Annotated in this window: 114 protein-coding genes and 1 riboswitch (1 of these 115 cut by a window edge); of the genes, 61 read left to right on the top strand and 53 right to left on the bottom strand. The window is 59.6% G+C overall.

Annotation, left to right across the window (positions count from 1 at the left end):
- From ribBA to HWX34_RS18700, 7 genes are all read left to right on the top strand, one after another.
- Positions 1 to 241 carry the 3' end of a bifunctional 3,4-dihydroxy-2-butanone-4-phosphate synthase/GTP cyclohydrolase II gene (gene ribBA, locus HWX34_RS18730; protein WP_178973684.1) on the top strand. Its footprint begins 866 nt before the window's first position, so only the last 241 of its 1107 coding nucleotides appear in the window; the start codon falls outside the window, past its left edge; the stop codon is at positions 239 to 241.
- Between the two features lie 102 nt (positions 242 to 343).
- Complete coding sequence (gene ribH / locus HWX34_RS18725; RefSeq protein WP_045844974.1) at positions 344 to 811, top strand: 6,7-dimethyl-8-ribityllumazine synthase; 468 nt, start codon at positions 344 to 346, stop codon at positions 809 to 811.
- Positions 812 to 855: 44 nt separating this feature from the next.
- The gene (nusB, locus tag HWX34_RS18720; RefSeq protein WP_045844975.1) at positions 856 to 1302 is read left to right on the top strand and encodes a transcription antitermination factor NusB; all 447 of its coding nucleotides are present in this window, start codon (positions 856 to 858) and stop codon (positions 1300 to 1302) included.
- A 74-nt stretch (positions 1303 to 1376) separates the two neighbouring features.
- Complete coding sequence (gene thiL, locus HWX34_RS18715; protein ID WP_178973683.1) at positions 1377 to 2333, top strand: thiamine-phosphate kinase; 957 nt, start codon at positions 1377 to 1379, stop codon at positions 2331 to 2333.
- On the top strand, positions 2317 to 2832 hold the full coding sequence (locus HWX34_RS18710; protein WP_178973682.1) for a phosphatidylglycerophosphatase A: 516 nt from the start codon (positions 2317 to 2319) through the stop codon (positions 2830 to 2832). Before thiL ends, HWX34_RS18710 begins: the two co-directional genes overlap by 17 nt.
- Before the next feature lie 19 nt (positions 2833 to 2851).
- Positions 2852 to 3739, top strand: coding sequence for a neutral zinc metallopeptidase (locus HWX34_RS18705; protein WP_178973681.1), 888 nt, complete (start codon positions 2852 to 2854; stop codon positions 3737 to 3739).
- A gap of 120 nt (positions 3740 to 3859) precedes the next feature.
- Positions 3860 to 4207: a hypothetical protein gene (locus tag HWX34_RS18700; RefSeq protein ID WP_045844979.1), complete on the top strand. Its 348-nt coding sequence runs from the start codon at positions 3860 to 3862 to the stop codon at positions 4205 to 4207.
- Between the two features lie 57 nt (positions 4208 to 4264).
- Here HWX34_RS18700 and HWX34_RS18695 read toward each other — a convergent pair whose 3' ends face one another.
- Complete coding sequence (locus HWX34_RS18695) at positions 4265 to 5530, bottom strand: Hsp70 family protein (protein ID WP_178973680.1); 1266 nt, start codon at positions 5528 to 5530, stop codon at positions 4265 to 4267.
- 61 nt (positions 5531 to 5591) lie between these two features.
- The gene (locus HWX34_RS18690) at positions 5592 to 6740 is read right to left on the bottom strand and encodes a site-specific integrase (RefSeq protein ID WP_178973679.1); all 1149 of its coding nucleotides are present in this window, start codon (positions 6738 to 6740) and stop codon (positions 5592 to 5594) included.
- Between the two features lie 114 nt (positions 6741 to 6854).
- Here HWX34_RS18690 and HWX34_RS18685 point away from each other — a divergent pair, with 114 nt between their 5' ends.
- The 3 genes from HWX34_RS18685 to HWX34_RS18675 all read left to right on the top strand — a co-directional run bounded on the left by HWX34_RS18685 (position 6855) and on the right by HWX34_RS18675 (position 10413).
- Positions 6855 to 7817: a 2-hydroxyacid dehydrogenase gene (locus HWX34_RS18685; RefSeq protein WP_178973678.1), complete on the top strand. Its 963-nt coding sequence runs from the start codon at positions 6855 to 6857 to the stop codon at positions 7815 to 7817.
- Between the two features lie 88 nt (positions 7818 to 7905).
- Complete coding sequence (locus HWX34_RS18680) at positions 7906 to 9045, top strand: PleD family two-component system response regulator (RefSeq protein WP_178973677.1); 1140 nt, start codon at positions 7906 to 7908, stop codon at positions 9043 to 9045.
- 309 nt (positions 9046 to 9354) lie between these two features.
- Positions 9355 to 10413 (top strand): DNA-binding protein, encoded by a 1059-nt coding sequence (locus tag HWX34_RS18675; RefSeq protein ID WP_178973676.1) that lies wholly within the window; start codon positions 9355 to 9357, stop codon positions 10411 to 10413.
- A gap of 65 nt (positions 10414 to 10478) precedes the next feature.
- Here the strand turns inward: HWX34_RS18675 and HWX34_RS18670 are convergent, their stop codons facing one another.
- The 5 genes from HWX34_RS18670 to HWX34_RS18650 form a co-directional block, all read right to left on the bottom strand.
- Entirely contained in the window at positions 10479 to 10961 is a 483-nt protein-coding gene (locus HWX34_RS18670) for a GAF domain-containing protein (RefSeq protein WP_178973675.1), read from the bottom strand.
- A gap of 114 nt (positions 10962 to 11075) precedes the next feature.
- Positions 11076 to 11816, bottom strand: a complete 741-nt coding sequence (phbB, locus tag HWX34_RS18665) for an acetoacetyl-CoA reductase (protein ID WP_178973674.1) — start codon at positions 11814 to 11816, stop codon at positions 11076 to 11078.
- Between the two features lie 117 nt (positions 11817 to 11933).
- The gene (gene rsgA, locus HWX34_RS18660) at positions 11934 to 12818 is read right to left on the bottom strand and encodes a ribosome small subunit-dependent GTPase A (protein WP_178973673.1); all 885 of its coding nucleotides are present in this window, start codon (positions 12816 to 12818) and stop codon (positions 11934 to 11936) included.
- Positions 12815 to 13141, bottom strand: a complete 327-nt coding sequence (locus tag HWX34_RS18655; protein WP_178973672.1) for a 4a-hydroxytetrahydrobiopterin dehydratase — start codon at positions 13139 to 13141, stop codon at positions 12815 to 12817. The genes rsgA and HWX34_RS18655 overlap by 4 nt, the downstream gene beginning before the upstream one ends.
- On the bottom strand, positions 13138 to 14385 hold the full coding sequence (locus HWX34_RS18650; protein WP_178973671.1) for a M48 family metallopeptidase: 1248 nt from the start codon (positions 14383 to 14385) through the stop codon (positions 13138 to 13140). Before HWX34_RS18650 ends, HWX34_RS18655 begins: the two co-directional genes overlap by 4 nt.
- A 72-nt stretch (positions 14386 to 14457) precedes the next feature.
- On the opposite strand from HWX34_RS18650, the gene orn reads away from it, so the two are divergent.
- The 3 genes from orn (at position 14458) to HWX34_RS18635 (ending at position 17292) form a co-directional block, all read left to right on the top strand.
- Positions 14458 to 15003, top strand: a complete 546-nt coding sequence (gene orn / locus HWX34_RS18645; protein ID WP_178973670.1) for an oligoribonuclease — start codon at positions 14458 to 14460, stop codon at positions 15001 to 15003.
- Between the two features lie 140 nt (positions 15004 to 15143).
- Positions 15144 to 16796, top strand: coding sequence for a glucose-6-phosphate isomerase (gene pgi, locus HWX34_RS18640; RefSeq protein WP_178973669.1), 1653 nt, complete (start codon positions 15144 to 15146; stop codon positions 16794 to 16796).
- On the top strand, positions 16789 to 17292 hold the full coding sequence (locus HWX34_RS18635; RefSeq protein WP_178973668.1) for a nicotinamide-nucleotide amidohydrolase family protein: 504 nt from the start codon (positions 16789 to 16791) through the stop codon (positions 17290 to 17292). The genes pgi and HWX34_RS18635 overlap by 8 nt, the downstream gene beginning before the upstream one ends.
- 50 nt (positions 17293 to 17342) lie before the next feature.
- Here the strand turns inward: HWX34_RS18635 and nudC are convergent, their stop codons facing one another.
- The 5 genes from nudC to HWX34_RS18610 all read right to left on the bottom strand — a co-directional run bounded on the left by nudC (position 17343) and on the right by HWX34_RS18610 (position 23346).
- Positions 17343 to 18146: an NAD(+) diphosphatase gene (gene nudC, locus HWX34_RS18630; protein ID WP_178973667.1), complete on the bottom strand. Its 804-nt coding sequence runs from the start codon at positions 18144 to 18146 to the stop codon at positions 17343 to 17345.
- Between the two features lie 72 nt (positions 18147 to 18218).
- A complete protein-coding gene (locus HWX34_RS18625; protein ID WP_178973666.1) occupies positions 18219 to 19340 on the bottom strand; it encodes a YbdK family carboxylate-amine ligase in 1122 nt (373 codons plus the stop codon).
- 1 nt (position 19341) lies between these two features.
- Positions 19342 to 20538: a cation:proton antiporter gene (locus tag HWX34_RS18620; protein ID WP_178973665.1), complete on the bottom strand. Its 1197-nt coding sequence runs from the start codon at positions 20536 to 20538 to the stop codon at positions 19342 to 19344.
- Between the two features lie 231 nt (positions 20539 to 20769).
- Positions 20770 to 22068 (bottom strand): MFS transporter, encoded by a 1299-nt coding sequence (locus HWX34_RS18615; protein WP_178973664.1) that lies wholly within the window; start codon positions 22066 to 22068, stop codon positions 20770 to 20772.
- 213 nt (positions 22069 to 22281) lie between these two features.
- Positions 22282 to 23346, bottom strand: coding sequence for a nitronate monooxygenase family protein (locus HWX34_RS18610; protein ID WP_178973663.1), 1065 nt, complete (start codon positions 23344 to 23346; stop codon positions 22282 to 22284).
- On the opposite strand from HWX34_RS18610, the gene HWX34_RS21415 reads away from it, so the two are divergent.
- The 22 genes from HWX34_RS21415 to HWX34_RS18500 all read left to right on the top strand — a co-directional run bounded on the left by HWX34_RS21415 (position 23311) and on the right by HWX34_RS18500 (position 42221).
- The gene (locus tag HWX34_RS21415; protein WP_255497551.1) at positions 23311 to 23625 is read left to right on the top strand and encodes a hypothetical protein; all 315 of its coding nucleotides are present in this window, start codon (positions 23311 to 23313) and stop codon (positions 23623 to 23625) included. The two genes, HWX34_RS18610 and HWX34_RS21415, sit on opposite strands and share 36 nt — an antisense overlap.
- Before the next feature lie 141 nt (positions 23626 to 23766).
- Positions 23767 to 24495: a 30S ribosomal protein S2 gene (rpsB, locus tag HWX34_RS18600; RefSeq protein WP_178973662.1), complete on the top strand. Its 729-nt coding sequence runs from the start codon at positions 23767 to 23769 to the stop codon at positions 24493 to 24495.
- Positions 24496 to 24570: 75 nt separating this feature from the next.
- Positions 24571 to 25437 carry a translation elongation factor Ts gene (gene tsf / locus HWX34_RS18595; RefSeq protein WP_045844998.1) on the top strand — a complete coding sequence of 289 codons (867 nt, stop codon included), beginning with the start codon at positions 24571 to 24573 and terminating at the stop codon, positions 25435 to 25437.
- A 92-nt stretch (positions 25438 to 25529) separates the two neighbouring features.
- Complete coding sequence (pyrH, locus tag HWX34_RS18590) at positions 25530 to 26249, top strand: UMP kinase (protein WP_045844999.1); 720 nt, start codon at positions 25530 to 25532, stop codon at positions 26247 to 26249.
- 81 nt (positions 26250 to 26330) lie between these two features.
- Positions 26331 to 26888 carry a ribosome recycling factor gene (gene frr / locus HWX34_RS18585; RefSeq protein ID WP_045845049.1) on the top strand — a complete coding sequence of 186 codons (558 nt, stop codon included), beginning with the start codon at positions 26331 to 26333 and terminating at the stop codon, positions 26886 to 26888.
- Positions 26889 to 26899: 11 nt separating this feature from the next.
- Positions 26900 to 27649, top strand: coding sequence for an isoprenyl transferase (locus HWX34_RS18580; protein WP_178973661.1), 750 nt, complete (start codon positions 26900 to 26902; stop codon positions 27647 to 27649).
- Positions 27650 to 27655: 6 nt separating this feature from the next.
- Entirely contained in the window at positions 27656 to 28462 is an 807-nt protein-coding gene (locus tag HWX34_RS18575; protein WP_178973660.1) for a phosphatidate cytidylyltransferase, read from the top strand.
- Positions 28463 to 28471: 9 nt separating this feature from the next.
- Positions 28472 to 29653 carry a 1-deoxy-D-xylulose-5-phosphate reductoisomerase gene (ispC, locus tag HWX34_RS18570; RefSeq protein WP_178973659.1) on the top strand — a complete coding sequence of 394 codons (1182 nt, stop codon included), beginning with the start codon at positions 28472 to 28474 and terminating at the stop codon, positions 29651 to 29653.
- On the top strand, positions 29647 to 30993 hold the full coding sequence (gene rseP / locus HWX34_RS18565; RefSeq protein WP_178973658.1) for an RIP metalloprotease RseP: 1347 nt from the start codon (positions 29647 to 29649) through the stop codon (positions 30991 to 30993). The genes ispC and rseP overlap by 7 nt, the downstream gene beginning before the upstream one ends.
- 9 nt (positions 30994 to 31002) lie before the next feature.
- The gene (gene bamA, locus HWX34_RS18560) at positions 31003 to 33303 is read left to right on the top strand and encodes an outer membrane protein assembly factor BamA (RefSeq protein ID WP_178973657.1); all 2301 of its coding nucleotides are present in this window, start codon (positions 31003 to 31005) and stop codon (positions 33301 to 33303) included.
- A gap of 18 nt (positions 33304 to 33321) precedes the next feature.
- Positions 33322 to 33810 (top strand): OmpH family outer membrane protein, encoded by a 489-nt coding sequence (locus HWX34_RS18555; RefSeq protein WP_178973656.1) that lies wholly within the window; start codon positions 33322 to 33324, stop codon positions 33808 to 33810.
- A gap of 52 nt (positions 33811 to 33862) precedes the next feature.
- Complete coding sequence (gene lpxD / locus HWX34_RS18550; RefSeq protein WP_178973655.1) at positions 33863 to 34912, top strand: UDP-3-O-(3-hydroxymyristoyl)glucosamine N-acyltransferase; 1050 nt, start codon at positions 33863 to 33865, stop codon at positions 34910 to 34912.
- The gene (gene fabZ / locus HWX34_RS18545; RefSeq protein WP_045845007.1) at positions 34905 to 35357 is read left to right on the top strand and encodes a 3-hydroxyacyl-ACP dehydratase FabZ; all 453 of its coding nucleotides are present in this window, start codon (positions 34905 to 34907) and stop codon (positions 35355 to 35357) included. Before lpxD ends, fabZ begins: the two co-directional genes overlap by 8 nt.
- Before the next feature lie 2 nt (positions 35358 to 35359).
- Complete coding sequence (gene lpxA / locus HWX34_RS18540; RefSeq protein ID WP_178973654.1) at positions 35360 to 36136, top strand: acyl-ACP--UDP-N-acetylglucosamine O-acyltransferase; 777 nt, start codon at positions 35360 to 35362, stop codon at positions 36134 to 36136.
- A gap of 2 nt (positions 36137 to 36138) precedes the next feature.
- On the top strand, positions 36139 to 37323 hold the full coding sequence (gene lpxB / locus HWX34_RS18535; protein ID WP_178973653.1) for a lipid-A-disaccharide synthase: 1185 nt from the start codon (positions 36139 to 36141) through the stop codon (positions 37321 to 37323).
- The gene (rnhB, locus tag HWX34_RS18530; protein WP_178973652.1) at positions 37320 to 37913 is read left to right on the top strand and encodes a ribonuclease HII; all 594 of its coding nucleotides are present in this window, start codon (positions 37320 to 37322) and stop codon (positions 37911 to 37913) included. Before lpxB ends, rnhB begins: the two co-directional genes overlap by 4 nt.
- An 11-nt stretch (positions 37914 to 37924) precedes the next feature.
- The gene (locus HWX34_RS18525) at positions 37925 to 38431 is read left to right on the top strand and encodes a DNA-deoxyinosine glycosylase (RefSeq protein ID WP_178973651.1); all 507 of its coding nucleotides are present in this window, start codon (positions 37925 to 37927) and stop codon (positions 38429 to 38431) included.
- Between the two features lie 110 nt (positions 38432 to 38541).
- A complete protein-coding gene (locus HWX34_RS18520) occupies positions 38542 to 39669 on the top strand; it encodes a succinylglutamate desuccinylase/aspartoacylase family protein (RefSeq protein WP_178973650.1) in 1128 nt (375 codons plus the stop codon).
- Positions 39670 to 39834: 165 nt separating this feature from the next.
- Positions 39835 to 40053, top strand: a complete 219-nt coding sequence (locus HWX34_RS18515; protein WP_178973649.1) for a hypothetical protein — start codon at positions 39835 to 39837, stop codon at positions 40051 to 40053.
- Positions 40054 to 40136: 83 nt separating this feature from the next.
- Positions 40137 to 40694: a molybdopterin-guanine dinucleotide biosynthesis protein B gene (gene mobB / locus HWX34_RS18510; protein WP_255497481.1), complete on the top strand. Its 558-nt coding sequence runs from the start codon at positions 40137 to 40139 to the stop codon at positions 40692 to 40694.
- On the top strand, positions 40681 to 41874 hold the full coding sequence (gene glp / locus HWX34_RS18505; RefSeq protein WP_178973648.1) for a gephyrin-like molybdotransferase Glp: 1194 nt from the start codon (positions 40681 to 40683) through the stop codon (positions 41872 to 41874). Before mobB ends, glp begins: the two co-directional genes overlap by 14 nt.
- Before the next feature lie 2 nt (positions 41875 to 41876).
- Positions 41877 to 42221, top strand: a complete 345-nt coding sequence (locus tag HWX34_RS18500; protein WP_178973647.1) for a 2Fe-2S iron-sulfur cluster-binding protein — start codon at positions 41877 to 41879, stop codon at positions 42219 to 42221.
- 74 nt (positions 42222 to 42295) lie between these two features.
- Here HWX34_RS18500 and HWX34_RS18495 read toward each other — a convergent pair whose 3' ends face one another.
- The 9 genes from HWX34_RS18495 to HWX34_RS18455 form a co-directional block, all read right to left on the bottom strand.
- Positions 42296 to 43936, bottom strand: a complete 1641-nt coding sequence (locus HWX34_RS18495) for a CHASE2 domain-containing protein (RefSeq protein ID WP_178973646.1) — start codon at positions 43934 to 43936, stop codon at positions 42296 to 42298.
- Positions 43937 to 43938: 2 nt separating this feature from the next.
- Positions 43939 to 45489, bottom strand: coding sequence for a FecR domain-containing protein (locus tag HWX34_RS18490; protein ID WP_178973645.1), 1551 nt, complete (start codon positions 45487 to 45489; stop codon positions 43939 to 43941).
- Positions 45490 to 45675: 186 nt separating this feature from the next.
- Positions 45676 to 46494 carry an ABC transporter permease gene (locus tag HWX34_RS18485; protein WP_045845016.1) on the bottom strand — a complete coding sequence of 273 codons (819 nt, stop codon included), beginning with the start codon at positions 46492 to 46494 and terminating at the stop codon, positions 45676 to 45678.
- 26 nt (positions 46495 to 46520) lie between these two features.
- The gene (locus HWX34_RS18480) at positions 46521 to 47789 is read right to left on the bottom strand and encodes an ABC transporter permease (protein WP_178973644.1); all 1269 of its coding nucleotides are present in this window, start codon (positions 47787 to 47789) and stop codon (positions 46521 to 46523) included.
- Between the two features lie 112 nt (positions 47790 to 47901).
- On the bottom strand, positions 47902 to 48927 hold the full coding sequence (locus HWX34_RS18475; protein ID WP_255497468.1) for an ABC transporter substrate-binding protein: 1026 nt from the start codon (positions 48925 to 48927) through the stop codon (positions 47902 to 47904).
- Between the two features lie 69 nt (positions 48928 to 48996).
- A complete protein-coding gene (locus tag HWX34_RS18470) occupies positions 48997 to 50103 on the bottom strand; it encodes an ABC transporter ATP-binding protein (protein WP_178973642.1) in 1107 nt (368 codons plus the stop codon).
- A gap of 157 nt (positions 50104 to 50260) precedes the next feature.
- Complete coding sequence (locus HWX34_RS18465; protein ID WP_178973641.1) at positions 50261 to 52018, bottom strand: hybrid sensor histidine kinase/response regulator; 1758 nt, start codon at positions 52016 to 52018, stop codon at positions 50261 to 50263.
- A complete protein-coding gene (locus HWX34_RS18460) occupies positions 52018 to 52623 on the bottom strand; it encodes a response regulator transcription factor (RefSeq protein ID WP_178973640.1) in 606 nt (201 codons plus the stop codon). The genes HWX34_RS18465 and HWX34_RS18460 overlap by 1 nt, the downstream gene beginning before the upstream one ends.
- A 155-nt stretch (positions 52624 to 52778) precedes the next feature.
- Positions 52779 to 54572 carry a hybrid sensor histidine kinase/response regulator gene (locus HWX34_RS18455; protein WP_178973639.1) on the bottom strand — a complete coding sequence of 598 codons (1794 nt, stop codon included), beginning with the start codon at positions 54570 to 54572 and terminating at the stop codon, positions 52779 to 52781.
- A 252-nt stretch (positions 54573 to 54824) separates the two neighbouring features.
- Here HWX34_RS18455 and HWX34_RS18450 point away from each other — a divergent pair, with 252 nt between their 5' ends.
- The 3 genes from HWX34_RS18450 (at position 54825) to HWX34_RS18440 (ending at position 57495) form a co-directional block, all read left to right on the top strand.
- A complete protein-coding gene (locus tag HWX34_RS18450; RefSeq protein WP_178973638.1) occupies positions 54825 to 56543 on the top strand; it encodes a ribonucleoside triphosphate reductase in 1719 nt (572 codons plus the stop codon).
- A gap of 81 nt (positions 56544 to 56624) precedes the next feature.
- Positions 56625 to 56801, top strand: coding sequence for an anaerobic ribonucleoside-triphosphate reductase (nrdD, locus tag HWX34_RS18445; protein WP_178973637.1), 177 nt, complete (start codon positions 56625 to 56627; stop codon positions 56799 to 56801).
- Complete coding sequence (locus HWX34_RS18440) at positions 56779 to 57495, top strand: anaerobic ribonucleoside-triphosphate reductase activating protein (RefSeq protein ID WP_178973636.1); 717 nt, start codon at positions 56779 to 56781, stop codon at positions 57493 to 57495. The genes nrdD and HWX34_RS18440 overlap by 23 nt, the downstream gene beginning before the upstream one ends.
- A 38-nt stretch (positions 57496 to 57533) precedes the next feature.
- On the opposite strand, the gene HWX34_RS18435 is transcribed toward HWX34_RS18440, so the two are convergent.
- The 3 genes from HWX34_RS18435 to HWX34_RS18425 all read right to left on the bottom strand — a co-directional run bounded on the left by HWX34_RS18435 (position 57534) and on the right by HWX34_RS18425 (position 61273).
- Positions 57534 to 58220, bottom strand: coding sequence for a hypothetical protein (locus tag HWX34_RS18435; RefSeq protein ID WP_178973635.1), 687 nt, complete (start codon positions 58218 to 58220; stop codon positions 57534 to 57536).
- An 888-nt stretch (positions 58221 to 59108) separates the two neighbouring features.
- Positions 59109 to 60404, bottom strand: a complete 1296-nt coding sequence (locus HWX34_RS18430; protein ID WP_178973634.1) for a GGDEF domain-containing protein — start codon at positions 60402 to 60404, stop codon at positions 59109 to 59111.
- Between the two features lie 5 nt (positions 60405 to 60409).
- Complete coding sequence (locus tag HWX34_RS18425; RefSeq protein ID WP_178973633.1) at positions 60410 to 61273, bottom strand: TIGR02285 family protein; 864 nt, start codon at positions 61271 to 61273, stop codon at positions 60410 to 60412.
- Positions 61274 to 61767: 494 nt separating this feature from the next.
- Here HWX34_RS18425 and HWX34_RS18420 point away from each other — a divergent pair, with 494 nt between their 5' ends.
- The 8 genes from HWX34_RS18420 to HWX34_RS18385 all read left to right on the top strand — a co-directional run bounded on the left by HWX34_RS18420 (position 61768) and on the right by HWX34_RS18385 (position 72080).
- Positions 61768 to 62115 (top strand): hypothetical protein, encoded by a 348-nt coding sequence (locus HWX34_RS18420; RefSeq protein WP_178973632.1) that lies wholly within the window; start codon positions 61768 to 61770, stop codon positions 62113 to 62115.
- A gap of 69 nt (positions 62116 to 62184) precedes the next feature.
- Entirely contained in the window at positions 62185 to 62622 is a 438-nt protein-coding gene (locus tag HWX34_RS18415) for a DUF411 domain-containing protein (protein ID WP_178973631.1), read from the top strand.
- Positions 62623 to 62943: 321 nt separating this feature from the next.
- Entirely contained in the window at positions 62944 to 64602 is a 1659-nt protein-coding gene (locus tag HWX34_RS18410; RefSeq protein WP_178973630.1) for an NAD-dependent malic enzyme, read from the top strand.
- A 121-nt stretch (positions 64603 to 64723) separates the two neighbouring features.
- Positions 64724 to 66406 carry an aspartate-alanine antiporter gene (gene aspT, locus HWX34_RS18405; RefSeq protein ID WP_178973629.1) on the top strand — a complete coding sequence of 561 codons (1683 nt, stop codon included), beginning with the start codon at positions 64724 to 64726 and terminating at the stop codon, positions 66404 to 66406.
- A gap of 207 nt (positions 66407 to 66613) precedes the next feature.
- The gene (locus HWX34_RS18400; RefSeq protein WP_178973628.1) at positions 66614 to 68437 is read left to right on the top strand and encodes an ATP-binding protein; all 1824 of its coding nucleotides are present in this window, start codon (positions 66614 to 66616) and stop codon (positions 68435 to 68437) included.
- Positions 68438 to 68440: 3 nt separating this feature from the next.
- Positions 68441 to 69760 (top strand): sigma-54 dependent transcriptional regulator, encoded by a 1320-nt coding sequence (locus tag HWX34_RS18395; protein WP_178973627.1) that lies wholly within the window; start codon positions 68441 to 68443, stop codon positions 69758 to 69760.
- 452 nt (positions 69761 to 70212) lie between these two features.
- Positions 70213 to 70824, top strand: a complete 612-nt coding sequence (locus HWX34_RS18390) for a TetR/AcrR family transcriptional regulator (protein ID WP_178973626.1) — start codon at positions 70213 to 70215, stop codon at positions 70822 to 70824.
- A gap of 53 nt (positions 70825 to 70877) precedes the next feature.
- Entirely contained in the window at positions 70878 to 72080 is a 1203-nt protein-coding gene (locus HWX34_RS18385; RefSeq protein WP_178973625.1) for an EAL domain-containing protein, read from the top strand.
- A 186-nt stretch (positions 72081 to 72266) separates the two neighbouring features.
- On the opposite strand, the gene HWX34_RS18380 is transcribed toward HWX34_RS18385, so the two are convergent.
- The 3 genes from HWX34_RS18380 to HWX34_RS18370 all read right to left on the bottom strand — a co-directional run bounded on the left by HWX34_RS18380 (position 72267) and on the right by HWX34_RS18370 (position 73974).
- Positions 72267 to 72416, bottom strand: a complete 150-nt coding sequence (locus HWX34_RS18380) for a hypothetical protein (RefSeq protein WP_156156974.1) — start codon at positions 72414 to 72416, stop codon at positions 72267 to 72269.
- An 8-nt stretch (positions 72417 to 72424) separates the two neighbouring features.
- A complete protein-coding gene (locus tag HWX34_RS18375) occupies positions 72425 to 72865 on the bottom strand; it encodes a LexA family protein (protein ID WP_370459791.1) in 441 nt (146 codons plus the stop codon).
- Between the two features lie 293 nt (positions 72866 to 73158).
- Positions 73159 to 73974, bottom strand: coding sequence for a LuxR C-terminal-related transcriptional regulator (locus tag HWX34_RS18370; protein ID WP_178973624.1), 816 nt, complete (start codon positions 73972 to 73974; stop codon positions 73159 to 73161).
- Between the two features lie 199 nt (positions 73975 to 74173).
- Here HWX34_RS18370 and HWX34_RS18365 point away from each other — a divergent pair, with 199 nt between their 5' ends.
- From HWX34_RS18365 to HWX34_RS18350, 4 genes are all read left to right on the top strand, one after another.
- Positions 74174 to 75670, top strand: coding sequence for an aldehyde dehydrogenase (locus HWX34_RS18365; protein ID WP_178973623.1), 1497 nt, complete (start codon positions 74174 to 74176; stop codon positions 75668 to 75670).
- Positions 75671 to 75697: 27 nt separating this feature from the next.
- Positions 75698 to 77080 (top strand): aspartate aminotransferase family protein, encoded by a 1383-nt coding sequence (locus tag HWX34_RS18360; protein WP_178973622.1) that lies wholly within the window; start codon positions 75698 to 75700, stop codon positions 77078 to 77080.
- 146 nt (positions 77081 to 77226) lie between these two features.
- A complete protein-coding gene (locus HWX34_RS18355) occupies positions 77227 to 78321 on the top strand; it encodes a polyamine ABC transporter substrate-binding protein (RefSeq protein ID WP_178973621.1) in 1095 nt (364 codons plus the stop codon).
- A gap of 184 nt (positions 78322 to 78505) precedes the next feature.
- Entirely contained in the window at positions 78506 to 78673 is a 168-nt protein-coding gene (locus HWX34_RS18350; RefSeq protein WP_178973479.1) for a hypothetical protein, read from the top strand.
- 78 nt (positions 78674 to 78751) lie between these two features.
- Here the strand turns inward: HWX34_RS18350 and HWX34_RS18345 are convergent, their stop codons facing one another.
- From HWX34_RS18345 to argE, 4 genes are all read right to left on the bottom strand, one after another.
- Positions 78752 to 79144 (bottom strand): phasin family protein, encoded by a 393-nt coding sequence (locus HWX34_RS18345; protein ID WP_178973620.1) that lies wholly within the window; start codon positions 79142 to 79144, stop codon positions 78752 to 78754.
- Between the two features lie 166 nt (positions 79145 to 79310).
- Positions 79311 to 81230, bottom strand: coding sequence for a radical SAM protein (locus HWX34_RS18340; protein ID WP_178973619.1), 1920 nt, complete (start codon positions 81228 to 81230; stop codon positions 79311 to 79313).
- 79 nt (positions 81231 to 81309) lie between these two features.
- Positions 81310 to 81657 carry a thioredoxin family protein gene (locus HWX34_RS18335; protein ID WP_178973618.1) on the bottom strand — a complete coding sequence of 116 codons (348 nt, stop codon included), beginning with the start codon at positions 81655 to 81657 and terminating at the stop codon, positions 81310 to 81312.
- Positions 81658 to 81761: 104 nt separating this feature from the next.
- Positions 81762 to 82919 carry an acetylornithine deacetylase gene (argE, locus tag HWX34_RS18330; RefSeq protein WP_178973617.1) on the bottom strand — a complete coding sequence of 386 codons (1158 nt, stop codon included), beginning with the start codon at positions 82917 to 82919 and terminating at the stop codon, positions 81762 to 81764.
- Positions 82920 to 83140: 221 nt separating this feature from the next.
- On the opposite strand from argE, the gene HWX34_RS18325 reads away from it, so the two are divergent.
- The 3 genes from HWX34_RS18325 (at position 83141) to HWX34_RS18315 (ending at position 86079) form a co-directional block, all read left to right on the top strand.
- Positions 83141 to 84043, top strand: coding sequence for a LysR family transcriptional regulator (locus HWX34_RS18325; protein WP_178973616.1), 903 nt, complete (start codon positions 83141 to 83143; stop codon positions 84041 to 84043).
- A gap of 128 nt (positions 84044 to 84171) precedes the next feature.
- Positions 84172 to 85215 (top strand): ABC transporter substrate-binding protein, encoded by a 1044-nt coding sequence (locus tag HWX34_RS18320; RefSeq protein ID WP_178973615.1) that lies wholly within the window; start codon positions 84172 to 84174, stop codon positions 85213 to 85215.
- 95 nt (positions 85216 to 85310) lie between these two features.
- A riboswitch (yybP-ykoY riboswitch) is annotated at positions 85311 to 85465 on the top strand.
- Between the two features lie 23 nt (positions 85466 to 85488).
- Entirely contained in the window at positions 85489 to 86079 is a 591-nt protein-coding gene (locus HWX34_RS18315; RefSeq protein ID WP_218645248.1) for a TMEM165/GDT1 family protein, read from the top strand.
- 84 nt (positions 86080 to 86163) lie between these two features.
- On the opposite strand, the gene fliD (HWX34_RS18310) is transcribed toward HWX34_RS18315, so the two are convergent.
- Positions 86164 to 87531 carry a flagellar filament capping protein FliD gene (fliD, locus tag HWX34_RS18310; protein ID WP_178973613.1) on the bottom strand — a complete coding sequence of 456 codons (1368 nt, stop codon included), beginning with the start codon at positions 87529 to 87531 and terminating at the stop codon, positions 86164 to 86166.
- Between the two features lie 173 nt (positions 87532 to 87704).
- On the bottom strand, positions 87705 to 89162 hold the full coding sequence (gene fliD / locus HWX34_RS18305) for a flagellar filament capping protein FliD (RefSeq protein ID WP_178973612.1): 1458 nt from the start codon (positions 89160 to 89162) through the stop codon (positions 87705 to 87707).
- Here fliD (HWX34_RS18305) and HWX34_RS18300 point away from each other — a divergent pair.
- Positions 89146 to 89358, top strand: a complete 213-nt coding sequence (locus HWX34_RS18300) for a hypothetical protein (RefSeq protein ID WP_178973611.1) — start codon at positions 89146 to 89148, stop codon at positions 89356 to 89358. The two genes, fliD (HWX34_RS18305) and HWX34_RS18300, sit on opposite strands and share 17 nt — an antisense overlap.
- 10 nt (positions 89359 to 89368) lie before the next feature.
- On the opposite strand, the gene HWX34_RS18295 is transcribed toward HWX34_RS18300, so the two are convergent.
- Entirely contained in the window at positions 89369 to 90652 is a 1284-nt protein-coding gene (locus HWX34_RS18295; protein ID WP_178973610.1) for an FAD-binding oxidoreductase, read from the bottom strand.
- A gap of 222 nt (positions 90653 to 90874) precedes the next feature.
- A complete protein-coding gene (locus HWX34_RS18290) occupies positions 90875 to 91111 on the bottom strand; it encodes a hypothetical protein (protein ID WP_178973609.1) in 237 nt (78 codons plus the stop codon).
- Between the two features lie 304 nt (positions 91112 to 91415).
- Between HWX34_RS18290 and HWX34_RS18285 the strand changes: the two genes are divergently transcribed.
- The 3 genes from HWX34_RS18285 (at position 91416) to HWX34_RS18275 (ending at position 94397) form a co-directional block, all read left to right on the top strand.
- Complete coding sequence (locus HWX34_RS18285; RefSeq protein WP_178973608.1) at positions 91416 to 92438, top strand: transporter; 1023 nt, start codon at positions 91416 to 91418, stop codon at positions 92436 to 92438.
- A 140-nt stretch (positions 92439 to 92578) separates the two neighbouring features.
- On the top strand, positions 92579 to 92920 hold the full coding sequence (locus HWX34_RS18280; RefSeq protein WP_045847365.1) for a zinc ribbon domain-containing protein YjdM: 342 nt from the start codon (positions 92579 to 92581) through the stop codon (positions 92918 to 92920).
- Between the two features lie 121 nt (positions 92921 to 93041).
- Positions 93042 to 94397, top strand: a complete 1356-nt coding sequence (locus HWX34_RS18275; RefSeq protein ID WP_178973607.1) for an MATE family efflux transporter — start codon at positions 93042 to 93044, stop codon at positions 94395 to 94397.
- Positions 94398 to 94442: 45 nt separating this feature from the next.
- Here the strand turns inward: HWX34_RS18275 and HWX34_RS18270 are convergent, their stop codons facing one another.
- Together HWX34_RS18270 and HWX34_RS18265 are read right to left on the bottom strand one after the other, a co-directional pair.
- Entirely contained in the window at positions 94443 to 94631 is a 189-nt protein-coding gene (locus HWX34_RS18270) for a hypothetical protein (RefSeq protein ID WP_178973606.1), read from the bottom strand.
- A gap of 71 nt (positions 94632 to 94702) precedes the next feature.
- The gene (locus tag HWX34_RS18265; RefSeq protein WP_178973605.1) at positions 94703 to 94957 is read right to left on the bottom strand and encodes a hypothetical protein; all 255 of its coding nucleotides are present in this window, start codon (positions 94955 to 94957) and stop codon (positions 94703 to 94705) included.
- A gap of 149 nt (positions 94958 to 95106) precedes the next feature.
- Between HWX34_RS18265 and HWX34_RS18260 the strand changes: the two genes are divergently transcribed.
- Positions 95107 to 95760 carry a YkgJ family cysteine cluster protein gene (locus HWX34_RS18260; protein ID WP_178973604.1) on the top strand — a complete coding sequence of 218 codons (654 nt, stop codon included), beginning with the start codon at positions 95107 to 95109 and terminating at the stop codon, positions 95758 to 95760.
- A 238-nt stretch (positions 95761 to 95998) separates the two neighbouring features.
- Positions 95999 to 96424 carry an EamA family transporter gene (locus tag HWX34_RS18255; RefSeq protein ID WP_218645247.1) on the top strand — a complete coding sequence of 142 codons (426 nt, stop codon included), beginning with the start codon at positions 95999 to 96001 and terminating at the stop codon, positions 96422 to 96424.
- A gap of 14 nt (positions 96425 to 96438) precedes the next feature.
- Here the strand turns inward: HWX34_RS18255 and HWX34_RS18250 are convergent, their stop codons facing one another.
- On the bottom strand, positions 96439 to 96678 hold the full coding sequence (locus HWX34_RS18250) for a hypothetical protein (protein WP_178973602.1): 240 nt from the start codon (positions 96676 to 96678) through the stop codon (positions 96439 to 96441).
- A 90-nt stretch (positions 96679 to 96768) separates the two neighbouring features.
- Positions 96769 to 97506 carry a Crp/Fnr family transcriptional regulator gene (locus HWX34_RS18245; protein WP_178973601.1) on the bottom strand — a complete coding sequence of 246 codons (738 nt, stop codon included), beginning with the start codon at positions 97504 to 97506 and terminating at the stop codon, positions 96769 to 96771.
- A gap of 97 nt (positions 97507 to 97603) precedes the next feature.
- On the opposite strand from HWX34_RS18245, the gene HWX34_RS18240 reads away from it, so the two are divergent.
- Positions 97604 to 98113: a DUF962 domain-containing protein gene (locus tag HWX34_RS18240; RefSeq protein ID WP_178973600.1), complete on the top strand. Its 510-nt coding sequence runs from the start codon at positions 97604 to 97606 to the stop codon at positions 98111 to 98113.
- A gap of 32 nt (positions 98114 to 98145) precedes the next feature.
- Here HWX34_RS18240 and HWX34_RS21640 read toward each other — a convergent pair whose 3' ends face one another.
- Genes HWX34_RS21640 through HWX34_RS18175 form a run of 13 tightly spaced genes read right to left on the bottom strand, consistent with a single transcriptional unit; the run spans position 98146 to position 109473 of the window.
- Entirely contained in the window at positions 98146 to 99678 is a 1533-nt protein-coding gene (locus tag HWX34_RS21640; RefSeq protein ID WP_178973599.1) for an FAD-binding domain-containing protein, read from the bottom strand.
- Entirely contained in the window at positions 99675 to 100667 is a 993-nt protein-coding gene (locus HWX34_RS18230; protein ID WP_178973598.1) for an NAD(P)/FAD-dependent oxidoreductase, read from the bottom strand. The genes HWX34_RS21640 and HWX34_RS18230 overlap by 4 nt, the downstream gene beginning before the upstream one ends.
- Positions 100668 to 100706: 39 nt before the next feature.
- Positions 100707 to 100931: a TIGR02450 family Trp-rich protein gene (locus tag HWX34_RS18225; protein WP_178973597.1), complete on the bottom strand. Its 225-nt coding sequence runs from the start codon at positions 100929 to 100931 to the stop codon at positions 100707 to 100709.
- A gap of 3 nt (positions 100932 to 100934) precedes the next feature.
- A complete protein-coding gene (locus HWX34_RS18220; RefSeq protein WP_178973596.1) occupies positions 100935 to 101477 on the bottom strand; it encodes a lipocalin family protein in 543 nt (180 codons plus the stop codon).
- Between the two features lie 20 nt (positions 101478 to 101497).
- Positions 101498 to 103027 carry a cryptochrome/photolyase family protein gene (locus tag HWX34_RS18215; RefSeq protein WP_178973595.1) on the bottom strand — a complete coding sequence of 510 codons (1530 nt, stop codon included), beginning with the start codon at positions 103025 to 103027 and terminating at the stop codon, positions 101498 to 101500.
- A complete protein-coding gene (locus HWX34_RS18210) occupies positions 103024 to 104301 on the bottom strand; it encodes a DASH family cryptochrome (protein ID WP_178973594.1) in 1278 nt (425 codons plus the stop codon). Before HWX34_RS18210 ends, HWX34_RS18215 begins: the two co-directional genes overlap by 4 nt.
- Positions 104302 to 104305: 4 nt before the next feature.
- Complete coding sequence (locus HWX34_RS18205) at positions 104306 to 104452, bottom strand: DUF2256 domain-containing protein (RefSeq protein ID WP_178973593.1); 147 nt, start codon at positions 104450 to 104452, stop codon at positions 104306 to 104308.
- Positions 104449 to 104955: a nuclear transport factor 2 family protein gene (locus HWX34_RS18200; protein ID WP_178973592.1), complete on the bottom strand. Its 507-nt coding sequence runs from the start codon at positions 104953 to 104955 to the stop codon at positions 104449 to 104451. Before HWX34_RS18200 ends, HWX34_RS18205 begins: the two co-directional genes overlap by 4 nt.
- A complete protein-coding gene (locus HWX34_RS18195; protein WP_178973591.1) occupies positions 104883 to 105665 on the bottom strand; it encodes an SDR family NAD(P)-dependent oxidoreductase in 783 nt (260 codons plus the stop codon). Before HWX34_RS18195 ends, HWX34_RS18200 begins: the two co-directional genes overlap by 73 nt.
- Before the next feature lie 4 nt (positions 105666 to 105669).
- Positions 105670 to 106200 (bottom strand): DUF3833 domain-containing protein, encoded by a 531-nt coding sequence (locus HWX34_RS18190; protein WP_178973590.1) that lies wholly within the window; start codon positions 106198 to 106200, stop codon positions 105670 to 105672.
- Positions 106197 to 107405, bottom strand: coding sequence for a cyclopropane-fatty-acyl-phospholipid synthase family protein (locus HWX34_RS18185; protein ID WP_178973589.1), 1209 nt, complete (start codon positions 107403 to 107405; stop codon positions 106197 to 106199). The genes HWX34_RS18190 and HWX34_RS18185 overlap by 4 nt, the downstream gene beginning before the upstream one ends.
- Positions 107402 to 108190 carry a DUF1365 domain-containing protein gene (locus HWX34_RS18180; protein ID WP_255497434.1) on the bottom strand — a complete coding sequence of 263 codons (789 nt, stop codon included), beginning with the start codon at positions 108188 to 108190 and terminating at the stop codon, positions 107402 to 107404. Before HWX34_RS18180 ends, HWX34_RS18185 begins: the two co-directional genes overlap by 4 nt.
- A complete protein-coding gene (locus HWX34_RS18175) occupies positions 108187 to 109473 on the bottom strand; it encodes an NAD(P)/FAD-dependent oxidoreductase (protein ID WP_370459780.1) in 1287 nt (428 codons plus the stop codon). The genes HWX34_RS18180 and HWX34_RS18175 overlap by 4 nt, the downstream gene beginning before the upstream one ends.
- A gap of 136 nt (positions 109474 to 109609) precedes the next feature.
- On the opposite strand from HWX34_RS18175, the gene HWX34_RS18170 reads away from it, so the two are divergent.
- Positions 109610 to 110230, top strand: coding sequence for a TetR/AcrR family transcriptional regulator (locus HWX34_RS18170; protein WP_178973587.1), 621 nt, complete (start codon positions 109610 to 109612; stop codon positions 110228 to 110230).
- Between the two features lie 64 nt (positions 110231 to 110294).
- On the opposite strand, the gene HWX34_RS18165 is transcribed toward HWX34_RS18170, so the two are convergent.
- Positions 110295 to 111071, bottom strand: coding sequence for an amino acid ABC transporter permease (locus HWX34_RS18165; protein ID WP_178973586.1), 777 nt, complete (start codon positions 111069 to 111071; stop codon positions 110295 to 110297).
- Between the last annotated feature and the right edge of the window lie 35 nt (positions 111072 to 111106).

Below are 111106 nucleotides of genomic sequence, written 5' to 3'. Positions count from 1 at the left end.
CATCCTGTTGTACCGCGACGAAACCGGTGAGGACCTGCTGCAGCGTGCGCTGGGACAGAATGTGAAGCGTTCGCCCTGGGACGGCAAGACTTTCGGTGTGGGCGCGCAAATGCTCAAGGCGCTGGGCGTGGGCAAGATGAAGCTGATGTCGCCCCCGCTGAACGTGCCGTCGATGGCCGGTTTCAATCTGGAAGTCACTGGATTTTGCCAGCCTGAACACTTTCATATCGAAATCGGTTAAAATAACCGGTTTTCCGTCATGACCATCCCCTGATGCTGCCGCTAGCCCGGCTGTCAGGGGCTTATCTGATTGCCTTATCTGATTTTTGCCGTGAGGACTCACATGCTTGAAGCTATCCAGCGCATTGCCCCCGATTTCAACGGTCAAGGCCTCAAGGTCGGTATCGTTCAGGCTCGTTTTACCGAGGAAGTCTGCCATGGCTTGCGTGATGCCTGCCTGGCCGAGCTGAAAACGCTGGGCGTTGCCGCTGCCGACGTTACTCTGGCCACCGTGCCGGGTGCTCTGGAAGTGCCGCTGGTGCTGCAAACCATGGCCAAGAGTGGCAAGTTCGACGCGCTGGTGGCGCTAGGTGCCATCATTCGCGGCGAAACCTACCACTTCGAGCTGGTTTCCAATGAATCCGGTGCTGGTGTGACCCGTGTCGGTCTGGACTTCGACATTCCCATCGCCAACGCCATCCTCACCACCGAGAACGACGAACAGGCAGAAGTACGCATGCTGGAAAAAGGCCGTGACGCTGCCCGCGTTGCGGTGGAAATGGCCAATCTGCACAAAACGCTGCGCGGTTGAACCCTGGCGGGTTGCCGCTCACTTGTTCTTTTTAGGAAACCGATATGAAAACCGCCCGTCGCCGTGCCCGCGAATTTGCCGTTCAGGGCATCTATGAATGGGAATTGAATCCGGATCGTCCGGCTTCGCTGATTGAAAAACACCTGCGCGAAAATGAATACTTCGCCAAGGCGGATGAAACCCTGTTTCGCGCAGTGCTGTACGGTGTACTGAAGGATGTGCCGCTGCTGTCCGGCCAGATCCGCCCGTACTACGAACGCAACGAAGAGGAAGTCAGCCCGGTGGAACGTGCCGTGCTGCTGATGGCTGCGCTGGAACTGACCCAGCATCCGGAAACCCCTTACCCGGTTATCATCAACGAAGCCATCGAAATCACCAAAACCTTTGGTGGCACCGACGGCCACAAATTCGTCAATGGCGTGCTGGACAAGCTGGCTGCTGACGTCCGTGCCGATGAGGTTGCCTCGCAGCGTTCGCGCCGTCAGGGCTGATGACGCCAATCATGCACGTAAACTGACACCCGCCACGGCGGGTGTTTTTGCATCCAGATCCGGAATCTATCTACATGAACGAATTCGACCTGATTCGTCAGTACTTCACCCGCCCGGCCGCGTCCGCCGTGCTGGGTGTGGGTGACGATGCCGCCATTCTGCGCCCCACGCCGGGGCAGGATGTGCATGTTTCTGTCGACATGCTGGTGGAGGGGCGGCATTTTTTTGCTGATGTCAGCCCGCAAGCCTTGGGACACAAGACGCTGGCGGTCAATCTGTCCGATATGGCTGCCATGGGGGCGCGTCCGCGCTGGGCCTTTCTGTCGCTGGCCCTGCCGCAGCTGGACGAAGCCTGGGCGCGCGATTTCAGTCGAGGCCTGTTTGCGCTGGCCGAGCAATATGGTGTGGACCTGGCCGGTGGCGATACCACGCGCGGACCGCTCACGCTGTCCATCACCATCATGGGCGAAACACCGCAAGGCCAGGCCTTGCGCCGCGATGCTGCGCAAGTGGGCGATGATGTGTGGGTGAGCGGTGAGCTGGGCCTTGGCGCCATCGCAGTGGCCTTGCGTAATGGGCAGCTGGCGGATGCGGACATGAGCGAGGATGTGCTGGCGGCTTGCCAGTGCAAACTGGATTTTCCGCTGCCGCGTCTCGAACTGGGGCAGGCCTTGCTGGGCGTAGCGCATGCGGCGGTTGACGTGTCGGACGGACTGTTGGCTGACCTGGGGCATATCCTGAGGGCTTCCGGTGTGGCGGCGGAAATCTGGGCGGACTCGCTCCCCTCCTTGTCGCCGCTGGAAGCCGAGCGCGCGCGCTGGCTGGATTATCTGGCTGCCGGTGGTGATGATTACGAGCTGTGCTTTACTGCACCAGCTGCTGCCCGTACTGCTGTCGAGGCGGCTGGCAGGACGGCTGACTGCCGGGTGACGCGCATTGGCCATGTTGTGGCCGGCAGCGGTGCGCGCTTGCTGGATAAGGCGGGCGCAATCATTACACTTAACAAGGCAGGTTATGACCACTTCGCATAAGCAGGCTCCGGCCTTTCGCCCTGATTGGGCATTTCTCATGCGCCATCCGGCGCATTTGCTGGCTTTCGGTTTTGGTAGCGGGCTGGCGCGCAAGGCACCAGGTACCTGGGGTACGCTCGTGGCCTACCCGCTGTTTTTCCTGCTGCTGGCGGCCGGTGCCGGGCCGTTGCTGCTCAGCCTGCTGTGCTTACCCTTGTTTGTGCTGGGGGTGTGGGCCTGCCAGAAAACCGGCGATGCGCTGGGCGTGCACGATTATGGCGGCATCGTGTGGGACGAGGTGGTGGCCATGCTGCTGGTGCTGGCCTGGGCTCCGGCAGGCTGGGCAGGCTGGCTGCTGGCCTTTGTCTTGTTCCGCCTGTTTGATATTGTAAAACCCTGGCCGATCGGCTGGTTCGACCGGCGTGTGCATGGCGGTTTCGGTGTGATGCTGGATGACATCATTGCTGCTGCCTTTGCCCTGGTGGTGCAGGCGCTGCTGGCTGGCTGGCTGCCGGTCTGATTTTTGCAAGGAGAGCTTCATGCGTTGGGATGGCAATCGCGAAAGTGACAATGTCGAGGACAGGCGTGACGAGGAGGGCGGTGGCTCTTCCGGCGGTTTTAGTCTGGGTGGCGGCAGTATCGGGCTGGGTACGGTGGCCATTGGCTTGGTGGCCTGGCTGGTGTTCGGTGCCAATCCATTGCAGGTGATTTCTGCTCTGACTGGTGGTGGGCATCAGCAAGTGCAAACCCAGCCACATCAGCCCAAAGTGCATTCGGCCGAAGAAGAACGCGAGGCCAAGCTGGTGCGCGTGGTACTGGCGGATACCGAAGACGTGTGGGGACAGATTTTCCAGCAGCGTGGTGGCAATTACGAGCGGCCCAAGCTGGTGATGTTCAGCAATAGCACGCCCACCGCTTGTGGGCGCGGTGAGTCGGCCATGGGGCCGTTTTACTGCCCGGCAGATCGCAAGGTGTATATCGACCTGGCCTTCTACCGCACGCTGAACCAACAGCTGGGGGCGCCGGGCGAGTTTGCCGAGGCCTATGTGATTGCCCATGAAGTGGGCCATCACGTGCAAAACCTGCTGGGCATTTCCGGCAAGGTGGATGCGGCACGGCGCGGTGCTTCCGAGCGCAAATCCAATGCGCTGTCGGTACGGCTGGAGTTGCAGGCCGATTGCTTTGCTGGCGTGTGGGGCAGCCATGCCGACAAGGCGCGCCACATTCTGGAATCGGGTGATCTGGAAACTGCATTGAATGCGGCGTCCAAGATTGGCGACGATACCCTGCAGCGTTCTGCTGGAAGGGCTGTGGTGCCCGATAGTTTCACTCATGGCAGCAGCGAGCAGCGTGTGCGCTGGTTCAAGCGTGGCTTTGACAGCGGTGATATCGCCCAGTGCGACACTTTTGCGGCCAGCCCCTTGTAACAGGCGGCCTGCGGTCTATGCGATGTGCTTAATTGCACGTGCCGCAGGCCGGTCTGCCCCATCCGCTGCAGCTTTGTGGTATTCTTGCGCCCCTCTTGATTGTGACCCGTCACCCATCCAATGAAAGATCCCTGCGATCACTACACTTTTGACCTGATTGGCGGCGTACAGAAAAAGCCTGGACGCAAGCCCTTGGGTGAGCGCGCCATGACAGTGGCCGAGCGCAAGCGCCGCAGCCGTGAGCAGCGTCGTAACCGCCTGCAAGAGTTGTCAGTGACGGTGGAGTTGAGTCGCGACGCGCAGAAGTCGCTGGACAAGATGATCGAGTGGTGGGGGGTGAGCAAGAAAGAAGCCATCAACCGCGCCTTGCAGATTGCCTGTCAATCGCAAACCGGTCGCACCGGCATGTTGTTTGGCTTTGAGCTGCCGCCAGGCGGAAAAAAAGCCTCGCGCAAACGGCAAGGCTGAAACGGTTCGGACTAAACAAAAAGGCTGCTCCAGTGGGGCAGCCTTTTTGTTTGGGCATCAGCCGTAACGTTTTCTGGCTTCGATGGCAAGACCACTGCCGATGCTGCCAAACAGATTGCCTTCCACGTGGCGGGCATTGGGTAGCTGGTCCTGCACGCAGCGGCGCAGCGCCGGTACGCCACTGGAGCCGCCGGTAAAGAATACGGTGTCGATCTGGCTGGCCTGGATGTCGGCATCTTGCAGTAGCTTGTCGATGGTTTTGCCGATTTGTCCCAGCATGCTGGCAATGCTGCTATTGAACTGTTCGCGCAGCAGTTCGGCATACAGGCCGTCTTCGATCAGGTCCAGTTCCAGGCGGTGGCTGTCGCTGCCGGACAAGGCAATCTTGGCTTCTTCCACCTGCATGGCCAGCCAGTGGCCGGCGCGTTCCTGAATCAGCTTGAACAGGCGGTCGAAGGCGCGCGGGTCTTCCACGTCGCGATGAATATCCTGCAAGTCCATCCATGCCTTGCGGGTGTAGGCAAAGTTGATGGTGTGCCAGGTGGCCAGGTTGAAGTACTGTGCCGAGGGCATTTCGGCATTGTTGCGCAGGCGGCTCTTGAAGCCGAACAGCGGCATCACGCCGTGCAGGCTCAGCTGCTTGTCGAAGTCCGTTCCGCCAATGTGTACACCCCCGGTGGCCAGAATATCGGCGCGACGGTCGTCCAGCAGGCGGCGTTCCGGCGAGAGGCGCACCAGCGAGAAGTCCGAGGTGCCACCGCCAATATCCACAATCAGCACCAGTTCTTCGCGCGTGATGGAGGATTCGTAGTCGAAAGCGGCGGCCAGCGGTTCAAACTGGAAGGAAATGTCCTTGAAACCCACCTGACGGGCAATCTGGGCCAGTGTTTCTTCGGCTAGTGCGTCAGCTTTGGCGTTGTCGTCGACAAAAAACACCGGGCGACCCAGTACCACTTGTTCGAACGGACGGCCTGCAGCGCGGTCGGCGCGCTGCTTGACTTCCTGGATGAACAGGGTAAGCAGATGGCGGAATGGCAGGGCGCGGCCTTGCACTTCGGTCTGGCTGTCAATCAGGCTGCTGCCCAGCAGGCTTTTCAGCGAGCGCATCAGGCGGCCTTCGTAGCCTTCGGTATATTCCAGCAATGCCTTGCGGCCAAATACCGAGTGGTCTTCCTCGTAATTGAAGAAAACAACCGAAGGCAGGGTGATCTTGCCGTCTTCCAGCGCAATCAGCGTGTCTGCGCCGGGGCGTAGCCAGCCTACGGTGGAGTTTGAGGTGCCGAAGTCGATGCCGCATGCCCGTGCAGCGCTGCTTGTATTCATGATTCCATCCCGAAAAGCGAGGCGGGATGGTACGCGTAACCAGCCATTTTGGGAAGAGGCCTCAGGGTAAGGTGCTGTCTGTGTGTTTGCTGTTTTCGGGTTCTGCGTCAGTTTTCTGGCTGATTTCCTGCTCTTGCATGCGGTGCAGGCCGGTGGCTGCATGGCGGGCGTCTTCTTCGCTGTGCAGATAGCGGCGGGTGGTCTGAATGCTGGCGTGGCGCAGGTTCTGGCTCACCATCAGCAAGGGAATGCCGGCATCCAGTTGATGGCTGGCGGCGGTATGGCGCAGCCAGTGGGTGCTGGCCTGTGTCAGGCGGCTGCGCACGGCCTCGTCAGCGCTTTGGCTGGCGGCGCGTTGAAATATTTCACGGCAGATCAGATAAATGGCTTTGTCACTGATGGCTTGCAGGGGCTGGGATTTCTCTCCGGGCAGCTTGCATGCCAGTGGCGTGTCTTCCTCGTGTTCCGGTTGTGGACTCAGGCCCAGGCTGTTTCGATAAGCGGCCATGGCGGCCATCAGTTCGTCAGAAACCGGAATGTCGGCGTGGCTGCCGCCTTTGCCGTGTACCCGCCACCACCATTGCTGACGGCGCTGGCTGAAGTCGCCCATTTTTGCCTGTGCAACTTCCTGGCGTCTGGCGCCGGTGAGGTAGAGCAGGGTGATCAGCCAGCGGGCACGGGCGGCTTGTTGCTGGTTGCGGCGGGATGCGTCGGGGAGGGTGTTGATGGCGTCGAGTATGGCTTGCCAGCTTTGCTGATCGAAGAAGCGCTCCACCTGTAGTGTTGTTGCCTGCTGGCGCTTGCGCACCAACTTGAACGGGTTGCCGCGACGGTAGCCTGCCTCGCTCAGATAGCTGAACAGGGCGGACAGGATGGTGAGCGCCTGGCGGATGCTGCCGGGCTGCAAGGGACCGGTGAAAGGCTTCCAGTGCGGGTGCTGGCGCGGGCGTGCCGGGCCGATCCAGCGCTCGGCAGGCCATGGGGCCTGCAAGAAGCGTTGGTAGTCCAGTACGTCCTCTCGCTGAACCTGCTGTAGTTGTTTGTTGCGGTCGTTCAGCCACAGCAAAAAACGTTCGGTCTCCTTGCGATAGCTGCGCAAGGTGGCAGGGCGGTCAATGAATTCGCTGAGCCACAGCAGGACGGCCTGCTGGTCGGATTGGGCGGCGATCAGTGCTTGGCCAGCGGGTGGGGCGGGAAGGGTATTGGACATATTGTGGCCGATTCTAGAAGCAGGCCGTGGTAGCGACAAGGATTTTACATGGCCGGCAGGGCTGGGTTGTCGGTCCTGGTGGTAGCATGAATTTTCTTTCATGGAGTAAGCGGAATGATGCAACTTGCCAATCGCCCGGTCATTTTCATTGTTGTGCCACTGGCTCCGGCTTTGATGGCGCAGTTGAATGCGCAGTTTGAATGCCTGCATGGCTGGGAATTGCAGGATGCTTTGCGCGCCGGTGAGGTGTGGCCTGCGGTGCGGGCGGTGGTCACTACCGGCGGGGCTGGGGCGTCGCGCCAGTTGTTGCAGGCGCTGCCCGCTGTCGAACTGGTGGCCTGCGTGGGGGTGGGGTTTGATGCCATCGATCTGGATTATGCGCGCACGCACGGTATTGCCGTCACCACCACGCCAGGCGTGCTGGATCGCTGTGTGGCAGATACTGCATTGGCCCTGCTGCTGGCTGTGTTTCGCCAGTTGCTGTCGGCGGATGCTTTTGTGCGTCAGGGGCGATGGCTTGCGGGCGGGTTTCCATTAGCACGCAGCCTGTCCGGCAAACGTTGTGGCATTGTCGGCCTGGGTAATATCGGACGTGCCATTGCGCGTCGGGCTGAGGCCTTTGATATGGCGGTGTGCTACTACGGACCCAGTCAGAAGGCTGATGTTGCATATCCTTACTTTGCGGATCTGACCACGATGGCGGCTGCGGTTGATGTATTGGTATTGGCTTTGCCTGGTGGTGTGTCTACCCGCCATGTGGTAGATGGTCGGGTGATGGATGCGCTGGGTGCTGATGGGGTGTTGATCAATATCGCGCGTGGCTCGGTGGTGGATCAGGCTGCGCTGGTGGAGCGTTTGCTGGATGGTCGTCTGGGTGGTGCCGGGCTGGATGTGTTCGAGCATGAACCGCAAGTGCCGGAGGTGCTGTTTGGCTTGCCGAATGTGGTGCTGACGCCGCATATGGCTAGTGCGACGGTAGAGACGCGGGCAGCCATGGCGCAGTTGATGCTGGATAATCTGCGGGCTCATTTTTCCGGTCAGCCTTTGTTGACGCCTTTGCATCTGGATTGCGCTTAATTGCCGTGTCTGGCTTGTATTGTGCAGGCGCGTCCAGCTATAGAACAAAGGGTGGATTGCTTTACTTCAAGGGGATGTGGGGACTCCGATGAATGAAAAACCAAAAATACTGGTGGTGGATGATGTGTTGATAACCCGGCGCTTGATGAAGGCCGGTTTGGCGCATTGTTTTGATGTGGCGGATGCTGAAAGCGGTGAGCAGGCCTTGGAATTGTTACCGCAGCTTGCGCCGGTAGCGATTGTGCTGGATGTGGAAATGCAGCCTGGCATGGATGGTTTCGAAACTTGCCGGCGCATTCGGGCGGATGAGCGCTTTGCACATATACCCGTTGTGTTTGTCTCGGCGCGCGAGGCGGTGGAGGATCGCTTGAGTGGCTACGAGGCAGGTGGTGAGGACTATATCGTCAAGCCATTTTCTGCGCTGGAACTGGAGGCCAAGCTGTGTCGCCTGATTGATGCCAGTGTCGAGCGTCGTCGTTTGAGTGGTCAGGTGCGGGATGCCAGTTCGGCTGCCATGACGGCCATGATCAGCATGAGTGAAATGGGCGCCTTGCTGGAGGTAATCAAGCAATTGGGCTCGGCTGGAAGCATGTCCGAGCTGGCTGATGCGCTAGTGGGCGGCTTGCGCCTGTATGGCTTGCAGGGTTGTGTGCAGCTGCGTGCTGCTACTGGTGTGCTGAATCGCAGTAGCGACGGGGAGACGAGCCCGCTGGAGTTGTCGGTACTGGAGCATCTGGTGGGTATGGGGCGGATGGTGCAGTTCAAGAATCGCATGGTGATCAACTACCCCGACGTTTCCTTGTTGCTGCGGGACATGCCGGTTGAAGATGAGGATAGGTGCGGGCGGCTGCGTGATCATCTGACCATGCTGGTCGAGGCTGCTAATGTGCACGTTGGGTCGTTGGCGGTCTTGGCTGCGGCGCAGCAGCGTGACGGGCAGGTGATGGCAGTGGCCGTGCGCATGATACAGACGCTGGGCGAAGTGGACAGGGCGCAGCGGGATAATCAGGTGGCTGGGCGTGTTGCGCTGGAGGATATTCGCCAGCGTATTGATGAGGCCTGTGTCTCGATGTTGCTCACCAATTCTCAGGAGGTCTTGCTGCATCGTGCGCTGGATGAGGGGATTGAGTCCTTGTTGAGTTCGCAGTCGGACACCACTCAGTTGCAGGACCGGCTGTCGCAGATGGTGCAGGAATTACGGCAGGTGACTGGTGTGCATGGTGCTTAGTGATTGATGGCGGTCTGCTGCACGTGGTGTTTCATGCTTGAGCGATTTTGAGTGGCTGGCTTGGCGATAGGGGCAGGTCGAGGTGGTGCAAGAATTCCCGGCGTAAGCCGGGTATTTTTTTGCCTGCAGAATGGGGTGATGGTGAATTTTTATGGTTTTGGCTTTGCTGTTTCGAGCAATAACTTCCGATAAGTATAGTAATCGGAAAAATAATGATGTTGAATGTATATAAATAATGTAATACGTAATAAATTGACAGTGTGTAATTGTGTTATATTGCTGATATTGAACTATGGGTGAGGTGGCAAGATGGCGGCTGATATCTATTCCCGTATCCGACAGGTGGCGTTGGAGCTGGTGGGCGAGGGGGTGTGGCCCACAGTGGTGGAAGTGCGTGCCCGGCTGGGAACCGGTTCCAATACCACCATCAACAACACACTGAAAGAATGGCGGCAGGATTTCCTGTCGCGCATGGCCAGTTCCTCGCGTCATCCTGATTGGCCAGCTGGCCTGGCTGAGGCGTTTGGCATGATCTGGCAGAAATCCTGCGAGGCGGCAGAGCAGCAATGGGAGGCGGTGCGCGCGGAGGCAGAAGCAGAGGTCGCGGCTGCCCGGCAGGCACAGCAGGCACTGCAGGCGCAGTTGGAGGCGGTGGAGTCTTCCTTGCAATCAGCCTTGCGAGAGATAGCGCTGCGTACCGAGCATCAGCAGGCCGTAGAGGCAAAGCTGCAGACCTTGACGCAGCAATATGCGCAGCTGGAGTCGCGCTGTCAGGGGTTGGAGCAGCAGTTGGTGCAAGAAAGGGCTGCGGTACAGCAGGCGCGACAAGATAGCGATGCGCGCCAGGCGGAAACAGAGGCCCGGCATGAGTTGCGCTTGCAGGAAGCAAGGCAGGAAGCCGAGCGGCGTGAGTCGCTGGCGTATGAGCGGCTGGAAGGCTTGCGCTTGCGCCTGTACGAACAGGTAGAAGAAGAGCGGGTCACCATGAAGCAGGCAACAGCTTTGCTGAATGAAGAAATGCAGGCCTTGCGTCAGCAGATGTCACAGACAGAGCAGCAATGGCGTGAACGGCTGGCAGACCGGGAGCGCGAGTCGGGCAAGCAGCAGGCGCGCCTGGAGATGCTGGAGCAGCGCAATCTGGAACTGCAAGAAGCCGCGGAGCGACAGCAAGGCGTGAATGAGCAGGGCAATGCACGGCTGTTGGCGATGGCAGGTGAGAACGCAAGGCTGGCTGCCGAGCTATCTGCCGGTGTGGCACGGCAGGTGACCCGACTGGCGCAGGCCATGCAAGAGGCTGGGGCGGCATTGCTGGAGCTGGATGAGGCGGGGAAAGAGGTCTGGCTGAGTCAGCAGCTCTCGCAGGCATGAATTGCTGGAAATGAAAAACGGATGCTGCAGCATCCGTTTTTTGATGGTCTCTGCTCAGAATGAATTCAGAACAAATGTTGCAGTGCCTGGCAGATCTGTTCCAGATACTTGGCATCGGTGGCGTCAAACTGGTCGAGCAGGCTGGAGTCGACGTCCAGCACGGCTACCACTTCCCCTTTGCTATCGTGTACCGGTACTACAATTTCCGAGCGTGCGCTGGATGAGCAGGCGATATGGCCCGGGAAGGCGTCTACATCTGGCACTACCAGGGTGCGGTTCTGCGCCCATGCGCTACCACACACGCCTTTTCCATGGGGAATGCGGGTGCAGGCGATGGGGCCCTGGAACGGTCCCAGTACCAGTTGTTGGTTTTTCACCAGATAAAAGCCGGTCCACAGCCAGTCGAATGTGCTGTGCAGGGCAGCGGTCAGGTTGGCCAGTGCGGCAATCTGGTCGTCTTCGTATTGCACCAGGGCTTGTGCTTGCGGCAGCAGTGTCTGGTACTTTTCTTCCTTGGTTTCACCCTGAATGGTCAAATGTTCAGCCATGTTTTGCTCGGTCTTGTATTGCAAGGTTGACAGCATAGCAGAATGTTTCTGCCTGAATTGTCAATAAAAAACCCGGCAGTTTGCCGGGTTTTTTATTGCGACCCTGGGGGTGTATTACATCATGTGCTGACCGCCGTTGATGGCCAGGTTGGCGCCGGTCATGAAGCCGGAAACATCGGAAGCCAGGTAGTTGATCAGCCCGGCAATTTCTTCCGGCTTGCCCAGGCGGCCCACCGGAATATTGGCGATGATCTTGTTGCGTACTTCTTCCGGTACGGCCATCACCATGTCGGTGGCGATGTAGCCTGGGGAGATGGTGTTGACGGTTACGCCCTTGCGCGCTACTTCTTGTGCCAGTGCCATGGTGAAACCGTGCATGCCGGCTTTGGCTGCGGAGTAGTTGGTCTGGCCAAACTGTCCTTTCTGGCCGTTGATCGAAGAAATATTGATGATGCGGCCAAAGCCGCGCTCCACCATGCCGTCCAGAACCGGTTTCACCATATTGAACAGTGAATCCAGATTGGTCTTGATGACAGCATCCCAGTCGTCCTTGGTCTGCTTCTTGAAGGTGCCATCGCGGGTGATGCCGGCATTGTTTACCAGCACGTCTACCGCGCCTACTTCGGTTTGCGCCTTGGCCAGCATGGCGACGCAGGCTGCGGTGTCGGTCACGTCGCACTGATAGGCGTGAATGTCACTAAAGCCCATGCCCTTCATGTCGGCAAGCCAGGCTTGCTCCTTGCCCGGTTTGCTGTAGGTGGTGATGACAGTGTGGCCGGACTCGGCCAGAGCCTTGCAGATTGCGGTTCCGATACCGCCCATGCCTCCGGTTACGAGTGCGATGCGTTTTGTCATGATGCTGGCTCCTTGTCTTTGTCGGGGTAAAAGTCGCTGATCTCAGTCTGGTGTAATTTTTCTTACCAGAATATGAGTCCTACAAAGAATTGTAAACAACTTGGATGACAAAACGCTTTATGCCGTTTGATTTAACAATTCATTACTCAAACGTTGGAGTAAATCCAGCCTTTGTGGCGCAATCAACCCGTCTGCGGCCGCTTGCTTGATGGCGCAGTCCGGCTCTTTGCGATGTGTGCAGTTATGGAATCGGCATTTTCCGATCAGCGGACGCATTTCCGGGAAGTAGTGCAGCAGGTCGCTGGCTTGCAAGTGCTTGAGGCCGAACTCCTGCAAGCCGGGGGAGTCGATCAGGTCGCTGCCAGCAGACAGATCGTGCAGGTGGTAGAGCGTGGCATGGGTGGTGGTGTGCCGACCAGAATCCAGCGCCTCGGAAATATCACCGATACGGGCGTTGGCTTCCGGCAGCAGGGCATTGGTGAGGGTGGATTTGCCCATGCCGGACTGGCCGACGAATACGCAGGTTTCGCCATCCAGCAAGGGTAATAATGGTGTCATATCCTGCTTGGCTGACAAGGTGATCATCTTGTAGCCCAGCTTGGTATAGGGGTGCAGTTTTTCCACCAGCGCGGCTGTCTCGGGCAGATCTGCCTTGTTGATCAGGATGACCGGGTCGATGTCGGCCGCCTCGGCGGCAATCAGGCAGCGGTTGAGCAGTTCTTCACTGGGGCTGGGGACGGCGGCAATGACAAACAGAATGCGGCTGACGTTTGCCGCAATGACCTTGGTTTTCCATTCATCCTGGCGGTATAGCAGGCTGCTGCGTGGCAGGCTTTCTTCGATGACTGCCTGTTCCTTGTTCTGGATGAGGATTTCCACGCGGTCGCCGCAGGCAAAGTCCACGCGTTTGCCGCGCGTGGAGCAGCCATAAGTCTGACCCTCTGCCTCTACAATAAAGCGGCGACCGTGGCTGCGGATGATCTGTCCGATGGCTGCTCTCATGCGCGTCCTTGCAGTGCTTCGGTCTTGGCCGCGCAAATGAAGTCATTCAGGGTCAGGCCGCCGGCGTCGTGCGTGCTGAAGCGAACGACTGCCCGGTTGTAGTGCACGGACAAATCGGGGTGATGGTCTTCCTGGTGGGCAATCCATGCCAGGGCGTTCACAAAGGCCATGGTCTGGTAGTAGTCGGCAAAACCGAAGGTCTTGCACAACTCGATACCCTGGATTTCCCAATCAGGCAGTTTGGCCAGAAACTGGCTGGCGGTATTGGCATCCAGCGGGCTCAGGCCGTGGGCGGTTTCACAGTGCAGTTCGAGCAGATTCATGTATTGGCTCCTTTCAGATGGGCGATACGCAGGCTCGCCGGTGGGTGGGAGTCGTAAAAGGCGGAGTGCAACGGGTCCGGGGTCAGAGTGGACGCATTGTCACGATAAAGTTTTACCAGCGCGTCAATCAGATGCTGGGCATCAGCCTGGTCGGCGGCAAAGCTGTCTGCTTCGTATTCGTGGCGGCGCGACATCAGGCTGGAGAGGGGTGTCAACGGGAAAGTGAAGGCAGGCACGGCCATGAAGAACAGGATCAAGGCCATGGCGGTGCTGGGTGTGCTGACGCCCAGTGCGGCATAGAACCAGTTGGCGTCCAGTAATTGCCCCAGGATGAACAGGAAACCCAGCGACAGGGCAAAGGCAAAGCTGATGCGTTTGACGATGTGCTTGCGCTTGAAGTGGCCCAATTCGTGGGCGAGGACCGCTTCAATTTCTTCCGGTGCCAGTTGTTTGAGCAAGGTATCGAAAAATACGATGCGCTTGGCGCTGCCAAAGCCGGTGAAGTAGGCATTGCCGTGACTGGAACGGCGCGAACCATCCATCACGAACACGCCTTGGCTGGTAAAGCCAGTGCGGGCAAGCAAGGCCTCGATGCGCTGCTTCAATGCCAGGTCTTCCAGCGGGCTGAAGCGGTTGAACAGGGGTGCAATCAGGGTCGGGTAGAGTGCCACCATCAAGAGCTGGAATGCCGACCATACCAGCCATACCCACAGCCACCACAGCGGCCCGGCTTGTGCCATCAGCCACAGGACCAGCGCCAGCAAGGGCAGGCCGATGATGGCGCCAATCAGGCTGCCCTTGATCAGGTCCAGCACGAACATGCGCAAAGTCATTTTGTTGAAGCCGTAGCGGGCTTCAATGCGGAACGTGCTATACAGCGAAATGGGCAGGCTGATGGCGGAACTGACGACGGTGACTGCCATCACCAGCAGGATACCGCCCACCATGGGGCCGACATGCAGCTGCTGGATTTGTTGGCTGATCCAGTCCAGTCCGCCGCCCAGGGTCAATAGCAGGATCAAGCCGGTGTCGATGACGGCGGATAGCAAGCCAAGCCTGGTCTTGGCCATGCTGTAATCGGCAGCGTGCTGATGCTGTTGCAGGGTGATGCTGCCGGCAAAATCAGCCGGTACGCTGTGGCGGTGGCGGGCGATATGGCGCAGATGGCGCAGGCCCAGCCATAGTTTGAGTGACAGTGTGGCCGCCAGTGCGGCCAGAAACAGGGTGCAGAATGCCTCGGTCATGATTTACGCAGGTGGGTTTGCCGCCAGAGCGGCAATGAAGGAAAATACGCAGACTCGTAAAGATTGGACAGTATGGCACAAGATCAGAACAACCTCATCTGGCTCGACATGGAAATGACCGGGCTGAATCCTGAAACCGACCGCATCATCGAAGTGGCCATGATTGCCACCGACAGCCAGCTCAATATCCTGGGGCAGTCGCCGGTCCTGGTCATTCATCAGCCGGACAGCGTGCTGGATGGCATGGATGACTGGAACAAAAACACCCATGGCAAGAGCGGCCTGATTGAGAAAGTCAAGGCCTCCACCCTGTCAGAAGCCGAAGCTGAAGCTACCTTGCTGGCCTTCATGGCCGACTATGTGCCGGCCCGCACGACGCCGATGTGTGGCAACACCATTCATCAGGATCGTCGTTTTATGGTGCGCTGGATGCCGCAGCTGGAAGAGTATTTCCACTATCGCAACCTGGATGTCTCCACCCTGAAGGAGCTGTGCAAGCGCTGGAAGCCGGAAGTCGCCCGCGGTGTGGTGAAGCGTGGCAAGCATGAAGCGCTGGCGGATATCGAAGAATCCATCGAAGAACTGAAGTACTACCGCGAGCATTTCATCAGGTTGTGATGTAGTGTGCGTGCTACAAATGGTAATATGCATTCTGCAAGGGGACGCCAGTCCCCTTTTTCTTGTCAGTCCCCGCCAGATACCAAGGGCGGTTAATGCAAAACCGATTATCCATTTTTGATTGCAAGCACTTTACGACCATGTTTGACGACAGCAAAGCCGGTATCAATCACAGCCCGATCTGGGCCAAGCTTCACCAGCATCAGCGCGCCACCCGATTCATGCAGATGCGCGAACTGTTCCACGCAGACCCGCAACGTTTCAAGCGCTTTTCCTTGCAGCTGGATGGCTTGTTGCTGGATTACTCGAAAAACCGCATTACCGAGCGCACGCTGGAATTGCTGATTGATCTGGCACGGGAAGCGGATTTGCCCGGCTGGATGACGCGCATGCGTGAAGGTGAGCGTATCAATGTCAGCGAAAAGCGCTCGGTTCTGCATACCGCCTTGCGTTTGCCGCAGCAAGAAAGCCTGATGCTGGACGGTGAGGATGTGGTGCCGGCGGTGCATGAGGTATTGCAACGCATGCGGGTATTTACCGACAAGGTGCGCAGCGGCCAATGGTTGGGGTATACCGGCCAGCCCATCCGCGCTGTGGTGAATCTGGGTATTGGCGGTTCCGACCTGGGGCCGCTGGTGGTGCAGGAGGCGCTGGCTGCCTATTCCCATCCGGATCTGACCGTGCATTTTGTGTCGAATGTCGATGGCCAGCACATTGCCCGCACCCTGCTGCAACTGGATCCGGCCACCACCTTGTTCGTGATTGCCTCCAAATCCTTTACCACCCCGGAAACCCTGCTCAATGCCGAAGCGGCCAAGGCCTGGTTCTTGCGTACGGCCAGCCAGGCGGACATCGCCCGCCATTTTGTCGCGGTTTCCACCAATGCGGCCGCGGTATCGGCCTTCGGTATTGATACCGAGCACATGTTCGGCTTCTGGGACTGGGTGGGTGGACGTTATTCGGTATGGTCGGCCATTGGTTTGTCAGTGATGCTGTCCATTGGTTATGACAACTTCCGCGATTTCCTGGATGGCGGCTATGCCATGGATCAGCACTTCTTCGGTGCGCCGCTGGATGGCAATATCCCGGTGCTGCTGGCGCTGATCGGCATCTGGTACAACACCTTCTATCAGGCGCATACCCACGCCATCATGCCGTACGACCATGGTTTGCGCCGTCTGCCTGCCCATATCCAGCAGCTGGATATGGAGTCCAATGGCAAGCGGGTGGGGCGTTTTGGCGAGCCGCTGGATTTCGACACCGGCCCGGTGATTTGGGGTGAGGAGGGGGCCAACAGCCAGCATGCCTTCTTCCAGCTTTTGCATCAGGGCACCCGCTTGGTGCCTTGCGATTTCATCGTACCGATGAACAGCCATTACGGACTGGAACAACAGCATCGCGTGCTGGTGGCCAACTGCCTTGCCCAGTCCGAGGCGCTGATGCGTGGCAAGAGCGAGGCGGAAGTGATGGCCGAGCTGCCAGACCTGCCGGGCGAGGAGCTGGACATGTTGCTGCCGCAAAAACTGTTCCCCGGCAATCAGCCTTCCAATACCATTGCGCTGGAGAAGGTGACGCCCTACAACCTGGGCATGCTGATGGCCATGTACGAACACAAGGTGTTTGTGCAGGGGGTGATCTGGGGCATCAATTCTTTCGATCAATGGGGCGTGGAGTATGGCAAGCAGCTGGCGCGGCGCATTCTGCCGGAGCTGGATGCCGCCGCCGTCTCCTCAGCCGAGCATGATAGCTCCACCCTGGGGCTGATCCGCCATTTCAGGAAAACGCATGGATAAGGAACTGAGCACACTATCTGCCCGTCTGGGTGCGGCTTTGCTGGCGCGTGGTGAAACCATGACTACTGCCGAGTCCTGCACCGGTGGCATGATTGCCGCCGCACTGACCGATATCGCCGGCAGCTCGGCGTGGTTTGGCTACGGCATGGTCAGCTATAGCAATCAGGCCAAGCAGGATTTGCTGGGCGTCAGCGCTGCTACGCTGGAAGCGCATGGTGCAGTGAGTGAAGCAGTGGTGCGGGAGATGGCCGCCGGTGCCCGCCAGCGCGCGGCGGCGGATTGGGCGGTGGCCGTGTCCGGCGTGGCCGGGCCGGGTGGTGGCTCACCGGAAAAACCGGTTGGCATGGTGTGGCTGGCAGTGGCGGGGCCGAATGGCTGCTCGCGGGCGTGGGTCAGCTATTTTGCCGGAGACCGCGCTGCGGTGCGGCGGCAAACCGTAATTGCCGCGTTGAGCGCCGTACTGGAGATGCTGGCCGGACAACCGCTCAGCGCCTGAGCATCAGGATTGCTCATGTAGCAAGGGAGCCGATGGCTCCCTTTGCGATGTTATCTGCGTTGATCGGCTGGCAGGCGTAGCCAGTCGGCCGTATGGCGGATCAGCCGGTAGGCCACTGACAGCTGGGCTGGAATGGTGGGCAGGGCGTCAATGTGATACCAGCCTGCGTCTTCGATCTCGCCAGCTTGTGGCCGGATTTCGCCGCTAACGTACTCGGCGGTGAAGGCCAGCATCAGTGAGTGCGGGAAGGGCCAGGATTGCGAGCAGACGTAGCGCAGATTCTTCACCTGCACGCCCACTTCTTCCAGTGTTTCGCGGTGCACGCACTGTTCCACCGTTTCGCCCGGTTCGACAAAACCGGCCAGTGCACTGTACACGCCGGGCAGGAAGTGCGGGCTGCGCGCCAGCAACAGTTCCTGTCCGCGATACACCGCCACCATCATGGCAGGCGACAGGCGCGGATAGTACAGCTGGCCGCAACTGGGGCAGTGCTTGCCCTGATCGTGGCCATGCTGTTGCAAAGGACTGGCGCAATGTCCGCAAAAATGGTGGGTGTGCTGAAACTGGCGCAGCTGGGCGGCGCGGGCAATGCCGTCGGTCTGTTCCAGCGGCAAGGCCATCAGCGCAGCGCGTAGCGGCAGCCATTCGCAGTCGGCGGGCGGCGGGCCGACCAGATCGGCGGCGTACAGATTGCAGCCTTGTTGCTGGTCGATGAACAGGCGGTTGGCCAGTGGCCAGTGCCGGGCGGCATCCTCCGGCAGGGCCTGGTTCTGCAATAGCAGGCGCGGGCCATCAAAAATGCACCAGCGGGTTGGCAGATCGGGATTGAAATGTTCGGGCAGTTCGAGCGGCATGATGGGGTTTCGGGACGCTAAGGCATCAGTTTAGCGGCAGATGTGGCTGATTGTCTGCTGGATTTACCCTGTTCAGTCCGGCTGATCGTGCATCCAGTAGTTGCTTTGCCGACGTACGACATCGGAAAGCGAGCCGCTGTCCTGATACACATCGCGCAGCCATTGGCTGTCCGACTGGCGCTTCAGTACCCGCGCGCGCAGTGCGGCCAGTTCGGCTTCGCAGCCCAGTGCAGTGGCATGCTGCTGCAACTGATTCAAGGTGGTCAGCAAGTCCTCCTGCACGCTGGTTTGCTGGCCGGTGCTGCTGTTGACCAGTACACCGTCAAAACCGAAGCGGCAGGCCTGAAAGCGGTTGTAACTGTAAGTCAGGTAATGTGCCGGGTCGATGTCGCGCCATTGCTGTTCCATGCACTGCCGGGCCAGCATCTGGGCGTAGGCGGCCAGCAAGGTGGGGGTGACAATGTCCAGTGGCGTGTCGCAGATGCGGATCTCCACCGTGCCGTACTCCGGCTTGGGGCGGATGTCCCAGTAGAAGTCCTTCATGCTGGCGACAATGCCCAGTTTCGCCATGTCCTGAAAGTAATCATTGAACTGCGCCCAGTTTTCCACGCAGGGCATGCAGCCAGACAAGGGAAAGGCATTGACGCTGGTCAGGCGTGAGGTCTGAAAGCGGGTGTCCATGCCCTGATAGAACGGTGATGAGGCCGACAGCGCAATGAAGTGGGGGATGTAGCGTGCCAGATAGTGTCCCAGCCGGATGGCGCTGTCGCCGTCCGGGCAGCCAATGTGAATGTGTTGCCCATAGACGGTGAATTGCTTGGCCAGATAGCCATACAGTTCCGAAACCAGCTGATAGCGTGCCTTGGGGTAAATCTGTTGCTCGCTCCAGTGCTGGAAGGGATGGGCACCGCCGCCAGCCAGGCCCAGGTTCAGTTTTTCTGCATTATGGGTCAGCAGCTGGCGGATGGCTTGCAGCTCCTGCAGCATCTCGCTGCAATGGGTGTGAATGGCGGTACCGATTTCAATCATGCTCTGGGTGATTTCCGGCTTGATGTCATAGCCGTGTGGCTGGCGGTCTATCAGTAGTAGCAAATCATCCGAGCCGCGGGTCAGGTTGTAATCGCGGCGGTTGACTATCATCAGTTCCAGTTCCACACCCAGGGTGAGTGGTGTGCTGTTGTTGAATTCCAGCATGTCAGTACTCCTTGCTCAGTTTGCCCGCCTGCTGCAGGGCCAGACGGCACAGCCAGGGGCCGGCCAGTTCGCTGATGACCAGTACAGCCATCAGACAGGCTGTTGCGCTGCTTGCCTGTGTCCCCAGTGCCAGCGAGCCCATGCTCAGCAGCATGGCGCTGCCGCCCGACAGTGGGTTCAGTGCCAGGCCCAGCCACAGCCCGCGACGGCGGGTAAGGCAATTGGCGGGTGCCAGTGCAAACCAGAACAGCATGGCAATGCCGCTGCGCAACAGCAGATAAGCCAGCGCCAGTGCCCAGTGGCTTGCCAGTGCTTGTGGCTGCAGCCAGGCGCCGGCGGCTACGAAAAAGGCGACAAAGAAAAAATGGCTGCCAGTCAGCAGGTCGGGCTCGCTGATGCTTTCGCCGCCGCGCAGATTCCGCGTGGCCAGGCCGAAGACCAGCAAGGCCAGCGATGGCAGGGTGTCCAGCATGACGGCCAGCCCCACCAGCAAGGTGATCAGTCCAAACAGCAGAACGGTGCGGTGCTGGCGTTGGTGGCCCAGCCAGCGCTTGAGGGCAATGGCCAGTACGCCGGCCAGCAGCCCCAGCAGGCTGGAGCCCAGAATCAGCCAGGCCGGGGTGAGTAGATTGTCTGTTGTCCGATGTTGCTGGAGTAGATGTGCCGAGCCAAGGCTGACGGCAAAGGCCAGCAGGGATAACAGGCTGGACAGGGCTGTGGCGGTGGCCAGCCGGTCGCTGACCTGCCCCTCGGCCCTTTCTTCGCGCATCAGTTCCAGTATCACGATGGGGGAGGTCGCCATGCCGATGGCGGCCATGGTGGTGCTGGTTTGCCAGTTCAGTCCGGCGTAGCACAGCAAGGTATACAGTGCCGCAAAAACCAGCAGGCAATAAGCGAGTGTGCTGAGTAACAGGGTGCGTTCGGCGCGCAGCCAGCGCAAATCGACACGGCGGCCACTTTCAAACAGCGCCAAGCCGAGAGCCAGATTGACAAACAGGTCGGCGGCGCGCAGCAGCTCTTCGTTCAGGATGTGCAGACTGGCCGGGCCGATGATCAGGCCGATCAGCGCGTAGCCGGTCATGGCTGGCAAGCGGGCCATACGATTGGCAATATGGCCGCCGATCACGCCCAGCGTGAGCAGAATGCCAAATGCGGCCAGTGGGTTAAGGGCAATACTCTGCCAGGGAAAATGAGGCATGGGCGTCTCCGTGGTCTGGTGGTGTGGGCTGCGATGGCGCAGGGCAGGGCCGGGAGTGGCGCGAATGGCTAAGGGGTGACAAGTGGCGCAAAGCCGGGCTTGATTGATAAGAGACTACTGATATAGCTGAGGAGTTCCGCAATATTTTTTTAAGCAACTGACCAAGTGGCTGGGTCAAGGCTGTAAATAAAAAACGGCCCGTAAGGGGCCGTTTGCGAGGGGCGCGCTAGCTTAGCGCTGCCTGCGCTCATGCCATAGCAGATAAACACCCAGCGCCATGCCCATCAGGCAGAGTGAGAGGACATAACGTGCCGGGGCCAGTGGATCGTGCTGTTGCCACAGGGTCACCACCATGGGGGTCAGTCCACCGAAAATGGCATACGACACATTGTAGGAAAACGACAGGCCGGAGAAACGGATGGCTGGCGGGAAGGCGCGCACCATCACATAAGGCACCGCACCGACAATGCCCACGCTCAGCCCGGTCAGTGCGTATAGCGCATACAGCTGGCTGGCGTCATGGGTGACGGTGGTATAGAAATGATGACTGCTCAGCCCCAGCAGCAGGCAGCCCGCAATGAAGGTGAGGCCACTGCCCAGTCGGTCGATGATGCGGCCCGCCAGAATGCAGCCAGCCGTCAGGGCGATAATGGCCAGGCTATTGGCCTTGAGCGTGGTGGTCGCGGCCATGCCGAACTGCTTTTGCAGATAGGTCGGCGTCATCAGGATGACTACTACGATGGCAGCGGACAGCAGCCAGGTCAGCAACATCGATACCATTACCGCTGGCTTGTGCTGTTGCAGTACGGTCTTTAGTGGAAGCGTTTCTGCCAGTGCCTTGCGTGCCTGCATTTCGGCAAAGACCGGTGTTTCTTGCAGCCATTGGCGCAAATACATGGCCAGTAAACCGAATATCCCGCCAATCAGGAAGGGCAGTCGCCATGCCCAGTTGGCAATCTGCGTGGGGCTGAAGCTGCTGTTGATCAGGGTGGCCAGCAAGGAGCCCAGCAAAATTCCTGCGGTCAGTCCGGCGGTCAGGGTGCCGCAAGCGTAGCCGGTGTGGCGGGCGGGGACGTGCTCGGCCACAAATACCCAGGCGCCTGGTACTTCGCCGCCAATGGCTGCGCCTTGCAGAATGCGCAAGGCAAGCAAAGCCAGCGGAGCGGCAATGCCGATGCTGGCATAAGTGGGCAGCATGCCCATTAGCAAAGTGGGGACGGCCATCAGGACAATCGAAAGCGTAAACATGCGCTTGCGGCCCAGCTTGTCACCAAAATGCGCCATCACAATGCCGCCGAGCGGACGAGCCAGATAGCCAGCGGCGAAAATGCCGAAAGTCTGGAATTGGCGTAGCCAGTCGGGAATGTCGGGCGGAAAGAAAAGCTTGCCGATGATCAGGGCAAAAAACACGAAAATGACAAAATCGTAAAACTCCAGTGCGCCCCCCAGTGCGGCCAGTGCCAGGGTGCGGTAATCCTGGCCGTTAAGTGGGCGTGGTGAGCTGTCCTCAAGTGGGTGCAGGGTGGTCATGCATATTCTCTTGGTGGGTGAACAAGGCGGCCGCTCTGTGGCGGCCTGCTGTATGCCTGCGGGCAAGAGAGTGAGAATACGAGATAGGCGGGGTCTGGGCAATGCAATGCATCGCCGTGCAGTGGTAGCTAGTTGCGTGATGTCGGTCGTTTTATTGAATTAATGTATTTATTCGACATTAAATCTCGTGAAAGATGCGCAGAAAGGCTGATGTCATGATTGCTTGTGTTGAGCGGTCGTCACCCGTTGCAGCGAGTTCAGGTGGGATAGACGGTCATCGGCCTCTTGCATTACGCGTGTAAACAGCTCATCCACAGCGGGAATGTCATCAATCAGGCCTTGTACCTGGCCAATCAGCTGCACCCCTTGCTGATGGTTGCCTTCTTCAATGGCAAGGCGGATGGACTCGGTGGCTGCGCCAAACAAAGCCAGTTGGCGCAGCTCTTGCGGCTTCTTCAACATGCCGCCCAATGCCACCTTGAGTACCGGCATGTCCAGCTTGCGTGCAACAGCGCTGGCCTTCCAGGCGGCCATTAGCAGATTCATTGGCTTGCGACAGGCTGCGCGCGCAGTCGGGGTGTCCATCATGCGGCACCACAGGCCATCGAAATTACGTGAATACAAGGTGTCGCTGACGCTGCATTGACGAATCATTTCCTTGCTGGTGGCATGGACCGGGCTTTCGCGAGTCATGGCCAGGCGGCTGCCCATGGCGATGGCATCGGCTCCCAGTGAGAGTGCGGCCAGCAGGCCGGCACCGCTGCCAAAGCCGCCAGTGGCGATGATGGGCAGGCTGCTGACCTTGCGGATAGCAGGAATCAAAACCAGTGAAGTGACCTCGCCACCATGGGCGGCCGCTTCGTGGCCCGTGACCAGCAAACCGTCGACACCGGATTTCTCGGCAGAAATGGCGTGTTTTTCCGTTACCACGGTAGCAATCACCTTGCCACCGTAGGCGTGGGCACGCTCGACAATCCAGTCACCCTTCCCTAGAGAGAAATTAATCACTGGCACTTGTTCTTCCAGTGCCACCGCGCAATTGTCATGTGCGCCGGGCATCATCAAGGTGCAACCAATGCCAAATGGCTTGTCAGTGAGTTCGCGGATGCGGCGGATGGCGGCGCGGGTTTGCGCGGCATTGAGCGGCCCTGTCGCCAGGATGCCCAGTCCCCCGGCATTGGCGGTTGCGGCCACCAGTTCGGGGGTGGCGATGTAGCTCATGCCAGGGCAGACAAGTGGCAGTTGAACGCCAAAAGTTTCGGTAAATCGGGTTTGCATGATGATGGCCGCCGGGTGGTTTACACTATGGCGCTATTGTTCAGGCTTTTTCCGAAAAATTCAAACGGTTGTTTGATTATGTACATGGTATTGATTGGCTGGCTTTATGTAGTGTTGATGCTGGCCGTTGCACAGAACAGTCTGTGGGCAACATTTTCCATCCTGTTCTTCCTGGGTTTTTTGCCCACCCTGTTTATTGCAAGAATGACACGCCGCCGCCTGCGCAAACGCCAGGAATTGGCGCAAGAGCAGGAAAATCAAGGCAAGACGCTTGAGTGAGGCCGGTGTACGGTGCTAGAATCCTGCGTCCTCTGCATTGGGCAGGGGAAACACTACGCACATCCGCGCCAAAGGGTGCCGTCAATGCAAAGCGACGGTTGTCTGCGCGGATGGAGGCTTAACCCTTTAAGGAGTTTTTGCATGTCCACCAACGTTACCATGCGTCAAATGCTTGAGGCCGGTGTTCACTTCGGCCACCAAACCCGTTTCTGGAACCCGAAGATGGCTCAGTACATCTTTGGCAGCCGCAACAAGATCCACATCATCAACCTGGAAAAGACTCTTCCGCTGTTCATCAGCGCCCAGGAATATGTGCGTCGTCTGGCTGCCAACAAGGGTACCGTAATGTTTGTTGGTACCAAGCGTCAGGCGCGTGAGATCGTCCGTGAAGAAGCTGCCCGTGCTGGCATGCCGTTTGTTGATCACCGCTGGCTCGGCGGCATGCTGACCAACTACAAGACCGTGAAGCAGTCCATCAAGCGTCTTGAAGAGAAGCGTGCCATTCTGGAAGGCGCTGATACCGGTTACAACAAGAAAGAACTGTTGGACCTGCAACGCGAAGTTGACAAGCTGGAACGCTCGCTGGGCGGTATCAAGGATATGAAGGGCCTGCCGGATGCCATCTTCGTTATCGACACTGGCTACCAGAAAGGTACCATCGTTGAAGCCAAGAAACTGGGTATTCCGGTAATCGGCGTTGTTGATACCAACAACTCGCCGGATGGCATCGACTACGTGGTTCCGGGTAACGACGACTCCAGCCGTGCCATCCGCCTGTACGCTCGCGGCATCGCCGACGCCGTACTGGAAGGCCGCGCCCAGTCGCTGCAGGAAGTCGTGGCCGCCGCTGAATCGGCCCAGGCTGAGTAAGCAGACTCGAAAGAGGGGCGCAAGCCCCTTTTTTGAGACCTGACTACCCTTACATATCGAATACAGGAGTTACAAATGGCGGAAATCACCGCAAAAATGGTTTCGGATCTGCGCGCTGCTACTGGCCTGGGCATGATGGAATGCAAGAAAGCTCTGGTTGAAGCCGAAGGCGACGCTGCCAAGGCTGAAGAAATCCTGCGCATCAAGTCCGGTAACAAGGCTTCCAAGATGGCTGGCCGTCTGGCTGCCGAAGGTATCATCGGTTCTTACGTTGCCGGCGGCGTTGGTGCCCTGGTTGAAGTGAACTGTGAAACCGACTTTGTTGCCAAAGACCCGACTTTCGTTGCGCTGGCCAATGCCGCTGCACAAGCTGCTGCCACTGCCAACCCGGCTGATGTTGAAGCCCTGTCCGCTGTTGTGATCGACGGCCAGTCCGTTGAAGACATTCGCAAGGCTGCCATCGCCAAGCTGGGCGAAAACATGACTATCCGTCGTTTCGTTCGTTACGAAACCACCGGTACCATCGCCACCTACCTGCACGGTGCCAAGATCGGCGTTATCGTTGACCTGAAGGGTGACGAAGCGCTGGGTCGTGACATCGCCATGCACATCGCTGCTTCCAAGCCGATCTGTGTATCCAAGGATCAGGTTCCGGCCGAAACCCTGGAACAAGAGCGCAAGATCTACACCGCTCAGGCTGCCGAATCCGGCAAGCCGGCCGATATCGTCGCCAAGATGGTTGAAGGCCGCGTCAACAAGTTCCTGGCCGAAGTGACCCTGGTTGGTCAGCCTTTCGTCAAGAACCCGGACGTGACTGTAGAAAAGCTGCTGGCTGAAAAATCTGCTTCCGTAAACGCATTCGCCATGTTTGTTGTTGGCGAAGGTATCGAGAAGAAGGTTGTAGACTATGCTGCTGAAGTGGCTGCTGCTGCCAAGCTGTAAGTCTGACAAGACTGTATGATCGAACGGCACCCTGCCTGCAGGGTGCCGTTTTGCAAACTGAATGCCCCAAACACACCCAACTCGAGGTTACCATGAGCCAAGCTCCTTCCTATAAACGCATTCTGCTCAAGCTGTCCGGTGAGGCCCTGATGGGCGACGATAACTACGGCATCAACCGCTCGACCATCGAGCAGATTGTCGGTCAGATCAAGGAAGTGGTAGAGCTGGGCGTACAGGTTGGTATCGTGATTGGTGGTGGCAACATCTTCCGCGGCGTATCCAGTGCTGCCAGCGGCATGGATCGTGCTACGGCCGACTACATGGGCATGATGGCCACCGTGATGAATGCGCTGGCGCTGAAGGATGCCATGGGGAAGGTTGGCGTGGTGGCGCGTGTGCAGTCCGCCCTTACCATGCAGCAAATTGCCGAGCCCTATGTACGCGGCAAGGCCATGCAATACCTGGAAGAGGGCAAGGTGGTGATTTTTGGTGCCGGCACCGGCAACCCCTTTTTCACCACGGATACCGCAGCAGCACTGCGCGGCATGGAAATGAATGTCGACATCATGCTGAAAGCCACCAAGGTAGATGGCGTGTATACCGACGATCCGAAGAAAAATCCGGATGCTGTGCGTTACCAGACCCTGACCTTTGATGAAGCCATCGGCCGCAACCTGAAGGTGATGGATGCCACCGCCTTCGCGCTGTGCCGCGACCAGCACCTGAACATCAAGGTGTTCAGCATCTTCAAGCAAGGTGCGCTCAAGCGCGTAGTGCTTGGCGAAGATGAAGGCACGCTGGTACACTGCTGAGCTTGATGAATACCAAGGGGCGGAAACGGCTGGAAGCCGCTTTCCGCCTTGTTTTTCAAAGTACCGATTTTTGGAGCAAGCATGATTAATGAAGTCAAGAAATCCGCCGAGCAGAAGATGACCAAGTCTCTAGAGGCGTTCAAGACCGACCTGACCAAAGTACGTACGGGTCGCGCCCATACCGGCATTCTTGATCATGTCATGGTCGACTACTACGGTAGCGACGTGCCGGTAAACCAGGTGGCCAATGTCAGCCTGATTGATGCCCGCACCATTGGCGTACAGGCATGGGAAAAGAATATGGTGGCCAAGATCGAAAAAGCCATTCGCGATTCCGATCTGGGCCTGAATCCGGCGTCCATGGGCGACATCATTCGCGTGCCGATGCCGATGCTGACCGAAGAGCGTCGCCGTGACCTGATCAAGGTGGTGCGTAGCGAGGCTGAAGGCGCGCGCGTTGCTGTACGCAATATTCGTCGCGATGCCAATAATGAATTCAAGAACCTGATCAAGGACAAGGCCATTACCGAGGATGACGAACGCCGCGGTCAGGACGACATCCAGAAAATGACCGACAAGTACATCGCCGAGATCGACAAGGCGCTGGCGGCCAAAGAAGCGGACCTGATGGCGGTATAAAGGAAATAGCCTTGTTTGGAAGCTCCACCAAGGACGTGCCGGAGGTGCGCTGCGTACCCCGGCATATCGCCATCATCATGGATGGCAATGGCCGCTGGGCCAAGAAGCGTTTCCTGCCGCGGGTGGCAGGGCACAAGAAGGGCCTGGACACTGTCCGTGAAATTGTCACCACCTGCAAGGAAATGGGGGTGGAGTACCTGACGCTGTTTGCCTTCTCCACCGAAAACTGGCGTCGTCCGCCGGACGAGGTGAGCTTCCTGATGGACCTGTTCATCCGCGCGCTGGAAAACGAAGTGAGCAAGCTGCATGCCAACAATATCCGTCTGCGGGTGTTGGGTACGCGCGAGCGCTTCAGTCCGGCGCTCGCCGAGCGCATCCAGGCAGCTGAAGACAAAACGGCAGGTAATGACGGGCTGGTGCTCAGCATTGCTGCAGACTATGGTGGCCGCTGGGACGTGCTCAATGCAGTCAACGGCCTGATTGCCGATGGCGTCAGTGAAATCACTGAAGAAAACCTGGCTTCCCGTTTGTCCACTCACTGGGCACCGGAGCCGGATCTGTTCATCCGCACCGGCGGTGAGCAGCGCATCAGCAATTTCCTGTTGTGGCAGCTGGCTTATTCCGAGTTGTATTTCACTGATCTGCTGTGGCCGGATTTCAACCGGGCTGCGCTGGATCAGGCACTGGACTCCTACCGCTCGCGCGAGCGCCGTTTTGGCCGCACCAGCGAGCAGCTGCCCGAACAGCAGCGCAGAAACTGACCCCTCATGCTCAAGACCCGCATACTGACTGCTCTGGTGTTGCTGCCGCTGATGCTGGCGGCATTGTTCCTGTTTCCGGCGGATGGCTGGGCCGCGTTTTCCTGGCTGATCATCCTGTTGGCCCTGTGGGAATATGCCCGCATGACGCCCTTGCGCGGCATGGCCAAGTGGGCGTATCTGGCCTTGAGCACGGCGTTTGCCGCTGTCTCCTGGGGGCGGGGCTGGCATATGCCGCAGGCTGCACATGTGCTTGCACTTGTCTTCTGGTTGCTGGTCATGCCGCTGTGGCTGGCCCGCCGCTGGGCGGTGAAATCCTCCGGCGTGGCAGCCGTGCTCGGCTGGGTGCTGATGCTGCCGGCCTGGTATGGCTTTCTGGAGTGGCGACCGCAGGCTGATGCCAGCCATGCGCTGACCTTACTGGCCGTGATGGGCCTGGTGTGGGTGGCGGATGTCGCCGCTTATTTCTCCGGCAAGGCCTTCGGCAAGCGCAAGCTGGCACCTTCCATCAGTCCCGGCAAAAGCTGGGAAGGCGTGTACGGCGCACTGGTGGGTGTGGCTGTTTATGTGGTCATTGTCAGCCGGCTGGGCTGGATTTCCGTTGGTCTGCCGGTATGGGCGCTGGTATTGCTGGCCTTGCCCTTGACCGCTGTCAGTGTCTGTGGCGATTTGCTGGAATCCTGGTTCAAACGTGCCTCAGGCATCAAGGACAGCAGCAAGCTGCTGCCCGGTCATGGCGGCGTTTATGACCGAATCGATAGTCTCATTGCCGTTCTGGCAGTCAGCAATGCGCTGCGCGTGCTGGGCGGGCTGTAAGCACATCTCATGAAACCTCAAGGCATTGCAGTTCTTGGGGCAACCGGCAGTATCGGCGTCAATACGCTGGATGTGGTTGCCCGTCATCCCGAGCGCTACCGTGTGGTGGCGCTCACGGGTCATCATCAGGTCGACCGTCTGTTTGAGCAGGCCTGCCGTTTTTCTCCCCTTTATGTTGTCGTGGCGGATGCCGCATCTGCCAATGACTTGCAAGGCCGCTTGCATGCGCAGGGCCTGGCTACCGAAGTACTGCATGGCGCGGCTGCGCTGGAGCATGTGGCCAGCCTGCCCGAAGTGGATGTGGTGATGGCCGCCATCGTGGGAGCTGCCGGTTTGCCATCCGCCATGGCGGCGGCGCGCGCGGGCAAGAAGATACTGCTGGCCAACAAGGAATCCCTGGTGGTGGCAGGTCGCCTGTTCATGGAGGCCGTGCGCGAACATGGTGCCACCTTGTTGCCGGTGGATAGCGAGCACAGTGCCATCTTCCAGTCCTTGCCGCATGACTATGCCGGCAATCTGGAAGCCTCCGGCATCCGCAAGATCATCCTTACCGCCTCGGGCGGCCCCTTCCGCCAGCACAGTGCCGAAGCCTTGTTGCACGTCACGGTGGAAGACGCCTGCCGTCACCCTAACTGGGTGATGGGGCGCAAGATTTCCGTGGATTCGGCCAGCCTGATGAACAAGGGGCTGGAAGTGATCGAGGCGCACTGGCTGTTTTCGGCCCCGCCCGAGCAGATTGACGTGGTGGTGCATCCGCAAAGCGTGATTCATTCCATGGTGCAGTACCGTGATGGTTCGGTGATGGCCCAACTGGGCTCGCCTGACATGCGTACCCCGATTGCCTGCGCACTGGCCTGGCCAGAACGTATCGAAGCCGGTGTCAGCTCGCTGGACTTTTTCAGCATGGGCAGCCTGACTTTCGAACAGCCGGATCTGCATCGCTTCCCCTGTCTGGGCCTGGCGTTCGATTCCCTGCGCAGCGGTGGCGATGCCCCTGCGGTGCTCAATGCAGCCAATGAAGTGGCGGTGGCGGCCTTCCTGGAAGGGCGCTTGCGCTTTGTCGATATTGCCGCCGTGGTGCACGCCACGCTGGCGGGTGTCAGCCTGTCACCCAGCACCTCGCTGGCTGCCTTGCTGGACAAGGATGGCGAAGCGCGTCGCTTTGCCATGAACAAGGTGGGTTCATGCTGACATTCCTGGCATTCCTGGCGGCCATTGGTGTACTGGTCACTTTTCACGAACTGGGCCACTACTGGGTGGCGCGTCTGTGCGGAGTGAAAGTCCTGCGTTTCTCGGTAGGCTTTGGCGCGCCGCTCTATACCTTCCGTCGCGGCGATACTGAGTGGGCCATCAGCCCCATTCCGCTGGGCGGTTATGTACGCATGCTGGATGAGCGCGAAATGGATGTCGCGCCGGAAGAGCGTCATCTGGCTTTCAATACCCAGTCGGTTTACAAGCGCATGGCGATTGTAGCGGCTGGTCCGCTGGCTAATCTGGTGCTGGCCGTACTGTTTTACTGGATTGTCATCGCGGGTGGCGTCACGCAGTTGCTGCCGCAAATCGGTACGGTCATCACCCCCAGTCTGGCCGCTACTGCCGGTTTTCAGCCTGGAGATCGAGTGCTGTCGGTCAATGGGCAAAAAGTGGATGACTGGCAAGCGCTGCGACTGGCGCTGGTGGATGCCGTCGGTAGCGGTGATGTGCCGCTGCGCGTGCAGGTGAAGACGGCCCAGTCGGCTACATTGCTGCGCAGTATCGACCCGGCCCAGGCGGATGAAGATACCCTCAAAGCCCTGGAGCAGGGTAATCCCGGTTTCATGCCCATGCGCTACCTGCCCGCCATCGGCGGTCTGGAAGAAGGGGGCGTGGCCGCGCGAGCCGGCCTGAAAACCGGGGACAAACTGATTGCCGTGGATGGCAAGCCCCTGGCCAGCTGGGACGCCTGGGTGCGTCTGGTGCATGAGAGCCCGGGCAAGGAATTGCTGATCCGCATTCAGCGTGATGGCAAGCCGCTGGACATCAAGCTGCGTCCTGCTACCGTGGCCGATGGCGATGTGATGATAGGCCGTATCGGCGCGGCACCGCTCGTGGATGCTGCCTGGATGAAACAGCTGGCATTCACCCACAAGCCTGGCGTTGCTGAAGCTGGTGTGGAAGCCTGGCACAAGATGACTGACACTGCGTGGATGAGTCTGAAGTTTCTGGTGCGTATGGTGATTGGCCAGGCCTCGCTGGATAATCTGTCCGGCCCGCTGACCATCGCCAGCATTGCCGGGCAGACTGCGCGCGAAGGCTGGAGTCCCTACCTGGAATTTCTTGCGCTGATCAGTGTCAGCATCGGGGTGCTTAATCTGTTGCCGATACCTGTGCTGGATGGCGGGCACTTAATGTATTATGTCGCGGAGCTGGTCAAAGGCCGCCCGCTGAGCGAGCGTGCGCAATTGTTTGGACAGAAGATCGGATTCATCCTGCTGGCGTCGCTGATGCTGTTTGCCGTGCTGAACGACATCAGCCGCCTTTTTGGGGGTTAAAACAAACCTATGAAATTGAAATTACTCGCGGCCGCTGTGCTGGGCATGACTACGGCAACAGCTGTTTGGGCTGCGGATCCGTTCGTGATCAAGGATATCCGGGTTGAAGGCCTGCAACGTACCGAAGCCGGTACGGTCTTCAACTACCTGCCGGTCAAGGTGGGCGATACATTCAATGACGAGAAAGCACGTGAGTCCATCAAGAGCCTGTTTGCCACCGGCTTCTTTGATGATGTACGCGTGGAGTCGCGTGATGGCGTGGTGATTGTTGCTGTTGCCGAGCGACCGGTAATTACCCAGCTGAACATCAATGGTGCCAAAGAATTCAGCAAGGATCAGCTCAAAAAGGCCCTGAAGGATAACGGCTTTGCCGAATCCCGCATTTTTGACCAGGCCCTGCTGGACGGCGCAGTGCAGGAACTGAAGCGTCAGTATTACAGCCGTGGCAAGTATGCGGTGGAAATCACTCCGCAGGTCACCAAGCTGGAGCGTAACCGTGTGGCGGTTACCCTGGACATCACCGAAGGGGTGACAGCCCAGATCAAGGACATTCATTTTGTCGGCAACAAGGCATTCAGTCAGGATAAGCTGCTGGATGAAATGACCCTTACTACTGGTGGCTGGCTCTCCTGGATCACCAAGGACAACCAGTACTCCAAGCAAAAGCTGACTGGCGATCTGGAGAAGCTCAAGGCCTTTTACCAGAACCAGGGCTATCTGGAATTCAATATCGAATCCACCCAGGTATCCATCAGCGCCGACAAGCAGCAAATGTTCCTGACGCTGAACATCAATGAAGGCAGCAAGTTTACCGTTGCCGACATCAAGCTGGCCGGTGATCTGAAGGTGCCGGAAGCCGAGCTGCGCAAGCTGATTACCGTCAAGCCCGGCACCGTGTTCGACAATGAAAAGGTGACCGACAGCGTGAAGGCGCTGAGTGACCGTCTGGGCAATGAAGGCTATGCCTTTGCCAACGTCAATGCCTTGCCGGACATCAACCGCGACAAGCAGCAAGTGGGCTTTACTTTCTTCGTGGACCCGGGTCGCAAGACCTATGTACGCCGCGTCAACATTGCCGGTAACACCAAAACCCGCGACGAAGTGGTGCGCCGCGAACTGCGCCAGCTGGAAGGCTCGGTTTACAATGCGGCCAATGTGAAGCGCAGCAAGGACCGTGTCGAGCTGCTGGGCTACTTTGAAGATGTGAACGTGGAAACCCCGGCTGTGGCGGATGCGCCTGATCAGGTGGACATGAACATCTCCCTGAAGGAGCGCGCCACCGGTAGCATTTCCGCCGGGGTGGGCTTTGTGCAAGGCGAGGGCATTCAGCTGTCGGCCAGTATTTCGCAGAGCAATATTTTCGGCTCGGGCAAATACATGTCCTTCGGTATTTCCAATGGCTCGGTCAATAAGTCTGCCACACTGTCGTTTACCGATCCGTACTTCACTGCCGATGGCGTAAGCCTGGGTTACGACCTGTACCACCGCGTTTACAAGCCGTATAACAGCTCGTCCTCCAGCACTACACACTACAAGACCTCCACCGATGGTGCCGCCATGCGCTTTGGTGTGCCGGTGACGGAAACCGACCGTATCAACTTCAGCTTGGGGCTGGAGCAGACCACGGTGGGTACCTGGAGCGACAGTCCCACGCGTTATCTGGACTTCGTCAACAAGTACGGCAGTCGTAACCTTTCACTGATTGGTACCGCCGGCTGGGGGCGTGATACCCGTGACAGCTCGCTGTGGCCGACACGTGGTGCCAACATCAAGGTACAAGCCGATGCAGCCCTGCCGGGCGGCGACCTTGAATGGTACCGTCTGACGCACTCGCAGCAGTGGTTCTTCCCGCTGTCCAAAACCTTCACCTTGATGCTGAACGGTGAAGTTGGTTATGCCAACGGCTATGGCAAGACTTCCACCTTGCCGTTCTTCCAGAACTTCTACCTGGGTGGTCTGGGTTCGGTGCGTGGTTACGATACCAATAGTCTGGGCCCGAAGGATGCCAGCACTGGCGACTATCTGGGCGGTACACGCAAGGCAGTGGCCAACGCGGAAATCCTGTTCCCCTTCCCGGGGATGAAGGACAACAAGTCGGTCCGTGCCAGTGTATTCTTTGACTCCGGTACGGTTTGGGACAGCACCGTCAGTGGTAGCACCCCGAGCAGCGAACTGCGTTACTCCACCGGTGCGGCCGTGACCTGGCTGTCCCCGCTGGGTCCGATGAAGTTCAGTCTGGCCAAAGCCCTGCGCAAGAAGGAAGGCGACAAGTATCAAAGCTTCCAGTTCCAGCTGGGTACCGTCTTCTAAACCGAAAGAGGCCTGAACATGAAATCAACTTTCAAGTGCTTGATTGCCGGGCTGGCCATGGTCAGCCTGCAGGCCTCGGCCGCAGACTTCAAGCTGGGATTCGTCAATATCGAGCGGGTATACCGCGAGGCGGCTCCGGCGATTGCCATCCAGAAGAAACTGGACAAGGAATTCGCCGACCGTCGTGCCGAACTGAAAAAAATGGAAAAGCGTGCCAAGGAGCTGGAAGGCCTGCTGGCCAAGAGCACGCTGTCCATTGACGACCGCAAACGCTACGAGCGCGAATACGCAGGACTGGATCGCGACTATCAGGCCAAGGCCCGCGAGTTGTCGGAAGACTTCAACCAGCGTCGCAACGAAGAGTTTGCCTCGGTGCAGGAGCGCGCCAACCGGGTGTTGCGCCAGATTGCTGATCGCGAACAATACGACCTGATCCTGCAGGATGTGGTTTATGTCAATCCTAAGTACGACCTGACCGGTAAGGTGCTGAAGGAACTGGAAAAATAATCCTGCCTAACTGTTACGGGAGAAGCCGACCCGGGGTCGGCTTTCATTTTTGATGGCGTACACACTTTCTCATATCGTGGCCAGCCTGGGTGGTGTGCTCAAGGGCGAAGACCGCACGGTCGAACGCCTGGCACCACTGGATGTGGCAAGTGCAAGCGATATTACCTTTCTGTCCAATCCCAAATACCGCAAGCAGCTGGACGGATGTGCCGCCGGCGCGGTGATTGTTTCACCCAAGCTGGAAGCAGAGCTGGACCCAGCACGCTCCTGGATTGTGGTGGATGACCCCTATCTGTATTTTGCCAAGGTGGCAACCTTGTTCCACCCGCCCGCACAGCCGCAGCCCGGCATCCATGCCAGTGCGGTGATCGGCGAGGGCGCTGTCATTGCTGCCAGCAGCGAAGTACGCGAACACGTCAGCATCGGGGCCGGTGCGGTGATTGGCGAACGCTGTATCCTGCACCCCGGTGTGGTAATCGGGGCTGGTACGGTATTGGGCGATGACGTGGTGCTTTATCCCAATGTCACGATTTACCATGGCTGTGTGCTGGGCAATCGCGTAGCAGTGCATTCGGGTAGCGTGATCGGAGCGGATGGCTTCGGTCTGGCATGGGCCAAGGATCAGTGGTTCAAGATTCCGCAAACCGGCCGTGCCATTCTGGAAGATGACGTCGAAGTAGGGGCCAACAGCACCATCGACCGTGGCGCACTGGCAGATACCATCATCCGGCGCGGTGCCAAGATCGACAATCTGGTGCAGATTGCCCACAACGTGCAGATTGGCGAGCATACCGCCATCGCCGGTTGTGTCGGCATTGCCGGCAGTACCACTATCGGTGCGTATTGCACGGTGGGCGGGGCTGCCATGTTTGTCGGCCACATCGAAGTGGCTGACAAAACGCATATCGGAGGCGGTACGTTGGTGTCGAAGTCCATTCGCCAGCCAGATACCTATGCTTCGTCCTACCCGCTGCAAACCATGAAGGAATGGCTGGGTAATGCCGTTCATGTAAGACATCTGGACGATCTCGCCAAGCGGATAAAACAACTCGAACGCGAGATCGGCATGCTGAAAGAAAACAAGGACAATACAAATGACTGAACACGCCGTAAACATTGATGTACGTGAAATCATGAAGTGCCTGCCGCACCGCTATCCCTTCTTGCTGGTGGATCGTGTGACCGAAATGGTGCCGGACACCCGCATCAAGGCGCTGAAGAACGTCACCATCAACGAACCCTTCTTTTGCGGCCACTTCGAGCAATACCCGGTCATGCCGGGTGTGCTGATCATCGAAGCGCTGGCACAGGCTGCCGGCATCCTGGCGATCAAGAGCCAGGGCGAGCGCGCGGAAAACGAGCTGTACTTCTTTGTCGGCATCGACAAGGCCCGCTTCAAGCGCCAGGTCGTGCCGGGCGACCAGCTGATCTTCGAAGTAGAGCAAATCACCGTGAAGCGTGGCATCGGCAAATACAATGCCCGTGCGCTGGTGGATGGTCAGGTGGCTTGTGAAGCCGAAATCATGTGTGCCAAACGCGAGGTCTGAGCATGGCCATTCATCCGACAGCGATTGTCGATCCCAAGGCAAAGATTGCCGCTGATGTGGAAATTGGTGCGTATTCCATCATTGGCCCTGATGTATCCATCGATAGCGGTACCTGGGTTGGTCCGCATGTGGTGATTGAAGGCCATACCAGCATTGGCAAGAACAACCGCATTTTCCAGTTCAGCTCGCTGGGTGCCATTCCGCAGGACAAGAAATACGCCGGTGAGCCCACCCGTCTGGAAATCGGCGACAACAACACCATTCGTGAATTCTGTACTTTCAATATCGGTACGGCGCAGGATGTGGGTGTGACCCGTCTGGGCAACAACAACTGGATCATGGCCTACGTGCATCTGGGCCATGACTGCCAGATCGGCAATAACACCATTTTTGCCAATAACGCTACGCTGGGCGGCCATGTGCATATTGGTGACTGGGTGATTCTGGGTGGTTTCACCAGCGTGCACCAGTTTGCCATTATCGGCGATCACGCCATGACGGCTTTTGCCAGCGCGGTGGCGCAGGATGTGCCACCTTATGTCATGGCGCACGGCAACCGCGCGGTGCCTGCCGGCATCAATGCCGAAGGCCTGAAGCGTCGTGGCTTCACCCCGGAGCAAATCCGCCGGGTGCGCAATGCCTACAAGGCCTTGTACCGTCAAGGTTTGCAGTATGACGCCGCCAAGGAAGCCATCCTGGCAGAAGCGCAGCAAGGCCATGTCGAGCTGGAGCCGTTCACCCGCTTCTTTGCCCAGTCCGAGCGAGGCATCATCCGCTAACCATGTCTGAACCCTTGTTCAAGCGTAAAGGCGCGCTCAAGGTGGCCATGGTGGCTGGCGAGGCCTCCGGCGACCTGCTGGCGGCCCACCTGATGGAAGCCTTGCAGGCAAGACACGCCGATATCGAATTTGCCGGTATCGGTGGCCCGCGCATGGAAGCGCGGGGTTTTGTCAGCCACGCGCCACAAAGCCGGCTGGCAGTGATGGGTTATGCCGAAGTGCTCAAGCGCCTGCCGGAACTGCTGCGTATCCGCCGCACCCTACGTGACAGACTGCTGGCTGAAAAGCCGGATGTCTTTATTGGCGTGGATGCGCCGGACTTCAATCTGGCGCTGGAAGCCGCGCTGAAGAAGCAGGGCATTGCCACCATCCATTACGTCAGTCCGTCGGTATGGGCATGGCGGCTGGAGCGCATCTACAAGATAGGCCGTGCGGTCAATCGTGTGCTGTGCCTGTTTCCGATGGAACCAGCCTTGTATCAGCAGGCCAAGGTACGGGCGGATTTTGTCGGCCATCCGCTGGCCAGCGTTATACCGCTGGTGCCGGATCAGCTGGCTATGCGCGAGCAGCTGGGTTTGCCACGTCAAGGGCCCATTTTCACCCTGATGCCGGGCAGCCGCAAAAGCGAGCTGGAATTCATGGCGCCGCTATATATCGAAGTGGCCCGTGAACTGTTGCGCGATTATCCGGACGCCACCTTCCTGGTGCCGCTGGCTACCCGCGCCACCATGGATCAGTTCGAGCAGTTGCTAACCCGTCACAAGGCCTGGGACTTGCCGCTGCGCAAGCTGTTTGGTCATGCCCAGATGGCAATGATTGCCAGCGATGTGGTGCTGGTCACCAGCGGCACCGCCACGCTGGAAGTGGCACTCACCAAGCGTCCGATGGTGATCAGCTACAAGCTGTCCTGGCTAACCTACCTGCTGGTGAAGCGCAAGATCAAGCTGCCTTACGTTGGCTTGCCCAATATCCTGTGCGGGCGCTTTGTGGTGCCGGAACTGCTGCAAAAGGACGCCACAGTAGAAAAACTGACGGCGGAAGTGAAGCGGCTGTACGAAGACAAGGATGCCCGGGCCGAGATGGTGCAGACGTTTACCGATCTGCATCAGTCACTGTTGGCTGATACGGCCGGACTGGCCGCCACGGCGGTATTGCAGGAAGCCGGATGTCAGGCGGACCCAGCATGAGCACCGAGCTGATGGCCGGTGTGGACGAGGCCGGTCGTGGTCCCTTGGCCGGTGCGGTATTTGCCGCTGCGGTCATTCTGGACCCGGCTCGCCCCATTGCCGGGCTGGCAGACTCTAAAGTGCTGAGCGAAGCGCGGCGCGATGCGCTGGCGGTGCAAATCAAACAGGATGCCCTGGCCTGGTGCATTGCCAGCGCCAGCGTCGAGGAAATCGACAAGATCAACATCCTGCAAGCCACCATGCTGGCCATGAGCCGCGCGGTGGCCGGGCTTGCGGTGACACCCGACAAGGTGTTGATTGACGGTAACCGCGTACCCAAGCAGATTACGCTGCCTGCCGAAGCCATCGTCAAGGGCGATGCCAAGGTGCAGGCCATTTCTGCGGCCTCCATTCTTGCCAAGACGGCGCGGGATGCCGAACTGATTGCGCTGGATGCCTTGCACCCGCAATACGGCTTTGCCCGCCACAAGGGCTATCCCACCGCCGAACACCTGGCAGCGCTGGAGCAGCATGGTGCGCTGGCCGAGCATCGCAAATCCTTTGGCCCGGTCAAAGCCTGGCTGGCACGTCAGCAAGGCCAGTTGTTCTAGGCGCTAAGCCCATGACTGAACTGGCCAAAACCTGCTTTCCCCCAGTGGTGGATGCACGCACCCGACTGCTGATTCTGGGCTCGCTGCCCGGTGATGCCTCGCTACAAGCAGCGCAGTACTACGCCCATCCGCGCAATCAGTTCTGGCGCTTGCTGGAACAGGTACTGCAACAACCCCTGATGGCATTGCCCTATGCCCAGCGCCTCGCTTGCCTGCAAGCGCGCGGTGTCGGCCTGTGGGATGTGGTGGCCCAGGCGCAGCGGCAGGGCAGTCTGGATACGGCCATTCGCGCAGCCAGTCACAACGACCTCACCACCTTGTGCAAGGACCTGCCACAGTTACAGGCACTTGCCTTCAATGGCGCAACGGCAGCGCGCATCGGCAGCAAACAGCTGCTTGGCGATGCCAGCTTGTTGCGGCTATTGACCCTGCCATCCTCCAGTCCCGCCCATACCATGCCCTTTGAGCAGAAACTGACGCAGTGGCTGCAGCTGCGACACGTGCTGCTCCCTGACTGAAACCAGTGGGCTGGTGTGCCTGACGCAGGTTTTGCTTGAAGTCTGTGCTTTGCTGTGGTGTTCTGTGCCATCTGGCCAAGCCGCCTGCCTTATCTGCTACAGGAGCATCCATGCGTACCGAACACCACCCGTTACTATCCCCCAGTCTGGGCACCCAGCGCAGCATCACCAGCTTTCACTTCGGGCCGACAGGTGGCAGTGGCGGCTGGCCGCGCAAGGTGTATATCCAGGCCAGCCTGCACGCTGGAGAGATTCCGGGCATGCTGGTGGCCCACCTGTTGCGCCAGCAATTTGCCGATCTGGAAGCGCGCGGGCTGTTGCAGGCGGAAATCGTGCTGGTGCCGGTAGCCAATCCCATCGGTCTGGCCCAGCAGCTGCATTACCAGCCACAGGGCCGGTTTGATCTGGCCAGCGGGGAAAACTTCAACCGTCTGTACAGCGAACCCTCTGCGCAAGTCATTCCGCAACTGCGTGAACAACTGACGCAGGATGTCGGTACCAATCGCAGCCTCATCCGTCAGGCCTTGCGTGCAGCCATTGCTGGTGCGCCGGTACACACCGAACTGCAAAGCCTGCGGCAGACCTTGCACCTGCTGGCGCTGGATGCCGACCTGGTGCTGGACCTGCACTGCGACTTTGCCGGAGAAGTGCATATCTACTCGCACAGCGAACATTGGCCGCTGGTGGAAGACCTGGCCGCACATCTGCAGTGCGGGGCTTCGCTACTGGCTGATGAATATGGCGTGATGCCGTTTGATGAAGCCATCTTCCTGCCCTGGGCCCGGATCCGTGCCGCCTTGCCGCAGTTTCCGGTGCCGTTTGACAGCGTGGCTGTCACCGTCGAGCTGCGTGGTGAAGGTGATGTCGATTACCGCCTGGCCGGGCAGGACAGCCAGGCCATCCTGCATTATCTGACCGGTCGGGGCGTGATTGCCGGTGAGCCAGTCGCACCTGCACCCTTGCCATACCCGGCAACCCCGCTGTCCGGCTCTGAAACCCTGATCGCCCCGCATGCCGGTGTGATCGTGATGCGGGCCGAACTGGGCAGTGTGGTGACAGCAGGCGATGCCATTGCCGATGTGATCGACCCGATCGCCGGCACCACCACCACGCTGCACGCCACAACGGACGGTATGTTCTATGTGTTTGCCCGCCATCCCTATGTGGTACGCGGTGGCACGGTAGCCAAGATAGCTGGTCGGCATCCGCTGGGCGAGCGTAATTTGCTGGGAGCATGAACTAGTTTCTCTGGTCGGCGAAGGCAAGCCCAAGTGGCTGCATTGTCGTGTTTTCCGTACCAAGGCATGGCTGCTTGATGCCGCACATGCCCGAAAACTTGCAGTTTGCTGCTGCTTGCACTGATATTGATAGTGTCTGGCATCCAGCAAGAGAGGAGGGTAAGCATGAGTCGTTATTGCATCTGGTTTGTCACCCCGGACGACACGGTCATGCGGCGTGCCGAGGTGGCGATCAACGGCAGCATCCATTGTCATCAGGTACTGGAGGAAATCGAGGCCCAGCTGGCGCTGGATTGCGGCCTCAGTCAGGTGATGATTGTGGATTGGAAGCGCTTCGAACAAATAGAAGCCCAAAACACGCCATTGGCGCGTGCGGTGGCTTGAGTCGGCAAGGAACTGCTTATGCCTTAGGAGTGAGCAGTTCTAGTTCATCAGAGGGAAGAAACGGGATTGGCCTGCATGCTATCATGCGGCCCAATCCTTTTTTGTCGGATACTGCCATCATGTTCGTGCTGGGCGTTGCAGGCTATTCAGGCAGTGGCAAAACCACCTTGCTGGAAAAACTCATCCCGCTGCTGTGTGCGACAGGGGTAGATGTCGCCGTGATCAAGCATACTCATCACGATGTGGACTGGGATCAGCCCGGCAAGGACAGCTGGCGTCACCGCCAGGCAGGAGCCAGTCAGGTGTTGCTGGCTGGTTCCAGGCGTCGTCTGCTGGTGCAAACCATGCCGCAGGGCAATGATGCACCACTGGCCGAGCATGTGGCGGCTTTGCGGCCATGTGATCTGGTATTGGCCGAAGGCTTCAAGCGTGAGCCCATTGCCAAGCTGGAAGTCTATGACCCGGCACTGGGAGCTCCCCCTTTGTACATGCAGGACCCGGCCGTGCTCGCGGTGGTGACGGATGCAGGTCAAGCAGAGCTGCCACCCACCGCTTTACCCCGCTTCGGGCGGGATGATGTCGACACTATTGCCCGTTTCATTCTTGCCTTACTGGAAAAACATCAAAATGCTCACCGTTGATCAGGCCCGCGACTGGTTGTTGCAACGTGCCCAGCCCGTACGTGCCACCGAAACCCTTCCGTTGTTGCAAGCAATGGGCCGCATTCTGGCCGAGCCGGTACAGGCCGGTCTTGACGTGCCGCCGCAGGATAATAGCGCCATGGATGGCTACGCCCTGCAGTGTGCAGATGGCAATGGCCCGCTGCCGGTAGCGCAGCGTATTCCCGCCGGTACCCAGCCACAGCCTTTGCAAGCAGGAACGGCGGCGCGCATCTTTACCGGTGCGCCCATCCCGGCAGGAGCCGATGCGGTAGTGATGCAGGAGATGGCCCAGCTGCAGGCTGATGGCCAGGTGCTGTTCAGCCAGCCAGTGAAGCCGGGCCAGAATATCCGCCGCGCAGGCGAAGATATCAAGAGTGGCGCCACTGTGCTGTCGGCCGGACAGTTGTTGGGTGCGGCAGACCTGGGCCTGGCTGCGTCGATTGGTGTTGCCGCGCTGACGGTGTTCCGGCCCTTGCGGGTGGCGGTGTTCTTTACCGGTGATGAGCTGACCGAGCCGGGCCAGCCGCTGCAAGCGGGACAGATTTATAACTCCAACCGTTATTGGCTGGTGCCGGAACTGATGCGTCTGGGCTGCGAAGTGACCGATCTTGGCATCGTGCCCGATTCACTCAGTCGCACCCGGGAAATCCTGCAGGATGCCGCTGCTGTGGCCGATGTCATCATGACATGCGGTGGGGTGTCGGTTGGTGAGGAGGATCACGTCAAGGCGGCGGTGGAGGCGGAGGGCAGTCTGGATTTGTGGAAGATTGCCATCAAGCCGGGTAAGCCGCTGGCCAGTGGCAAGGTAGGGCAGGCCGGGTTTATTGGTTTGCCGGGTAATCCTGTCTCCGGCTTTGTCACCTATCAGGTGCTGGTGAAGCCCTATCTGCAGCGGTGTGCCGGTTTGCGGCAGGACGAGGTGCAGCCGGCGGCGCAATATCCTGCAGGCTTTGCCTGGGAGCGTCCGGATGCAAAGCGCGAGGAATTCCTGCGGGTGAAACTGGTGCAGCAAGATGGACAGTGGCAATTGCAGCGTTATCCCAACCAGGGTTCCGGTGTGCTGACCTCCTGTGCCTGGGCCGATGGCCTGGTACGGCTGGCCGCCGGTCAGCAGGTACAGCCCGGCGACATGCTGGCCCTGTTATCCATTTCAGCCTGAACATGCCGACCCTGCATTTTGTCGATGGTGCCGGGCAGCTAATAGCCGTGGTAGAAGCACAGCCCGGCGATTTGCTGCTGGATGTCGCCCGCCTGGCGGATGTGCCATTGCACTGGCGCTGCGGGCAGGGCACTTGCGGTACCTGCAAGGTGGCCATCCGCCATGCTGGTCCGGAACGCGCGGTCAGCTTGTCACGCAAGGAGCGCAATGTGCTGTTACGCGCCGGTTTGATCGATGCAGCACAAGCTGCGCAGGAAATCTGGGCGGATGTCTCCGCTGGCTGGCGGCTGGCCTGCCATGTGCCGGTGGCAGAGCAGGACTGGCAGGTGGTTTGCCCGCAGGACTGAGCACGAGATTGAAGGCCAAAAACAAAGCCACGATCACAATCGTGGCTTTGTTCTTTTACCAATGGCGGCGCATGTCAGCTGGATGCCGGACTGACCACATTGCGCCCGGAGCGCTTGGCAATATACAGCGCACCGTCGGCCTCCTCGTAAATGCGCTGGGCGGTGTCGTCGGCCTGTGGAATGCGTGCGGCCACACCTATGCTGCATGTCACCTTGTGCAGCGGGCTGCCATCGTGCGGCAGGTCCAGGTCTTCCAGCCGCTGGCGGAATGTTTCTGCCGCTTCCACGGCGTCCTGCATGCCGGTGCCGGGCATCAGCACGCCGAACTCTTCCCCACCCAGACGGGCCGGTAGCATGCCTTTATGCTTGAACGTGTCTTGCAGCACATGCGCTACCCGTTTGAGGACCATGTCCCCCGCATAGTGCCCGTACTGGTCGTTGTATAGCTTGAAGTGATCAATATCCAGCAGGATGAATGCCAGTGGCTGACTGGCATTGCGCTGACGATCAATCGCCGGGATGAATACTTCGTCAAAATGACGACGGTTGGCCAGTTGCGTCAAGCCATCGGTGGTGGCCAGCGTTTGCAGGCTGGCCTGACGTTCGATGAAGCGGGCAAAACCGCAGGCCAGCAGTACCAGCATGCTGCTGACCGGAGCAAACCAGTATTGCGCTAGCGCCAGACCGGCAATGCTGATCAGGGCGGGTACCAGGCTTGCTGCCGCGTAGGTCTGCAAAGCATTGCGGCGGCGGCCCCAGGGGGAAAGCAGATAGTCCAGCCCCAGGACCAGCAGCAGGCTGAACAGGGCTTGCTGGGTCAGGGTAAGGGGATGGATCAGTTTCCCGTCCTGCAAGCCACGCAGCAGATAAGCGTTGATCACCACCCCGGGCATGCTGCCGGCTCCGGCAGACAAGGGGGTGGTATGCATGTCGCCCAACCCGGCGGCAGTGACGCCGATCAACACGATGCGGTTACGGAATAGTTCCGGGGCGGTGTTGGCCAGCGCATCGATATAAGACAGTCGCTGGAATGGTTCGGCGCCTTTGCCGTAAGGCACCATGATCTCGTCGCTGCGTACCCAGGGTTCGTCACTGCTATGTACCTGCATGGCAGCATTGCTGCCAGCCTTGCCCTGGGCGACGTCCAGCACCGCACGGGCAAAAGCAGGGTGGTCGGCGCTCCCCAGCCCGGCATGCAAATAGCCACGACGCACAATGCCATCACTGTCACGTTCGAAATCGGTATGCCCCAGACGGTTGGAGGCCGCCGCAAACAGGGGGAGTGGGCGGGTTTCCGTCAGTGTGCCACCGCTGTTTTCCGGAAACACCGGACTCACCACCTTGCCGTTGTCACGCATGGCGCGGGCCAGTGCCAGGTCCGGTTTGCTGCTGCTGAGTGTGCTTTCCGCCAGGGCAATGTCCAGTCCGATCGCACGGGCGGATTGCAGCTGGCGGATCAGGTGGGCGTGCAGCTCGCGCGGCCATGGCCAGTTGCCCATTTCCGCCAGGCTGCGGTCGTCCACTTCAATCAGTATGGGGTCGTCCGGCGCTTTGCTCAGCGGGCGCTGACTGATTGCAACATCATAAAACCAGTTGTCCAGTCGTTGCAGTGCCCCGCTGAGTACCAATAGCAAAACAACTGCTCCGGCCAGTAGCGGGAGCAGTTGTTGCCATGGCGGCCTGCGGGCAGGCGGCGTGCTGGGGTCAACAGGCATGGTTAGTGTATCTGGATGATTTCGTTGGCCTCAATGGCGTGGTAGTCCGCCTCACCATGGATTTCCAGGCGTGCCAGGAACTGTCCTTTGGGAAGTTGGGACAGCGGCCACGTCGGCTGATTGGTGGTGTTGCGGTAAATCACGGTCTGGCGGTCGGCCTGGGCCAGCAGGGTGAGAGTATAACGCGCGTTCTTCACTGGATAATGCCGTGCCAACAAGGCGGGCACCGTCTGGTTCAGGGAAGAGAACAAACTCTTGGCCAGCACGGACTGGGTCTCGCTGTAGGGGCCGGGCTGGCCTCGTGCGTCCACATGCGCCACGCGCCAATACCATTGACCGCTATCCGGCAGGGACAGCTTGCTCTGCGTGGTGGTCAGCAGCAGGCTTTGGCTGATCTGGCTGAAATCGGGCTGGCGTGACAGCTGCCATTGCACCGGATGTTCCGGGCTGGCCGTGGTGTTCAGGCTGAGAGTCTGGCCACGGATTTCTTGCGGGCCGGCGCTTGCCAGCAGCAAGGGGGGTGTCGGATAGGCCTTGAGTTCGAATGTTTTGCTGCTGTCATAGCCTTCCAGGCCGTGGGCATTCCTTGCCCGTGCCGCCAGCTGGTATTGACCATTAGCTGGCAAGGCCGGGTAAAACTGTGGCCCGTTCACCGTGCGCTCGGACAGCTGCTGACCTGCAGCGCCCGGACCGTTGATCTTGACCCGATAGGACACGGCCTGTTGGTCGGCTGTCCACTGCAGCAGCGGCGGATTGAAACTGCTTTGGGCCGGCAGCGGGCTCAGGTCCGGCGCAGCGGGCAGTGCTTCCGGCGTGGTCGGTTTGGCGCCTTGCTGGGTTGTGGTGCCGAATCCTGCTTGCACATCTACCTTGCCACCTTGCTGGCCACCCACATTCACCTTGCCGCGCAGCACTTCGGTGGCGGTGCTGTCGGTTGACTCGGCGCTGACGCGGAACTCGGTGCCGCGCACGGTAGTAACGGCAGACGGCGTGCGGATCTGGTAGCGACCGGGCATCAGGATGTTGGGAATCACCGAACTGCCGGCATTGCCTTTTTCCAGGCGGATTTCGGTTTTGGCCGAACCGGTGCTGGGGTAGTAGATTTCGGTCTGCAGCTGGGCGCTGGAATTGGCACCCATTTGCAGGGTGGAGCCGTCTTCAAAGCGCAGCTTGAGCATGGCGTCGTTGCCGGTCTGGAACTTCACGCCCTTGGGATAGCGCGTTTCCTTGTTGATTGGCAGCGGCTGGTTCTTGCTGTCTTGCGCTGTCACGTCGCCGGAGTATTCCTCGATACGGGCGCTGGAGGGCTGCTGCTTGACCCACGGATACGGCACGCGGACACGGCTGCCGGGTGTCAGCCGGTACGGGTCGGCAATATGATTGAGTTTTTGCAGGCGGGGAACATAGGCGGGGGATGCCAGATGCTGGTCGGCCAGTGACCACAGCGAGTCACCGGGTTTGACCTGATACTCCCAGTAGGCACTGTCGATGCCGGAGGCGGCATGGGCTTGCATACAGAGCGCGATCAGGCCGGAAAGCAGAATGATTCTCATAAATACGGTCGGGAAATGGCACGCAAAACGCAGAATATCTGCATAGTAAGCCCCTGACGAGGGATTGCAACCAAGCGCGGCGGCTTTTTTTTATTTTTTTGGAATTATTAAAAAAAAAGGGCCAATCAATAAGAATTGGCCCTGAAAGTCGGCACTGCACGGAGCAGATGAAGAAATGCCGTTCACTTAACTGGTGCGCAGACGCTCGCTGCGGCCTCGCAACCATTCCAGCGTCAACAGCAGCAGGATGGAGAAGCCGATCAGCAGGGTGGCAGCCGCTGCAATGGTGGGACTCAGGTTTTCGCGGATGCCGCTGAACATCTGGCGCGGCAGGGTGGCCTGTTCCGGGCCGGCCAGGAACAGCGTCACCACCACTTCGTCGAAAGACGTGGCAAAGGCAAACAGTGCACCGGAAATCACCCCCGGCGCAATCAGCGGCAGCGTGATGCGGAAGAAGGTGGTGATGGGTGAAGCACCCAGATTGGCTGCCGCACGGGTCAGGTTGTGGTTATAGCCTTGCAGGGTGGCAGTCACCGTGATGATGACAAAGGGAACGCCCAGTGCAGCGTGTTCCAGAATCAGCGTGGTGTAGCTGTTGTCCATGCCTAGCGGGGCAAAGAACAGGTAGCTGGCCACACCGACAATCACCACCGGCACCACCATGGGCGAAATCAGCAGGAACATGATGATGCCCTTGCCACGGAACTCGCCACGGGTGAGGCCGATGGAAGCCAGGGTGCCCAGTACCATGGCCAGCACGGTGGCGGCCGGGGCCACGATCATGCTGTTTTGCAAGGAGCGGATCCACTCCGGTGCGCTGAACAGGTCCTGATACCAGCGGAAGGAGAAGCCGGTCAGCGGGTACACCAGGAAAGAGCCTTCATTGAAGGACAGCGGAATGATCACCAGTACCGGCAGGATCAGGAACAACAGGGTCAGGCCGCTGGTAATGCGCAGAACGTAGTGCCACACCTTTTCGATGGGCGACATGGTCGGGTTCAGCATGGTTATGTCTCCGTGAAGGGTGAGGGTTAGCCCAGGCGCAGGCTCTTGGCGCCTACCAGCCAGTTGTAAACGATGTACAGGATCATGGTGGCGGCCAGCAGCAGGCCGCCCAGTGCGGTTGCCATGCCCCAGTTGATCGAGGTGTTGGTGTAGAAGGCCACGAAGTAGCTCACCATCTGGTCGTTCGGGCTGCCCAGCAGCGCCGGGGTGATGTAGTAGCCGATGGACAGGATGAACACCAGCAGCGCACCGGCACTGATACCGGCCACGGTCTGCGGGAAGTACACGCGCCAGAAGCTGGCAAACGGGTGGCAGCCCAGCGAGATGGCGGCCTTCATATAGCTTGGCGAGATGCCTTTCATCACGCTGTAGATGGGCAGGATCATGAAGGGCAGCAGAATGTGCACCATGGAGATGTACACGCCGGTGCGGTTGAACACCAGTTGCAGCGGGTGGTCGATCAGGCCCAGCCATTGCATGGTGGAGTTGATCAGGCCACCGGATTGCAGCAGTACGATCCAGGCGGCAACGCGCACCAGAACAGAAGTCCAGAACGGCAGCAGTACCAGAATCATCAGCAGGTTGCTGGTGCGGGTGGGCAGGTTCACCAAGAGGTAAGCCAGCGGGTAAGCCAGGGCCAGGGCGATGGCAGTGACTACCAGGCTCATCCAGAAGGTACGGGTGAAAATGTCCAGATAAATGGCCTGGTCCGGTGAGGAGCGGCTGATTTCGCCCAGGTCGTCCACGCGGTGGTCCATGGCGGCCAGCAGGTAGAACGGGGTCTGGGTGCTGGTGTTACGGCGGATGGCCTGCCAGTAGGCCGGGTCACCCCAGCGCTCGTCCAGATTGGTCAGCGCTTCCTTGTAGGATTTCGGGGCCGGGTCCATCGGCAGGGCGCGGGCGGTTTTGTTCAGCAGGCTGCGGTAGCCGGCTACTTCCATATTCAGGCGTTTGCCCAGATCGCCCAGTTTCTGGTCGTCATGCGCTTGCTGGATGTCTTGTGCCGCCGCGGCATATACCGCTTCGGGCGGCAGGGCGCGGCCGCTCCAGCTGGAAATGGCCTTGACCGTGTGCGGCATGGCGTCAACCACTTCGGGGTTGTTGACGCTCTTGAACAAGAGGCTGGTAATGGGCAGCACGAATACCAGCAGGATAAACAGCACCAGCGGCAGAATCAGCAGCTGCGATTTCAGCTTGTTCATGCGCTCGGCGCGGGCCAGCTTCTGTTTCAGCGAACGGCCGGCCTCCGGCAGGGTGGCTGCGACAGCGGTGGTGGGTGCAGAGGAAGCGGTCATTCTTCCGGCTCCGGATCAGGTAAGGGGTGAAACCCCCTGGGGATGAACCCCCGAGGGGGCGGACCTGCTACCGGCAGACATCACCGGCAGCAGTCATGCGTGTTGCAGCTGCTTATTTGGCAGCCCAGGCGTTGAAGCGTTGTTCCAGCGATTCGCCGTAGTCAGCCCAGAAAGCCACATCCACGGCTACGCCGCTCTTGATGTTCTGCGGGGCGGTCGGCAGGTCGGCAACCAGCTGCTTGTCCAAGAGCGGTACGGCTTTCTTGTTGGTCGGGCCGTAAGCGATGTTCTGCGAGTACACCTTCTGGTTTTCCGGCTTGCTGGCGAAAGCGATGAACTTCAACGCAGCGTCCTTGTTCGGGGAACCCTTCGGAATGGCCCAAGAGTCGAAGTCATACATGCCGCCGTTCCAGACGATCTTCAGGTTCTTGCCTTCCTTCTGGGTGTTGGCGATACGGCCGTTGTAGGCCGAGCTCATCACCACGTCGCCGGATACCAGGTACTGCGGCGGTTGTGCGCCGGCTTCCCACCACTGGATGTTCGGCTTCAGCTGGTCCAGCTTCTTGAAGGCGCGATCAACACCAGCCGGGGTGGCCAGAACCTTGTACACGTCTTTCGGTGCCACGCCGTCAGCCATCAGGGCCACTTCCAGGGTGTACTTGGCACCCTTGCGCATGCCGCGCTTGCCCGGGAATTTCTTCACGTCCCAGAAATCTTTCCAGCTGGTCGGGCCAACCTTCAGCTTGTCGGCGTTGTAGGCCAGTACGGTGGACCATACGAAGATGCCCACGCCGCAGGACTGGGCGGCGCCCTGTACGAAATCAGCCTTGTTGCCGATCTTGCTGTAGTCCAGCTTTTCGAACATGCCTTCGTCACAGCCGCGAGCCAGTTCCGGGGACTCTACTTCCAGTACGTCCCAGGACACGCTCTTGGTGTCGACCATGGCTTTGACCTTGGCCATTTCGCCGTTGTATTCGCCGCCAACCACCTTGATGCCGGTGGCCTTGGTGAACGGAGCGTAGTAGGCCTTTTCCTGGGCTGCCTTGTTGGCACCGCCAAAGGAAATCACGGTCAGGTCAGCGGCTTGGGCAGCCTGAGCGCAACAAGCGGCCACAACCGCCAGCGAAAGAGCTTTCATGCATTTCTTCATTTGATAGTTCTCCATATTGTTTTGGGACTACAACTACACGCACTCACTCGCACGCACTCATTCAGCCAGTTCGACAGGATCGAGCGCTCTTACGTGTTCTACATTCCAGCCCAGCGAAATCACGTCGCCCACGGACAGTTTCGGGTCCAGGGTGGCGATGGGCTGTTTGACGATGAAACTGGAATTGCCGCAGGCTTCCAGGCGGATACGCACATGGTCACCCAGGTAAATGAATTCGCGGATACGGCCGGAGAAGCGGTTTTGCTCCTGCTGCACGTTCAGATTGATGCGTTCCGGACGGATGGACAGCGAAACAGGCGCGCCGGGCGCGGCATCGTGAATGGCCATGGCTTCCACCCGCTCGCCGTTTTCCAGGCCCACGGTACAGCGCTCGCCTTCGCGGCTGAGCAGCTTGCCGTGCAGGCGGTTGTTTTCGCCGATGAAGTTGGCCACAAAGGTGTTGCGCGGGTGTTCGTACAGGTTTTGCGGGCTGTCGATCTGCTGGATTTCACCCTGATGGAACACGGCCACGCGGTCGGACATGGTCAGCGCTTCGCTCTGGTCGTGGGTCACGTACACCACGGTCACACCCAGACGTTCGTGCAGATGCTTGATTTCCATCTGCATGTGTTCGCGCAGCTGCTTGTCCAGGGCACCCAGAGGTTCGTCCATCAGCACCAGTTGCGGTTCGAATACCAGGGCGCGGGCCAGGGCCACACGCTGTTGCTGGCCGCCGGACATCTGGCCTGGATAGCGGTTGGCAAACTTGTCCAGCTGCACCATGGACAGCGCGCGCTTCACGCGCTCGGTGACGTCGGTCTTGTCCATGCCGCGAACCTTGAGCGGGAAGGCCAGGTTTTCGGCCACGGTCATGTGCGGGAACAGTGCGTAGTTCTGGAACACCATGCCGATGTCGCGCTTGTGCGGCGGTACGCGGTTGAGCGAGCGATCACCCAGCATGATTTCACCGGCAGTCGGGGTCTCGAAACCGGCCAGCATCATCAGGCTGGTGGTCTTGCCGGAGCCGGAAGGTCCCAACAGGGTAAGGAATTCGCCTTTGCGAATGTCCAGGTTCAGATCCTTGACGATCAGGGTCTCGCCGTCGTAGCTCTTTTGTACGTTCTTGAAGCGGACCAGGATGTCGCTTGCACTCGTTTCAGCCATGACCACTCCTGTTGTTTAAATGGTGATGACTGAATTGTAAAAACCGGATGACAGCAGGAATATCGGCCAGCGGCGGATTTTGCTGTCAGGATATTTGCTGACGGCGTGTAGGGCGATTCCTACAAGACGTCAGCATTGACTCTGCTGCATTGCGGCATCAGACGGCACTCAGCAACTGTTGCAGGCTGCCATACAAGGCAGTGGCATCCACCGGTTTGTGCAGCAGTACCGCGCCGCTGGATTGTGCCTCGCGCAGGCGGTTGGGCGCGGTGTCGCCGGTCATAATGATGGAGGGCAGGGGGCGACCCAGCTGCTGGTAGATTTGCTTGAGCACTTGCTGGCCAGTCTGGTTGCCACGCAGCCGGTAATCGGCAATCACCACCTGCGGCTGGAAGCTGTCCAGGCAAGCCAGTGCTTCGCTGCCGCCTTCTACCGTCAGCGTGCGACAGCCCCAACATTCCAGCAGCGCTTCCATGGCCGAGCGCACTGCGTAATCGTCATCAATCACCAGCACCGGCACAGCGTGCAAGGGGTGTTGGCTTGCCGGGGTGCCTATGGTTTCTTCCTGGGTGACCGGGCCGGCAAGCCGCGGCATGGTCAGGCGGAACACCGAACCGCGCCCAGGGCGGGATTGCAGCCCGACCGTCAGCCCCATGGTGTTGGCCAGGCCACGCACGATGGCCAGGCCCAGGCCTAATCCCTTGCGACGGTCGCGCTCCGGGTTGCCCAACTGGTGAAATTCGCGGAACACCTCTTGTTGCTGGGCTGCCGGAATGCCGATGCCGGTATCCCATACTTCGATCAGCACATGCTCGCGACGCTGACGACAAGCCACCAGGATGCCGCCCTGATGGGTGTAGTTGATGGCATTGCTGATCAGATTACGCAGAATCAGCTCCAGCAGGCTGGGGTCGGTATACACCTGTACCGTGCTTTCCCTTACCCGGAACACCAGGTTTTTGCCATTGGCCAGCGGGGCGAATTCGCATTCCAGCTTGTACAACATGCTTTGCAAGGGTACCTGGCGTGGCCGCGCCTCAATCACACCGGCTTCCAGTTTGGAGAAGTCCAGCAGGGTGTCCAGCATTTCGCAGGCGGCCGATGCCGATGCCTCTATATGTTCCAGCAGCTCTTGCTGGCGCAGGTCCAGCGCGGTGGTTTTCAGCGTGGCCAGAAACAGGCCCAGCGCATGCATGGGCTGACGCAAGTCGTGACTGGCCGAGGCCAGGAATACCAGCTTGGCGCGATTGGCTTCTTCTGCCTCGTGCAAAGCCTGTGCGGCGCGGCCGGTTTGCTCGCGCAACTGGTCCACCAGCTCGCGGTTTTCAAAGCGCAGCTCGATGGAGCGGCGTGCCACGCGGGCGTAGTTCAGCGCAAACACCAGCAACACCACCAGAAACAAGGGCACGCCCAGAAACATGGGCAGGTAGGCCAGGTTGCCCGTGGCCAGAAATACCCCCCACACCGGCAGGATGCTGGGGATGAAAAAACTGACCGCTACGGGCAGGCAGGGCGAAAAAATGGCCAGCGCCGCCGCACTCATGCCGGCAATCATCGACAGCAGGCTGATGGCGGTGGGCGGGAAATTGAGGTCCATGTACAGGCCACCAGCGATCCCCCACAGGCTGCCCAGCAGCACCAGCAGCACCGTCATGGCGCGGGCATAGCGCGGTGCATTGGCTTCGGACAGGCGGTCCGGCAGGTAAAAGCGGCCAAAATGACCAATGGCACAGCCGGCACCCATCAGGGCCGACCAGGCCAGGATGCCCGGATTGCCGGTGCTGATGAGCACCCCCAGCGCCATCAGCAAGGACGCCAGGAAACAGCCCAGCATGGCAATGCCGAAACTGTGGTCGATCAGCTCCATCTGCGCCGCCAGCAGGCGCGGCGGGTCGAAGTGTGGCAGCCAGCGCATCAGCGCATCACCTGTACCAGGCCACGGCGCTGGGCTTCCAGCACGGCCTCGGTGCGGCTGTAGACGCCGAATTGTTCCAGGATGGCGGCCACATGCACGCGCACGGTGTTTTCCGACAGGCCCAGGCTATTGGCAATGGCCTTGTTCGATCGCCCCAGGCACAGCTCGCTGAGTACCTCCAGCTGGCGCGGGGTCAGTTGCGAGCCACGGCCGGCAGGCTTGACCGGGGCGGTTTCAGCCAGTACCTCACCGCGCAGGCAGCGTTCCAGCGCATGGTCGATTTGCTCGACACTGGCGGATTTGGTCAGTACGCCGGCAATGTCCGGCGTGGTGCTGGCCAGTTCCGGGCTGGCCGACAAAATGATGATGCGGGATGACTGAAAATGCCGCCGCAGCACGGCAATGCCGTCCAGCCCGTTTAGGCCCGGCAACTGGATGTCCAGCAGGATGATGTCCACCGGCGTGCTGCCAAACTGGTGAATGGCGTCCATTACGGTGCCGGCCTCGAGAATGTCGGCCACCTTGTCGTTGTTTTCCAGTACCAGTCGTAAGCCGGTACGGAACAAGGCGTGGTCGTCGATGAGAAGCAGTCTGGCGCTAAGCATGGTTCATGTGTCGTCTGGTAAGGGGTAGGCACTGGCCATGCAGGCTGAGTGGGATGAACAAGCTTGCATGTGCTGATCCGGGTGTGTCATGTCAATCGAATGAAATTTACCGGAGTGGCAAATATGTGCTTTTTTCAGAAAAAAGCAAAGCCTTTCTACTGGATTCCGCCTGGCGTCGTGCACGCCGGATGGCTGAGCAGCTGGTTGAGACTGTCGTACAGCAGTGCGGGTGCAACCGGCTTGTGCAACAAAGGCAGTCCGCTGTCGCTGGCTTCGCGCAGCCGGGCCGGAGCCGTGTCGCCGGTGAGCAGCAGGGCCGGAAGATCGCAACCCAGCGCCTGGCGAATGGCACGGATGGCATCGGTGCCGCTTTTCTGTTCGCGCAGCCGGTAGTCGCTGATCAGCAAGTCCGGTTGCTGCTGAGCTAGCAGCGGCAAGGCGGTTTCCAGTGACTCTGCCTCCATGCACTGGCAACCCCAGCTTTGCAACAGCAGCACCATGCTGCTGCGTACGATATCGTCATCCTCGATCAGCAACACCGTGGCCTTGGGCAGGCGCTGGCTGACACTGGCCGCCGGTGGGGCGTGTTCGGGCTGCGGGCTGGATGCTGCCACGCGGGGCAGGACCAGGCGGAACACGCTGCCCCGGCCCGGGCGCGACTGCAAATGCAAGGGGTGTTGCAGCAGCTGGGTGAGCCCGCGCACGATGGCCAGCCCAAGGCCCAGGCCTTTTTTGCGATCACGTTCCGGATTGCCCAGTTGGTGGAACTCGTCAAAAATTTCCTGCTGTTGCTGTAGGGCTATGCCGATACCGCTGTCCCATATCTCCAGCAGCAGCGCATCGCCACGGCGGCGGCAGCCCACCAGAATGCCGCCCCGCTGGGTGTAGCGGATGGCATTGCTGATGAGGTTGCGCAGGATCAGCTCGATCAGCGACGGGTCGGACAGCACCAGCTCGGCACTGTCACGGCTGCGATAGAACAGCCCCTTGGTATTGGCCAGTGGCGCCAGCTCCCTTTCCATCTTGTTAAGCAGCGGCTGCAGGGCAAAGGCTTGCAGCTGCGGAGTGATGACCCCGGCGTCCACCCGTGAGTAATCCAGCAGGCTGTGCAGCATTTCTGCCGAGGCATTGGTGGCGCTCTGGATATTGGCCAGCAGGCTTTGCTGCTTGGCATCCAGCGCCGTTTTGCCCAGCACTTCCAGAAACAGTCCCTGCGCGTGGATGGGCTGACGCAGGTCATGGCTGGCGGCGGCCAGAAATTTCGATTTGGCGATATTGGCCTGCTCGGCCTCTTGCTGGGCGCGCAGCGCCTCGGCAGAGGCCAGGCGCAGCCGGTCTACCAGTTCCAGGTTTTCAAAGCGCAGCTCGATAGAGCCTTTGGCGGCCTGTGCGCTATTGCGTGCCTGCATCAGCAAGGTGGCCAGATACATGATGGCGGCCAGGCCCAGCGCGTTCAGTGCCAGCGCATCTGACTGCAAGGATTTAAGCGCAATCATGCCCAGTTCCAATGTGATGAAACCGATGAAAACCGGCAGCACTGGCGACAGGATGGACATGGAATTACCCGCCACGCCGGACAGCACGGCAATGGCCAGAATCCAGCTGGGGGGGGAGGCCGGGTTCAGCCCCACCCACATCAGGCTGCCCCAGGCTGCACCGTCGATGGCGTGCAGCAGCACCAGCCGCCGCCGCAGCTGCGGCAATTCGGCTGGCAGGATGGCACGGGCCAGCAGACGGCGAGCGTCCAGGAAATCCACCAGTTTGGAGACGATGACCACCACGCACCACCCGCTCAGCCGCAGCGGGTCGGCCTGGTGTTGCAAGGCATAGGCCACCAGCAACACCACCAGAATACCGGGCAGCACCGAACTGCCCAGATTATTGAGCAGCAGGCGGATTTGCTCGATGCGGACCTTGTCCTGCCGGTCTTGTTGTTCTGTGTTGATCATGTGCGGAAGAGGGCAAACTGTTGGTTTCCGGGAGCAAGCACGCAGGGTGCTGCCCGGCTGTGCTTGCAGGCCATTATAGGGCCCAGCCCCGTCAGGACTGCCAGTTTACTGATGACAATGATGTAAGTACGGCAGGCACAGCGGCAGGGTGAGCACCACGCTTGATGCGGATCAAGTGTTTTGTCTTGTGTCAGGCATGGCCATAAAAATCTATATATAGTGTTTTGAAAATTTTAATCACTACATATTGTTATGAAAAATACCGTGCTGCTAGACCCGCTTGCCACGCTGAATGAATACCTCAGCCGCGCCGACTGGCGCGTTTCTGCCAATGCCAACCAGGGCTACAGCCTGGGCGGAATGATTCTGAATGCCGCCGGCAAGCTCACTGCCAATTACTGGCTGGATGGCATCTATCCGTCGGAAGTGGCACAGGCCCACCGCGAGGCGGACTTCCACCTGCATGATCTGGACGTGCTGGCAGGTTACTGCGCCGGTTGGTCGCTGCGCCAGCTGCTGCACGAAGGCTTCAATGGTGTGCCGGGCCGGGTGGAGTCGGCACCGCCGCGTCACCTCAGCGCCGCGCTGGGGCAAATGGTGAATTTTCTGGGCACCCTGCAAAACGAATGGGCTGGCGCGCAGGCTTTTTCCAGTGTGGATACCTATCTGGCACCCTTCCTCAAGCGCGACGGGCTGGACGATGCCGCGCTGGAACAAGCCATGCAGGAATTTGTTTACAACCTGAATGTGCCTTCGCGCTGGGGCACGCAAACCCCATTCACCAACCTGACCTTCGACTGGACCTGCCCGGCCGACCTGGCGGGCCAGATTCCGCTGATCGCCGGTGAGGAAATGCCGTTTTGCTACGGCGACTGTCAGCCGGAGATGGAACGTATCAACCGTGCCTTCCTGCGGGTGATGGGGGCGGGCGACGCTCATGGCCGGGCCTTCACCTTTCCCATTCCCACCTACAACATCACGCCGGATTTCGACTGGGACAGCGCCAACGCCGACTTGCTGTTCGACCTGACCGCGCGCTACGGCCTGCCGTATTTCCAGAACTTTCTTAACTCCGACCTGGAACCGCAAATGGTGCGCTCAATGTGCTGCCGCCTGCAACTGGACCTGCGCGAGCTGCTCAAGCGCGGCAACGGCCTGTTTGGCAGTGCCGAGCAAACCGGCTCGCTGGGCGTGGTCACGCTCAACTGCGCACGGCTGGGCTATCGCTTCCGTGGTGACTGGGACGGCCTGCTGGCCGAAACCGACCGCCTGCTGGCGCTGGCCTGCACCAGCCTGGAAATCAAGCGCGCGCGGGTACAAGGCTGGATGGACGACGGCTTGTATCCTTATACCAAGCGCTATCTGGGCACATTGCGCAATCACTTCTCCACTGTGGGGGTGAATGGCATCAACGAGCTGATCCGCAATTACAGCAACGATGCCGACGACATCACCACCGCCCGCGGCCAGCAACTGGCGCTGCAACTGCTGGACCATATCCGCGCCCGCATGGTGCAAATGCAGGAAGACACCGGCCATTTGTACAACCTGGAAGCCACCCCGGCGGAAGGCACCACCTACCGCTTTGCCCGCGAAGACCGCAAACGCTACCCGGACATCCTGCAAGCTGGCCCGGCAGACAAGCCGTATTACACCAACTCCAGCCAACTGCCGGTGGGGCATACCGACGACCCCTTTGTTGCCCTGCAACATCAGGAGCCACTCCAGGCGCGCTATACCGGCGGCACCGTGCTGCATCTGTATATGACTGAGGCCATCAGCTCGGCCACGGCCTGCAAGCAACTGGTGCAGCGTTCGCTGCAACGCTTCCGCCTGCCTTACATCACGGTGACGCCCACCTTCTCGGTATGCCCGCAGCACGGCTATCTGAGTGGACATCACGAATTCTGCCCCAAGTGCGACGCCGAACTGCTGGCCCGTCAGGCGGCAGCCACCGCGCCTTGCTGCTGAAAATCCTGGCGCACCTTGCCTTAGCGACGCTAGGCCATTTTCATGGCCGCGCCTTATCCCCAACCCTCACAGGAGAACAATATGTCCCATCAAACCGACATCAAACAGGCGGAACAGCTGGATCCGGCCCTGCGCACCCGCTGCGAAGTATGGACGCGCGTCATGGGCTACTTCCGCCCGGTATCCGCCTTCAATACCGGCAAGCAGGGCGAATTTACCGAACGCGTGCATTTTGATGAACAACACCTGCACCACTGAATCCAGCCCGCTACTTGCTGGTGTCACCCCGTTTTCCAGCTGTGACTGGCCGGGGCGCTTGGTCGCCACCGTGTTTGTCGCCGGTTGCCCCTGGCGCTGCGGCTATTGCCACAACCCTGGGCTGCAAGCACGCGATGCAGGCCGGCTGTCCTGGTCGGCAGTACGCAGCATGCTGGCGGCGCGCGTCGGTTTTCTCGATGGGGTGGTGTTTTCCGGCGGCGAAGCCACGCTGGCCCCGCAACTGGCGGACTGGATGCGGGAAGCCCGCCAGTTGGGGCTGGACATCGGCCTGCACACGGGAGGCATCTACCCGCAGCGGCTGGCGGCGCTCAAAGGCCTGGTGGACTGGATTGGCCTTGACATCAAGGCTGCGCCCGGCGGGGTGGATGCCGTCACCGGCGTGCCGGGCAGCGAAAGCCGCATGTGGCAGGCGCTGGATGTTGCGCTGGAAATGGGGGCGGACTGCGGCACCGCGCTGGAATGCCGCACCACGCTGGACCCGCGCGTGATGGCGGCAGACAGCCTGCACCGGCTGGCCGCCACCCTGCAGGCTAGGGGCGTCACCCATGCCGCCTTGCAGCAGGGGCGGGATGCCAAAGGCCGGCCATTGTTCGACGCCGCACAATGGCCGGGACGGGCGGTGCTGGACGACTGGCAGCGGCGCTTTTGTCAGTTCAGCTGGCGTCACGCCTAGTATTAAGGCACTTACCGACTGTGCGCTCGCGCCAGACTTCAAGCCGGGCGGTGTTGACCCGGCCTGTCACGCAGCAACTGCCGTGACAGACGGCTGTGCAAACGCTGGTGGCAAGCGGCGGCCAGTCCCAGCAACTCACCATTGTCGGCAGAGATGCCCGGCGGCGTGGCGATCTGCTGCGCCAGCGCCTGCAAGGGCGTAGCCGAACTGTTCAGCCCCAGCAAACGGCCATGCGCATGACGCAAGGGGTGGTCCGGCGTGTAATCCAGCGTCAGCAACCAGTGCGAATGCTGCCAGCGCACACCCTGCGCCAATACCGCCTGCAACACCGCATGGCTCACCTGTACCCCGGCCTCTGCAGCCAATGCCAAGGCCTGCTCCCAACGTGGCGCGGTGGGCGGCAGCTGTTCCAGTGCCGGTAGCAGCTGCCTGTTCAACCAGTCACGCAACTGCCGCGCCAGCGGCTTGTTACTGCGACGCAAGGCGCGCAGCAGGGCCGTTGCGGGCCAGCATGCGTTTGTGACTTCTGTTTCCGGTGTGTTTTGGTGTGTCGGCTCTGCTGCCAGTAATTGCTGGATGCGGTTTCCCAGCCTGCGGCCAATGAGGGCCAGCACATCGCTGCTGTGCAGCCACCATTGGCCATCATGGCGGAGTACATGCAGCGGTTTGCCGTGGTAGTAGAAGCAAAGGGGTGGGGAATGGTGGGAGGTGGTTTGATCTGCCATGAAGCGGGTTCCTTTGAACGTGAAAGCGCCCTTTGCTTTCGGGCAGGGCAACCGCTTCGAGATGGTGTGTTGAGCACCAGCGGCGGATTCTAGGGACGACATCGCGGGGTGGAAACTGGCTGAAGGTGAGGGGGTGTGGATCATCAGCATCATCTGCGATAGCGGGTGTGACTCTATATATGACCTTGAAAATCAAAGGAAAAGATAACTTCGCGGGTCTCGCCCCGCCGTCGAGGTACTTTCTTTTGCTTCGCCAAAAAAGAAAGTACCCAAAGAAAAGGCGACCCGCAGCGCGTCGAATTCCCGCCCCAGCCATCCTGCCCAAGGCGCGGCTGAACTCGCACCGTGCTACCGTCACGGTGCTCAAACATGCAGCCGCTTAAAACCTTGGGCAGCACGTCTGTGTCGGCTCGCGCTGACGGGGCCCATTTCCCTCGACAGAGGTTTAAATCAGAAAAAGACTGCGTGATTGAGGGAGATATTCGCCAAATGGACTCAGCCCGATTCCATTAATAATCACCGCACCGACGCGCCAACCGGCCCCGTCAAGCATGCCGACAGGTGGCCGGGGGGAGGTGTTAAGCGCCTGCCCTGTCTGAACGATTTGACGTTAGCAAATCGCGAGTTCAGGCGCGCCTCGCCTCGGTCGGGCCCTGGCTGGCAGCCGCAGGCCATGCTCGCCGGGGTGGCCTTGGAGGTGAAGAAGGGCTTGGCCAGGCAAGCCCTCTTTCCCGTCTGCCGCGCGGAAGCGGCAATGCAAAACATCATCCGCGTGAGCAGATACCTGCCTTGTCTTCTGCAACGTAAAACCAGGAGCAGGTCCAGTAAAACCAAAAATGGGCTAAATATTGTCACCGACGAGAGAGATGGTCCTGCTTCATGTCACCGCTATGCGGTTGACGGACTTGCTTCGACACATACCCGGTTCCGGCCTGTGCTCTTGGCACGGTACAAGGCTTCGTCCGCCCGTTTCACCAGGCTGTATGTCGAGTCGCCTGCGTGCCAGGCAGATACACCGAAACTACCGGTTTTGCGGTTGACCACAGCAAAGCGGTGTTGCGCTATCCGGCTGCACATGTAGTGGGCCAGTTCCGTTGCCTGGCCAAGCGTGGTTGCTGGGCACAGAATCAGGAACTCCTCTCCCCCCCAGCGGGCCAGAATGCTGCCGGCAGGCAGAAGACCATCCAGTACGGCAACAAACTCTTGTAGCACCTGATCCCCGATCAGATGACCCCATTTGTCATTGACTGGCTTGAAGTTATCAATATCCATCAGGATGATGGCCAGTGGGGTGTTGTTATCTGTAGCGCCTTGTATTTCGACGGCAAACCGCTCTTCCAGCCCCTGCCGGTTCATCGCTCCGGTCAGTTTGTCGGTCACCGCCAGCCTGGCCAGCCTGTTTTGTGCCTCACGCAGCTCCGCCGTGCGTTCTGCGACTTCACGCAGCAGTATTTCATTATGATTTGCCTCGAATTCGTGGGCCTGTTGCAACCTTGCATAGGCATCATTCAGGCTGTCTACCAGTACTGTCAGCTCATCTTGCCGTGCGGCGCGGCGGCGCAGGACAAAGGGCTTGAAGCGCTTGTCCGGCCGGAAGGATTTGGCAAACCTGGCCAGTTGTGTCAGGTGGTGGGTAATCATCCATGAGATTAGCAGCAGTATGCAGATCGAGGTAATCAGCGACTTGATGGTCTGCACCACCAGCACGATGACGATACGGTCAATGGTGCGGTTATACAGCGTATGCAGATTGGGCAATATCCTGATCTGGCCAACCAGAACGCCATGACGTAGCAGGGGGTAGCGGTAAGCCATTTCATCCTTGCCACCCAGCTTTCCAGTCTCCAGCGTGGCCTGCAGGCTGGGGCCATAACGCAGACTGGCACCCGCTACCCAGGGAGAGTGCCCGATGCCTTCCAGTTGCACCTGCATGCCGGGGACATTGAAATTCCAGGCCGCATCGGCCAGACCGGGCAGCTGGTTCTGCTGGATATAGCGCATGCCTTTTTCCAGTTCGGAGAGATCTTGCCGGTAATCGAAAAACAACTGGACTGATGTGGAAACCAGTGCGGTTAAGGCACTGATACACACAATCCATAACAGCAAACGCCTGGACAGCCTGCTGGTGAGGCCGGCAAGCAGGCGCCGATGACCAGACTCTTGCCGGGCAGAGGCTTTATGCATGTGATTCACTTGGCAGATGGTTGCGAGGACTGGTAACGCCTGTAGATGTCCTCATAGTGCCGTGCGGCTTCAGGGTCCAGCCAGCGCGCTTCGGCATCAATCCATGGCGGGCGCTTGCCCGTCCGTGCAAGCACTTTATTGACGCGCTGGATAATCTTCTTGCCCCACGGCCCCTTGGTGCAGCCGACATAGCCCAAGGTGTAATCCGGCAAACCGACGATGGGAAGGTAAACCAGGCGGCTGGCCGCGGCAAGATTGAGTTTGTTGGCAAACCAGTTGATCTCGTCCGGGTAGCTGATGATGTAGTCTACCCAGCCACTAGCCAGTTGGCGGAAAGGGCCTTCGTCATCATCGCTGGTCTGGATCAGGTTTTTCTTGCCTGCTGCTTCCTGCATGGCGTCCAGCACCACCGGCGGGTAGCCGCGTTTCTCCTGGCGAATGGAGATCAAGGAAGTGTCACGCATCAGCCGGGCAATATCGACTGCGCCGGCTGCATTGCGATAGGCGTGCAAGCGGTTTAGCCGATCCGCCCGCACCACTACATGGTGCGGCAGGACAAACTCTACCGGATCACTGAAATCGACATATTGCTCCCGCTCCGCGGTCTTGAGCAGACTGGGCTCGCATACCGGCAAACCCTGCTTCATCAGGCCGAATACCCGTGACATGCTGGAATATTCGACCACATGCTTCAGATCCGGCGTGTGCGCCATCAAATACTGTAAAAACACATCCGCATAACCCTGCCCCTTGGCAGGACCACTGGCAATGATTACCGGAGGATAGTCCGGCATTTGCCAGTTCACCGTCAATTGTTCCGCCTGCGCGCATTGACTGGGCAGGGCCGACAAGGCCGTGGCAGCAACCATTGCAATGCGTGGTAATGACCGGGAGATCACTCTCCGGGCAATGGCTGGGAACATATTGTTTACCTTTGCTGGGGCCACGGGAAGCCGGTATTTTCGGGGTGAATTGCCTGTTCATCAAGCAATCCGTATGCCCAGACGCCTTCTGCACCCATGAGGCGGGTCTGAAGTTCTGTGCAAAGCGGACCTGATGCCCAGCTACGCTGCCGGACGTTTTATGTTGGCATCCGAAGCCATCGTCAATGCTCGACTCTCCATACCAACTAAGCCCATGGGCCGCGCCATGCATGGTTGTCGATGCAGCCTTGGCGGTGAAGGAGGGGGGGCCAGGCAAGCTCTCGCTCTGTGCGCCGCATTGCAGTGGCAATGGAAAATCCCGCCCCCGCTACAACTGATCCAGATCAACCATCCGCAAGCAAGGCGCAATCCAGTATTCACCTGTGCCACCTGGCAGTGCTATCTTGCCAGCCATGAAAGCCTTGTACCGTTTCCTGCTCATGCTTCTGCTCGCGCTTCCGGCACTCAATGTGCTGGCGGCAAGTGCCGACATGGCCATGGCCGGTAAGGTTATCTTGTCAGCAGACTGCATGGCCCATGCCAGCCATGCCAGCTGCCACGATAAAGCAGCAGGCAAGCTGTCGTCAGCTGTAGTCCATGCAAAAGCTGTGCATGGCATGTGGTGTAGCGCAGCGGGCTGCGTGCAACTCTGCGCACCGGCCTTGTCCCAGCTTGCCAGCTGGTCTGCTGCCCCCTTAGCCCAGCGCGGTATTTTTGTTCCCACCCTGCCTGCCACCCTGACGGGCATCACCCTTGCTCCGCCGCACCGCCCACCGGTACTAGCCTGACAGTTCTCTCAATTTACCGGCTTGTTGCCGGTCAACCGAATCCTAGTCATTGCCAGAAGGAGGGCCATCATGGCCACTATCCGTACCCGCATTACTGCCGTATTGTTCGGCGCGTTCAGCACCTCCGTGTTTGCCGTCACCCCGGTCACGCTATACAAAAGCCCCACTTGCAGCTGCTGCGAGGCCTATGTCAGCTACCTCAAGCACCAGGGCTTTGAGATTACCGCCATCAATCGCGATGACATGCAAGCCATCAAGCAGCAGATGGGCGTCACGCCCGGCCTTGGCAGCTGCCACACCGCCAGGATTGGCCGCTACACCATTGAAGGCCATGTGCCGGTGGCTGCCATCAGGCAGTTGATGGCCAGCAAGGCCGACGTGGTGGGCTTGTCCGCCCCCGGCATGCCGCAGCACGGCCCGGGCATGGGTGAAGAAAAGCCGGGCACGCTGGCTATTTACACCATGACCAAGGACCAACGCACCGGCGTGCAGTTTGGCCGGTTCTGAGCATGCGCGGATAAGGCGGCAGGGCTACTCACATCATTCCTGCGTTCCAGCCGTCCTAGCGCAAACCCGGCAGCCCATCCCGGCTGGCCGGGTTTTTTTATGGCTGCACAAAGCCCATGAACAAAGTACGGACTTCCGCACCTGCAGTTCGGGGCAAAGTACGGCCTGACGTCAGTAGGGTTTTTTTGGTCAAATAAAAACCTATAAAAATCAATATTTTAAAAATTTTTTCAAGGGCAAAAAGGCTGGCACGCCAGTTGCAATATAAAGGGCAGCTGAGACGTTTTCATCTCACCCATTCGATACAAACTGGAGATTGCCATGACTGTAAAGAACACTTCCGTCAAGAATGACAAACTGAACGCCAAGGGCGTACAAGGCGGCATGCCGCTGCTGCATGAACCCAAGCTGAACAAGGGCACGGCCTACAGCGTGGATGAGCGTCGCCAGCTGGGTCTGGAAGGTTTGCTGCCGCATGCAGTGGAAAACCTTGACCGTCAGGTAGAGCGTGTCATGGCCCACCTGGATGAAAAGGCGGACGATCTGGAACGCTATACCTATTTGATCGGCCTGGAAGACCGTAACGAAACCGTGTTCTACAAGACGGTGATGTCCGACCCGAAACGTTTCATCCCGGTACTGTACGACCCGACCGTGGCCGATGCCTGCGAAACCTTCGGTAACAACTACCGCCGCGCCCGTGGCATGTACATCACCCGCTACATGAAGGGCCGCATGGCCGAAGTGCTGCGCAACTGGCCGGAAAAAGACGTGCGCTTTATCTGCGTATCCACCGGTGGCCGCATTCTGGGCCTGGGCGACATCGGCGCCAACGGCATGGGTATTCCGATTGGCAAGCTGCAACTGTACACCGCTTGCGCTGCCGTTCCGCCGGCCGGCCTGCTGCCGGTGCTGTTCGACATTGGCACCACCAACGAAACCCTGCGCGCCGACCCCTTCTACATGGGCACTCGCGAAGCACCGGTTTCCGAAGCCGAGCTGGACGAGCTGACCGAGGAGTTCATCCAGGCCGTGCAGGAAGTATTCCCCAACTGCTGCGTACACTTTGAAGACTGGAAAGGCACCGACGCCATCCGCATGCTGGATCGCTATAAAGACAAGATCCTGTGCTACAACGATGACATTCAAGGCACGGCCAGCGTGGCTCTGGCAGGTATTGCAGCCGGTATGAACATTACCGGTGGCAAGCTGACCGACCAGCGCGTGATGTTCCTGGGTGCCGGTTCTGCTGGCCTTGGCATTGCCAAACTGTTCTGCGCCGAACTGCAAACCCTGGGCCTGAGCGAAGCCGATGCCCGCAAGCAGGTGGCTCTGTTTGACATCAACGGCCTGATCGAACATTCCCGTACCGACCTGTCCGAAACCCAGAAGCTGTATGCCCGCCCGGCCAAGCCGTGCAAGGACTTTGTGCAAGCCATCCGCGACTTCAAGCCGACCGTGCTGGTAGGGGTGAGTACCAAGGCGCGTGCCTTCACCCGCGAGGTAATCGAGCTGATGAGCGAGCTGAACGAACAGCCCATCATCTTTGCGCTGTCCAACCCCACCCACAAGGCTGAGTGTACCGCTGAGGAAGCCTACACCTGGTCCAAGGGCAAGGCGCTGTTTGCTGCTGGCGTGCAGTTCCCCGACTTCGACTACGAAGGCAAGACCTTCCGTCCGGGTCAGGCCAACAACTTCTACATCTACCCGGCCATCGGTCTGGCTACTTACTGCTGCCGTCCTACCCGCCTGAACGACGAATGCTTCATCGTGGCTGCCCATGCCACCGCTGATCAGGTAACGCTGACCCAGCGCGCCAAGAGCATGCTGTTCCCCAGTCAGGACCAGATTCTGGAAACCGAAGTGACCACGGCAGCACGCATTGCCGAGTACATGTTCGATTCCGGCCTGGCCCAGGTGGAGCGTCCGCGTGATATCCGTGCCTGGATCGAGTCGCAACTGTACAAGCCGCAATATTAAGAAGGGCACGCACCGCTCGGTCGGGCGGTGCATGAACAGCTGAAGGGCGCGTAAGCGCCTGATGACCACCGCCGGGCCGGATGGCCGGCTGGCGGTGGTCGACCATACAAAGGTGTCTATCATGGACTACATCATTCATACCCTGCAGAAGTATCCGGAGATTGCGATTTATCTCACCATCGCCGTCGGCTTCTGGGTGGGTAATCTCAGTCTGGGCAAATTCAACCTCGGGGTGGTGACGTCCACTCTGCTGGCCGGTTTGTTGATTGGCCAGGTGCATCTGGTGATTCCATCGGTGCTGCAATCCACCTTCTTTGCCATGTTCCTGTTTGCCGTCGGTTACGCCGTGGGCCCGCAGTTCATCCGTGCGCTGAAAAGTGACGGTATTTCGCAGGTGTTCTTCACCATTCTGGTGTGTGCATCCGGCCTGGTGACTGCCATCTTGCTGGGCAAGATGCTGCACTACGACGCTGCGCTGACGGCAGGCCTGCTGTCCGGTGGCTATACCAACTCCACCGTGCTGGGCGTGGCAACCGACTTGCTCAATCAGGTCAACCAGATGCCTGGCGGCGTGAAAGTGGCCATGGCGCTGATGCCGGTGGCTTATGCCGTAACCTATCCCTTCGGTACCGCCGGTTCGGCCTGGTTCCTGGCGACGTTTGCGCCGAAAGTGCTGGGTTTCAATCTGGCAGAAGAGTGCAAAACCTATGAAAAGGAAAACGGCAGCGGCCACACTGTGGGCAGCACTGCTTACCGCGAGTTTTCCGCCCGCGCCTTCCTGCTGAGCAATGTCGATCTGTTCGACAAGACGGTTTCCGAAGTGGAAGCCATGTTCGACCACGAAATCTTTGTGCGCCGTGTGCGTCAGGCCGTGGGGGCCAAGATTGTCGATTGCGAAGGCAGTACCCGCATCCAGCGTAATGATGTGGTGGCCATTTCCGGCACCCTGACCGCGCTGCTGAAATACCAGAACCATTTTGGCAAGGAAGTGAAGGACGTTCCGCTGCTGGACTTCTCCACCGAACTGCTCGACCTGGTGGTCACCAGCCGCAAATACGCAGGCAAGACCCTGGGCGAAATCACCAGCACGCTGTTTGGCAAACCGGGCCGTGGCCTGTTCCTCACCCGCTTCAGCCGGGGCGAGCTGGACATGCCGATGGGCCATGATGCGGTGGTGCAGCGTGGTGACGTGCTGACCATTCTGGGTGCCAAGCAAGACGTAGTAGCCGTAGCCAAGGAACTGGGCTATGCCGACCGTCCGCTGGAAAATTCTGACATGGCCTTCATGGGCTTCGGCATTGTGGTGGGCAGTATTCTGGGTGCCATCACCGTGCATGTGGCCGGTATTCCGCTGAGCTTTGGTACTTCGGTGGGTTCCATCGTGGCCGGTATCGTGTGCGGTTACCTGCGCGCCACCATGCGTACCTTCGGCAAGATTCCCGGCCCGGCGCTGTGGGTGTTCAATAATGTGGGTCTGAACGGTTTTATTGCGGTGATTGGCCTGAATGCTGCGCCTGGCTTTATTTCCGGCCTGCAACAATACGGTGTCACCCTGCTGTTTGCCGGTGCCGTGGTGACGCTGGTGCCGCTGATTGTCGGCTTGCTGCTGGGCCGCTTCGTGTTCAAGTTCCATCCCGGCATCCTGCTTGGCGCTTGTGCCGGTGCCCGTTCCACCACCGCCGCGCTGGGCGCATTGCAAGACGCAGCGCAAAGCAAGGTACCTGCCGTGGGCTATACCGTAGGCTATGCGGTATCCCGGCTGGTGATGGCGGTGTTCACCATCGTGCTGGTCAACGTGTTCTAGCTGTCTTGTTCTTTATCCTTTCGGTCGTCGTGGCCCTGCCATGACCTTGCCACGCGGGTGAGCCCCGCGTGGTTTTTTTGCTTTGCATGTTGCGGCGCAAAAAGTGACATCGCGCTGTGGGATAATACCCGTATGCCAGCCACCACCAGCCAGCCGCCACAGGGCGACGACATGAATCAAGCCAAACGGGCCAGGCCCGGAGTGCGTATGAAACGAAGCGGTTTTTATCTTTATTTGCTGATCTCCATGGCGCTGTCTTTGCTGTCCGCCTGGGTGGTGTACACCGTCAGCTGGCAGGAACAACTGCAACAGCGCCAGCAGGATTCGGTGCGCCGCGTGGCGCGTAATGCCGGTTTCCTGCAGCACGAGGTGGACAAGTTCGGCCTGTTGCCACTGGCGGCATCCTATAACGACACCTTGCGGGAAGCGCTGGCCGCGCCGGATGATGCCCGGCAACTGGCGCGCGCCAATCAGTACCTGGTGCGGCTGAATCAGGGGGCCGGCTCCTTGCAGGCTTATCTGGTGGACAAGGCAGGCAAGGTGATTGCCTCCAGCAACTGGCAGCAAAAAGACAGTTTTGTCGGCCGCAATATCGCTTACCGGCCTTATTTTCAGCAGGCTGCGGCCAATCGCATCAGCACCTATTACGCCATTGGCACCACCGGCAATGCCACCGGCTTTTATCTGGCCACCGGCATTTACCAGGGAGCAGAGCGGGTGGGGGTGGTGGCCATCAAGATAGGGCTGGAACAGCTGGAGCACATGTGGGGCAATATCGTGGAGCCGCTGCTGGTGTCCGACTCCAACGGCGTGGTGGTGCTGTCCTCGGTGCCGGAGTGGAAATACCATGCCACCAATCCGCTCAGTTTTGATGCGCGGCTGGCGCTGGAAAAAGCCCAGCAATACAACAAGCAGGTGATCAAGCCGCCCATCTGGCAGCGCAAGAGCGTGCTCAACAGCCAGGCCATGCTGGTGCAGATGGGGCAGGGCCGCAGTCGGCACGAATACCTGGCCATCAGCCAGACTATCCCGGTCAGCGGCATGACGCTGACCATGCTGAACGACACCCACGAACTGCACAGCCTGGCCCTGACCCGCGCGCTGGCGGTGGCGGTGGCGGTAGGCTTTGCCTGCCTGCTGCTGCATTCTGTCAGGCTGTGGCGCATGAACCTGAAAGCCGAGGCCAAGGCACGGCGCAATCTGCAACTGGCGCATGATCATTTGGAAGAGCAGGTGGAGCAGCGTAGCAGCGAGTTGCGCGAAGCCAATGCCAGCCTGAAAAAGGAAATCGAAGAACGTATCCAGGCGGCACGGCAGGTGGAAAACTTCCAGAACGAGCTGATCCGTACCGAAAACCTGGCGGTCATCGGCCAGCTGTCCACCGGCATCGCTCATGAAATCAACCAGCCACTGGCGGCGCTGTCCGCCCTGTCGGCCAATACCGTGCGCTTTCTGGAAATCAACGACCTTACCACCGCGCGGGCCAATCTGGAGCGCATCACCGACATCGTGGTGCGGCTGGGCGCGCTGACCGAGCAGCTGAAATCCTTTGCCCGCCGCCCCAATGGCGAGCGCGAATCGGTAGCGGTGGAACAGGCGGTGGAAAACGCCCTGTTCCTGCTGAACCACCGGCTGAAAAAGACGCATATCACATTGCAGCTGCCCACCGAACCGGCGGATATTGTGGTGCTGTGTGAAGCCGTGCGGCTGGAGCAGGTACTGGTGAATCTTGTCAGCAATGCCATTGATGTGCTGAATGGCGTTGACGACGCGCAGATCAATATAGACTGGTCGCGCCAGGGCGATACTGTGCGCATCAGCGTGCGCGACAATGGCAGCGGCCTGTCCGACGAAGTGCGCGCCCATATCTTCGAGCCTTTCTTCACCACCAAGAAAACCAGCGGGCTGGGGCTGGGGCTGGCTCTGTCTTCGGACATTATCAAGTCCTACGGCGGCATGCTGACTGCCGACAATCACCCGGATGGCGGGGCGGTGTTCACCATCACGCTAAGACAGAACAAGCAGGAGTAAAACATGAGCAATCTACAAGTACTGGTGATCGAGGACGATCAGGACGTGCAGCTGGGCTATGTGCAGGCGCTGGGGCTGGACGGCATCCAGGCCCAGGGCTTTGATTCGGTGGAAAAAGCCCGCCGCAACATGGGCCGTGACTTTGCCGGCATCATCGTCAGTGACATCCGCCTGCCCGGCATGGACGGCCTGGCCTTCATGCAGGAACTGTTGGCCGACGACCCCGACCTGCCGGTCATCCTGATTACCGGCCACGGCGACATCGCCATGGCGGTGCAAGCCATGCGCGACGGCGCTTACGACTTCATCCAGAAGCCCTTCCTGCCGCAAGTGCTGGTGTCGGTGGTGCAGCGCGCGCTGGAAAAGCGCCGCCTGGCGCTGGAAGTACGCCAGCTACGCAAACAACTGGCCGCCTATGGCGGGCTGGAAAGCCGGCTGATTGGCAACTCCAACGTGATGGCCGAGCTGCGTCACCTGGTACAAGGCGTGGCTGCCACCCCCACCGATGTGCTGATCAACGGCGAAACCGGTGCGGGTAAGGAACTGCTGGCGCGCTGCCTGCACGACCTGTCCGGCCGCACCGGCCCCTTTGTGGCGCTCAACTGCGGCGGCCTGCCGGAAACCCTGTTCGACAGCGAAATGTTCGGCCACGAAGCCGGGGCCTTCTCCGGGGCCAGCAAGCAACGCATAGGCAAGATCGAATACGCCCAGCACGGCACGCTGTTTCTGGACGAAATCGAAAGCATGAGCATGCCGATGCAGATCAAGCTGCTGCGCGTGCTGCAAGAGCGGGTGATTGAACGGCTGGGCTCCAACCGGCTGATTCCGGTGGATTTTCGCGTGATTGCCGCCACTAAGGCCGACCTGTCCAAGCTGGCCGAAGAAGACAAATTCCGCGCCGACCTGTACTTCCGCCTGAACGTGGTAACGCTGGACCTGCCGCCATTGCGCGCCCGGCGCGAAGACATTCCGCTGTTGTTTGACTACTTTGTCACCCAATCCGCGCTGCGCATGAACCGCCCGGCACCGGCCATCACCCCGGAAGTCATCCGCGACCTGATGGCCTACCACTGGCCGGGGAATGTGCGGGAACTGCGCAATCAGGCCGACCGCTTTGTGCTGGACCTGAAAATGGTACCCGGCAACGCCATGGCTGATACCCAGCCCACCTTGCATGCAGCAGTGGAGTCGTTTGAAAAAGGCATGATTGCCGAAGAACTGCGCAAGCAGGGCGGCAATGTCTCCAAAACCGCCGAAGTGCTGAAAATTGCCAAAACCACGCTGTTCGACAAGATTCGCAAATACGATCTGGAAGAAAAATAAATCATGCTTGCATGCTAAGGCGGCTAGCGGGAGAGCCGGTAGCCGCTTTTTTTATACCTGCCCATGATGAAGGTGTTGCGCTTGATTTACCAGGCTGTCACCCATGCAGGGGCGGGCTTGCTGAAAAACTGAGTAGTTGCGTGGCGGATTACGCTCATTGTAGCGCTCTCGTCAGTCTTTACGTAAAGATGTGTTGCTAAGGCTTTGATATACAAAAATAATTTTTATCTGATTTCAACAATTCGTTCTGGAGTGTCATTGGTATGAATATTGAAAATGCGAGTGGCACTCTGTAGTCATCTTCAAGATAATTCATCATGAGCTGACAATAAGTTGAATCAAGGTCCTATCCCGCTGGTGGTAGGGTGCAGGGCACAAGCCTTCATGCACATTGAATGAGAGTGTGAAAATGCGAACCAGCAAAGCCGAATGCCAATGAGTGAGCCAGTGTAATGAGAAAAACGCCTAAGCAGGAGCGGTCTTCCCAGTCGGTGGAGACCATCTACCAGGCCGTTGCAAAAATATTAGATGAAGAAGAATTTTCGAAATTCAGTACCAACAAACTGGCTCGGGTATCCGGGTTTTCGATAGGGACGATATATCAGTACTTTGCCAATAAGGACTCAGTACTGATTTCGATGATACACTTCTATCACATCAAGATCATTGAGCGCTTTGTCAGTTATTTGCAGGGTGTGAATGTGGTGGATGTTGCCTTGGAGCAGGCATTGGACGGGCTGGTGGATCTGGCCATCGACGCTTACTGCGCCACTGAAAAGTGGAAAAAATCATTGCAACGCATTGGCTGGCTAAAAGAAGCGGAGCTGGAATCCCAACAAGGCTACGAACAGGTTGGCGCGGCGCTGCATGACATGGTGGCGCGCTATCACCAGTCAGGTCAGACGGGTATCAAACCACCGGATAAGGATTTGCAATTCATCATCCTGCGTTCGGTTTGTGGTTGTCTGCGTTACGCTGCCTTGCAAAATTACCAATTCGAGGATGCCTTGCTGTTAAGAAAATCCCTGAAATCCATCGTGTTGACCTTGTTGCACAACGAATAAGACATACCCAACACGGACAGCACTTGCTACTGAAACATCATCGGAGTGTCGTAATGAAAATGGCTGGTTTCAATCATGCTGCCAGAATTCTGATTGCCGAGGATAACAACAGTCAGCTGTTACTGCTCAAGGCATTTTTTGATGGTTTTGAAGGGGTGGACGTCAAGCTGGCCCGTAATGGCACGCAAGCGGTGGCCTTTTCAAACCAGATGGCCTCGATAGACCTGGCCATCATCGACCTGCATATTCCCAAGATGGATGGCATCCAGATTCTCGAACGGCTGGCACGCCGTTCGCAACTGCCTGCCGTCATCATCATCAGCGGTAATTATTCCGATTTGCTCAGCGCAGGCAAGCGCGCCGCCAACGAACTGGGCCTGCTGCGCGTGGCCTGCCTGCCAAAACCGATATGTCCGGACAAATTAAAAGCGGAAATGCAAAGCCTGCTGCAGCATAACCGGCTCCCTGTCATGGAGGGCAATATGCCCTTGATTGAAATCGTGAATGGGTTGGCCCGAAACCAGTTCTGCGCCTACTACCAGCCCATCTACGATATGCGTAGCGGTCAAGCCGTGCAGGTGGAAGCCTTGGCGCGCTGGTTGCACCCGCAAATGGGAGTCATCAATCCGGCGGCCTTTATTTCCACGCTGGAGCATGAATGCATGCTGTCCTTGCTGACCAGGCGCATTGTGCAAACCAGCCTGGACATGCTGTTGGCGCAAGGCAGTCATTCAAACCTGAAGGTTTCAATCAATTTGTCGCAGGAGTTGTTGCTGGATAATGAATTTACCGATTGGCTGATTGGCGAAGTAGAACTCAGGAAAATCAGATTTTCCCGCGTGGTACTGGAAATCACCGAAAAACTGGGGCTGTCAGACTCGGGGTATACCTTGTCGGCCATCATTCGCTTGCGCATGCGCGGGTTTGGCATCTCGCTGGATGATTTTGGCGTGGGCAGTACCACACTGGAACATATCAAGGACTTGCCCATTACCGAGCTGAAGTTCGACAAAAGCATCATTCAGGGCATTTGCCACGATTATCGCTGCCAGAGCATTGTTTCCGGCATGACCAGCATTGCCAGCAGTCTGGGCATTGAAATGGTGGCCGAGGGGGTGGATAACATCCACGATTTGCAGTACCTGAAAAGCAAGCACCCCGCCATCAGAATGCAAGGCTTTTATCTGTGCAAACCCTCACCGGCGGATGTGCTGACGGAAAAGCTGCTGGCCGTCATGGACGAACTGGCGGTTTAGCGCGCTGAATACCTGCTGCTGCGGCACTGCCATCAGGCAAGCGACAAGGCCGCAGCGACTGCCGCGCTGAGCGGGCCTGGGTGCGGGCCTGGCGCTATTGCAGCTTCTGTTGAGGCAAGCCAGATAAAAACAGACCAGTGGGTGAGGCTGGTCTGTTGTGGTGTGCAAGTGGGGCTACAGGGTGGTTCAGACGAACTGCACCGGAACAAAGTAGCTGCGGCCAGTGCGGGATACCAGCACCTGCGGTTGTCCGGCGCGGACTTCACGAAAAGCACGCGGCAGACGGCGCCAGTCCATGAACTTCATCTTGATCAGGCTTTCATCGATTTGCATCATGCGCTCCTTTACGAGACCGGGTGAATGACGTTGGTCACCACACCCCAGATAAACAATGCCGCTTCTTCCGGCACTTCGATTGGCGAGTAAGCCGGGTTCTCCGGCATTAGGAACAGGCCGCTTGCCGTTTTTTCCAGCCGCTTGACGGTAAGTTCGCCGTTGATGACCGCCACCACCACCTTGCCGCTACGTGCGGGCAGGGCGCGGTCGACAATCAGCAGGTCGCCATCGTGGATGCCGGCGTTGATCATCGAGTCGCCTTTCACCGTCACCATGAAGGTGCTGGCAGGATGGCTGACCAGATGGGCATTCAGGTCGATGTCGGCCTCTTTCAGGTCGTCGGCGGCAACGGGCGAGCCAGCAGGTACCCGGCTGGCAAACAAGGGCAGTGACAGCTGGCTGAGGGTTTCCGACAGGGTGCGGATATCCTGGGTGTCGGCAGTGCGCACCGTGCGCAGCTGGCGATATTCAGCCAGCCAGTTTTCCAGCAGTGGCCGCAAGGGTTCCGGCACACGCATGGCTACGGTTTTGTCACCACCGAATGCCGATTTGCGTCCGGCACCATCTCGTTTGCCTCCTTGTGCCATCTTGGCCCTTCCTGTTTCGCTTGCGTTGAATTGATTGTGTACAAATTCAAATGACTTGGCAATGCCAATGTGAAAATACCGGGTTTTAGTGTGGCATTCTTGCTGTTTTGATCATTGCAAAACTAATCAAGTCATTGAAATTAAACCGAAAAAATTTATTTGTTGGTGCGCGGGTTGCCTAGTGTGCCATCCGGGGCGGCAAACAGCAGAAATAAACCGGCTTGCTGGCTGACGCCCAGCTTGGCGTACAGATTGCGTCGATGCACCTTGGCAGTATCCAGTGAAATGCCCAGCTCACGGGCAATGGCCTTGGTGGAGTGCCCGGCCAGAATCAGCAGGGCGACTTGCACTTCGCGTTCGGTCAGTTGCGGGTTGCCGCGCTGGCGCAAGGCATCTTCCAGTCTTGACTGGCGTTCTATCGGGTTGTTGCGCTGTTGCTCGATCAGGCTGGTGTCAAATTGCCATGCCTTACGCAGCAGGGTCAGCAGCCAGGGGCTGAATAACTGGCAGCTGCCAATCTCGCTGGCGGTAAAGCGTTGGCGGCTGGCCAGCGACAATGACAGCACGCCCTGGCCGGCAATGGGCAGCAGGAATTGCAGCTCGTCTTCCCCGACATTGCGGCTGAAATACTGGCGGTAGTATTCGGTATCACGGAAAGAATCCGGTGCCACATCGTCCAGCCGGTACAGGCCGGGCGTCGGGTTTTGCTGGCTGAAGGCATAGAAGGGGTCGATGCGGTACAGCCCGGCACGGTAAGCGGCAAACAGGTCGTCCGCGGCCAGGTTGGCAGCGTGATCTGCCAGGATCAGCGGTGGCTGGTCGGCCTGGAACAGCAGCACTACCCAGGTATCGAAGGTGGCAATCTCTCCCAGAAAGCTGGCCAGTACCGGCCAGAAGCGTGGCTCTCCCAGTTGTTCCAGCAATTTCCCCAGCCGGTGATGAAAGGCCAGGTCACTCACGGCGATCTGCATGTCTGTTCTTGCTCCTGTTTCGGTATTGGCCATGGCTTTGCATGATGCCGCAAGCGTTCTGTCCGGGCGCTACCCCCAAGGGGTGAGTGCACTCACCCTTCAAGGCGATGGGCGGGGTGGGGCAGCCTGCCTAGACTGTGGCCATTGCATGCCAGTCGGTTTTTGTTCTGCGACTGGCCAAACCCGACAGGAGAGTAGCATGTTGTCATCGAAAGATCTGTCATTCTGGACGGCGTGCGCCACCGGCCTGCAGCCTGCCGCGCAGGCTTATATTGATGGCCGCCTGCAAGACGCCGTGGATGGCCGCCAGTTTGCCAGTACCAGTCCGCATACCGGCCAAACCATTGCCATGGTGGCACGTTGCGCACAGGCCGATATTGATCTGGCGGTGAATGCTGCGCGGCGCAGCTTTGAGGCCGGGGACTGGTCGCGCTGTCATCCGCGAGAGCGCAAACCAGTGCTGCAAAAACTGGCGCAACTGCTGCGCGACAATGCCGACGAACTGGCCTTGCTGGATTGCCTGGACATGGGCAAACCCATCTCGGATGCGCTGAATATCGACGTGCCGGCCACGGCGGCCTTGTTCGACTGGTATGCCGAAGCCTGCGACAAGCTGTATGACGAAGTGGCTCCCAGCGGCCCGGATGCGCTGGCGCTGGTGACGCGCGAGCCGGTGGGCGTGGTGGCGGCGGTGATTCCGTGGAATTTCCCGCTGGACATGGCGGCCTGGAAAGTGGCCCCGGCGTTGGCGGCAGGCAATAGCGTGCTGTTGAAGCCGGCCGAGCAATCGCCGCTGTCTGCCATCCGTCTGGCGCAGCTGGCCAGCGAGGCCGGTTTGCCTGATGGGGTGCTGAATGTGCTGCCTGGGTATGGCGAGGAAGCCGGGCAGGCGCTGGGCCTGCATCCGGATATCGACTGTCTGTCGTTTACCGGCAGTACCGAAATCGGCAAGCGCTTTCTGGCGTATTCCGCCGCGTCCAATATGAAGATGGTATGGCTGGAGTGTGGTGGCAAAAGCCCGAATCTGGTGTTCGCCGATTGTACAGACCTTGACGCGGCGGCCCGCAAGGCGGCGTTCGGCATCTGCTTCAATCAGGGCCAGGTGTGTTCCGCCAGCTCGCGCTTGCTGGTGGAGGCCAGCATTCACGACCGTTTTGTCGAAAAAGTATTGGCCGAAATGGCGCACTACCAGCCGGGTAATCCGCTGGACCCAGCCACGCGGCTGGGCACGCTGGTGGATGCCGGACATACCGGCCGGGTACACAGTTTTATCGCGGACGGCATGCAGCAAGGCGCGCGCTTGCTGGCGGGTGGTGAGCGGTTGCGCATTGGCGACAGCGACTGCTATTTGCAACCTACCTTGTTTGCCGGAGTGACGCCGCAGATGCGCATTGCCCGCGAAGAAATCTTCGGCCCGGTGCTGTCGGTGTTGCGTTTCAACAGCGAAGCCGAAGCCATTGCCATGGCCAATGACAGCATTTACGGGCTGGCGGCTGCGGTATGGACCGACCAACTGCAGCGGGCGCACCGCGTGGCGCGGGCCTTGCGTGCCGGTACTGTCTCGGTCAATACCGTGGATGCGCTGGACCCGGGCGTACCGTTTGGCGGTTGCAAGCAGTCCGGTTTTGGCCGCGACCTGTCCTTGCATGCGCTGGACAAGTTCAGCCAGCTCAAAACTACCTGGATCAGCCTGTGAGCCGGTGCCCCCGGCATGGAGACCACTATGCGCACTAATCAAGAACAACGTAGTACTGCCGACTATCAGGCCATGGATGCTGCCCACCATATTCATGCTTTCCTGGACCAGAAAGCCTTGAACGAGGAGGGCGCGCGCGTCATCACCCGTGGTGAAGGGCTGTATGTGTGGGACAGCGAAGGCAAGCAGTATCTGGACGGCATGTCCGGCCTGTGGTGCACCAATGTCGGCTATGGCCGGCAGGAATTGATTGATGCCGCCACCCGCCAGCTCAAGGAATTGAGTTACTACAATATGTTTTTCCATACCACTCATCCGGCGGTGGTGGAGTTGTCCGAGCGGCTGTTTTCCTTGCTGCCCGGCAGTTACAGCCATGTGATCTATACCAACTCCGGCTCGGAAGCCAATGAGGTGTTGATCCGCACCGTGCGCCGTTATTGGGATGTGATGGGCCAGCCGGACAAGAAAATCTTCATCGGCCGCCACAATGGCTATCACGGCTCCACCGTGGGCAGCGCCTCGCTGGGTGGCATGGCTTTCATGCACGAGATGGGTAATCTGCCGATTCCCGGTGTCGAGCACATCGACGAACCGGACTGGTTCCGCCACGGCGGCAGCCTCAGCCCGGCGGAATTCGGCCTGCAGTGCGCCCGCGCCTTGGAGCAGAAAATCCTGCAACTGGGTGCGGACAAGGTGGCGGCCTTTGTCGCCGAACCCTTCCAGGGTGCCGGTGGCATGATTTTCCCTCCGGAAAGCTACTGGCCGGAAATCCAGCGCATTTGCCGTCAGTACGATGTGCTGCTGTGTGCCGACGAGGTGATCGGCGGCTTTGGCCGTACCGGCGAATGGTTTGCCCATCAGCATTTTGATTTCCAGCCGGATACGCTGAGCATTGCCAAGGGGCTGACCTCCGGCTACATCCCCATGGGTGGGCTGGTGCTGTCGCGGCGCATGGCCGAGGCATTAATCGACAAGGGCGGGGTGTTTGCCCACGGCCTGACTTATTCCGGCCACCCGGTGGCTGCGGCAGTGGCGCTGGCCAATCTGGATGTGTTGCAGGGCGAAGGTATGGTGGCTGCCGTCAAGCAGGACACCGGCCCTTACCTGCAACGCTGCCTGCGCGAAGTGTTTGCCGACCATCCGCTGGTGGGCGACATCCAGGGCACAGGCATGGTGGCGGCCTTGCAGCTGTGTGAAGACAAGGCCAGCCGCAAGCTGTTTGCCAATGAAGACGACATTGGCTGGCGCTGCCGCAGCCATGGCTTTGACGAAGGGCTGATCATCCGTTCCACCCATGGCCGCATGATAATGGCACCGGCACTGGCCATTACCCGTGGCCAGATTGACGAGCTACTGAGCAAAACCAAGCGGGCCGTCGATCGCACCGCCCGCGAGCTGGGCATGTTGTAAGCCCCGCTACCGGCATCAATACAGAGCCGTTCAGCGGCCATTCCTTGCCGGGACCACTCCTTCAGCACAGCGCCATTGTTCCCGCCACCGGTCAGCCTGGCCGGTGGACGGGTGTTGCCCGTCCGCACTACAGGAGTACCACCATCATGCGCTTCACACCCGCCCTGCGCCGTCTTGCCTCCATCACGCTTTGTTGCCTTGGCCTTGGCGCCCAGGCAGCCGAGTTGCATGTTTATAACTGGTCGGACTATATCGGTGAGCAAACCATTGCCAGCTTCGAGAAACAGACCGGCATCAAGGTGAAATACGATGTTTACGACAGTGACGACACCTTGCAGGCCAAAATGCTGACCGGCCGCGCCGGTTACGATGTGGTGGTGCCCACCTCCAATTACATGGCCCGCCAGGCGGCTGCCGGTATCTATCAGCCGCTGAACAAGGCGTTACTACCCAATCTGGCCAATCTGGACCCGCAGTTGCTGAAAATGGTGGCCAGTGCCGATCCCGGCAACAAGTACGGTGTGCCCTACGCCTGGTTTACCGACGGGCTGGGGCTGAACCTGAACAAGGTCAAGGCGGCGCTGGGTAATGATGCGGCGCTGGATAGCTGGGACCTGGTGTTTGATCCGGCACGGCTCGGCAAGCTCAAGGGCTGTGGGGTGTCGATGCTGGATCAGGCCAGCGATGTGTTTGCCATCACCCTGCATTACCTGCACAAGGACCCGAACAGCAAGAACCCGGCCGATTATCAGGCGGCGTTTGAAACCCTGAAGAAAATTCGCCCCTACATCACCCAGTTCAACTCGTCCGGCTATATCAATGACCTGGCCAATGGTGATGTGTGTCTGGCGGTAGGCTGGTCGGGCGATATCGGCATTGCCCGGCGTCGGGCGGCGGATGCCGGCAAGCATTACCAGATTGCCTATGTCATTCCCAAGAGCGGCGCGCCGTTTTCGGTGGACATGATGACCATTCCGAAAGATGCGCCCAACCCGGCAGCGGCACACCAGTGGATCAACCACATCCTGCAGCCGGATGTGGCGGCTGGCATTACCAACAAGGTGTTCTATCCCACGCCGAATATTCCGGCGCGCAAACTGGTGCAGCCAGCCATTGCCAGCGATGCCGGCATCTACCCGCCACCCGCAGTGATGCAGACGCTGTTCTTGTTGCAACCCTTGCCGACCGATATCTTGCGCTTGCAGAACCGGCTGTGGACGCAGCTGAAAACAGGTCGCTGAACCCCTGGCAAACACTGCCCGCCATGGTGCGGTTGCTGCTGAGCTTGCATGCCGTGTCAGTAGCGAAGCCGGGCGGAATATCCATCGTCACCGTTGAATATCCTGGCTGGCACAGGTAGTCTCTGCACCCGTCCCGTTATTGCCGTGCAGAGGGCTGCAGGCAAGGGATGAACAGGAGACAGCAATGCGAGTACAGGCAAACCCGGCCGATATCGGGCGATGCGGCTGTGGCCGGCGCGACTATTGTGATGGTAGCCATGGCCTGACCGAAGAGCAGTGGCAGGCCCGCTTGGCCGAAGAACAAAAGCAGGCGGAAGAACAAGCTGCAGCGGCGGACTTTGGCGACGACTGAGTATCAGTCTGAAAGCGTTGGTCAGCCAAACAAACAGCCCGCACATCTGGGAAGATGGCGGGCTGTTTGTTTGGCAGCTTATTTCTTTTTGTCGCTACTGTTGGCAGGCGCTTGCAGGTAGCTGGCCATGCCCTGCAAGGAGTTTTGCATGCTGGAGAGGTGTTCCAGAGCCAGGCCTTGCAAATCTTCCTGCGCTTTGGATAGGATGCCGCAGAATTCGCCAGAGCACTCCATGGCGCGGTTGGCATTGGCTTTGGCCAGGTTGCTGATCTGGCTGATGGCTTCTTGCGGGGTGCTGGCCTGACTCAGTGCGTGTAATGACTTGGCGTAGGTATCCAGATGCTCGCGGCTGGTGCTGATCTGGAAATTGACCAGTTGCTCAACATTGTTCATCGAAACTTGCAGGAATTTCAGCGTGATATCCACGCCGGCAGTCTGATTTGGCTGGGTGGACTTGTCGTTGGATGACATGGCTTTCTCCTTGGGGACGGGCGCTAGCGGGGAAGGGCAGTTGTTGCGGGTGCAACAGCTGCTTGGAGTCATCTTCCCACTAATCGTTCAGCATTTTCCCTGTCCAAGAGGCCGGGCGACGGTGGTGGTCAGCGCCAGCACAGCCACGGCGGCTTCAACGGCTGTTTCAACCCAAGGCGCGGGCAATGAAATTACGTGGTACACGCGGCTTGGGTACACGGCTGCCAAACCAGTTGCGCACGTCCTGATCCAGCCCGATGCCGTGCATGAAGTTGTACAGCGCCTTGTTGAGCGCCTTGCCCATGGCGTCGTGGTCGGTGCCGGTGGGGTCGATGAAGCCGACATCGTTCTTGGCGAAGCTGACTGGCGGCAAGGGCTGCAGGGTGACACCATACTCTTCCGGGTTCTGGCCCACCGGCGAATGCACGGTGCAGGCAAAACGGTGGAAAAAGCCGGACTGGATGCAGCCGGTATCAAACAGCTGGCGTACGTATTCCAGTGCATCCACCGTGTCCTGCACCGTCTGGGTGGGAAAGCCGTACATCAGGTAGGCATGCACCAGCACGCCGGCTTCGGTAAAGCTTTGCGTCACCCGCGCCACCTGTTCCACCGACACGCCTTTTTTCATCAGCTTGAGCAGGCGGTCCGAGGCCACTTCCAGCCCGCCGGAAATAGCAATGCAGCCACTTTCCGCCAGTAACTGGCACAGCTCCGGCGTGAAGGATTTTTCGAAGCGGATATTGCCCCACCAGGAAATGGACACATTGCGGCGCAGCAGTTCTTCGGCCAGCGCGCGCAGCATCTTGGGTGGTGCGGCCTCGTCGACAAAATGAAAACCGGTCTGGCCGGTTTCGGCAATGATGGCTTCGATGCGGTCCACCAGCGTGTTGGCGGAGGCGGTTTCGTAACGCGAGATGTAGTCCAGTGTCACGTCACAGAAGCTGCATTTTTTCCAGTAGCAGCCGTGTGCCACGGTCAGCTTGTTCCAGCGCCCGTCGCTCCACAGCCGGTGCATGGGGTTGAGCATGTCCAGCAAGGACAGGTAGCGGTCGATGGGCAGGCCGTCCCAGGTGGGGGTGCCGACTTCCTCGAAGGGGATGTCGGCTTCCATCATATTGATGTAGCGGACTTCGCCATGCTCGCGCATAAAGGTACGCACCAATCGCGATGTCGAGCGCTTGCCTTGCAGGTGTTCCAGCAGGGCCAGTAGTGGTTTTTCGCCATCATCCAGCGTGATGAAATCGAAGTAATCGAATACCCGTGGTTCTTTGAGTTCGCGCAATTCGGTATTGACGAAGCCGCCGCCCAGCACGGTGCGGATGGCTGGCCAGCGGGCCTTGATGGTCTGGGCGATGCGGAAGGCTGCATACACCGAGCCGGGGAAGGGTACCGACAACAGTACGATGTCCGGCTGATGCCGGGCAATGGCTTCTTCCACCAGCTGTTGCAGGGTGTCGTCCACCAGCGTGGGTTTGCCAGCAAGGGCGCGGGCCAGCGGCTCGAAGGTGGGCTGGCTCATGGCCAGTGATTCGGCATAGCGCACGAACTCAAAACGCTCATCTACCGCCTCGCGCAGCACGTCGGCAATGTCATTCAGGTACAGCGTGGCCAGATGGCGGGCGCGGTCCTGCTGACCCAGTGCACCAAAAGCCCAGGCCAGCGGGTCGCCACCATAGGGGTCGTCCGGGTCGACGTAGACCTCCAGCGCGGCAAAGCGCTCGCCTTCCGGCAGGAAATTACGGCCGCAAATGCGGTGCGCCACGGTAGAGTCACGCCCTTGTAAAAAGGCAATCACCGGGCCGATGGTGGCCAGGTAACGCTCGAACTGGCCGACAAAGCTGTGCAGCTGTGCACTGCGTTTTTTCGGTGGAATGGCGTCAAGCTGCTGGCGTACGGCATGCAGGCCGCTTACCGAAAACAGTCGCAATACCAGCTGCAAGGCCAGGTCTTCCTGAAAGGCCGTGACCTGGCGCGAGCGCAGAAAGCCGGTGATATAGGCGGTGGACGGGTAGGGCGTGTTCAGCTGCGTCATCGGCGGGATGAGCGCCAATACACGTGGCGACACGTTGGCTGTGGACGTCTGCATGGGGGTGGTATTCAACTGCATGGCTTTCATTGATTGCGGCGGCCCGCCGGGCATCGGGTTTGGCGGCGACGGCCGGTATTCATGATGTGCGTGATGCGGCGGGCAGGCTGGCCAGGAATTGTTCGACCGCCTGCTGGCTGTCGGGCCGCACCAGCCGGGCAATTTCCTGCCCGTCTTGCAACAGCAGCAGCGTGGGCCACAGCTTGACCTTGAAGCTGCGCCCCAGGCGTCGGCCCTTGCCATCTTCAATCTTGAGATGGCGCAGTGTCGGATGGTGTTGCATGGCAGCCGCCAGCAAGGGCTGGGCTGCCTGACAGTATTGGCACCAGGGTGCGCCAAACTCCAGCAGCAGCGGGCCAGCTTCGATGGCCAATTGCTCGGCGCCGGGTTCTTGATCCTGCGCGGTAAAGTGGCTGCTGAACGCCATGACGGGCTCCTGTCGGCAAAGGCAGCAGAGGATAACACTGTTGTGCAAAAACGGCCCGGCTTCCTTGTGCAGAAAGTCGGGCCGGTTGCTGTCATGCGACAGGCTCAGCGGCTGGCAAGCTGGTGGCTCAGTCGTGATAAAAACGTATCGCAGGCGGCCAGTTGCGGTAGCGCCAGCCATTCGTCCGGCTGGTGCGCCTGGGCGATGTCGCCGGGGCCGCACACCACGGTGGGAATGCCGCAGCGCTCGGCAAACAGGCCGCCTTCGGTGCCGAAAGCAATTTTGCGTGGCGGGCTGTGGTCGTTCAGCAGGTCCTGCACAAAGCGCACCACGTGGGCGTCCGGTGGGGTGAGCAAGCCCGGATAGCTGGTTTTTTCCGTGAAAGCAAAGCCGCAGTCGGGGTCGACCGCCTGCATTTCCGGCTGCAACACCTGTAGGGCATGGTTGCGGATGGCAGCGAGCAAATCTGCTGGGGGGTCTTCCGGCAAGTGGCGAATTTCAAAGTCGAACTGGCAGTGCGCCGGGATGATGTTAAGCGCAGTGCCGCCTTGCATGGTGCCGACGTGCAAGGTGCTGTACGGCACCTCGTATAGCGGGTCGAACGGGCCGTGCTGGCGTCGCTGCCGTGCCAGGCTGCGGATGAAGCTGACCAGCTCCGCAGCATATTCCACGGCATTCACCCCGGCAGTCGGGTTGCTGGAATGGCCTTCGTGACCGCGCGCCGTCACCCGCCAGGCGGTTTTGCCCTTGTGGGCGGCGACCAGCTTCATTTGTGTCGGTTCACCGATGATGCCCATGGCGGGCAGTGCCGGCAGCCCTCCCAGCACTTCCAGCAGGCGGCGCACACCGATGCAGCCGATTTCCTCATCGTAAGTGAAGGCCAGGTGCACCGGGGTGTGCAGCTGGCTTTGCGCCAGTTGCGGCACCTGGGCCAGTACGCTGGCCAGGAAGCCTTTCATGTCGGCGGTGCCACGGCCATAAGCCCGCTCATCGCGCACATCCAGTACAAACGGGTCACTGCGCCAGCTCTGGCCATCCACCGGCACTACGTCGGTGTGGCCGGCCAGCATCAAGCCGGGACGGTCGGTAGGGCCGATGGTGGCGTACAGATTGGCCTTGCTGCCGTCTTCGTTTTCCACGATGTGGCTGCTGATGCCGTAGCCAGCCAGGTAGTTTTTGACAAAGCGGATCAAATGCAGGTTGCTCAGTCGGCTGGTGGTGTCAAAGCCGACCAGGGTGTTGAGCAGGGTAAGGGATTCCATCAAGCGTCTTTCCATGAAACCGCAGCGGGCGGTGTGGCGGCCAGGTAAGGGCCGTGCGTCAGTTTACTCTCCGGCCGTCAGGATTACTGTGGTCGGGCATTGTTTTTGCCTGTGTCTTGGGCAAGCTGGCTGGTGTGGTGTGTCGGTTGACAAGCTGAATCTAGCTTGCGACATTGAATACTGAAAATATTATTATTTTTTCTGCTGGATAGATAAATATTATGCAATATACCCTGCGGCAGCTGGCTTATCTGGTGGCGGTGGCTGACCACGGCAGTGTCACTGCGGCAGCCAATGCCTTGTATACCTCGCAGCCGGGCATTTCCAGTGCCATCGCCCAGCTGGAGGAGCAGTTCGGCCTGCAGTTTTTCATTCGCCATCATGCCAAAGGGGTGTCGCTGACGCCTGCCGGGCAGAGCTTTGTCGCGGCAGCGCGCAACCTGCTGGCGCATGCGGACGACCTTAGCCTGCATGCCTGCGCATTGAGCCAGTCCTTGCAGGGTGAGTTGCAGCTGGGCTGCTTCACCACCATCGCGTCTTTGTTCCTGCCGGGTTTGCTGGCGGCCATGCGCGATTCCTACCCGGATATCACGGTACAGCTGCACGAAGGGGATACCGGCCAGTTGCAGCAAGCGCTGCTCAGCGGTCAGACCGAGCTGGCCTTGCTGTACGACCTGGATCTGGCACCCAGCCTGTACCGGCAAACGCTGCAAACCGTCTTGCCCTATGTGGTGTTGCCTGCCAATCACCCGCTGGCTTCGCAAACGGCGGTGTCGCTGCATGATCTGGCCGACTTGCCCATGGTGTTGCTGGATTTGCCGCATAGCCGGGAATACTTTTTATCGGTATTCCGCCTGCATAATCTCGAGGCGCGGGTGCGCCACAAGACCGTGAGTTTTGAACTGGTGCGTGGACTGGTGGCAGCGGGCAATGGCTATGCACTATTGAATCTGCGCCCGCAAACCCGGCAGTCCTATGCCGGTGATGCCTTGGTCTACCTGCCGATTGTGGAGGACGTCCCGGCCTTGAATATCGTGCTGGCCTGGCCGCAGGAGCTGCGGTTGACCCGGCGCGCTGAGGCCTTTGTCTCGCTGTGCGAGCAGCGCATCAGCCGCTTGGGTTGAGCGCGGTTCTGGTAGATCGCAAAAACCGATGCAGTTGACAAGGTAAAGCTATTTTACCAATGCCCCGGGCTGTCCCTACAGTGTGCTTGCAGCCGCCCACCTGGCTGCGTCTCCTGTAAGGATTTGCCATGCCCACATTCAAGCATTGTCGTGTTGCAGCCATACTGGGCTGCGTATTGCTGAGCGCAATCGCCCAGGCTACCGAACTGACCGTGGTGTCGTTCGGTGGAGCCAACAAGGAAGCCCAGCAAAAAGCCTACTACCAGCCCTTTGCCGCCAGCAGCGGCATCAAGGTGGTGAGTGGCGATTACAACGGTGAAATGGCACGGGTGCGTGCCATGGTAGACAGCAAACGGGTGAGCTGGGACGTGCTGGATGTCGAATCGCCAGACTTGCTGCGCGGCTGTGACGAAGGCATGTTCGAAAAACTGGACTACCGCCGTATCATCAAGCCGGCCGAACTGCTGCCCGGTGCTGTCCAGGCCTGCGGCATGGCGGCCTACGCCTGGAGTACGGTGCTGGCCTATAACAGCGACAAGCTGAAAACCGCGCCGCGTTCCTGGGCTGATTTTTGGAATGTGAAAAAATACCCAGGTAAGCGCGCCTTGCGCAAAGGGGCCAAGTACACGCTGGAAATTGCCCTGATGGCAGACGGCGTGGCACCGCAAGATGTGTACAAGGTGCTCAATACCCCGGCGGGTTTGAATCGTGCTTTTGCCAAGCTGGATCAACTCAAGCCTTATATCCAGTGGTGGGAGGCCGGTGCCCAGCCCGCACAATATCTGGCCGCCGGGGATGTGGTGATGAGCTCGGCCTATAACGGTCGCATCAGCGCGGCGCAGAAGGAAGGCGGCAAACAGCTGCAAATGGTGTGGGACGGTAATATCTACGATTACGACTACTGGACCATCCCCAAGGGCAGTGCCAATCTGGATGCGGCCTACAAGTTTCTGGCCTTTGTCAGTCAGCCCGGAGCCCAAGCCGAATACGTGAAAGGTATCAGCTACGGCGTCAGTCACCGCAAGGCGGCGGCACTGATCGACAAGGGCATACTGGACAATCTGCCAACTGCCCCCAAAAACCTGAAGCAGGGCGTGGCGATAGATAGCAGCTTCTGGGTGGATCACGGTGAAAGCCTGGAGCAGCGTTTCAACGCCTGGGCCGCGCGCTAAGCCCTTGTGTTGTCATGCAGCGGTCGGCCTGGCTGGCCCTGCATGGTAAAAAACGGGACAAGGGGCTTGTCAAATGGCATGGCTCGTTTACAATGCCACCCGTCATCAGGGAGTAGCCGCCCTCCGAATGCGAGAGGGACGTGTGTCAACAGACTTGCCGGTTCCGGCATGGCACACGTGGTCCGAGACTTGGCGAGACTTTTGACCGTAATGCTCTGCATGGCCGGGACGCATTGCGGTCACTCGTATTCGCGTCCCGGCCATGGAGAACACTTGATGCAGTCTTTTCTGGTATCCACCGGTGTCGTAGCCCTGGCCGAAATCGGCGACAAGACCCAACTGCTTTCCCTGATTCTGGCGGCGCGTTACCGCAAGCCTGTTCCCATCATTCTCGGCATTTTGCTGGCCACGCTGGTCAATCATGCCGGTGCCGGTGGTGTGGGGGCCTGGCTGTCCACCGCGCTCAGTCCCAATATCCTCAACTGGACTGTCGTTGCTTCCTTTGCCCTGATGGCGGGCTGGATTTTGATTCCCGACAAGCTGGATGAGGGTGAAATCGTCATGCCCAAACGGCAGATGGGCGTGTTCGCCACCACCGTGTTTGCCTTTTTCCTGGCGGAAATGGGCGACAAGACCCAGGTGGTGACCATTGCGCTGGCGGCGCGCTTTCATGACTTCCTGCCGGTGGTGGCTGGCACCACATTGGGCATGATGCTGGCCAACGTGCCGGTCATCTACCTGGGTAGCCGTTTTGCCGACCGCCTGCCCACCAAGGCAGTGCATATTGTTGCATCGCTGATTTTTGTGGTGCTGGGTGCGCTGGCACTGACCAATGCCATCAACGGCACACCGTTGTTGGGCTGATTTGTCAGTCATTGATACCTGTAAATGAAAAACGCCACCCGGTGCTGCCGAGGTGGCGTTTTTCATGGCCAGTAGGAAGCCGTATCAGGCCAGTAGCCCGGCGAGGTTGCTGGTGGATTGCTGCATTTGCGCCAGCGTGGCATTCAGCGTGGTGTATTGCTGCAGATAGGATGCGCGCAATGCGTCCAGATTGGTCTGGATTTCGGTCTGGTGGCTGGTTTCGTCAGTAATGCTCTGGTTCAGGTCGTTCTGTTTGGTCACAACAATGCCAGTCGGTCCCAGTAAATTATTGATGGTGCTGTTGAAGCGGTCGGCAAAGCCGGTGCTGCTACTGTTGCCAAACAGATTGGCCACCGCGCTGGGGTTGCTGGTGAGTGCCTTGTTGAAGGCGGTCTGATCCAGTGCCAGCGTGCCGTCCTTTTGCAGGCTGATGCCCACTTGTGACAGATAAGCGAATGATGTGGTGGCATCCACTCCGGTTACCTGGGTTTGCAGTACCGAGGTGAGCTGATCCTGAATGGACAGCAGCGAGTCATCGCCTTTCATGTCGCCATTGAAGGCACTGTTCACTGTGCTTTGCACCTTGTTGTAGGCATCGACGAAGCCTTGCAGGGTGGTGGCAATGCCGGAAGTGTCCTGGCTCATGCCTATGGTGACTTGTCCGGCTTTTTCCAGATTGATCGACGCACCATTGATGACGCCGGTGAGGGTGTTGCTGCTGGAAGAAACATTGACGCCATTGACCGTGAGTAGGGCGTCGCTGGCGGCAAACGACTCGGTGGCCGCCGTGCTGCTTTGTTGCAGTCCGGCCAGGGTGTTGCCGCTGGTATTGCCGCTGTCAGTGCCGCCGGATGTCAGGCTGAAGGCATTGGCCGAGCCGGAGTTGGCCGAGGCGATCACCAGCGAGTAATTGCCGTTGTACTGCACGATGGAGGCATTGACCCCGGCATTGGCTGAATTGATGGCGTCGGAGATGTTCTGCAGGCTTTCACCGCCGCTGCCGCCATTGTTCAGCTTTACCGTGGTGCTGGTGCCAGCCACGCTGAATGTCAGCGAGGACGGCACCCCGCTAATGGCGGTGGTCGCGCTGGTAATGGGCTGGCCGCTGCTGTTTTCATCGAAAACCAGTTGGCGGGATTGCGCCAGTTTGCTCACATTCAACTGGTAACTGCCGGCAATGCCGCCGGTGCTGGTGCTGACCGAGGCAATGGTGCTGTCGGAACTTGTCGCCTTGAAGGTTTGCAGGAAGGCACCGGACGACAGGTTGCTGACCGAGGTTTGCAGCGCGGACAGGGCAGAGCTGATCTGGCCCATGTCACTCAGGTCGGTCTTGTAGGTGGACACCTTGTTCTGGCTGTCGGTCAGAGGCTGCTGCTCCACGCTCATCAGCTGACTGACAATGGACTGTACGTCCAGCGGACCGGCGGTGGTGGTGATGGATGCTGAACTCATGCTGTTCTCCTTGCTGCCCGCAGGCAAACAAACCCGCCTTGTGCGGCTTTGTTTGCATTATCGGGCTGAAGGAGGGCGGACTTGATGGCAAACCCTGGTTAAAAGTTGTTGCCAACTGTTAAATCTGTCACACACTGTCAAACAAGCTGCTTGTCCGTATGCTGCTGTGCGGATTAGCCACTATTCGAACCAGAGGACGAGCCGGCAGCGCTGACCCCAGCCATCAGCCCGGACAGGTTGCTGGTGGATTGCTGCATCTTGGCCAGCGTGGCATTGAGCGTGGTGTACTGGTGCAGATAATTAGCCTGTTTGTCGCTCAGCTTGGTTTGTAACTGTGTCTGGTGCGTGGTTTCGTCGGTGACATTCTGGTTCAGATCATGTTGCTTGGTCATGATGATTCCCGTTGGTCCCAGCAGATTATTGATGGTGGTGTTAAAGCGGTCGGCAAAGCCGCTATTGCTGCTGTTGCCGAATAAATTGGCCACGGCAGCGGGCTTGCTGCTCAGCGCCTTGGTGAAAGCGGTTTGGTCCAGCGACAAGGTGCCGTCCTTCTGGATGGCAATGCCCACCTGGGACAGATAGGCATAGGAAGTGACCGGGTCGGCCCCGCTGACCGGCGTTTGCAGTACGCTGGCAAGCTGGTTGCGGATGGAGGTTAGTGCCGCATCGCCCTTCATGCTGCCGCTGGCTGCACTGTCCAGTGCGCCTTGCACCTTGTTGTAGGCATCGACAAAACCTTGCAGCTTGCTGGCTATGCTGCTGTTGTCCTGTGCCATGCTGATGCTGGCTTCGCCGGTTTTTTGCAGGCTGAGGGTGGCGCCGCCAATCACATCACTCACGGTATTGCTGCTGGCGGAAACATAGACGCCATTGACTGTGAGCGAGGCATCGGTGGCGTCATTCGATTCGCTGACGGCAGTGTCGCTTTGCTGCAGGCCGGCCAGGGTGTTGCTGCTGTTTTCGGTCAGGCTGCTGTCGGTTCCGCCGCTGGTGATGCTGAACGCCTTGTCCGAGCCCGATTCCGCCGCAGCAATCACCAGTGAGTAATTGCCCTTGTATTTCACGATGGAGGCATTGACTCCGGCATTGGCGGCGTTGATCTTGTCGGCGATATCTTGCAGGGTGACGCTGGCGGGCGTGCTGCTGGTGGTGGTGCCATCACTGTTGGTGACTGTGCTGACCGGGTCGCGCAATTGCACGGTAGTGCTATTGCCGCCTACCTCGAAGGTCAGGGCGTCAGGTGCATTGCTCAGGGCTGTGCTGGTGCTGGTGATCGCTTGTCCGTCTGCGCCGGTGTCAAAGACCAGCTGGCGCGGCTTGGCCAGCTCATCAACGCTTAACAGGTAATTGCCGGGTACGCCGCTGCCATTGGTGTCCACCGTGGCAACGGTGGGGTCCGAACTGCTGGCCTTCAAGGTATGCAGAAAACTGGTGGAAGACAGGCCATTGACGGCAGTTTGCAAGCCCGACAGGGCCGAACTGACCTGGCCGATGTCGCTGAGCTTGCTGTTGAAGGTTTTCAGCTTGCTCTGGCTGGTGGTGAGTGGCTGTTTTTCCACCGTCATCAATTGTGTGACGATGTTTTGCACATCGAGCGGACCCGCTGAGGTGGTGATGGATGCGCTGCTCATCTGCTCTTGCTCTGCCTTCCCTGTCTTGATGAGTGAGCATGACGGAATCATGCCCTTGGCGCGTATTATCTCCGAGGCGGGCGGTGCTTCGCGCGGCAAGACAAGTCAAACAATGTTTGCTTTTGCAAACAAGGTTAATAACAGTAAATATCAGGCAAAGAAAAAGGGCTGCTTGTTGGCAGCCCTAGATTACTGAGGAATTTTCTTCAAATGCCCAGCTTGTCGCGCAGCGAGTAATACCAGGCACCCATGGCGGTAAACGGAACCCGCAACAGGGTGCCGCCAGGGAAGGGATAGTGCGGCAAGGTGGCAAAAGCATCAAACCGCTCGGCCTGGCCGCGCAGTGCCTCGGCCAGAATCTTGCCGGCCAGATGGGTGTAAGTCACACCGTGACCGCTGCAGCCTTGCGAGTAGTAAATATTGTCACCAATGCGGCCCACTTGCGGCAGGCGCGACAGCGTCAGCAGGAAGTTGCCGGTCCAGGCGTAGTCAATCTTTACATTGGCCAGTTGCGGGAACACTTTCAGCATCTTCGGCCGGATGATGGCTTCGATATTGGCCGGATCGCGTGCGCCGTACACCACGCCCCCGCCAAAAATCAGCCGCTTGTCTTCGCTCAGGCGGTAGTAGTCCAGCAGGTAGTTACAGTCTTCCACGCAGTAGTCCTGCGGCAGCAGGCTGGCAGCCAGTTCGTCGCTCAGGGGTTCGGTGGTGATGACCTGCGTGCCGCAAGGCATGGATTTGGCAGCCAGTTCCGGTAGCAGATTGCCCAGGTAGGCATTGCCGGCCACGATCAGGAACCTGGCCTTGACCCGGCCTTGCGGGGTGGTTACCACTGGCTGCTGGCCGCGTTCGATGCTGAGGGCGGGCGATTGTTCGTAGATGACGCCACCCAGTTGTTCTACCGCAGCGGCTTCGCCCAGTGCCAGGTTCAGCGGGTGGATGTGGCCGCCACTCATGTCCAGCATGCCGCCGATGTATTGGTCGGTTGCCACGATGCCGCGCATCTCATCCTTGCCCAGCAGCTGCAGTTGCTTGTGGCCGTAACGTTCCCATAATGCCTTTTGTGATCGCAAATGCCCCATCTGCTTTTCACTCAGGGCGGCAAATACGCCGCCATCTTTCAGTGCGCAGTCGATATGGTATTTGGCAATGCGTTCGCGGATGATGCGGCCACCTTCAAAGGCCATATCACCCAGCAGCCTGGCCTGCTTGCTGCCAACACTGCGTTCGATCACATCAATGTCGCGACTGTAGCTGTTGACGATCTGGCCACCATTGCGGCCGGATGCGCCAAAACCAACCTTGGCGGCCTCCAGTACGGTAACCTTAAAGCCGTTTTCCAGCAGGAAAATGGCGGTGGAAAGACCGGTATAGCCTGCACCGATGATGCAGATGTCGGTTTCGATATCGCCTTGCAGTGCCGGACGGGACGGGGCCGGTTTGGCAGAGGCGGCATAGTAGGATTCTGGGTAGCTGGTTTGTGGCATTTCGTTAAACTTTTTCGTTTAATATTTTGCACATGCCAGACGATTCTAGCCTAGACCTTCCATGCTTGCCAAATGATTTGATCAAATAATGTATTGTGCTGTTGCCGATTGTGCCGGGTGCACGTCCGGCTAAATGCGCGGGCGGGAGGGGAATGGCTGACGGGGACGCTTGTATCCGTGGAAATGGACAGGGCGCTTGCCGTGGCAAGCACCCTGTGTGGCTTACTTGCTGGAGTCTTCGCGCTTACCAATGTTTTTCTTGGACTGCGTGCTTGCGGCCGAGCTGGCCTGCTTGTGTTTCTGGTGTTTCTTTTTCTTGGCTTCCTGTTTCTTGATCTTTGCCTGGTCAGCTTCCCAGGCTTTTACCTCGCTGGCGGTCGGTTGTTCCTGGTGCAGCTTGTTGGCCAGCGCAGGAGTGGCAATCAGGGTGGCGATGATGGCAAGAGCGGAGAATTTCATGTGATGATCCTCGACTGGTATCAGTTCTGGGTGTTGTTGTTCACGATTGAACGTGTGCCAGTCTAAGAATTATCCAAAGAGCCATTAACCGGGTTATTCCTGATTGAACTGATTATTTATCCTGTTGAGCTATAAGAATTTTCACGGAATGCTAGGGCGCCTAGCGTAGTGAGGAGCTGGCCCGCTGCTTGGATTGTCACCGGATTGTCGTCAAGGACGGGCTGGGCTGATGATATGCTTGCCCGCGGTTCTGGGCCGTGCCACGGGCCGCTGTATGTCCCTTATCCGGAGAGAGAAGTTAGCAATGAGCCTGTCGATTGCCTGTGCAAGTTATGGTGCTGATCAGGTTGGCCTGATCAGCGGATTTCGTTTTTTGCCCGGCCAGGCAGGGGAAGCAATTGGTTCGGAACAGGCGCTGCAGTTTCTGCAGGATACATCGCCTGCCGCCGAGGGCTTTGTCTGGTTGCATTTCAATCTGGCACATGCGGCTTGCGAGCGCTGGATTCGCGCCAATCTGTCCCTGCCGGAGGGCTTTGCCGAAATGCTGCATGCTGGCGGCGGGTCCACGCGCATTGAAGCGGTAGATGGCATGCTGCTGGCCGTCATTAATGATGTGGCGCTGGGTTTTGGCGTGGTGACTTCCGATGTGGCCACGCTGTGGGTGGCGGCAGGTAGCCGCTTGCTGGTGACTGCCCGGGTTCGTCCGCTGCGCTCGGTGGACCGCTTGCGCGCGGCGGTAAAAGCGGGGGAGGTGTTTCCGTCGGCACGCTCGCTGTTATTCCACCTGATGCAGGATCAAGCCGATGTGATGGCGGCGATTGTGCGGGAGTCCAGTCGCAAGGTGGATCACGTCGAGGATAGGCTGCTGGCCGAACACTTACAGGACCATCGAGCCGAACTTTCCGGCATGCGGCGTACCCTGGTGCGTATGCAGCGGCTGCTGGCACCCGAACCCGGAGCCCTGTTTCGCCTGCTGAACCGGCCACCGGCCTGGCTGGCCGAGCCGGATGTGCAGGCGCTGCGCGAGTCCACCGAAGAGTTTTCGCTGGTGCTAAACGACCTGGCTACGCTGGTGGAACGCATCAAGCTGCTGCAAGAAGAACTGGCCGCCAAACTGAACGAGCAGACCAACCGCACCTTGTTCACACTGACTATGGTCACGGTGCTGGCGCTACCCATCAATATCGTGGCCGGTTTTTTCGGCATGAATGTGGGTGGCGTGCCGTTGGCCAATCATCCGCATGGTTTTTGGGTGCTGGTGGTACTGGTGGCCAGCTTTACCCTGCTGGCCGGGTGGTGGGCCTTCCGGCGACAGGCTCCGCGTTGAGGCAATGACACCGGTCGGAACATTGACCCTGCTGTCAACAGGTGAACTTGATGGCGTACTGGCGTACAATGACCGGCTTTTGTGCCATTTGCCGGTGGTGAATGGTGTTGATTCAGTCTGATTTTTTAGCAAGGTACAGCATGAGCGGTTTGCCCAATTGTCCCCAGTGTGGTTCCCAGTTCACCTATGAAGACGGCGCCATGCTGGTATGTCCGGAGTGCGCACACGAATGGTCGGCTCAGGCCGAAGCGGCTGGCGAAGAGCAGGGCCGTGAAGTGCGCGATGCCAATGGCAATCTGCTGCAGGATGGTGATACCGTCACCGTCATCAAGGACCTGAAAGTGAAGGGTTCGTCATTGGTGGTGAAGGTGGGCACCAAGGTCAAGAACATCCGTCTGGTGGATGGCGATCATGACATCGACTGCAAGATCGATGGCATCGGTGCCATGGGTTTGAAATCCGAATTCGTCAAAAAAGCCTGAGTCAGCGGTTTTTCTGGTAAAAAGCACCCCTTTCAGCGGGTGCTTTTTTCATGGGCCGCACATGGCAGCTGCCGCAGCAGACTGCGCTTTGCTACCATGCACCTTTACCCGAGCGTCCCTCATGCATGTCGTCGAGCAGTCATACCACGCCCCCTCCACCCGTCAACTGATTGCCTTTGCCATACCGGTGATGCTGGCCGCGCTGGCCACCCCCCTGATGGGATTGGTGGATAGTGCGGTACTGGGGCGACTTGGCAGCCCGCTGGCGTTGGCAGCCGTCGCCGTGGGTGGCAGCATTTTCACCGTGCTGTACTGGTGCTTCAGTTTTCTGCGTTTTACCACCACCGGTCTGGTGGCGCAGGCCACGGGTCAGCAAAGCCCGGAAGCGGTAGTGCTGGCCGGCTTAAGGCCGATGCTGGCGGCCTTGCTGGGTGGCCTGGGCCTGTTGTTGCTGCATCAACCCTTGTTGTGGCTTTCATTGCATTTTCTGGCTCCGCCGCCCGATGTGGCCGGGCTTACCCGCGACTACTACGCTGCCCGCATCTGGTCGGCCCCGTTTACCTTGTTGTCTTATGCGCAGTTTGCCTGGTTGCTGGGTCTGGGGCAGTCGCGCCAGGTGATGGTGCTGCAAGTACTGATGAATGTGCTCAACGCTGTTCTGGCGGTGCTGCTGGTCAGCGTGCTGGGCTGGGGCGTGGCCGGTGCCGGCTGGGCTACCGCCATTGCCGAGGCTGTGGGCAGCATGCTGGCGGCGCGCATCATGTTGCGCCATGTGGCGTGGCCGCGTTGGCGTCAGGCCTTGGCGCGTGTCGGTGGCGGTGCGGCATGGAAGCAATTGTTTGCTGCTAATCTGGACATCATGCTGCGTACCTTGCTGCTGACACTGGCCTTTGCCTTGATGACGCGTAGTGCCGCGCAGCTGGGCAGCCTCACCCTGGCTGCCAATCAGTTGCTGCTGCAGGCCTTCATGGTGTGCGTCAGCTTGCTGGATGGCTTTGCCGTTGCGGCCGAGGTGCATGGCGCACATGCCATTGGCGCACAAAGCCGAAGCGGATTAAGACTGGTGGTGCGGCGCTGCGCCTGGCTGTCACTGGCCTGGAGCAGCCTGCTGGCGCTGGGCATGGCTTTGCTCGGCCTGGTGTATCTGCCCATGATGACCCCGGATGCGCAGTTGCAGCAGTTGGCAGCGCGGTACTGGCCGTGGCTGGTGCTGCTGCCGCCGGTGTGCATCTGGGCTTTCTTCTGGGACGGGGTGTTCATGGGTGCCATGCGCACCGCTGTACTACGCAATGGCATGTTGTTGAGCTTTGCTGCCTACGTGCCCGCGCTGTGGCTGTTGCAGCCGCGGCTGGGCAATCACGGCATCTGGGCCGCGCTATTGGTGCTGATGGCCATGCGCGGTGTGTTGCTGACCCTGGCTTGGCCAGGTTTAAGGGATAGTGTGTCAGAGCGGCAAACTGTCTCGACCCTGTCTTGAGAGTGTAAAACCCCGCCCGTCATGCGCCGGGCAGGGCGTCTGGCTTCAGGCGGTGGTATTGATGCGATTGCCGATGGTGGCGCTGATGGCGCGCGGTGCAGCCGCTTCGACAGCAGACGTGCTGCCATCATTGTCACCATCCTTGTCACGGGTTGCGCTGGGCTGCGGCGCAGCAGTACTACGGGTGACAGGGTAGGGAGCGCTGCTGAGCGCCGGATTGAACGACAGTGACATGTGAACTCTCCAGAAAGGGGACCATTCCCCATGCTGATGTTGGCAGGAGAGGCTTAAGCAAATCTTAAGTTTCAGCGACGGCCCAACATGGCTTGCAACTGATTGACCGTTTCATGACGCAGCCCGTGCGGTTGCAGGCTGGCAATCAGTTCGCACAACTGGTTGAACACAGCCCGGCCCGGTGTGCTCAGCCGGTGCAGGTCGGCCAGGCCCAGCTCTCCGCATTGGTAGGCTGAACCCAGCAGCAGGGCAAGTTCGGCCAGCATGGCGCGGTCCGGGGCTTGCTCAAGGGAATTGATCAGGCGGATGATTTCTGCTTCTGTCATATTGGAACAATCGTTTGAATGCCATAGGCAGCAGTGTAATACCGGGCCAGAGCGCTGGCATGTGACAAGCGCATGGCGGATGATCATGATCAAACGGGAAGCATTTCGCTCCGGCATACGCTGGCGGCAACACAGAAAAGAGGGCAGGCATGCAGTTGGGTGAACAGGAGCAGGCGGCACTGAAAGCCTCGATTGTCCAGGTTGGCCAGCGGGTGGCGCGGGAGTTGGGCGAGCGCCCGGAACTGGAGCAAGCACTGCACATGGTGGGCTTTTTGCATGCCGCCATCGACAAGACGGTTGCCCAGGCAGCTCTGCGCGGCCAAGCACCTGCCTGTCAGGCGGGCTGCGCCAGCTGCTGTCATTTGCGGGTGGAGGTAAGCCCTGTCGAAGCGCTGCGCCTGGCAGGCTGCCTGCAAGACTGGCCTGAGGCGCGGCGTCAGGACTTGCTGCAACGCCTGCGTCTGCGGCTGGCCCTACTGGAAAATGCCAGGGAGCCTGCCCCGCGCTTGCCTTGCGTATTCCTGCAAGACAACATGTGCAGCATTTACCCGTGGCGACCGGCAAACTGTCGCAAAGCACATTCCTTCTCGGCGGCAGATTGTCAGCAAGGTGCAGTACATATTCAGCAGGATTTGGCCATCACCCTGGCAGCGGAAGCCTTGCAGGCCGGTACGGCGCAGGGGTATCGGCAGGCAGGCCTGTCGATGGCACCGCTGGAACTTACCCATGGCTTGCTGTGGGCGCTGGAGCAGCCATCGGCCGGAGAGCTCTGGCTGGACGGTAAGGATGTGCCGCCGCTTTAACGCATGCGCAGGATATTCTTGATCAGGCGCGGCTGTAGCGGGTTAAGCGTTTTGCTTTCCTGATGATGACCGGCCTGTAAGGCAAGCAGCAACAAGACCAGTAGACTGACGGATTTTGCCGATGTCATGGCGGGTGGGGTGTTGAAATGATGAACCGGCCGTAGTCTACGCCGCTCATCACCATCCGGCCAGACTGTCATGCGGATAAAACAAGTTATTTAATGTGAGGATGAAAACAATGGATGGCTGGTTGCCATGGGCCTTGTTGTCCGCCGTATTTGCCGCGCTGACCGCCATTCTGGCCAAGGCTGGTTTGCGCCAGGTTGATGCAGATCTGGCCACGCTGATCCGCACCGGCATCATTGCGCTGGTGCTGTCGGCTTTTGTCTGGCTGACCGGTAAGTGGCGCAACCCTTTGCAGCTGCCGGGCCAGACCTGGTTGTTTCTTGGCCTGTCCGGGCTGGCAACCGGAGCATCCTGGGTGTGTTACTTCCGAGCCTTGCAGTTGGGCGAAGCCAGCAAGGTGGCACCGGTGGACAAGCTCAGCCTGGTGCTGGTAGCCGTGTTTGCCGTGCTGTTTCTGGGCGAGCGCCCCGGTTTGCGGGAATGGCTGGGTATTGGTTTGGTGGCGCTGGGGGTGCTGGTGCTGGCTATCCGCCGTTAGCCATCCGGGCCGTCTCAGGCGGGTTGCAGTTCCTGTGCCTGCTGTTCCAGCAGCCATTCGTAAAATGCCTGATCCAGCAACCAGGCATTCTCGCCTTGGCGCAGAATCCACATCGGGCCACCACAGGGGCCGGTACAGCGGCCGACAATATCGTATACCCCGGCCGGAATGCGTCTGACGGATTCGAAGTCTGGCAGGACTAGGCCAGGCAGGCTGTTGTGGGCGTTGATGGTGAGCAAGGGCATCGTGGACAAAGAAATCCCACGCCTGGCGTGGGAAAAGAGTCGTCTACAAAGGAGGAGGGGCAACCTTACCTTTTTGTAGCGTGTGCGTCATCGGGGCTTTTACTTATTGCCTGGCGTGCTGCCGGATAATTCCTGATGTTGGTGGGCCATTTTTTGCAAGCCCGGCAGGTCGACAATTTCCACCACCCCACGGCGCAAGCGCAGCAGCCCGGCGGCAGAGAGTGCTTGCAGCTGCTGGTTTACCGTCTGCCGCGACAGCGCCAGCATGGCCGCCAGCCGGGTTTGCGACAGCGGCAGTTCGCGCAGGGTGCTGCCCTGCAATGCACCGTAACTATTACTCATCTGCAACAGCCGTCGTGCCAGCCGTGGGCCGGGCGGCAGCAGCATCAGGTCTTCCATGGCAATAAATGAAGCGCGTACCTTCTGACTGAGCAGCCGGCCCAGGTCGCGCCAGTACTGTGGCTGAGCGGCCAGCAGCGCCAGCAACGGTGCTTGTGGCACATGCACCAGGGTGACGGTGCTGTCTGTCCAGGCATCGTGGGTGCGGCTGGCGGCATCAAACAGGGCAATTTCACCAAACCACTGCGGTGGAGCCAGCACGGCAGCAATGGCTTCCTGACCGCTGGCATCACTGCCGCTGATTCTTACCAGCCCCTCGGCCAGGCCGTACAGGCCGTCAGCGGTATCGCCACGGGCAAACAGCCGCTGGCCGGCAGGCAGCACTCGCAGCCGGGCATGCTGTTGCAGCCAGTGCTGCAAGTCCGCTGGCAGGGACTGGAACCAGCTGCTACTACAGAGGGAGGCGGGCAAGCTGGCGCTGCCTGATGACTGGGACATGATATCTCCGTGCTATGTCGGCTGGCTGACACTGCAAAAACGCATTCTGCCTGATGATGCAGGGCTTGTGCCGCTGACAACAACAAGGAGGAACATCATGAGCACCTTGCCGCAGCAACTGGCTGCATATGCCGCCTACCATCGTGACTGGCGCAATATCGCCACCCATTTTGTCGGAATCCCGGCCATTGTTCTGTCCAGTGCCAGCCTGCTGTCGCGCCCGGCCTGGCCAGTGGCCGGACTGGCCCTGTCGCCGGCCGTAGTGCTGGCAGGTTTGCTGGCGCTGTACTACCTGCGGCTGGATCGCCGCTTTGGCCTGCTGATGACACTGTTGCTAGGCTTGGTGCTGCTGGCCGGCGCACGCATGGCGGTGTTGCCGGATGGTGAATGGTTGTGGCTGAGCGTGAGCGGCTTTGTGCTCGGCTGGGTGTTCCAGCTGGTGGGCCATGTGTGGGAGGGCCGCAAACCGGCCTTTATCGACGATGTCCGCGGCCTGGCCATCGGTCCCTTGTTCATCGTGTTCGAGCTGCTGGTATTGCTGGGTGCTTGCCGTCAGCTGGCGGGGCAGGTGCAGGCACTGCACACACCGCCAGCAGGTCAGGCTTGAAGCTGTTCTGCCAGGCCTGGTCGCTGAAGGTGTTATTCCAGTTCCAGGCCCAATTGCTGCTGCGCTACGCTCTGGCGTCGACGCGCGCTCTTGCCAGGCGGGCGCTGGCGCGAACCGTGGCGCGCCACGATGGCGGCTTTTTCGGCTTGTACTTCCGGCTGCTTGCGCCAGGCATGCAGGCGTTGCTTGGCCTGCCGTGTAGCACTTTCCAGCTCGCATGCCGGTTCGGGCAGGGCCTGATCACCACACAGACCGTATTGCTGGCGCAGGCTGTCCGGCATTTTCCATGGTTCGAACAGCCAGACATCCGGTACGTTTTGCATCTGTGGCAGCCAGCGGCGCACAAAGCGGCCATGTGGGTCGTGGTCCATCGCCTGTTTCACCGGGTTGTACACCCGGGTGGTGTTGATGCCGGTGGTGCCGGACTGCATTTGCAGCTGGCTCCAGTGAATGCCGGGTTCGTAGTCCAGAAAGGCCCGTGCCAGCCATAGCCCTACCGGCCGCCAGTGCAGCCACAAGGGGTAGGCAGCCACCGACACCAGCATGGCGCGCATGCGGAAGTTCAGCCAGCCGGTGTGATTGAGCATGGCCACGCAGGCATCCACCAGCGGCCAGCCGGTACGGCCCTGCATCAGTGCCTGCAAGCGGGCTTCATTGTGTTCCGCCTCGCGCAGGCCGTCGTAGCCACGGTGCATATTGCGCCATTCGATTTCCGGTTCCGATTCCAGCTTCTGCATGAAATGACAATGCCAGTGCAGACGGCTGATGAAAGCCCGCAAGCCCTTGCGCTGGCGCGTGCTGTCGTCTGGCAGGCGTTGCAGCTGGCGGTGCGTGGCCTGGACGATTTCGCGCAGGCTCAGGCAACCCATGGACAGATAGGGCGATAGCCGTGAGCAGGCGGTGGGGGCGGACAGCGGCGAGGAAATGCCGCCGCGATACTGGGCGCTACGCTGTTGCAGGAAGTCCTGTAGTACGGCAATCGCACGACGGCGGCCGCCCTGTTGGCGCTGTGGCGGGTCAAACGGAAAAATGCCCAGGCTGTCGGCACCGGGTGGGGTTATGACCGGCAGCGGGCAGGGTGCGGCCTGCAAGTCAGGCACCGGTAGGCAGGGCTGGCTGACAAACTGCGTCCAGCGTGCTGCCCAGCCATCGCGCGAGCGCAAACGACGGATAACGCCGGTCTGGGCAAATTCCTGCCATTGCACCCGGTTTTCCAGGCACCAGCGGCCTACGGCCAGATCGCGCTGATAGCTAAAGCCGTTACCGGTTTCCTCGTGGGCATACAGGGCGTCAAACGGCATGGCGGCATGAAGCCGTGCCAGCACCTCGACCGCTTCGCCTACCTGGATCAGCAAGGACAAACCACGGCCGGCCAAGGATGCTGCCAGGTCCTGCACGCATTCCAGCGCAAAATGATAGTGCTGGCTGGAAGCATCCGGCTGTTGCCACAGTGCAGGCTCGATGATGTACAGGCACAGCACCGGCCCCGCCAGGCTGGCGGCCGTCAGGGCGGCGTGATCGTGCAGGCGCAAGTCACGCTTGAACCAGACCACGCCCACGCTCACGGCTGCAAGGCACCCAGTACGCTGGCGGCCAGATGACGGCCACTAAGCCAGGCCCCCTCTACCTTGCCACCGTGCAACCAGTCACCACACAGGCCGATGCCGCTGGCGGCATCCCACGCGCTGCCGTGCTGGCTGGCATGGCAGTCGGCATAGCGCCAGCGATGGCTGCTCAGCACTGTACACACGGGTGCACCCAACGACCGGAACGCGTCCAGCAGCAAGGCGGCGACTTCGCTGGCAGGCAGCTCCAGATGCGCTGCACTCCACTCGGCATTGGCTTGTAGCACCCAGCACGGCACACCGCTGCGACCGGGTTTGCTGTCGTTGCGGGCAATCCAGCGCAGCGGGCCTGCATTGACAAAAGCAGCGGCAAAACCGGGCGCGAAGTCAGCCTCGGGCTGCACCATCACCGTCCAGCAAGGCAGCATGGCTTGCGCTGCTGCCACCGAGGCCAGCGTGGGCTGGCTATCCGTCAGCAGGGTTGCGGCTTGTGGCGCAGGCACTGCTACCAGCACCTGGCTGAACAGTTCGGGCAGCAGGCCGTGTTCTACGGTTTCCAGCTGCCAGCCAGCAACGCTGTGGTGCAGGCGGCAGACGGTGTGCTGGCTGCGCACGTTCAGCCCATCCGCCAGAGCCTTGCACGGTGCCGACATGCCGGGCAGGCCGACATAACGTGCCGGAGCCGTCTGCTGTTCATGCGTCGTACTGCTTGATGGCTGGCCCAGCACGGCCGGGGTGATGAGCCATTCGGCCACCACAGCGGCTTGCAGCCACTGGGCCACTTGCTGACTAAAGGCCGGGTCGCGGGCGGTAAAGTATTGTGCGCCGTGGTCGGCCTGCCAGTTATCGCCGCGTCGGGTGCACAGGCGGCCACCCAGGCCACGGCTTTTGTCAAACACGGTGATGCGCAGGCCAGCTGCATGCAACTGACGTGCACAGGAGAGGCCGGCGAGGCCTGCTCCGATGATGGCAATCGAAGGCGGTGTCATGGTTTGCGTCTGCATATGGTGTGAAATTGAATAGGGCGTTCAAAGCCAGCCCTGCCGCCAGCAACTGGTGTCGGTGAGGGTTTGCCAGGGAATGATGCGGCTGCACCGGGTGTAGACCGCCTCCAGCTCCACTTCGGTAATTGGCTGGCTGGGGTCGTCCGGCAGTAGCACGCGGGTCACCAGGAAATGCTTTTCCTTGTGCTGCGGCCGCACGGCCGTCCATTTGCTCAGCAGCAGCTTGCGCGGGTTCAGACGGACGGGCATGGCTTAGTTGTCGCTACGGGTTTGCGGCACGTAAATCAGCTGCTCGGTGGCAAAACCCAGCGCTTTGGCTTGCTGCAGCAGAGGGTCCAGCACGGCTTGCGGCAGCTGTTTGTCGCGCGCCAGAATCCACAGGTAGGAGCGGTCGTTACCGGCAATCATCGCCCAGCGATAGTCCGGGTCCAAGGCCACCACATGGTAGCCACCGTAGAAGGGCCCGAAGAACGACACCTTGAGCGAAGCGACATGGCTGTCGCCATTGAACAGGGCGCGGCCTTCCGCCTGTTTCCAGCTGCCCTGTGCCGTGGCATAGCCGCGGTTGATCACTTGCACGCTGCCGTCCGCTTGCGGAGTGTACCGGGCGCTGACATCGCTCATGCCGCGCTCGAAGCTGTGGTCGAGGCGGGCAATTTCATACCATTTGCCGCTGTAGCGTGACAGATCGAAACCGCTGACCGGTGTGATGCCTGGTGGCGGCAGGGTGGAGCAGGCGGCCAGCAGCAGGCTGACAGCCAGTAACAACAGCGTGCGTAAACGGGTGAGTTGCATGATGGATTCCTTGTGTGGGTTCATAACTGGTTCAGTCTTTGCAGAATGGCCGTCGCACTGTGGCGGATGGCCTGTTGTTCAGCGGCGGGCATTTTGTCCAACTGGCGGTACACCAGAGCCAGCCGCGGGTTATCGACCAGCCGGGGGCGTTGGCGCTGGAAGAAGTCCCAGTACAGCGCATTGAAGGGGCAGGCATCATCGCCATGGCGGGCGTCGCGACGGTAGTGGCAGTTGCCGCAGTAATTGCCCATGCGGTGCAGGTAGGCATTGCCCGAAGCATAAGGTTTGCTGGCCAGCAGGCCGCCATCGGCAAACTGGCTCATGCCCACGGTATTGGGCAGCTCCACCCATTCAAAAGCATCGATATACACCCCCAGATACCATTCATGCAGCGCTTGCGGCGACAGGCCGGCTAGCAGCGAAAAATTGCCGATGACCATCAGCCGCTGGATGTGGTGCGCATAGGCCAGTTGCAGGGACTGACCGATGGCGTGGGCCAGGCAGTTCATGCGGGTGCGGCCATGCCAGAACCAGTCCGGCAGCGGGTGCTGGTGGTCGAAGGCATTGCTGGCCTCATAGCCGGGCATGCGCGCCCAGTACACACCGCGCACGTATTCGCGCCAGCCCAGAATCTGGCGGATGAAGCCTTCCACTGCCGGCAGCGGGGCGTGGCCGTCTTGCCAGGCTTGCTCTGCGGCGCTGACGACTTCTTGTGGCGACAGCATCTTGATATTGAGGGCAAAGGACAGCAGCGAATGAAACAGGTAAGGCGTGTCGCTGTGCATGGCATCCTGATAATCACCAAACTGCGGCAGGCCGTGACTTATGAACTGTTCCAGTTGCTGCAAGGCCTCGGCGCGGTTCAGCGGCCAGCGCAGGGCGTCGGCAGCAGGGTTGCCGAAGGAGCGCACGCCTGCTGCCTGCAAGCTGTGCCACAAGGCCTGATGGTCGTGGCTGGGGCGGGTGTCCTGCGGTGGCAGTGGGCTGCCGCGCCAGGGTTTGCGGTTGTCGTGGTCGTAGTTCCATTCGCCGCCCACCGGTTTGCCATCCGGCTGTAACAGCACGCGGTGGCGCTTGCGCATCTGGCGGTAAAACACTTCCATGCGCCATTGCGCCTTGCCGGCAAACAGCTGGCCTGCTTCTTGGCGTGTGGTGTAGAAGTGCTCGCTGTCCACCATCTGGCACGGGATGCTTTGCCGACTGGCCCAGTGCTGTAATTGCTGGTCCAGCCGCCATTCGTCCGGGGCCTGCCAGGCAAAGTCCGAGGCCTGATAGTGCTGGCACAAGGCATCCAGATTGTCTTCCAGACTGCCGCGATTGCTGGGGTCGTCGATGGCGACATAACGCACGCGGTGGCCAGCGGCCTTCAGCTGGCGGGCAAAGTCACGCATCCCGGCCAGTACTGCCAATAGCTTTTGCGCATGATGCAGCACATAGCCGGTTTCCTGGCGTAGTTCCAGCAGCAGGTAGACCACATCGGCCTGCTGGCGGGCAAACCAGCTGTGCTGCAGATTGAGCTGGTCGCCCAGTATCAGCCGCAGACTGGTCATGGCTGGCTCCACAGCTGGCGGTAGTCACCGTCGGCATCGTATTCCGCCGCTTGCTTGTCCGGGTTGAAGCGGCGGCCGCCGCGCGGGTCGGTCCCCAGACCGGCCAGATACAGCCAGTTGCCCTGGTTCTGGCTGCAGTCGTAGTCGAGCAGGCAGGCTTCAAACCAGGCGGCTCCGGCGCGCCAGTCGCATTGCAGCTCATGAATCAGGTAGCTGGCCACAATCTGGCGCATGCGATTGCCCAGATAGCCGGTGCTGGCCAGTTCGCGCATGCCGGCGTCAATCAGGGCATGACCGGTTTGCCCGGCCATCCAGCGCTGGAAGACCGCCGGGTTGTGCGGCGGGCTGGCGCGTTGTGGCAGGCCGCCAGGGTGATACAGGCGGCGGCCATGCTGGCGTTGCAGCAGCTTAAAGTAATCGCGCCACAACAGTTCAAACCACAGCCAGTAGCTGCTGTCGCTATGGCCGTGTTCGGCTTCAAAGGCATGCAGCTGTTGCAGCACCAGTCGTGCTGACAGGCTGCCGCAAGCCAGCCAGGTAGAAAACTTGCTGGAATAGTCGATGCCATGCAGGCCGTTGCGGGTGGCTTTGTAGCTGTGCGGCAGGCCGCGTTGCAGGTATTGCGCCAGATGTGCCAGCGCGGCGGCTTCGCTGCCGACAAATGCCGCTTGCGGGAACGGAAAACTGGAGCGCGGGTCGGCGGGCGGATAGTCCATGGCAGCCAGTGGCCGGATCAGCTGGCGTGCTGCTGGGGGCAGTGGTGGTAGTGACGGTGGCGGCAAAGGCGCGGCAGGCTGGATGGCGGCGGCTTCCACTTGCTGACGAAAACGGGTGAACTGGTCTGGCAGCTGTGCATCTGCCCAGGGCAGGCTGTCCGGTGCCAGCAGGGTGGATTGCCAGAAGCTCTCCACAGCAAGGCCGCTGGCCCGCAGGGCGGTCAGTTCGTCCTGTTCTTCCGGCGTGGCGATGTCTTCACAGTAAATGGCACTGGCACCTATCTGACTTGCCAGTGCTGGCAGCACGCTGGCCAGGCTGCCACTGGCCAGCAACAAGCCACTGTGCTGTTGCTGCAATGCGCTGGCCAGCCCCTGCAGTGCACTGTGCCGGAAGGCGCTGCGCCGGGTACTCATCCGCGCAAAGCCCCAACGGGAAGTTTGCGGCAGCGGGCTGACGTAAACGGGCAGCAGGTGGTCTGCCTGTTGGCAGGCAGCGGTCAGCGCCGGGTTGTCGTGCAGGCGCAGGTCGTCACGAAAACAGTAGATCAGCGTAGTCATGGCTTTAATGTTGCTGGCGGCAGCGTTCTGAACAGTATTTCACTTCATCCCAGCAGCGCGCCCATTTGCGCCGCCAGCTCATCGGTTTGCCACAGGCCGCGCAGGGCTTGCTGGGCAGGCTGCTTTTATTGCCGCGAAATGAGGATTTCATTCCAGCCAGCCCTGGTCGTGCACTGACAACAGGCGACGCAGCAGGCGCAGCGGCGCACCTATCAATGGCAGCTTGTGCAGCAGCTCTTCTGCCGAATCCCAGTAGTCGCGGTGCAGGCATACCTTGCCGTCAGCAGCAAAGCGCAGGTGGCTGCCGCCATGCAGCTGGTAGACCTTGCCCGCGCGGCGGAAGCTGAAATCCCAGGTAATGAAGGCCTGTTGGCCATCCAGCAATTGTTCGCGCACGCTGAATACCGGCTCTTCCAGCACGGCAAACATGTGGCGGAAGATGTCGGCAATGCCATCGCGTCCGTGCACCTGGTTGAAGGGGTCACGAAAGCGGGCATCGGCGGTGTAATAGTCGTCGATGTGCAGCAGGCTGGCCGAGCTGAGCGTGGCATACCAGTCGGCCAGTGCCGCCAGCCTTGTCCTCAGTTGCGCGCCAGATGGCGCAGCAGTGGCAGTCTCAGCCGGTAAGGCAGTAGTGCGAGCAGCTTGATCCATAGCGTAAACCTGCGTGGAAAGTGAATTTCGAAGCGGCCCTGTTCCAGGCCGCGCACAATTTCCCGGGCGGCATCCGCCGGTTGCAATAGCGCCGGCATGGCGAAGTCGTTCTTGGCGGTCAGCCGGGTGGCGACAAAGCCGGGGTTGATCAGGTACACCTGCATGTCGTGCTGGTGCAGTTCGGCATGCAGCAGCTCTGCCAGATTGATCAGCGCCGCTTTGCTGGGCCCATATACACAGGCACCGGGCAGGCCGACATAACCGGCCACGCTGGCCACCAGGGCGATGCCGCCCTGACGGCGCGTCATCATGGTGGGCAGCATGGTTTCCAGCCCGTAATACACCCCGGCCAGATTGGTGTGCAGGGTGTCGCTGACCTGTTGCTGGCGGATGTCCCAGCAGCGCTCCGGCCGGTAGGCTGCCGCGCAGAACACCACCAGGTCCGGCAGGGCATCCTGCTGTTGCAAGATGTCCCAGGCCTGTTGCCAGGCGGCGGGCTGGCTGACATCCAGCGGCAGTACGATGGCACCGGGCTGCTGTCCGGCCACCGTGTGCAGGCTGTCGACACCACGGGCCGACAGGATCACCCGTGCACCCAGTGCCAGCAGCTGGCTGGCCAAGGCGGCACCAATGCCGCTGGAGGCACCGATAATCCACACGGTCTGCTGTGGCCAGTTTTTCAACGGACGGTTCAGGGCGGGCAGCAACATGGCCTTACTCCTTGCGGAAAAACAGGCTGACTTCACCCAGCGCAATGCCGAACTTGCTCATGCGCGCGCTATTGAGCAGGGTGTGTTCGTCCTGCAGGAACATCCAGTCGTCAAATTGCACGTCCCAGCTGCGGCCATCTACCGGCAGGCGCAGGGTGTAGCGCCAGTGCAGGGCATTGCCCGCTACTTCGCCATCGGCCACGCCCACCACATCCGCTGCAGTGCCCTGCCATTTGCCATTACCCAGCAGCACCAGTCGCCACTGGCGTTGCTGGCGGCTGCCGTCGCTGTAGACAAAGCGTTCGTCCAGCAGCAGGGCATCACCCTGGCGCTGGCCGGTGATGTCCACGGTGAATTGCTTGACCAGTGCACCGTTGCGGTCGCGGAACATGCCCCAGGCACGGGTATGCCCGGCAAAAAAGCGGTACAAATCCAGCTGTGGCCGGTTGTTGGCGTATTGCTCCACTTGCGGTGTGCTGCAAGCGCTGGTCAGCAACAAGGCGAACAGGGGGAGCAGGCGGCGCAGGGTTTTCATGGCCGGGCTTCCTGCAGCAGGAACTGCGACACGCCGATGCTGGCTTCGTCAAAACCGGCCTCGCAATAGCACAGGTACAAGCGCCACAGGCGGATGAAGGCTTCGTCAAAGCCTTGCTGGCGCACACTATCCAGTGTGTGTTCAAACGCCAGACGCCAGCGGCGCAGGGTTTCGGCGTAGTCCGGGCCAAAGTCCAGCCGGTTGCGCGTCATCAGCCCGGCTTGCTCGGCCGTATCCTGAAACACTTGCCTGCTGGGCAGCATGCCACCGGGGAAAATGAACTCCTGGATGAAATCACTGCTGCGGCGATAGCGCTCGAAACGGCTTTCGGCAATGGTGATGCTCTGCACCAGCGCCTTGCCGCCCGGTTTCAGCAATTGCCGCAGCTTGGCAAAGAAGCCCGGCCAGTAGGCTTCGCCCACCGCTTCGAACATTTCGATGGAGACAATGGCATCGTACTGGCCTTGCAGGTCGCGATAGTCCTGCCATTCCAGTTGCACCAGTTCATTGCCAGACAGGCGTTGACGGGCAAAGTCCAGCTGGGCATTGGAAATGGTGATGCCATGTACGGCAATTCCCTGGCTGCTGGCGTGTTCGGCAAAACCGCCCCAGCCGCAGCCGATTTCCAGTATCCGCATGCCTGGTTGCAGGCCCAGTACATCGCAGATGCGCTGGTATTTGGCTGATTGCGCGGTGGCCAGCGGCAGGTCGTAGTGGCCGTCAAACCAGGCGCTGGAGTAGGTCCAACTAGGGTCCAGCCATAGTTCGTAAAAGGCATTGCCCAGGTCGTAGTGGGCGTGGATGTTGCGCTGACTGCCTTCGCGGCTGTTGCGGCGCAGGCAGTGCTTCAGCCAATACCAGCCACGGGCCGGCCAGCTACCGGCCAGCGTATTGCCCAGTACTTGTTCATTACGCAAGGCCAGTCGCAGCAGTGCAGTGATGTCCGGTGTGAACAAGAGGCCGTCGCGATAGGCTTCGGCAAAACCGATATCCCCGGCAAACAGCAATTTGCGGCAGGCGGCCCAGCTATGAATGTGCAGTTCTGCTTCGGGGAATTCGCCGGGATGGCCAAACCACAGGCTTTGTCCTTCCGGCGTGTGCAGCAGCAGGCTGCCGTATTGCAGCTGGTTCAGCCGCTGCAAGAGTAACCGTGCCAGCCAGGGCAGGTTGTTGCAGGGCAGGGCAAGGGTACGAGTGAAGCTCATGGGCGCAACTCCTGTCCGTGACTCAATGGGTGTTCCGGGGCGGCGGGCTTGCTGAAAAACGGTACTTTCTTCAGCCACAGCTGCAAGGCCTGCCAGTGAATGCGGGTGATGATGCCCAGGGTCAGCATGGGCTGGCGCAGCAGCGCGCGACGGGCATTGCCGCAGGTGAGCGGCTGCAACACACCGGAGACGCTGGTATTGAGCAGCAGGCCGGCATCGTCGTGGTAATCAATGCGCATCAGCATGCGCTCGGTTTTTTCGGCCAAGCGGAAGCGGTAGTGTCCTGCCACCTGGCAAAACGGCGATACATGCAGCTGTTTGCGGCAGGTCAGGGTGCTGCCGTTGATGATGGGGCTGCCGTCCGGGTTGGCCAGCAGATAGGCATGGTGTTCGCCAAAAGTGTTGTTGACGTCGGCCAGGACGGCAACTAACTGGCCGTGGCTGTCATGGCAATACCAGAAACTGACCGGATTGAAGGCATAACCGAACAGCCGCGGGAAGGTTTGCAACCAGACTTCGCCGTCGGCAGGCAAGCCGGCATCAGTCAGTTGCTGGCGTATCCACGGCAATAGCGGGCTGCCGTCACGCGGGCCGTAATCCCCGGTGCGTATCATCAAAGGTCGCCAGCGGTTTACCCCGAACCAGCGGTGGCCAATGGTTTCCAGTGCTGATAGCTTCAGCCGGATGGCAAATACCGGATAAATGAAGCGATGACGGGCAGGCCGCAGCCGCTGGTGCATCACGCTGCCGTTGACTAGATAGGCATTGCAGCTGGCGGGATTCATGGCTGGGCCCAGTCTGGCAGTTTGACGAAGTCCTGTGCCACGCGCAGTGCGGATTTCAGCCCGTCTTCGTGAAAGCCGTAACCGGTCCACGCTCCGGCAAACCAGCTGTGGCGTTTGCCTTGCAGCATGGGCAGGCGGGTTTGGGCGGCAATGGCTGCGTCGTCAAATAGCGGGTGCTCATAGACAAAGCGGGCGTATTCCAGATTGCGATCCGGGTCACGCAGTGGATTGAGCGTGACGATGACCGGCTGGCTGACCGGCAGCGGCTGCAAGGCATTAAGCAAATAGCTGACACACACCGCACGCTGGCTGGGCTGGCCGGTTTCAGCCAGGAAATTCCAGGCCGACCAGGTTTTTTGGCGCTTGGGCAGCAAGCTGGCATCGCCATGCAGCACCGCCGTATTGGGCTGGTAGCGCACGGCAGACAGGATGTCGCGCTCTTCCCGGCTGGCATCGGCCAGCATGGCCAGGGTTTGTGGCGCATGGGTGGCAAAAATCACGCTGTCAAAGCGTTCTTCGCCGTGCGGGCTACAAACCAGCACACCTTGTTCGTCGCGCTCTACACGACTGACCGGACTGCACAAGCGGACATGCTGAATGCGCTGGCACAGCTTTTCCACATACTGGCGCGCGCCGCCCGGCACGGTAAACCAGCGTGGCCGCTGGCTGATTTGCAGCAGGCCGTGATTCAGGCAGAAGCGCAGGAAGGAGGCTGCCGGGAAATCCAGAATCTCCTTGCTGGGGCTGGACCAGATTGCCGCAGCCATCGGCAGCAGGTAGTGGTCACGAAAACGGTTGCCATAGCCTTCCACTTCCAGCAGTTCGCCCAGGGTCAGTGGCGCGGCCAGAACTTGTTGCAACAGGCCGGGTGCGGCACGGTTGAAGCGCAGAATGTCATACAGCATATGGTAGAAGGGCAGGGACAACAGCTTGCTGCGTTGGGCAAATACCGTGCCCAGCGAGCTGCCCGCCCATTCGTCCCGACCCCGGTCCAGCGACACGCTGAAGGACATGTCGGTGCTGCAGGAGGGCACACCCAATTGCTGAAACAAGGCAATCAGATTGGGATAAGTGCGTTCATTGAAAACCAGAAACCCGGTGTCCACGGCAAAAGACTGCCCCTCCAGTTGCAGGTCCACCGTGTTGGTATGACCGCCTGCGTAGTCGGCGGCTTCAAACAGGGTGACTTCGTGTTGGTCCGCCAGCAGCCATGCGCTGGCCAGGCCGGCAATGCCGCCACCAATGACCGCTACGCGCTGACGTGTGTCTGGATTTGCTTTCACCTGTACTCCCATGCCGGAATTTCTGAATCAATGCCTGCGGGTAACGAAACTGCTTGGCACCTGCGAGGCATCGTGCTTATATTCAGCATATAACCGCTTTGGAAAAAAAGCTACTGATTAGTAAAAGGTCGTACTCATGAGTATTTTAGCCAAGCTCAGCTTCAAGGATCAGGCATTCAAGCTGCGCGAACAGACAGTGCTGGATGCCACCACCCGCTTGTTGGCCAGCAAGGGTTTCGACCTGATGACCATGGATGATGTGGCCGGAGAGGCGGGTATTTCCAAGCCCAGCCTGTACAAGCATTTCAAGTCGAAGGAAGACCTGGCCACCGAGGTAATGATCCGTCTGCTGGACGGCGCGCTGGAGTATCTGGCGGCACTGGATGCCAGCCTGAGCAGCAAGGACAGGCTGGGTAGCCTGCTGGAATGGGCATTGCGGGTGCGTTTGCAGGGCGGACTACCGTTTCTGCCTTCGGCCAGCCCGCAGGTCAAGGAAATGCTGACCCGCAGTATTCGCTACGTGACGCGCGTGTACAAGCTGCACAAGCAGATGCAGGCGCTGGTGGAGGCTGCCAAAACGGCCGGTGACATCAGGACCGATCTGCCCACCGATGTCATCCTGTATGCCTATTACTCGCGCACCTGCGACCCGGCGGTGGATTACATGAAATACTACGGCCGTTATAGCGACGACCAGATTGTCGACTATATGCGCGCCATCATTTTTACAGGTATCGGCGCTGCGGATGCAGGCTGATACTGCAAGACGCCGTAAAGAAACCAGCCCGCCGTGATGGCGGGCTGTTATGCGAAGAAAACCATCAGCGGCGGCCGGAAACCGACAGCCTGCTTTCCAGCCGGTGCTGGAACAACTCCAGCACGATGGATAGCAGCCAGTACAGGATGGCTGCTGTCAGCAACATTTCCATATAGCGGTAAGCCGAACGGCCATAGCTTTGCGCCAGGAACATCAGCTCCCACAAGCCCATCACTGACACCAGCGAAGAATCCTTCAGCATGGAAATGAACATGCTGAAGGTGGGCGGTACCGCTACTTTCATCGCCTGCGGCAAAATGATGAAACGCATGATGGCATGCGGCTTCAGCCCCAAGGCCTTGCCTGCATCCCACTGGCCACGGTGGATGGACAGGATGGCAGAGCGGAACACTTCGCTCAGATAAGCTCCATAGCACAGTGCCAGCGCAGCCACGCCGGACGGAATGGCCGTGGGTACCACACCCAGCTGCGGCAGGCCCAGATAAATCAGCAGAATCTGCACCAAGAGCGGCGTGCCCTTGAAAAACGAGTTGTAAAAAGTGGCCAGCCCGTACAGCAAGGGGTTACGCGACAGGCGCCCCAGGGCCGACAGCATGCCAATCACCACCGCGAGGATGGTAGAGAGCAGACATAACAGCAAGGTCAGCGGTATGCCCTGGATGAAGCCCTCCGGGCTCAGTTCCAGCCCGGCCAGCAAAGGCAGCTTGCTCAGGGCAAAGCGGTAGTCCAGTTCAAAGGCATCGACAAACCAGACAAAGCCAGAGAGCAGGCACAGCATGACCAGGCCGACCTGCAGCCTGAATCGGTTTTCCTGTTTCATGTTTCGGACAGACAAAAGCAGAAAGCCCCGGGCGC

The sequence above is a fragment of the Aquitalea sp. LB_tupeE genome (assembly GCF_013391415.1).
GTDB lineage: Bacteria > Pseudomonadota > Gammaproteobacteria > Burkholderiales > Chromobacteriaceae > Aquitalea.
Note: the sequence above shows the minus strand (reverse complement) of the source record. Positions and strands in the feature narration are given on the sequence as shown.

What these genes read in the sequence shown, in the direction of transcription:
- ribH (WP_045844974.1), top strand. Translation starts at nt 344, where the DNA reads ATGCTTGAAGCTATCCAGCGCATTGCCCCCGATTTCAACGGTCAAGGC.
- nusB (WP_045844975.1), top strand. Translation starts at nt 856, where the DNA reads ATGAAAACCGCCCGTCGCCGTGCCCGCGAATTTGCCGTTCAGGGCATC.
- thiL (WP_178973683.1), top strand. Translation starts at nt 1,377, where the DNA reads ATGAACGAATTCGACCTGATTCGTCAGTACTTCACCCGCCCGGCCGCG.
- HWX34_RS18710 (WP_178973682.1), top strand. Translation starts at nt 2,317, where the DNA reads ATGACCACTTCGCATAAGCAGGCTCCGGCCTTTCGCCCTGATTGGGCA.
- HWX34_RS18705 (WP_178973681.1), top strand. Translation starts at nt 2,852, where the DNA reads ATGCGTTGGGATGGCAATCGCGAAAGTGACAATGTCGAGGACAGGCGT.
- HWX34_RS18700 (WP_045844979.1), top strand. Translation starts at nt 3,860, where the DNA reads ATGAAAGATCCCTGCGATCACTACACTTTTGACCTGATTGGCGGCGTA.
- HWX34_RS18695 (WP_178973680.1), bottom strand. Translation starts at nt 5,530, where the DNA reads ATGAATACAAGCAGCGCTGCACGGGCATGCGGCATCGACTTCGGCACC.
- HWX34_RS18690 (WP_178973679.1), bottom strand. Translation starts at nt 6,740, where the DNA reads ATGTCCAATACCCTTCCCGCCCCACCCGCTGGCCAAGCACTGATCGCC.
- HWX34_RS18685 (WP_178973678.1), top strand. Translation starts at nt 6,855, where the DNA reads ATGATGCAACTTGCCAATCGCCCGGTCATTTTCATTGTTGTGCCACTG.
- HWX34_RS18680 (WP_178973677.1), top strand. Translation starts at nt 7,906, where the DNA reads ATGAATGAAAAACCAAAAATACTGGTGGTGGATGATGTGTTGATAACC.
- HWX34_RS18675 (WP_178973676.1), top strand. Translation starts at nt 9,355, where the DNA reads ATGGCGGCTGATATCTATTCCCGTATCCGACAGGTGGCGTTGGAGCTG.
- HWX34_RS18670 (WP_178973675.1), bottom strand. Translation starts at nt 10,961, where the DNA reads ATGGCTGAACATTTGACCATTCAGGGTGAAACCAAGGAAGAAAAGTAC.
- phbB (WP_178973674.1), bottom strand. Translation starts at nt 11,816, where the DNA reads ATGACAAAACGCATCGCACTCGTAACCGGAGGCATGGGCGGTATCGGA.
- rsgA (WP_178973673.1), bottom strand. Translation starts at nt 12,818, where the DNA reads ATGAGAGCAGCCATCGGACAGATCATCCGCAGCCACGGTCGCCGCTTT.
- HWX34_RS18655 (WP_178973672.1), bottom strand. Translation starts at nt 13,141, where the DNA reads ATGAATCTGCTCGAACTGCACTGTGAAACCGCCCACGGCCTGAGCCCG.
- HWX34_RS18650 (WP_178973671.1), bottom strand. Translation starts at nt 14,385, where the DNA reads ATGACCGAGGCATTCTGCACCCTGTTTCTGGCCGCACTGGCGGCCACA.
- orn (WP_178973670.1), top strand. Translation starts at nt 14,458, where the DNA reads ATGGCACAAGATCAGAACAACCTCATCTGGCTCGACATGGAAATGACC.
- pgi (WP_178973669.1), top strand. Translation starts at nt 15,144, where the DNA reads ATGTTTGACGACAGCAAAGCCGGTATCAATCACAGCCCGATCTGGGCC.
- HWX34_RS18635 (WP_178973668.1), top strand. Translation starts at nt 16,789, where the DNA reads ATGGATAAGGAACTGAGCACACTATCTGCCCGTCTGGGTGCGGCTTTG.
- nudC (WP_178973667.1), bottom strand. Translation starts at nt 18,146, where the DNA reads ATGCCGCTCGAACTGCCCGAACATTTCAATCCCGATCTGCCAACCCGC.
- HWX34_RS18625 (WP_178973666.1), bottom strand. Translation starts at nt 19,340, where the DNA reads ATGCTGGAATTCAACAACAGCACACCACTCACCCTGGGTGTGGAACTG.
- HWX34_RS18620 (WP_178973665.1), bottom strand. Translation starts at nt 20,538, where the DNA reads ATGCCTCATTTTCCCTGGCAGAGTATTGCCCTTAACCCACTGGCCGCA.
- HWX34_RS18615 (WP_178973664.1), bottom strand. Translation starts at nt 22,068, where the DNA reads ATGACCACCCTGCACCCACTTGAGGACAGCTCACCACGCCCACTTAAC.
- HWX34_RS18610 (WP_178973663.1), bottom strand. Translation starts at nt 23,346, where the DNA reads ATGCAAACCCGATTTACCGAAACTTTTGGCGTTCAACTGCCACTTGTC.
- rpsB (WP_178973662.1), top strand. Translation starts at nt 23,767, where the DNA reads ATGTCCACCAACGTTACCATGCGTCAAATGCTTGAGGCCGGTGTTCAC.
- tsf (WP_045844998.1), top strand. Translation starts at nt 24,571, where the DNA reads ATGGCGGAAATCACCGCAAAAATGGTTTCGGATCTGCGCGCTGCTACT.
- pyrH (WP_045844999.1), top strand. Translation starts at nt 25,530, where the DNA reads ATGAGCCAAGCTCCTTCCTATAAACGCATTCTGCTCAAGCTGTCCGGT.
- frr (WP_045845049.1), top strand. Translation starts at nt 26,331, where the DNA reads ATGATTAATGAAGTCAAGAAATCCGCCGAGCAGAAGATGACCAAGTCT.
- HWX34_RS18575 (WP_178973660.1), top strand. Translation starts at nt 27,656, where the DNA reads ATGCTCAAGACCCGCATACTGACTGCTCTGGTGTTGCTGCCGCTGATG.
- ispC (WP_178973659.1), top strand. Translation starts at nt 28,472, where the DNA reads ATGAAACCTCAAGGCATTGCAGTTCTTGGGGCAACCGGCAGTATCGGC.
- rseP (WP_178973658.1), top strand. Translation starts at nt 29,647, where the DNA reads ATGCTGACATTCCTGGCATTCCTGGCGGCCATTGGTGTACTGGTCACT.
- bamA (WP_178973657.1), top strand. Translation starts at nt 31,003, where the DNA reads ATGAAATTGAAATTACTCGCGGCCGCTGTGCTGGGCATGACTACGGCA.
- HWX34_RS18555 (WP_178973656.1), top strand. Translation starts at nt 33,322, where the DNA reads ATGAAATCAACTTTCAAGTGCTTGATTGCCGGGCTGGCCATGGTCAGC.
- lpxD (WP_178973655.1), top strand. Translation starts at nt 33,863, where the DNA reads ATGGCGTACACACTTTCTCATATCGTGGCCAGCCTGGGTGGTGTGCTC.
- fabZ (WP_045845007.1), top strand. Translation starts at nt 34,905, where the DNA reads ATGACTGAACACGCCGTAAACATTGATGTACGTGAAATCATGAAGTGC.
- lpxA (WP_178973654.1), top strand. Translation starts at nt 35,360, where the DNA reads ATGGCCATTCATCCGACAGCGATTGTCGATCCCAAGGCAAAGATTGCC.
- lpxB (WP_178973653.1), top strand. Translation starts at nt 36,139, where the DNA reads ATGTCTGAACCCTTGTTCAAGCGTAAAGGCGCGCTCAAGGTGGCCATG.
- rnhB (WP_178973652.1), top strand. Translation starts at nt 37,320, where the DNA reads ATGAGCACCGAGCTGATGGCCGGTGTGGACGAGGCCGGTCGTGGTCCC.
- HWX34_RS18525 (WP_178973651.1), top strand. Translation starts at nt 37,925, where the DNA reads ATGACTGAACTGGCCAAAACCTGCTTTCCCCCAGTGGTGGATGCACGC.
- HWX34_RS18520 (WP_178973650.1), top strand. Translation starts at nt 38,542, where the DNA reads ATGCGTACCGAACACCACCCGTTACTATCCCCCAGTCTGGGCACCCAG.
- HWX34_RS18515 (WP_178973649.1), top strand. Translation starts at nt 39,835, where the DNA reads ATGAGTCGTTATTGCATCTGGTTTGTCACCCCGGACGACACGGTCATG.
- mobB (WP_255497481.1), top strand. Translation starts at nt 40,137, where the DNA reads ATGCGGCCCAATCCTTTTTTGTCGGATACTGCCATCATGTTCGTGCTG.
- glp (WP_178973648.1), top strand. Translation starts at nt 40,681, where the DNA reads ATGCTCACCGTTGATCAGGCCCGCGACTGGTTGTTGCAACGTGCCCAG.
- HWX34_RS18500 (WP_178973647.1), top strand. Translation starts at nt 41,877, where the DNA reads ATGCCGACCCTGCATTTTGTCGATGGTGCCGGGCAGCTAATAGCCGTG.
- HWX34_RS18495 (WP_178973646.1), bottom strand. Translation starts at nt 43,936, where the DNA reads ATGCCTGTTGACCCCAGCACGCCGCCTGCCCGCAGGCCGCCATGGCAA.
- HWX34_RS18490 (WP_178973645.1), bottom strand. Translation starts at nt 45,489, where the DNA reads ATGAGAATCATTCTGCTTTCCGGCCTGATCGCGCTCTGTATGCAAGCC.
- HWX34_RS18485 (WP_045845016.1), bottom strand. Translation starts at nt 46,494, where the DNA reads ATGCTGAACCCGACCATGTCGCCCATCGAAAAGGTGTGGCACTACGTT.
- HWX34_RS18480 (WP_178973644.1), bottom strand. Translation starts at nt 47,789, where the DNA reads ATGACCGCTTCCTCTGCACCCACCACCGCTGTCGCAGCCACCCTGCCG.
- HWX34_RS18475 (WP_255497468.1), bottom strand. Translation starts at nt 48,927, where the DNA reads ATGAAAGCTCTTTCGCTGGCGGTTGTGGCCGCTTGTTGCGCTCAGGCT.
- HWX34_RS18470 (WP_178973642.1), bottom strand. Translation starts at nt 50,103, where the DNA reads ATGGCTGAAACGAGTGCAAGCGACATCCTGGTCCGCTTCAAGAACGTA.
- HWX34_RS18465 (WP_178973641.1), bottom strand. Translation starts at nt 52,018, where the DNA reads ATGCGCTGGCTGCCACACTTCGACCCGCCGCGCCTGCTGGCGGCGCAG.
- HWX34_RS18460 (WP_178973640.1), bottom strand. Translation starts at nt 52,623, where the DNA reads ATGCTTAGCGCCAGACTGCTTCTCATCGACGACCACGCCTTGTTCCGT.
- HWX34_RS18455 (WP_178973639.1), bottom strand. Translation starts at nt 54,572, where the DNA reads ATGATCAACACAGAACAACAAGACCGGCAGGACAAGGTCCGCATCGAG.
- HWX34_RS18450 (WP_178973638.1), top strand. Translation starts at nt 54,825, where the DNA reads ATGAAAAATACCGTGCTGCTAGACCCGCTTGCCACGCTGAATGAATAC.
- nrdD (WP_178973637.1), top strand. Translation starts at nt 56,625, where the DNA reads ATGTCCCATCAAACCGACATCAAACAGGCGGAACAGCTGGATCCGGCC.
- HWX34_RS18440 (WP_178973636.1), top strand. Translation starts at nt 56,779, where the DNA reads ATGAACAACACCTGCACCACTGAATCCAGCCCGCTACTTGCTGGTGTC.
- HWX34_RS18435 (WP_178973635.1), bottom strand. Translation starts at nt 58,220, where the DNA reads ATGGCAGATCAAACCACCTCCCACCATTCCCCACCCCTTTGCTTCTAC.
- HWX34_RS18430 (WP_178973634.1), bottom strand. Translation starts at nt 60,404, where the DNA reads ATGCATAAAGCCTCTGCCCGGCAAGAGTCTGGTCATCGGCGCCTGCTT.
- HWX34_RS18425 (WP_178973633.1), bottom strand. Translation starts at nt 61,273, where the DNA reads ATGGTTGCTGCCACGGCCTTGTCGGCCCTGCCCAGTCAATGCGCGCAG.
- HWX34_RS18420 (WP_178973632.1), top strand. Translation starts at nt 61,768, where the DNA reads ATGCTTCTGCTCGCGCTTCCGGCACTCAATGTGCTGGCGGCAAGTGCC.
- HWX34_RS18415 (WP_178973631.1), top strand. Translation starts at nt 62,185, where the DNA reads ATGGCCACTATCCGTACCCGCATTACTGCCGTATTGTTCGGCGCGTTC.
- HWX34_RS18410 (WP_178973630.1), top strand. Translation starts at nt 62,944, where the DNA reads ATGACTGTAAAGAACACTTCCGTCAAGAATGACAAACTGAACGCCAAG.
- aspT (WP_178973629.1), top strand. Translation starts at nt 64,724, where the DNA reads ATGGACTACATCATTCATACCCTGCAGAAGTATCCGGAGATTGCGATT.
- HWX34_RS18400 (WP_178973628.1), top strand. Translation starts at nt 66,614, where the DNA reads ATGAAACGAAGCGGTTTTTATCTTTATTTGCTGATCTCCATGGCGCTG.
- HWX34_RS18395 (WP_178973627.1), top strand. Translation starts at nt 68,441, where the DNA reads ATGAGCAATCTACAAGTACTGGTGATCGAGGACGATCAGGACGTGCAG.
- HWX34_RS18390 (WP_178973626.1), top strand. Translation starts at nt 70,213, where the DNA reads ATGAGAAAAACGCCTAAGCAGGAGCGGTCTTCCCAGTCGGTGGAGACC.
- HWX34_RS18385 (WP_178973625.1), top strand. Translation starts at nt 70,878, where the DNA reads ATGAAAATGGCTGGTTTCAATCATGCTGCCAGAATTCTGATTGCCGAG.
- HWX34_RS18380 (WP_156156974.1), bottom strand. Translation starts at nt 72,416, where the DNA reads ATGATGCAAATCGATGAAAGCCTGATCAAGATGAAGTTCATGGACTGG.
- HWX34_RS18370 (WP_178973624.1), bottom strand. Translation starts at nt 73,974, where the DNA reads ATGCAGATCGCCGTGAGTGACCTGGCCTTTCATCACCGGCTGGGGAAA.
- HWX34_RS18365 (WP_178973623.1), top strand. Translation starts at nt 74,174, where the DNA reads ATGTTGTCATCGAAAGATCTGTCATTCTGGACGGCGTGCGCCACCGGC.
- HWX34_RS18360 (WP_178973622.1), top strand. Translation starts at nt 75,698, where the DNA reads ATGCGCACTAATCAAGAACAACGTAGTACTGCCGACTATCAGGCCATG.
- HWX34_RS18355 (WP_178973621.1), top strand. Translation starts at nt 77,227, where the DNA reads ATGCGCTTCACACCCGCCCTGCGCCGTCTTGCCTCCATCACGCTTTGT.
- HWX34_RS18350 (WP_178973479.1), top strand. Translation starts at nt 78,506, where the DNA reads ATGCGAGTACAGGCAAACCCGGCCGATATCGGGCGATGCGGCTGTGGC.
- HWX34_RS18345 (WP_178973620.1), bottom strand. Translation starts at nt 79,144, where the DNA reads ATGTCATCCAACGACAAGTCCACCCAGCCAAATCAGACTGCCGGCGTG.
- HWX34_RS18340 (WP_178973619.1), bottom strand. Translation starts at nt 81,230, where the DNA reads ATGCAGACGTCCACAGCCAACGTGTCGCCACGTGTATTGGCGCTCATC.
- HWX34_RS18335 (WP_178973618.1), bottom strand. Translation starts at nt 81,657, where the DNA reads ATGGCGTTCAGCAGCCACTTTACCGCGCAGGATCAAGAACCCGGCGCC.
- argE (WP_178973617.1), bottom strand. Translation starts at nt 82,919, where the DNA reads ATGGAATCCCTTACCCTGCTCAACACCCTGGTCGGCTTTGACACCACC.
- HWX34_RS18325 (WP_178973616.1), top strand. Translation starts at nt 83,141, where the DNA reads ATGCAATATACCCTGCGGCAGCTGGCTTATCTGGTGGCGGTGGCTGAC.
- HWX34_RS18320 (WP_178973615.1), top strand. Translation starts at nt 84,172, where the DNA reads ATGCCCACATTCAAGCATTGTCGTGTTGCAGCCATACTGGGCTGCGTA.
- fliD (WP_178973613.1), bottom strand. Translation starts at nt 87,531, where the DNA reads ATGAGTTCAGCATCCATCACCACCACCGCCGGTCCGCTGGACGTACAG.
- HWX34_RS18300 (WP_178973611.1), top strand. Translation starts at nt 89,146, where the DNA reads ATGGATGCGCTGCTCATCTGCTCTTGCTCTGCCTTCCCTGTCTTGATG.
- fliD (WP_178973612.1), bottom strand. Translation starts at nt 89,162, where the DNA reads ATGAGCAGCGCATCCATCACCACCTCAGCGGGTCCGCTCGATGTGCAA.
- HWX34_RS18295 (WP_178973610.1), bottom strand. Translation starts at nt 90,652, where the DNA reads ATGCCACAAACCAGCTACCCAGAATCCTACTATGCCGCCTCTGCCAAA.
- HWX34_RS18290 (WP_178973609.1), bottom strand. Translation starts at nt 91,111, where the DNA reads ATGAAATTCTCCGCTCTTGCCATCATCGCCACCCTGATTGCCACTCCT.
- HWX34_RS18285 (WP_178973608.1), top strand. Translation starts at nt 91,416, where the DNA reads ATGAGCCTGTCGATTGCCTGTGCAAGTTATGGTGCTGATCAGGTTGGC.
- HWX34_RS18280 (WP_045847365.1), top strand. Translation starts at nt 92,579, where the DNA reads ATGAGCGGTTTGCCCAATTGTCCCCAGTGTGGTTCCCAGTTCACCTAT.
- HWX34_RS18275 (WP_178973607.1), top strand. Translation starts at nt 93,042, where the DNA reads ATGCATGTCGTCGAGCAGTCATACCACGCCCCCTCCACCCGTCAACTG.
- HWX34_RS18270 (WP_178973606.1), bottom strand. Translation starts at nt 94,631, where the DNA reads ATGTCACTGTCGTTCAATCCGGCGCTCAGCAGCGCTCCCTACCCTGTC.
- HWX34_RS18265 (WP_178973605.1), bottom strand. Translation starts at nt 94,957, where the DNA reads ATGACAGAAGCAGAAATCATCCGCCTGATCAATTCCCTTGAGCAAGCC.
- HWX34_RS18260 (WP_178973604.1), top strand. Translation starts at nt 95,107, where the DNA reads ATGCAGTTGGGTGAACAGGAGCAGGCGGCACTGAAAGCCTCGATTGTC.
- HWX34_RS18255 (WP_218645247.1), top strand. Translation starts at nt 95,999, where the DNA reads ATGGATGGCTGGTTGCCATGGGCCTTGTTGTCCGCCGTATTTGCCGCG.
- HWX34_RS18245 (WP_178973601.1), bottom strand. Translation starts at nt 97,506, where the DNA reads ATGTCCCAGTCATCAGGCAGCGCCAGCTTGCCCGCCTCCCTCTGTAGT.
- HWX34_RS18240 (WP_178973600.1), top strand. Translation starts at nt 97,604, where the DNA reads ATGAGCACCTTGCCGCAGCAACTGGCTGCATATGCCGCCTACCATCGT.
- HWX34_RS18230 (WP_178973598.1), bottom strand. Translation starts at nt 100,667, where the DNA reads ATGACACCGCCTTCGATTGCCATCATCGGAGCAGGCCTCGCCGGCCTC.
- HWX34_RS18225 (WP_178973597.1), bottom strand. Translation starts at nt 100,931, where the DNA reads ATGCCCGTCCGTCTGAACCCGCGCAAGCTGCTGCTGAGCAAATGGACG.
- HWX34_RS18220 (WP_178973596.1), bottom strand. Translation starts at nt 101,477, where the DNA reads ATGCAACTCACCCGTTTACGCACGCTGTTGTTACTGGCTGTCAGCCTG.
- HWX34_RS18215 (WP_178973595.1), bottom strand. Translation starts at nt 103,027, where the DNA reads ATGACCAGTCTGCGGCTGATACTGGGCGACCAGCTCAATCTGCAGCAC.
- HWX34_RS18210 (WP_178973594.1), bottom strand. Translation starts at nt 104,301, where the DNA reads ATGACTACGCTGATCTACTGTTTTCGTGACGACCTGCGCCTGCACGAC.
- HWX34_RS18205 (WP_178973593.1), bottom strand. Translation starts at nt 104,452, where the DNA reads ATGAAATCCTCATTTCGCGGCAATAAAAGCAGCCTGCCCAGCAAGCCC.
- HWX34_RS18200 (WP_178973592.1), bottom strand. Translation starts at nt 104,955, where the DNA reads ATGGATCAAGCTGCTCGCACTACTGCCTTACCGGCTGAGACTGCCACT.
- HWX34_RS18195 (WP_178973591.1), bottom strand. Translation starts at nt 105,665, where the DNA reads ATGTTGCTGCCCGCCCTGAACCGTCCGTTGAAAAACTGGCCACAGCAG.
- HWX34_RS18190 (WP_178973590.1), bottom strand. Translation starts at nt 106,200, where the DNA reads ATGAAAACCCTGCGCCGCCTGCTCCCCCTGTTCGCCTTGTTGCTGACC.
- HWX34_RS18185 (WP_178973589.1), bottom strand. Translation starts at nt 107,405, where the DNA reads ATGAGCTTCACTCGTACCCTTGCCCTGCCCTGCAACAACCTGCCCTGG.
- HWX34_RS18180 (WP_255497434.1), bottom strand. Translation starts at nt 108,190, where the DNA reads ATGAATCCCGCCAGCTGCAATGCCTATCTAGTCAACGGCAGCGTGATG.
- HWX34_RS18170 (WP_178973587.1), top strand. Translation starts at nt 109,610, where the DNA reads ATGAGTATTTTAGCCAAGCTCAGCTTCAAGGATCAGGCATTCAAGCTG.
- HWX34_RS18165 (WP_178973586.1), bottom strand. Translation starts at nt 111,071, where the DNA reads ATGAAACAGGAAAACCGATTCAGGCTGCAGGTCGGCCTGGTCATGCTG.